This window comes from Trueperaceae bacterium (assembly GCA_002707365.1).
Lineage (GTDB): Bacteria > Deinococcota > Deinococci > Deinococcales > Trueperaceae > UBA6957.
Window position 1 is genome coordinate 1 of the sequence record PAMQ01000010.1, and the last position, 115343, is coordinate 115343.

The 115343-nt window shown below is 47.7% G+C and carries 100 protein-coding genes, 1 tRNA gene, 2 rRNA genes and 1 pseudogene (1 of these 104 running past the window's edge); 57 read left to right on the forward strand and 47 right to left on the reverse strand.

Translation table 11 applies throughout. The features are described from left to right. Nucleotides 1-26: 26 nt before the first annotated feature. Nucleotides 27-197 (reverse strand): annotated as a pseudogene (locus CMO31_04350) (hypothetical protein). A 181-nt stretch (nucleotides 198-378) separates the two neighbouring features. Here CMO31_04350 and CMO31_04355 point away from each other — a divergent pair. The 14 genes from CMO31_04355 to CMO31_04420 all read left to right on the forward strand — a co-directional run bounded on the left by CMO31_04355 (nucleotide 379) and on the right by CMO31_04420 (nucleotide 18034). Next, nucleotides 379-1467, forward strand: a complete 1089-nt coding sequence (locus CMO31_04355) for a hypothetical protein (GenBank protein MAZ53232.1) — start codon at nucleotides 379-381, stop codon at nucleotides 1465-1467. Between the two features lie 8 nt (nucleotides 1468-1475). After that, a complete protein-coding gene (locus CMO31_04360; GenBank protein ID MAZ53233.1) occupies nucleotides 1476-2597 on the forward strand; it encodes a hypothetical protein in 1122 nt (373 codons plus the stop codon). Nucleotides 2598-2601: 4 nt separating this feature from the next. After that, a complete protein-coding gene (locus CMO31_04365; protein ID MAZ53234.1) occupies nucleotides 2602-4005 on the forward strand; it encodes a hypothetical protein in 1404 nt (467 codons plus the stop codon). 19 nt (nucleotides 4006-4024) lie between these two features. Beyond that, a complete protein-coding gene (locus CMO31_04370) occupies nucleotides 4025-6106 on the forward strand; it encodes a hypothetical protein (GenBank protein MAZ53235.1) in 2082 nt (693 codons plus the stop codon). Nucleotides 6107-6286: 180 nt separating this feature from the next. Further along, a complete protein-coding gene (locus tag CMO31_04375) occupies nucleotides 6287-7954 on the forward strand; it encodes a methylhydantoinase (GenBank protein MAZ53236.1) in 1668 nt (555 codons plus the stop codon). A gap of 68 nt (nucleotides 7955-8022) precedes the next feature. Next, nucleotides 8023-9123 (forward strand): hypothetical protein, encoded by a 1101-nt coding sequence (locus CMO31_04380; GenBank protein ID MAZ53237.1) that lies wholly within the window; start codon nucleotides 8023-8025, stop codon nucleotides 9121-9123. Nucleotides 9124-9243: 120 nt separating this feature from the next. After that, the gene (locus tag CMO31_04385; protein ID MAZ53238.1) at nucleotides 9244-9870 is read left to right on the forward strand and encodes a hypothetical protein; all 627 of its coding nucleotides are present in this window, start codon (nucleotides 9244-9246) and stop codon (nucleotides 9868-9870) included. Nucleotides 9871-9894: 24 nt separating this feature from the next. Continuing rightward, nucleotides 9895-10800, forward strand: a complete 906-nt coding sequence (locus tag CMO31_04390; GenBank protein MAZ53239.1) for a hypothetical protein — start codon at nucleotides 9895-9897, stop codon at nucleotides 10798-10800. 175 nt (nucleotides 10801-10975) lie between these two features. After that, nucleotides 10976-11860: an ABC transporter permease gene (locus tag CMO31_04395; GenBank protein ID MAZ53240.1), complete on the forward strand. Its 885-nt coding sequence runs from the start codon at nucleotides 10976-10978 to the stop codon at nucleotides 11858-11860. Further along, nucleotides 11860-12765: a peptide ABC transporter permease gene (locus CMO31_04400; GenBank protein ID MAZ53241.1), complete on the forward strand. Its 906-nt coding sequence runs from the start codon at nucleotides 11860-11862 to the stop codon at nucleotides 12763-12765. Before CMO31_04395 ends, CMO31_04400 begins: the two co-directional genes overlap by 1 nt. A 62-nt stretch (nucleotides 12766-12827) precedes the next feature. After that, nucleotides 12828-13826, forward strand: coding sequence for a hypothetical protein (locus tag CMO31_04405; protein ID MAZ53242.1), 999 nt, complete (start codon nucleotides 12828-12830; stop codon nucleotides 13824-13826). 18 nt (nucleotides 13827-13844) lie between these two features. Continuing rightward, nucleotides 13845-14843 (forward strand): hypothetical protein, encoded by a 999-nt coding sequence (locus tag CMO31_04410; protein ID MAZ53243.1) that lies wholly within the window; start codon nucleotides 13845-13847, stop codon nucleotides 14841-14843. A 127-nt stretch (nucleotides 14844-14970) separates the two neighbouring features. Next, nucleotides 14971-16839: a six-hairpin glycosidase gene (locus CMO31_04415; GenBank protein ID MAZ53244.1), complete on the forward strand. Its 1869-nt coding sequence runs from the start codon at nucleotides 14971-14973 to the stop codon at nucleotides 16837-16839. An 88-nt stretch (nucleotides 16840-16927) separates the two neighbouring features. Then, complete coding sequence (locus tag CMO31_04420; GenBank protein MAZ53245.1) at nucleotides 16928-18034, forward strand: mandelate racemase/muconate lactonizing protein; 1107 nt, start codon at nucleotides 16928-16930, stop codon at nucleotides 18032-18034. Between the two features lie 241 nt (nucleotides 18035-18275). Here the strand turns inward: CMO31_04420 and CMO31_04425 are convergent, their stop codons facing one another. Further along, nucleotides 18276-19007, reverse strand: coding sequence for a phytanoyl-CoA dioxygenase (locus CMO31_04425; protein MAZ53246.1), 732 nt, complete (start codon nucleotides 19005-19007; stop codon nucleotides 18276-18278). 211 nt (nucleotides 19008-19218) lie between these two features. Between CMO31_04425 and CMO31_04430 the strand changes: the two genes are divergently transcribed. Further along, on the forward strand, nucleotides 19219-19704 hold the full coding sequence (locus CMO31_04430) for a glutathione peroxidase (protein ID MAZ53247.1): 486 nt from the start codon (nucleotides 19219-19221) through the stop codon (nucleotides 19702-19704). Nucleotides 19705-19762: 58 nt separating this feature from the next. On the opposite strand, the gene CMO31_04435 is transcribed toward CMO31_04430, so the two are convergent. From CMO31_04435 to CMO31_04475, 9 genes are all read right to left on the reverse strand, one after another. Further along, the gene (locus tag CMO31_04435) at nucleotides 19763-21259 is read right to left on the reverse strand and encodes a hypothetical protein (protein ID MAZ53248.1); all 1497 of its coding nucleotides are present in this window, start codon (nucleotides 21257-21259) and stop codon (nucleotides 19763-19765) included. 80 nt (nucleotides 21260-21339) lie between these two features. Then, nucleotides 21340-23415, reverse strand: coding sequence for an ABC transporter ATP-binding protein (locus CMO31_04440; GenBank protein ID MAZ53249.1), 2076 nt, complete (start codon nucleotides 23413-23415; stop codon nucleotides 21340-21342). Next, on the reverse strand, nucleotides 23412-24914 hold the full coding sequence (locus CMO31_04445; protein MAZ53250.1) for a peptide ABC transporter permease: 1503 nt from the start codon (nucleotides 24912-24914) through the stop codon (nucleotides 23412-23414). The genes CMO31_04440 and CMO31_04445 overlap by 4 nt, the downstream gene beginning before the upstream one ends. Beyond that, nucleotides 24826-25905: a peptide ABC transporter permease gene (locus CMO31_04450; protein ID MAZ53251.1), complete on the reverse strand. Its 1080-nt coding sequence runs from the start codon at nucleotides 25903-25905 to the stop codon at nucleotides 24826-24828. Before CMO31_04450 ends, CMO31_04445 begins: the two co-directional genes overlap by 89 nt. A 1-nt stretch (nucleotide 25906) precedes the next feature. Next, nucleotides 25907-28294, reverse strand: coding sequence for a hypothetical protein (locus CMO31_04455; GenBank protein MAZ53252.1), 2388 nt, complete (start codon nucleotides 28292-28294; stop codon nucleotides 25907-25909). A 64-nt stretch (nucleotides 28295-28358) separates the two neighbouring features. Continuing rightward, the gene (locus CMO31_04460; protein ID MAZ53253.1) at nucleotides 28359-30875 is read right to left on the reverse strand and encodes a hypothetical protein; all 2517 of its coding nucleotides are present in this window, start codon (nucleotides 30873-30875) and stop codon (nucleotides 28359-28361) included. Between the two features lie 62 nt (nucleotides 30876-30937). Continuing rightward, nucleotides 30938-32836: a hypothetical protein gene (locus CMO31_04465; GenBank protein MAZ53254.1), complete on the reverse strand. Its 1899-nt coding sequence runs from the start codon at nucleotides 32834-32836 to the stop codon at nucleotides 30938-30940. Between the two features lie 144 nt (nucleotides 32837-32980). Further along, nucleotides 32981-33811: a fumarylacetoacetate hydrolase gene (locus tag CMO31_04470; GenBank protein MAZ53255.1), complete on the reverse strand. Its 831-nt coding sequence runs from the start codon at nucleotides 33809-33811 to the stop codon at nucleotides 32981-32983. Nucleotides 33812-33863: 52 nt separating this feature from the next. Continuing rightward, nucleotides 33864-35354 (reverse strand): arylsulfatase, encoded by a 1491-nt coding sequence (locus tag CMO31_04475; protein ID MAZ53256.1) that lies wholly within the window; start codon nucleotides 35352-35354, stop codon nucleotides 33864-33866. Nucleotides 35355-35468: 114 nt separating this feature from the next. On the opposite strand from CMO31_04475, the gene CMO31_04480 reads away from it, so the two are divergent. Next, a complete protein-coding gene (locus tag CMO31_04480; protein ID MAZ53257.1) occupies nucleotides 35469-36452 on the forward strand; it encodes a dehydrogenase in 984 nt (327 codons plus the stop codon). Between the two features lie 317 nt (nucleotides 36453-36769). Here CMO31_04480 and CMO31_04485 read toward each other — a convergent pair whose 3' ends face one another. From CMO31_04485 to CMO31_04515, 7 genes are all read right to left on the reverse strand, one after another. Further along, complete coding sequence (locus CMO31_04485; GenBank protein MAZ53258.1) at nucleotides 36770-37429, reverse strand: GNAT family N-acetyltransferase; 660 nt, start codon at nucleotides 37427-37429, stop codon at nucleotides 36770-36772. A gap of 209 nt (nucleotides 37430-37638) precedes the next feature. Then, entirely contained in the window at nucleotides 37639-38079 is a 441-nt protein-coding gene (locus CMO31_04490) for a transcriptional repressor (GenBank protein MAZ53259.1), read from the reverse strand. Nucleotides 38080-38426: 347 nt separating this feature from the next. Continuing rightward, a complete protein-coding gene (locus CMO31_04495; protein MAZ53260.1) occupies nucleotides 38427-39407 on the reverse strand; it encodes a malate dehydrogenase in 981 nt (326 codons plus the stop codon). A 58-nt stretch (nucleotides 39408-39465) separates the two neighbouring features. Further along, complete coding sequence (locus tag CMO31_04500) at nucleotides 39466-40281, reverse strand: chromosome partitioning protein ParB (protein MAZ53261.1); 816 nt, start codon at nucleotides 40279-40281, stop codon at nucleotides 39466-39468. After that, nucleotides 40265-41023 (reverse strand): chromosome partitioning protein, encoded by a 759-nt coding sequence (locus CMO31_04505; protein ID MAZ53262.1) that lies wholly within the window; start codon nucleotides 41021-41023, stop codon nucleotides 40265-40267. Before CMO31_04505 ends, CMO31_04500 begins: the two co-directional genes overlap by 17 nt. Next, nucleotides 41014-41586 (reverse strand): hypothetical protein, encoded by a 573-nt coding sequence (locus tag CMO31_04510; protein ID MAZ53263.1) that lies wholly within the window; start codon nucleotides 41584-41586, stop codon nucleotides 41014-41016. Before CMO31_04510 ends, CMO31_04505 begins: the two co-directional genes overlap by 10 nt. 40 nt (nucleotides 41587-41626) lie before the next feature. After that, nucleotides 41627-43429, reverse strand: coding sequence for a tRNA uridine-5-carboxymethylaminomethyl(34) synthesis enzyme MnmG (locus CMO31_04515; protein ID MAZ53264.1), 1803 nt, complete (start codon nucleotides 43427-43429; stop codon nucleotides 41627-41629). A 192-nt stretch (nucleotides 43430-43621) separates the two neighbouring features. Between CMO31_04515 and CMO31_04520 the strand changes: the two genes are divergently transcribed. The 4 genes from CMO31_04520 to pyk all read left to right on the forward strand — a co-directional run bounded on the left by CMO31_04520 (nucleotide 43622) and on the right by pyk (nucleotide 49320). After that, nucleotides 43622-44953 (forward strand): chromosomal replication initiator protein DnaA, encoded by a 1332-nt coding sequence (locus CMO31_04520; GenBank protein MAZ53265.1) that lies wholly within the window; start codon nucleotides 43622-43624, stop codon nucleotides 44951-44953. Between the two features lie 543 nt (nucleotides 44954-45496). Then, entirely contained in the window at nucleotides 45497-46588 is a 1092-nt protein-coding gene (gene dnaN, locus CMO31_04525; protein MAZ53266.1) for a DNA polymerase III subunit beta, read from the forward strand. 30 nt (nucleotides 46589-46618) lie between these two features. Continuing rightward, the gene (locus CMO31_04530) at nucleotides 46619-47893 is read left to right on the forward strand and encodes a phosphopyruvate hydratase (GenBank protein MAZ53267.1); all 1275 of its coding nucleotides are present in this window, start codon (nucleotides 46619-46621) and stop codon (nucleotides 47891-47893) included. Further along, nucleotides 47890-49320: a pyruvate kinase gene (gene pyk, locus CMO31_04535; protein MAZ53268.1), complete on the forward strand. Its 1431-nt coding sequence runs from the start codon at nucleotides 47890-47892 to the stop codon at nucleotides 49318-49320. The genes CMO31_04530 and pyk overlap by 4 nt, the downstream gene beginning before the upstream one ends. 166 nt (nucleotides 49321-49486) lie before the next feature. Here pyk and CMO31_04540 read toward each other — a convergent pair whose 3' ends face one another. The 5 genes from CMO31_04540 to hemG all read right to left on the reverse strand — a co-directional run bounded on the left by CMO31_04540 (nucleotide 49487) and on the right by hemG (nucleotide 53069). Continuing rightward, nucleotides 49487-49936, reverse strand: coding sequence for a 50S ribosomal protein L9 (locus CMO31_04540; GenBank protein MAZ53269.1), 450 nt, complete (start codon nucleotides 49934-49936; stop codon nucleotides 49487-49489). After that, nucleotides 49933-50220: a 30S ribosomal protein S18 gene (gene rpsR, locus CMO31_04545; GenBank protein MAZ53270.1), complete on the reverse strand. Its 288-nt coding sequence runs from the start codon at nucleotides 50218-50220 to the stop codon at nucleotides 49933-49935. The genes CMO31_04540 and rpsR overlap by 4 nt, the downstream gene beginning before the upstream one ends. Then, complete coding sequence (locus CMO31_04550) at nucleotides 50221-51042, reverse strand: single-stranded DNA-binding protein (GenBank protein ID MAZ53271.1); 822 nt, start codon at nucleotides 51040-51042, stop codon at nucleotides 50221-50223. Nucleotides 51043-51087: 45 nt separating this feature from the next. After that, entirely contained in the window at nucleotides 51088-51435 is a 348-nt protein-coding gene (gene rpsF, locus CMO31_04555) for a 30S ribosomal protein S6 (GenBank protein MAZ53272.1), read from the reverse strand. Between the two features lie 263 nt (nucleotides 51436-51698). Next, nucleotides 51699-53069, reverse strand: a complete 1371-nt coding sequence (gene hemG, locus CMO31_04560; GenBank protein ID MAZ53273.1) for a protoporphyrinogen oxidase — start codon at nucleotides 53067-53069, stop codon at nucleotides 51699-51701. Between the two features lie 385 nt (nucleotides 53070-53454). Between hemG and CMO31_04565 the strand changes: the two genes are divergently transcribed. From CMO31_04565 to CMO31_04645, 17 genes are all read left to right on the forward strand, one after another. Further along, complete coding sequence (locus CMO31_04565; GenBank protein ID MAZ53274.1) at nucleotides 53455-54630, forward strand: glutamyl-tRNA reductase; 1176 nt, start codon at nucleotides 53455-53457, stop codon at nucleotides 54628-54630. Continuing rightward, nucleotides 54630-55544: a hydroxymethylbilane synthase gene (locus CMO31_04570; protein ID MAZ53275.1), complete on the forward strand. Its 915-nt coding sequence runs from the start codon at nucleotides 54630-54632 to the stop codon at nucleotides 55542-55544. Before CMO31_04565 ends, CMO31_04570 begins: the two co-directional genes overlap by 1 nt. A 1-nt stretch (nucleotide 55545) precedes the next feature. Next, nucleotides 55546-56241, forward strand: coding sequence for a uroporphyrinogen III synthase (locus tag CMO31_04575; protein ID MAZ53276.1), 696 nt, complete (start codon nucleotides 55546-55548; stop codon nucleotides 56239-56241). Continuing rightward, on the forward strand, nucleotides 56238-57287 hold the full coding sequence (locus CMO31_04580) for a porphobilinogen synthase (protein MAZ53277.1): 1050 nt from the start codon (nucleotides 56238-56240) through the stop codon (nucleotides 57285-57287). Before CMO31_04575 ends, CMO31_04580 begins: the two co-directional genes overlap by 4 nt. Continuing rightward, nucleotides 57284-58456 (forward strand): histidine kinase, encoded by a 1173-nt coding sequence (locus CMO31_04585; GenBank protein MAZ53278.1) that lies wholly within the window; start codon nucleotides 57284-57286, stop codon nucleotides 58454-58456. The genes CMO31_04580 and CMO31_04585 overlap by 4 nt, the downstream gene beginning before the upstream one ends. Further along, nucleotides 58453-59175, forward strand: coding sequence for a DNA-binding response regulator (locus CMO31_04590; protein MAZ53279.1), 723 nt, complete (start codon nucleotides 58453-58455; stop codon nucleotides 59173-59175). The genes CMO31_04585 and CMO31_04590 overlap by 4 nt, the downstream gene beginning before the upstream one ends. Nucleotides 59176-59215: 40 nt before the next feature. Beyond that, nucleotides 59216-60241: a uroporphyrinogen decarboxylase gene (locus CMO31_04595; GenBank protein MAZ53280.1), complete on the forward strand. Its 1026-nt coding sequence runs from the start codon at nucleotides 59216-59218 to the stop codon at nucleotides 60239-60241. Next, nucleotides 60241-61206 carry an oxygen-dependent coproporphyrinogen oxidase gene (locus CMO31_04600; GenBank protein ID MAZ53281.1) on the forward strand — a complete coding sequence of 322 codons (966 nt, stop codon included), beginning with the start codon at nucleotides 60241-60243 and terminating at the stop codon, nucleotides 61204-61206. The genes CMO31_04595 and CMO31_04600 overlap by 1 nt, the downstream gene beginning before the upstream one ends. Further along, the gene (gene hemH / locus CMO31_04605) at nucleotides 61203-62300 is read left to right on the forward strand and encodes a ferrochelatase (GenBank protein ID MAZ53282.1); all 1098 of its coding nucleotides are present in this window, start codon (nucleotides 61203-61205) and stop codon (nucleotides 62298-62300) included. The genes CMO31_04600 and hemH overlap by 4 nt, the downstream gene beginning before the upstream one ends. A 47-nt stretch (nucleotides 62301-62347) precedes the next feature. Further along, nucleotides 62348-63643 (forward strand): glutamate-1-semialdehyde-2,1-aminomutase, encoded by a 1296-nt coding sequence (gene hemL / locus CMO31_04610; GenBank protein MAZ53283.1) that lies wholly within the window; start codon nucleotides 62348-62350, stop codon nucleotides 63641-63643. Between the two features lie 59 nt (nucleotides 63644-63702). Continuing rightward, nucleotides 63703-64086 (forward strand): hypothetical protein, encoded by a 384-nt coding sequence (locus CMO31_04615; protein MAZ53284.1) that lies wholly within the window; start codon nucleotides 63703-63705, stop codon nucleotides 64084-64086. 67 nt (nucleotides 64087-64153) lie between these two features. Further along, the gene (locus tag CMO31_04620; GenBank protein MAZ53285.1) at nucleotides 64154-65602 is read left to right on the forward strand and encodes an FAD-binding oxidoreductase; all 1449 of its coding nucleotides are present in this window, start codon (nucleotides 64154-64156) and stop codon (nucleotides 65600-65602) included. A 16-nt stretch (nucleotides 65603-65618) separates the two neighbouring features. Beyond that, nucleotides 65619-66731: a 2-hydroxy-acid oxidase gene (locus CMO31_04625; protein MAZ53286.1), complete on the forward strand. Its 1113-nt coding sequence runs from the start codon at nucleotides 65619-65621 to the stop codon at nucleotides 66729-66731. Nucleotides 66732-66762: 31 nt separating this feature from the next. Beyond that, nucleotides 66763-67551: a 2,4-dihydroxyhept-2-ene-1,7-dioic acid aldolase gene (locus tag CMO31_04630; protein MAZ53287.1), complete on the forward strand. Its 789-nt coding sequence runs from the start codon at nucleotides 66763-66765 to the stop codon at nucleotides 67549-67551. 21 nt (nucleotides 67552-67572) lie between these two features. After that, the gene (locus tag CMO31_04635; protein ID MAZ53288.1) at nucleotides 67573-68814 is read left to right on the forward strand and encodes a 2-hydroxy-acid oxidase; all 1242 of its coding nucleotides are present in this window, start codon (nucleotides 67573-67575) and stop codon (nucleotides 68812-68814) included. 170 nt (nucleotides 68815-68984) lie between these two features. Next, on the forward strand, nucleotides 68985-70115 hold the full coding sequence (locus tag CMO31_04640; protein ID MAZ53289.1) for a hypothetical protein: 1131 nt from the start codon (nucleotides 68985-68987) through the stop codon (nucleotides 70113-70115). Nucleotides 70116-70319: 204 nt separating this feature from the next. Beyond that, nucleotides 70320-70931: an NIPSNAP family containing protein gene (locus CMO31_04645; GenBank protein ID MAZ53290.1), complete on the forward strand. Its 612-nt coding sequence runs from the start codon at nucleotides 70320-70322 to the stop codon at nucleotides 70929-70931. Between the two features lie 11 nt (nucleotides 70932-70942). On the opposite strand, the gene CMO31_04650 is transcribed toward CMO31_04645, so the two are convergent. The 3 genes from CMO31_04650 to CMO31_04660 all read right to left on the reverse strand — a co-directional run bounded on the left by CMO31_04650 (nucleotide 70943) and on the right by CMO31_04660 (nucleotide 73066). Next, nucleotides 70943-71668 (reverse strand): glycosyl transferase family 2, encoded by a 726-nt coding sequence (locus tag CMO31_04650; GenBank protein ID MAZ53291.1) that lies wholly within the window; start codon nucleotides 71666-71668, stop codon nucleotides 70943-70945. Between the two features lie 114 nt (nucleotides 71669-71782). After that, nucleotides 71783-72247 carry a hypothetical protein gene (locus CMO31_04655; protein ID MAZ53292.1) on the reverse strand — a complete coding sequence of 155 codons (465 nt, stop codon included), beginning with the start codon at nucleotides 72245-72247 and terminating at the stop codon, nucleotides 71783-71785. A 3-nt stretch (nucleotides 72248-72250) separates the two neighbouring features. Beyond that, nucleotides 72251-73066 (reverse strand): 2,5-didehydrogluconate reductase, encoded by an 816-nt coding sequence (locus CMO31_04660; protein MAZ53293.1) that lies wholly within the window; start codon nucleotides 73064-73066, stop codon nucleotides 72251-72253. A gap of 84 nt (nucleotides 73067-73150) precedes the next feature. Here CMO31_04660 and CMO31_04665 point away from each other — a divergent pair, with 84 nt between their 5' ends. From CMO31_04665 to CMO31_04680, 4 genes are all read left to right on the forward strand, one after another. After that, nucleotides 73151-73918: a polyphosphate glucokinase gene (locus CMO31_04665; protein ID MAZ53294.1), complete on the forward strand. Its 768-nt coding sequence runs from the start codon at nucleotides 73151-73153 to the stop codon at nucleotides 73916-73918. Nucleotides 73919-74141: 223 nt separating this feature from the next. After that, nucleotides 74142-75332: an aminotransferase gene (locus tag CMO31_04670; protein MAZ53295.1), complete on the forward strand. Its 1191-nt coding sequence runs from the start codon at nucleotides 74142-74144 to the stop codon at nucleotides 75330-75332. A gap of 6 nt (nucleotides 75333-75338) precedes the next feature. Beyond that, nucleotides 75339-76925 (forward strand): murein biosynthesis integral membrane protein MurJ, encoded by a 1587-nt coding sequence (gene mviN, locus CMO31_04675; protein MAZ53296.1) that lies wholly within the window; start codon nucleotides 75339-75341, stop codon nucleotides 76923-76925. Nucleotides 76926-77074: 149 nt separating this feature from the next. Then, the gene (locus tag CMO31_04680) at nucleotides 77075-78046 is read left to right on the forward strand and encodes a serine/threonine protein phosphatase (GenBank protein MAZ53297.1); all 972 of its coding nucleotides are present in this window, start codon (nucleotides 77075-77077) and stop codon (nucleotides 78044-78046) included. Between the two features lie 81 nt (nucleotides 78047-78127). On the opposite strand, the gene fabF is transcribed toward CMO31_04680, so the two are convergent. The 7 genes from fabF to CMO31_04715 all read right to left on the reverse strand — a co-directional run bounded on the left by fabF (nucleotide 78128) and on the right by CMO31_04715 (nucleotide 83337). Continuing rightward, a complete protein-coding gene (gene fabF / locus CMO31_04685) occupies nucleotides 78128-79354 on the reverse strand; it encodes a beta-ketoacyl-[acyl-carrier-protein] synthase II (GenBank protein MAZ53298.1) in 1227 nt (408 codons plus the stop codon). Between the two features lie 63 nt (nucleotides 79355-79417). Then, a complete protein-coding gene (acpP, locus tag CMO31_04690) occupies nucleotides 79418-79669 on the reverse strand; it encodes an acyl carrier protein (protein MAZ53299.1) in 252 nt (83 codons plus the stop codon). A gap of 74 nt (nucleotides 79670-79743) precedes the next feature. Then, the gene (fabG, locus tag CMO31_04695; GenBank protein ID MAZ53300.1) at nucleotides 79744-80496 is read right to left on the reverse strand and encodes a 3-oxoacyl-[acyl-carrier-protein] reductase; all 753 of its coding nucleotides are present in this window, start codon (nucleotides 80494-80496) and stop codon (nucleotides 79744-79746) included. Further along, nucleotides 80493-81419 carry a [acyl-carrier-protein] S-malonyltransferase gene (gene fabD / locus CMO31_04700; protein ID MAZ53301.1) on the reverse strand — a complete coding sequence of 309 codons (927 nt, stop codon included), beginning with the start codon at nucleotides 81417-81419 and terminating at the stop codon, nucleotides 80493-80495. Before fabD ends, fabG begins: the two co-directional genes overlap by 4 nt. Next, the gene (locus tag CMO31_04705) at nucleotides 81409-82389 is read right to left on the reverse strand and encodes a 3-oxoacyl-ACP synthase (protein ID MAZ53302.1); all 981 of its coding nucleotides are present in this window, start codon (nucleotides 82387-82389) and stop codon (nucleotides 81409-81411) included. Before CMO31_04705 ends, fabD begins: the two co-directional genes overlap by 11 nt. 165 nt (nucleotides 82390-82554) lie before the next feature. After that, nucleotides 82555-82743 (reverse strand): 50S ribosomal protein L32, encoded by a 189-nt coding sequence (locus CMO31_04710; protein ID MAZ53303.1) that lies wholly within the window; start codon nucleotides 82741-82743, stop codon nucleotides 82555-82557. A 24-nt stretch (nucleotides 82744-82767) separates the two neighbouring features. Beyond that, nucleotides 82768-83337 (reverse strand): hypothetical protein, encoded by a 570-nt coding sequence (locus CMO31_04715; GenBank protein ID MAZ53304.1) that lies wholly within the window; start codon nucleotides 83335-83337, stop codon nucleotides 82768-82770. A 227-nt stretch (nucleotides 83338-83564) separates the two neighbouring features. On the opposite strand from CMO31_04715, the gene hisA reads away from it, so the two are divergent. The 5 genes from hisA to CMO31_04740 all read left to right on the forward strand — a co-directional run bounded on the left by hisA (nucleotide 83565) and on the right by CMO31_04740 (nucleotide 86991). Next, nucleotides 83565-84266 (forward strand): 1-(5-phosphoribosyl)-5-[(5-phosphoribosylamino)methylideneamino]imidazole-4-carboxamide isomerase, encoded by a 702-nt coding sequence (gene hisA / locus CMO31_04720; protein MAZ53305.1) that lies wholly within the window; start codon nucleotides 83565-83567, stop codon nucleotides 84264-84266. Continuing rightward, on the forward strand, nucleotides 84250-85071 hold the full coding sequence (locus tag CMO31_04725; protein ID MAZ53306.1) for a DNA-formamidopyrimidine glycosylase: 822 nt from the start codon (nucleotides 84250-84252) through the stop codon (nucleotides 85069-85071). Before hisA ends, CMO31_04725 begins: the two co-directional genes overlap by 17 nt. A 57-nt stretch (nucleotides 85072-85128) precedes the next feature. Then, entirely contained in the window at nucleotides 85129-85626 is a 498-nt protein-coding gene (locus CMO31_04730; GenBank protein ID MAZ53307.1) for a thioesterase, read from the forward strand. Between the two features lie 121 nt (nucleotides 85627-85747). After that, nucleotides 85748-86320: a hypothetical protein gene (locus CMO31_04735; GenBank protein MAZ53308.1), complete on the forward strand. Its 573-nt coding sequence runs from the start codon at nucleotides 85748-85750 to the stop codon at nucleotides 86318-86320. Next, nucleotides 86257-86991: a hypothetical protein gene (locus CMO31_04740; protein MAZ53309.1), complete on the forward strand. Its 735-nt coding sequence runs from the start codon at nucleotides 86257-86259 to the stop codon at nucleotides 86989-86991. The genes CMO31_04735 and CMO31_04740 overlap by 64 nt, the downstream gene beginning before the upstream one ends. 45 nt (nucleotides 86992-87036) lie before the next feature. Here CMO31_04740 and CMO31_04745 read toward each other — a convergent pair whose 3' ends face one another. The 5 genes from CMO31_04745 to CMO31_04765 form a co-directional block, all read right to left on the reverse strand. Then, nucleotides 87037-87633 carry a hypothetical protein gene (locus CMO31_04745; GenBank protein MAZ53310.1) on the reverse strand — a complete coding sequence of 199 codons (597 nt, stop codon included), beginning with the start codon at nucleotides 87631-87633 and terminating at the stop codon, nucleotides 87037-87039. After that, complete coding sequence (locus CMO31_04750) at nucleotides 87630-89231, reverse strand: hypothetical protein (protein MAZ53311.1); 1602 nt, start codon at nucleotides 89229-89231, stop codon at nucleotides 87630-87632. Before CMO31_04750 ends, CMO31_04745 begins: the two co-directional genes overlap by 4 nt. 79 nt (nucleotides 89232-89310) lie before the next feature. Continuing rightward, nucleotides 89311-91515, reverse strand: a complete 2205-nt coding sequence (locus CMO31_04755; GenBank protein ID MAZ53312.1) for a hypothetical protein — start codon at nucleotides 91513-91515, stop codon at nucleotides 89311-89313. A 5-nt stretch (nucleotides 91516-91520) separates the two neighbouring features. Beyond that, a complete protein-coding gene (locus CMO31_04760; protein MAZ53313.1) occupies nucleotides 91521-91949 on the reverse strand; it encodes a hypothetical protein in 429 nt (142 codons plus the stop codon). A gap of 506 nt (nucleotides 91950-92455) precedes the next feature. Next, complete coding sequence (locus CMO31_04765; GenBank protein ID MAZ53314.1) at nucleotides 92456-93334, reverse strand: hypothetical protein; 879 nt, start codon at nucleotides 93332-93334, stop codon at nucleotides 92456-92458. Between the two features lie 152 nt (nucleotides 93335-93486). On the opposite strand from CMO31_04765, the gene CMO31_04770 reads away from it, so the two are divergent. Together CMO31_04770 and CMO31_04775 are read left to right on the forward strand one after the other, a co-directional pair. Continuing rightward, entirely contained in the window at nucleotides 93487-94686 is a 1200-nt protein-coding gene (locus CMO31_04770) for an MFS transporter (GenBank protein ID MAZ53315.1), read from the forward strand. Nucleotides 94687-94794: 108 nt separating this feature from the next. Next, nucleotides 94795-95724: a 2-amino-3-carboxymuconate-6-semialdehyde decarboxylase gene (locus CMO31_04775; protein MAZ53316.1), complete on the forward strand. Its 930-nt coding sequence runs from the start codon at nucleotides 94795-94797 to the stop codon at nucleotides 95722-95724. Between the two features lie 81 nt (nucleotides 95725-95805). Here the strand turns inward: CMO31_04775 and CMO31_04780 are convergent, their stop codons facing one another. Further along, on the reverse strand, nucleotides 95806-96696 hold the full coding sequence (locus CMO31_04780; protein ID MAZ53317.1) for a hypothetical protein: 891 nt from the start codon (nucleotides 96694-96696) through the stop codon (nucleotides 95806-95808). Nucleotides 96697-96944: 248 nt separating this feature from the next. Here CMO31_04780 and CMO31_04785 point away from each other — a divergent pair, with 248 nt between their 5' ends. From CMO31_04785 to CMO31_04795, 3 genes are all read left to right on the forward strand, one after another. Further along, a complete protein-coding gene (locus CMO31_04785; protein ID MAZ53318.1) occupies nucleotides 96945-98291 on the forward strand; it encodes an aspartate aminotransferase family protein in 1347 nt (448 codons plus the stop codon). A gap of 151 nt (nucleotides 98292-98442) precedes the next feature. Then, entirely contained in the window at nucleotides 98443-98763 is a 321-nt protein-coding gene (locus CMO31_04790; GenBank protein MAZ53319.1) for a hypothetical protein, read from the forward strand. 28 nt (nucleotides 98764-98791) lie between these two features. Then, on the forward strand, nucleotides 98792-99889 hold the full coding sequence (locus CMO31_04795) for a glycerol-3-phosphate ABC transporter ATP-binding protein (GenBank protein MAZ53320.1): 1098 nt from the start codon (nucleotides 98792-98794) through the stop codon (nucleotides 99887-99889). Nucleotides 99890-100032: 143 nt separating this feature from the next. On the opposite strand, the gene CMO31_04800 is transcribed toward CMO31_04795, so the two are convergent. From CMO31_04800 to CMO31_04820, 5 genes are all read right to left on the reverse strand, one after another. Beyond that, nucleotides 100033-101334: a hypothetical protein gene (locus CMO31_04800; GenBank protein ID MAZ53321.1), complete on the reverse strand. Its 1302-nt coding sequence runs from the start codon at nucleotides 101332-101334 to the stop codon at nucleotides 100033-100035. A gap of 306 nt (nucleotides 101335-101640) precedes the next feature. Beyond that, entirely contained in the window at nucleotides 101641-102489 is an 849-nt protein-coding gene (locus CMO31_04805) for a sugar ABC transporter permease (protein ID MAZ53322.1), read from the reverse strand. Continuing rightward, on the reverse strand, nucleotides 102489-103379 hold the full coding sequence (locus tag CMO31_04810) for an ABC transporter permease (GenBank protein ID MAZ53323.1): 891 nt from the start codon (nucleotides 103377-103379) through the stop codon (nucleotides 102489-102491). The genes CMO31_04805 and CMO31_04810 overlap by 1 nt, the downstream gene beginning before the upstream one ends. A 118-nt stretch (nucleotides 103380-103497) precedes the next feature. Beyond that, the gene (gene bshA / locus CMO31_04815) at nucleotides 103498-104634 is read right to left on the reverse strand and encodes an N-acetyl-alpha-D-glucosaminyl L-malate synthase BshA (GenBank protein ID MAZ53324.1); all 1137 of its coding nucleotides are present in this window, start codon (nucleotides 104632-104634) and stop codon (nucleotides 103498-103500) included. A gap of 3 nt (nucleotides 104635-104637) precedes the next feature. Next, nucleotides 104638-105213: a 5-formyltetrahydrofolate cyclo-ligase gene (locus CMO31_04820; protein ID MAZ53325.1), complete on the reverse strand. Its 576-nt coding sequence runs from the start codon at nucleotides 105211-105213 to the stop codon at nucleotides 104638-104640. Between the two features lie 197 nt (nucleotides 105214-105410). Here CMO31_04820 and CMO31_04825 point away from each other — a divergent pair, with 197 nt between their 5' ends. Then, nucleotides 105411-105836: an osmotically inducible protein OsmC gene (locus CMO31_04825; GenBank protein ID MAZ53326.1), complete on the forward strand. Its 426-nt coding sequence runs from the start codon at nucleotides 105411-105413 to the stop codon at nucleotides 105834-105836. Then, nucleotides 105814-106818: a hydroxyacid dehydrogenase gene (locus tag CMO31_04830; GenBank protein MAZ53327.1), complete on the forward strand. Its 1005-nt coding sequence runs from the start codon at nucleotides 105814-105816 to the stop codon at nucleotides 106816-106818. Before CMO31_04825 ends, CMO31_04830 begins: the two co-directional genes overlap by 23 nt. Before the next feature lie 40 nt (nucleotides 106819-106858). Here CMO31_04830 and CMO31_04835 read toward each other — a convergent pair whose 3' ends face one another. Both CMO31_04835 and mgsA read right to left on the reverse strand, forming a co-directional pair. Beyond that, a complete protein-coding gene (locus CMO31_04835; GenBank protein MAZ53328.1) occupies nucleotides 106859-107113 on the reverse strand; it encodes a hypothetical protein in 255 nt (84 codons plus the stop codon). Nucleotides 107114-107341: 228 nt separating this feature from the next. Continuing rightward, nucleotides 107342-107722, reverse strand: a complete 381-nt coding sequence (mgsA, locus tag CMO31_04840; protein ID MAZ53329.1) for a methylglyoxal synthase — start codon at nucleotides 107720-107722, stop codon at nucleotides 107342-107344. A 66-nt stretch (nucleotides 107723-107788) separates the two neighbouring features. Here mgsA and CMO31_04845 point away from each other — a divergent pair, with 66 nt between their 5' ends. From CMO31_04845 to CMO31_04860, 4 genes are all read left to right on the forward strand, one after another. Then, the gene (locus CMO31_04845; GenBank protein MAZ53330.1) at nucleotides 107789-111394 is read left to right on the forward strand and encodes a 5-oxoprolinase; all 3606 of its coding nucleotides are present in this window, start codon (nucleotides 107789-107791) and stop codon (nucleotides 111392-111394) included. Nucleotides 111395-111795: 401 nt separating this feature from the next. Further along, nucleotides 111796-114752 (forward strand): 23S ribosomal RNA (locus tag CMO31_04850). A 62-nt stretch (nucleotides 114753-114814) separates the two neighbouring features. Then, nucleotides 114815-114931: ribosomal RNA gene (gene rrf, locus CMO31_04855) — 5S ribosomal RNA — on the forward strand. A 90-nt stretch (nucleotides 114932-115021) separates the two neighbouring features. Then, nucleotides 115022-115097, forward strand: a tRNA-Gly gene (locus CMO31_04860). Between the two features lie 49 nt (nucleotides 115098-115146). On the opposite strand, the gene CMO31_04865 is transcribed toward CMO31_04860, so the two are convergent. After that, on the reverse strand, nucleotides 115147-115343 hold the 3' end of the coding sequence (locus CMO31_04865) for a hypothetical protein (GenBank protein ID MAZ53331.1). The gene runs 430 nt beyond the window's last position; only the last 197 of its 627 coding nucleotides appear in the window; its start codon lies beyond the right edge, outside the window; it ends in the stop codon at nucleotides 115147-115149.

Consider the following 115343-nt stretch of genomic DNA (forward strand, 5'->3'; position numbering starts at 1 on the left):
TGAAGGAGTTCCTCCCAGCCCTCCATCACTGCACGTGACGGGTCAGCTGGCGTCGTTAAAGTCTTATAACTCGAAATCTCACCAGTCGACGCGTCTATTAGGACAAAGTCTGTAAACGTGCCCCCAATATCGAACCCAAAACGATAATTTGGGCCATCAGCTTTTGAAGGGACAACATCCCGTTGGTTATTACTCATTTTGGACACTCCCTGGCCTGGCGGAAATCAGAAATATCCCTGAATTAGGGTGGCGATTCCAAGGCTAACGAACCACATGGTTGTCAAAACAACCTTTGGACGTGAGTACACTATAACTGTTAAATTTTGGTATTAGCATCTATTCCGGTATCAGGTTTTAAAATTTTTAGGGGGAATACTCGTGAAAATAACTGAAGTTTTAGCAAACGTGATCCGTATCCCGAGGACCGCTCAGCTAACAACCTCATACGGTAGCGAAAATTGGGCCACGACAGTTCTTGTACAAATCAAAACTGATGAGGGGGTAACAGGCCTTGGTCAGGCCTCGGTTGACGCTCCTTTTTATGGTGAGTCGGCTGAGGGCATGATCGCTAATGTGCGAGCACATCTGACACCTGCCATAGTTGGTGAGGATCCCTTCGATATTTCGCGCCTTAATCGTAAATTGCAAGCTGCCCTACCTGACCATACTTTTTCCCACTCAGGAGTCGATATGGCTCTATGGGATTTGAAAGGTAAAGCCCTTGGAGTACCCGTTCATCAACTCCTCGGCGGTAGGGTTAGACAGGGACTTACGCTCATGGGCTTCGTGCACCACGACACCCCTGAGCGCATGGCTGAACAGGCGGACCAAATTCTTCAGGAACATCCCTACTCTGTATTAAAAATGAAGGTTGGGATCAACCCGAAGGAAGACCTCAAACGATACGCAGCTGTGGCGGAAGCAATAGATGGGCGAGCAGTTATTCAGGCTGATGGCAACATCGGGTACACCATCGCTGAGGCAGTACCAACCCTGATGGCAATGGAAGCCATAGGCTCCCTTGGCACAGCTGAGCAACCCGTGAAACGGATCGAAGATATGGCTGACTTAGCTAATAGGCTTAATGCTCCAATCATGGCTGATGAGGCGATTTACGCTCCCGATGACGCTATAGAGGTAGTCCGGCGTAAAGCCGCTACCGTCGCGTTGATGAAGATCAGTAAGCATGGTGGCCTTGAGAATGTCCACCGGATCGGCATGATTTTTGAGGCAGCCGGCCTATCCTTATCCATTGCTATTTACTACGATTTAATTGCAGTAGCTGCCGCTCATCTTGCCGCAGCGCTCCCTTGTGTCACTTGGCCTTCGCCAGCCACAGACCTGAATGACACAATTGTCGATACCCCATTCCAACCTGAAGGACTTGACCTGCGAGCGCCAGATGCGCCTGGCTTGGGTGTTGAGCTCGACTGGGATAAAGTCACTCAATATACAGCTGATCTGTAAACGAGATTATGTCGCCTAATCGTCCTCTCCGTATCGGTCTCGTCGGTGCCGATCGCCACGCTCGTGGTTTCGGCGCCCGAGCACATATACCCGCAATTTTATCTGGACCTGAGTTTGAATTAACTGCAGTTTGCACCACACGCGAAGAAACTGCTCAACTTGCAGCTGAGCGATACGGGGCTAAGCGTTACCACGTAGGTATCGATTCCCTAACCAAGGACCCCGAAGTTGATTTAGTCATTGTTTCCATCACTGTCCGATCGCACTACCCAGTGTCCTGGGCAGCCCTCAAGGCAGGAAAGATGGTGTACTGCGAATGGCCACTCGGACTCAACTCAGATGAAGCTGAGACCCTCTCTAGGCTGGCTAGGGAAGTTGGAGTTCTTACTGCTGTCGGCACTCAAGGGCGCCATGCACCTGGCATTATTTACCTGAAACAACTGTTAGAGGAGGGATACGTTGGACGCCCGTTGTTCTTCCGAATGTCCCACCTCCTTCCTCGCTTTCCAGTAAGGTCGGACCACTGGTGGTCGGCCATGGAGGAAGAACACAGTGGGGCTTTGGGCGTAGCATGCTCGCATGCAACTGACACCCTCGAGTCTGTACTGGGGCCAGTAGTATCTTTAGCGGGTTGTGCCGAGACGCTTCATCCTGAGGATATTTATTCTGACACCGGAGAAGCGTTCCGGTGGACCGCCCGAGATACAGTGAGCTATCAAGCAAAAATGGAAAGCGGGGTTAGTGGGACAGCCAACGTCAGCAACGTCACGACTGAACAGATAGGCTTCCGGCTAGAGATATATGGCGAGGAGGGACAAATAACCGCAACAACGCCCTATTATGTTTCTTATAGCCCCGTTACTCTTTCAGGAATGCGTAAAAACGATAACGCCCCAACCCAACTAGACATTCCCAAAGAACTACACCGAGCAGGGGATCTAGAGGTAGGTAGCGCCGGGTACAACATTGCACACGGGCTTGCCCACTTCCGCGATTGTTGGCTTAACGGTAAGTCTTTTGCCCCTAACTTTGCTGATGCCCACCGATTACACCAATTGGTAGCTACAGTGAAACGATCTTGGGAAGAGAAAAAATGGCTTGACATTCCTCATCGCGAGAACTTCGAGTAACCTCATGTCTACTGGCTTTTCTAAACCGGCGACCTTGGAAGCTTTCGTGCTCGAGAAAATGGTTACTACTCGACTTCCCGGCTTGGCTTTCGCCTTGATCGAAAAAGGACAAGTTGTTCACCAACGCGGAATGGGGTTCACGAACTTAGACCGCCGAAATACGCCAACTGAAAAAACCATGTTCGGTATCGGTAGTGTGACGAAAGTGTTTACGGCGTTAGCCGTCATGCAGCTCCGGGAACAGGGCAAACTCGACCTCGAAGATCCAGTAGGTGACTACCTAGGAATCCCGCTCCTAGCACGTGATGAGCCTATCCGGATCCGTCATTTTCTTTCTCACTCAAGTGGCATCCCAGCCCTTGGTTTCTCCGAATCTAAGATGTCACGCCGCTGGCACACCGAAGGTTATCCCATCGGCAGCACGGCTGACCTGCTGACATTCATGGCCGGTTCCGAAAGCTGGATCCATTCAGAACCAGGAAAACGCTGGGCTTATCTCAACGAGGGCTATGTCTTACTTGGAGCAATCATCGAGGCTGCCTCAGGAGTGCCCTACACACAGTACATAAAGCAAGCTCTGCTTGAGCCGCTTGACATGAAAAGAAGCCACTTCGAAAGAAAAATTGTAGAGCAGGACGAGAATCGCGTTACCCCTTACATGAGGGACCGCGATAACAAACTCTTCGTTGGCAGCAACCTTTACAGCGATATTCCTGCTGCTGGCGGCCTCGTAAGCACCGTTGAAGACCTCTCAAAACTCACATTGGCGCTTTTGAACGACGGCATTACGGAAGATGGCGTTCAGATTATCGAAAGCGAATCGCTCTCTTTGATGCAAACACCTGCTGTGGAAATGACCGCTTCAGAGACTAATTTATTCCCTAACCAGAGAGGGTCTTGCTCGATAGAACGATTTGGACTGGGACTCTACCTGCAAGAAGATTTCCTAGGCATCAATGTTGCTGGACACGGGGGAGGAGTCATGGGCAGTACCGGTCACATCGCGTTTGCCCCGAAGGAAGGACTCGGGGTTGTACTCCAGACCAACGGTCATGGCTACCCAATGCGGCAGTTGACTTTAGCTGCTATTGCCCACGGCCTGGGCTTAGATTTTGAAGACCTGCCATTCATTAAACTTGATCGACTGCTACAACGCCTGACTGGTTCGTACCGCTCATTCCGTGACACAATGGAAGCCGAAGTGCACCGTCGGGGAGATAATTTAGAATTGTCAATCTGGATGTTCAATGAGGACCGTAAGGTATGGCTGACACCAGAATCAGTAACTGAAGATCACGCCCTTTTTACTACCTTCTCGAGCGGCCGCAGTTCACCTGTCGAATTTATTTTTTCTAACGAACGTGTTGATCTGCTTTACGAGCGGTACGCTTTTCGCAAAACCAATTGAGAGTAACGAGGGAGGAAGCATGACTCAAAAACGGCGCATCAACTCACGGGACCTGTTCAGTTTTACGATGGTTGACGACCCTCAGGTCTCCCCAGACGGCACCTGTGTCGCTTGGGTGAAAACGTGGATGGATCCTGAAACCAACAGGTACCGGTCGAACGTGCATGTTACTGATCTTGGTAGTAACGTAACCACGCAACTCACTTCCGGCGGTGGTCAGGACACCCGCCCGCGCTGGTCACCCGACGGCCAAACCGTTGCCTATTTAGCTTCAGTTACTGCCCCCGAAAGCGACTCAGAAGTAGCAGAGGCAACCTCGTTTCGTGGACGTTTACCACAACTTTTCGCAATCTCCTCCTCAGGCGGAGAATCCACCCAACTCACTTCGCTGGCTGGCGGAGCATCAGAACCACATTGGTCACCTGACGGTACACAAATCGCTTTCACTACTTTAATAGACCCAGAAAAGGGATTGGAACCTCTAAAGCCACCCCCTACCGATCTCGATCCTTTCGAAAGATTTAATCGGGATGTTTTGGTCGTCGATCGAATCCGTTGGAAATCAGACGCCTTGGGACTTCTCGGTAGTCACTATCGACATGTCGCCCGAGTACCATTCGACCCGAAGCTTGGTGTTGCACAAAGTCCCGTACTTCTAACATCCGGTCGCTCCGAGTACACCTCTCCCACCTGGAGTCCTGACGGGAGTACCCTAGCAATAGCTGGCAACCTAGATCCTGACTTCGAATTTGAACGCAAACTGTTTATCTACCTTGTAGACGCAACATCTAACGAACCTGTTGAGCCCAGGGAGCTATTTGGACTAGAAGACATGCGTAGTAACGACCTCGCGTTTTCTCCTGACGGTTCCACTCTCGCCGTTTGCGGACACGATGATCCGACACTGGGACACTATGGAATCCAGAAACTGTGGCTCGTGGATGTTTCTTCTGGAGTTGGTGAGTGTGTCTCCGAACACCTAGAAGTAAGTCTCGGGGATTACTCTCGGAATCAGGATTTGCGACGGTACGGTGGCGATGACGGTCCCGTCTGGCTGCCGGATGGCAAAAGCTTGTTGGTGTTAGCAAATGAGGGTGGGGAAGTCCACCTGGCTGAGTTCAACATAACTTCCCGAAACCTTACCCGCCTAACTCAAGGTGACTGTGCTGTATACGCCTTCTCTACCGATATGACTCGAAAGAGGCGGGTGGTTCTCATCACGACTAGCGTCCACCCTTGTGATCTTTACGAGGTTGTTGATTCAACGTCCTTACAACAAGTTACTGATGTCAACTCCACGTTACTGGATGAGTTGGAACTGTGCGAACCGATTCGCTTCCGTTCAGAGTCGAGTGGCGTAGAGGTGGACGGTTGGGTTATGCCGCCAGTAGGTTACGAGGCGGGTAAGCGTTACCCAGTGATCCTATATACCGGTGGAGGGCCAGGGGGAATGCGCGCTAGCGTTTTCGTACACGAATGGCAAACCTATGCCGCCCAAGGTTACGCCGTGCTCAACTGCAATGCACGAGGAAACTACGGTTACGGACAAGAGTTCTCTGCAGCGACCCGTGGTAAGTGGGGTGACCTTGACTATGAGGACAACATGGCTTTCCTTAAGGACGCCCTGGCGAAGTTCGACTTCCTCGATCCAAAACGTCTCGCCGTTTCAGGCGGTAGCTACGGGGGTTACATGGCCACGTGGATCATTGCCCGCCACCCGGAGTTCAAGGCAGCAGTGGTTGACCGAAGCCTTGTTAACCGAAACGCTTTCTACGGGACAGGGGACATTGGCTTTTTGTTAGATAAAACCGAATTTGACGGGAAAGTACCTTGGGAAATCCCGGACATCTACCTTGAGCGCTCACCAATTCATTATGTGGGTTCAATCAAAACCCCAACACTGGTTGTTCATTCCGAACTTGACCACCGTTGCCCTGTAGGAAACGGCGAGCAACTATATATCTCACTTAAACGATTAGGAGTACCCACAGAGTTGGTACGCTTTCCTAACGAGACGCATGAACTATCTAGGAATGGCAGGCCTTGGCACCGAGCCTTTCGCATAGAACGTTACTTGGACTGGTACAGGCGCTGGCTATAACTACTTTTAGGATTTGCTACTTTCCCAAATACTCTGTATTGGAGTTTTGTAAGGGTGAATAGTTAGCGTCACAGACGTTAATCCTGAGCTACCGGGCTTTGACTTGAAGCTACTCGTATGTTAGCGTTGGGCTCTAAAATTGAATCTGAATTTAGATACTAGCGCACCTAGAAGGAGAAGATGACTAAAACAGTTGGGACAGACATTGATGCTGTCACTCTCGAGATCCAATGGCAGCGCCTGATTGCCATCATGGACGAGGTTGACAATGCAGTAATCCGGACCTCTTTCTCGACAATAGTCGGAGAGAGTCACGACTTCGCTTGTATTCTTTTGGACGGCCAGGGCTCGTCACTATGCCAATCGAGTTTTAGTCCGGCTGACTTTTGCGTCATTTTGCCCAGAACAGCGAAAATTTTACTAGAAAAGTATCCACTTGAAACATTACAAGAGGGGGATGTTCTTGTAACCAATGATGCTTGGCTTGCAGCGGGTCATCTTCCGGATTACGCACTAATTACACCAATTTTTTGGCGAGGCAAAGTGGTGGCATTCATGGGAACTATTGCTCACCTCTCCGACGTGGGTGGTCATGACGGTGACATTGTTGCGCCTGACGTGTTCACGGAAGGCCTTAGGTTGCCACCAACGAAACTTTACGAGGCGGGTGAAGAGAACGAGCTTCTATTTGAGATAATTGGGAATAATTGCCGGGTTCCCGACCTTGTGCTTGGTGACCTCCGAGCTATTGTTGGTACCCACATGGTTGGTGCTCGTAGGGTCAAGGAATTCCTTGATGACTACGCCATGGAAAGCCTAGAAGGTCTTTCTCACGAAATACTTAAGCGTTCTGAAGCTCTCCTACGACGTAAAATAGGTGAGCTCCCCGATGGGAAGCATGAGTTTGGGCTTGACATTGACGGGTACATTGACACTGTACACTTGCACGCAACAGTCGAAATTCGCGGTACCGACATTTACGTGGATTACGCTGGCACGTCTCCACAAACCCCAACGGCTGCAATAAATTGCGTTTATAACGTGACATTCTCGAGTACAATGTACCCCTTCAAGTGTGCTTTAGCTGCGGAAGTTCCCAATAATGAAGCTCTTTTTAGACCAATCCATGTAAGTGCACCTGAAGGAAGCATTTTGAATACAACCTTCCCTCACCCGGTGCGCGCCCGCGCCAAAACTACTAACAACATTAACCAGGTAATCTTTGGAGCAGTGTGGCCTGTTCTGGGAGAACAGGCTCAAGCTGGTAGTGGTTCCATCTGGCCGTTTAGCGTAAGTGGTACTTCCGAAGGCTACGGCACTTTTAGTGCCCACATTCTTCCTCACGGAGGACGCGGGGCGATGCAGGGCCTGGACGGGTTAATTCCCGTCGCTTTTCCCCACAACAGTGTAGTTACTCCAGTCGAGATTATGGAATTGCGGTCGCCGGTCCTGTTCCTCAACAAGGAGCTTCTGCCTGACTCCGCAGGGCCAGGTAGGCGCCGCGGAGGGGTTGGGCAGGTCATGACAGTCCGGAACGTTGCAGACGTAACTTACAATGCCCGAGTCCGACCCGACAAAATTTTTTGTGCACCTCCCGGTCTTGACGGCGGCTCAGTGGGGACTACAGGTGAGGTGCGTTTCAATGGGAAAGTGTTAGAAGAGTTCCCCATCCTGGCTTTCGGTCCAGGAGACGAAATTGAAATGAGAATGCCAGGAGGCGCGGGATTCGGCGACGTTAAAGAAAGAGAGAGAGAATTGGTCGTAAGGGATGTGGCGCTTGGCTACGTAACTCCAGAGGGCGCCTACCGAGACTACGGAATTGAGATCGCGTCGCCTAAGGATCATTGAGGTATGTACCTTTCTACCGTAATCCCTGAAACGCCTTTAACGAAGCAACGCTGTCGGAAGGAATACACGTGAAGATAATCGAAGTAAAGACGAATGTCGTCCGACTGCCCCGGGTAGATACACTCACCACTTCCTACGGCAGTGGTGACTTTGCCACCACTGTGCTAGTCCAACTAGTTACGAGTGAGGGAAAAACTGGTATTGGACAAACGGCTGTGGCGCCACGTTCTTACGGAGAAACGGCGGAAGGAATTGCGGTCAACATTCACACGCACCTCGCACCTGTAATTGTTGGTGAGGAACCCTTCGACATCGAGCGGCTCTACGCCAAGATGCAGACGGCGTTACCGGACCACTGGTCATCACATGCGGGAGTGGAAATGGCCTTGTGGGATCTGAAAGGCAAAGCTTTAGGGGTCCCGGTTTATCAACTACTCGGTGGTAAGGTTCGGAGTGGTGTTGACTTAATGGGCTTTGTTCATCACGATACGCCCGAGCGGATGGCCAATGAAGCCGATAGCATCCTTTCTCAGCAAGCTTTCCCCGTTCTGAAGATGAAAATTGGTCTAGACCCGAAAGAAGACGTTGCTAGATTTCGCGCTGTCGCCGAGGCCGTGAACGGTCGCGCCGTCATCCAGGCTGACGGAAACACCGGCTATACCCTTCATCAAGCAATTCCGGCTTTGAGTGAGATGGAAGCTATTGGTGGACTTGGTACGGTTGAACAACCTGTCGCCCATCTTGACGACATGAGTACCTTAGCGCGGAGGCTCAACACGCCAATTATGGCTGATGAAGCAATCTACGCCCCACCGGATTCGATAGAGGTAGTCCGCCGTAAGGCCGCCAGCTTGGCGCTCATGAAGATCACTAAACATGGTGGGCTCCTTAACGTGGTGAAGATTGCATCGATTTTCGAAGCAGCTGGCTTGTCGTTATCAATTGCTATTTATTTTGACGTTATTGCTGCTATGGCTGCCCACGTTGCAGTAGCCTTCCCTTGTGTACGGTGGCCATCACCTTTTACGTACCTGAAAGACACGCTTCTAACTGAACCCTTCGAACCAGATGGTTTAGTTCTCAGGGTGCCCGAAAAACCTGGTTTTGGTGTTGATCTCGATCCTGCTAAAGTAAAAACCTACACCACTGCAAACGAAACCTATCGTTAATTACTTTGGGAGGTGTTTTAAGCCAATATTTAAGGGAATTTTCGCTAAAAACAAATTTCCGTGCTAAACTCTATAAGCCATAAACTATTTAGCAACAAGCCATTTAAGGAGGCTGCTTTGATGAAGCTCGTTATAAAAAGAGTGACCGGCTTGGGGTTAGTCGCCCTAGCTGTCCTGCTCCTGTTCGGTAACGCACAGGCGCAGAAGACTCTAACTATCGGTATGAATGAACTACCATCGTTGCTTGACCCGCCACGTGATTGGGCGATTGCAGCAACCTGGATCCATATGAACCTGTTCGATTGCCTCGTTTGGCGTAATCGCGCAACAGCTGATTTCGAGCCCTGGCTCGCCACGTCTTGGAAGAACATCGATCCAACCACTTGGCGTATGCAGCTCCGGGAGGGCGTAACCTTCCACAACGGCGAGGAATTCAACGCCGATGCGGTTAAATGGACCTATCAGCGAATTACGAATGCTTCAAGGGCCGAATTCATCACTTTCGGTCAATGGGCGTTCATTACTGACGTGGTGATTCATGGACCATATGAGGTCGATATCATTACTGACAAGCCCCAACCTGCCTTCCTCAGTAAAATGGCTGGCACCGGTTGCGGCATCCAAGCGCCTGGCGCAGGCCCAGCAATGACCCCTGTGGGTGATGGCGACTACCACCCAGTCGGCACTGGACCTTACAGTTTGGTCAGCTATGACCAAGATGATAATTTAGTCCTTGCAGCTAATTAGAGCTACTGGCATGGCAAGCCTGACATCGACACGATCATCTGGCGGTCCATTCCGGAGACTTCCACCCGGATTGCTAACCTCCTCACTGGCGACATCGATCTTTCGGTAGGTGTGCCTCCTCAGGATTGGGATCGCATCAATGCCAACGACGGAACTTCGACGGAAGAGTTCCTGACCACGCGGGTAATGCTACTGTCGCTCCGGCAGGGTGGTTCGGAAGATCTGCCTGACTGGGAAGGACCTACTTCGGATGTCCGCATCCGCCAAGCAATAAGCTATGCCATCGATCGCGAGACCCTGATCGATGTTGTCGGCGGACTTGGCATTCCAACCTTGTCTCGTCTCACACCGCCAACCTTAGGCTGGGATCCCCTACACTACAACCAAGTAGGTGTTTATGATCCTCAAAGAGCTAAGGATTTACTTGCTGAAGCTGGCTACGATGGTGAGGAACTAACCTTCCACAGCAGCACTTCCTGGCTCATGCAGAAGGAAGTCAGCGAAGTTCTCGAAGCCATGTTAGAAGCCGTCGGTCTTAATATTGACCTTCAGGTTCTCGACGTGACTACCTTCCGTGAGCAGATTTACCGCCCCAACAAGAACGAAGAAATCTACATGGATGCCTTAGGAAACTCGTTCTTTGATCCATGGATCGCTGTTCGTTCGTTCGAAGAAGGCCGTCGATTCCGAACTGGCTGGGAAGGCTCAAGAGCCGACCAAGCTGAAGCTTTAATCCAAGCTGGTGCGGTTAACATGGACCCAGTCGAACGTGGTGCCCAAATGAGTGCAGTCTTCGATATCGTGCTACAAGAAGCGATTATGATCCCCCTTTACCAGATGAAGGATGCAATGGGTCGTACATCAGATCTTGAGTGGAGCATGCCACTTGACGGCTTCCTCTGGATGGGTGACGCTGTACTGAACCGCTAAGCTATTAGGCTAAAATGTGGATCTCTTGAGAGTTCAACATTTCGCCTAGCTTTATGAAGTCGATGCGGGAGCGAGGGTTTTTCCCTCGCTCCCGCAATCACTACAAAATCTTTATATATAATAGATTCTTGAAAGATAAATCGTGACTCGCTATCTTCTCTCCCGACTTTTCCAAATGATCCCTCCTCTTCTGGGACTCACTGTGGTCCTGTTTATCCTTATTCGTGTCGGTGGTGATCCCGTAGCGCACATGGTGGAACCGGATGCGACTGAGGAGGAAGTTCAACTTGTCCGTGAGGCTTACGGCTTTGATAAGCCATTTCTTGAACAGTACTTCACACAATTCAGCCTAATCATCCGAGGGGATTTCGGAGATTCCTTAAGATTTAAAGAGCCAGCCATGCCACTTGTAATTGACCGTCTTCCTGCAACTTTAGAATTAGCACTTGCCTCCATTGTAGTTGCTCTTCTGATTGCAGCGCCGGCTGGCATATTGTCTGCGGTTTACCAAAACACATGGATTGACTTCTTAGTAACTACAAGCAGCACACTGGGCCGTGCAATGCCGAACTTCTGGATTGGAATAATGCTTATTTTAGTGGTGGGGGTGCAACTCCGGTGGTTACCGCCCTCAGGTCGGCTCGAGTTAGTATCAATTATCCTGCCGGCCATTACGCTTGGAACAAGTATCGCTACAACCTTAGCTCGAGTGCTGAGGTCAAGCCTGCTTGAAGTAATGCGGCGGGACTACATGACAACTGCCCACGCTAAGGGTTTAAAAAAGTGGACGGTTATCCTGCGCCATGGTTTACGCAACGCATTGATTGCAGTAGTAACAGTATTTGGTCTGCAAATGGCCTGGCTATTAGGCGGATCAGTAATTATTGAAGAAGTCTTTGCTTGGCCTGGCATGGGGCGCCTGCTACTTCGTTCGGTGCTTCTACGTGATCTTGCGGTAGTACAGGCTGGTGTGATGGTTTTCGCCCTGGTGATTATGTTCACTAATTTAGTGGTAGACATTCTTTATGCCTATCTTGATCCCCGCATCCGGTACAGCTGATGCCCGCTACTGACCTTTCTGCTGAGGCAGCGTCTCGCAAGCCCCCACGATTTAGGTGGGTAAGAAGTCTATTGCGCAGTCCTGTGGGACTGCTTGGGTTTGTTTTAGTAGCAGGCGCTGTGATTCTAGCGGTCGGAGCCCCCCTGCTTGCACCCCATGATCCGACAGCCTTCAATTTTAAAGGGCGTTTGTTGCCCCCAAGTTGGCTTGGGGGTGAACCCGGATATTTTCTCGGCACTGATCAGCTCGGCCGGGATCTTCTTAGCCGGTTGATTTTCGGTACGCGTATCTCGTTAGCGGTAGGTGTGATAGGCGTTGGTATTTCGCTATTAATGGGCGTGACTTTAGGCTTAATTAGTGGCTACATTGGTGGTTTAGTTGATAGTTTCATTTCCCGAGTTATTGATACTTTTATGGCCATCCCGTTCATCTTACTGGCCCTCGCTGTCGTCGGGGTGGTAGGAACAAGTGGCGGTAATAGCATATTAATTCTCGTGGTCGTACTTGGTCTTGCAAATTGGGTTGTCTTTGCCCGCGTAGTGCGAGGAGAAGTGCTTTCTGTCAAGAATCTCGAATATGTCGAGGCGGCAAATGCACTGGGACAGGTCTCTTTTCGCGTGATATATAAGCACGTCCTGCCGAACGTTACGGCTTCGATCATTGTCCTTGCAACTCTGCAAATCGCCACCGTGATTATTGCTGAATCGTCATTGAGCTTCCTCGGTCTTGGTGTCCAACCCCCGACCGTAACCTGGGGAATAATGCTCGCTGATGGTCGTGATCACCTTGCAACCTCCTGGTGGTTATCTACTTTTCCTGGTATCGCCATCACCCTGACTACTCTAGGTATGATTCTATTGGGCGACTGGCTACGCGATGTACTTGATCCACGCATGAAAACCTGATCGCTAAAATGCAGAGAATAACCACACCTGAAATACTCACAAGCACGTTAAACTAAGTTGTGATGAAAAAAAGCAGATCGAGCGTTCTGGTAACAGGGGCTTTGGGATTCGTTGGATTAAATGTTGTATACCGACTAGCCAGTGTAGGTTGGCGCGTGATTGCACTTACCCGCCGCGCCCCAGATGAAACCACATTGTCATTTTTGGGAAACTATAGATCTCAGGTTAATTGGGTCAAAGGTGACGTAACTGATAGGGAGGGAATGCAGGACCTCGTGCAAAGCCAAGGCGTTACCCACATTTTGCACGCTGCCGCGGTCACTGCTACGCCAGATGAAGAATACTCTGACCCAGCAAAAGTATTCGACGTAAATGCTACTGGTACGTTGAACTTGCTTGAGGCTGGTCGTTCTTCTGATGTCAAGCGCCTAGTATTTGTGAGCTCAAGTGGCATATACGGCGCAGCACCACCAATACCGCTTAAGAAAGAAGAAGTCTCATTAGATATCACCAACATTTATACGATTGCTAAACAGGCTTCGGAACACCTTTGTCGGCGCTATGGCGAGCTTACTGGAATGAGTGTAGCTGTAGGAAGACTCGGCTCCGCGTACGGACCGATGGAGCGAACTACTGGCTCTCGCCTCGGCCTATCTCGTATTCACCAAGCTGCTCACGCAGCTTTGAATGGAAAAGAGATTACCGTTTTTGGAGCATCCACCTCACGCGATTACTGCTATGTTACCGATGTTGCGGAAGCTTTCGCATCACTCTTAGAGGTTGAAGTGCTCAACCACAACGTCTATAACGTTGGCGGTAACCAAGCTGAGACTCTTAAAACTGCACTAGAAGCAATAAGTGAAGCCGTTCCCACATTCAAGTGGCAAGAATCAGATGAACCGGAGGGCGCAGACATAACACTAGAGGCAAGCAAAGCCCGTGCCGGTATGGACCTACAACGGCTTAAAGCCGACACAGGCTGGTATCCTCATTTTGACCTTTATAGAGGGGTTCTGGCCTACATAAACTGGTTACAGGAGGCACATCATGACAATTCTTAAAACGGATAGAAGTTCACAATGAGTCTTCGTGTCGGAATTGCCGGAGCCGGTCAGGCAGGTGACCACCACGCTGTTGGGTTCTCCACGACCGAAGGAGCCGAAATCGTTGCGATAGCCGACCTCAACAAAGAGCTTGCCTCCTCAGTAGCTGATCGATACGGCGCCCGTGCAGTAACCGATTGGCAGGACATGCTAAACATGGATCTTGACATATTGGTTGTAGCGTTGCCACACAATCTACACCTTGAGCCCGCTGAGGAAGCCGCTGCTAGAGGCATTCACGTACTGATGGAAAAACCGATAGCCATTACCCTTGAGGATGGGAAGCGCATTGTCGAAGCATGTAATAGGGCTAATGTAAGTTTAACTATTAGTTTTGTCCATAGGTACCGCGAAGAACTACAAATAGCCCGCCAATGGATCGATGAGGGGGCTATCGGTAAACCCATGGTGGCAAGAGAAACTATGGGGGGCCAGCGTGGCCCTCACTTAGGTGGCTGGGTAGAGAATCAAGCAGCAGCAGGTGGAGGCGTACTAATGTACAGCTCTATCCACGGCCTTGACCGACTCCGCTGGCTCATGGGATCCGAGGTTGCGTCTGTAACGGCCCAAGCTGCACGTTTTGACTCAAGTAGCGAAATCGAATCGAGCATCTCTGCCCTTTTGAACTTTACGAACGGCGCAGTCGCCACCCTCACTTCTAGCGCTCCTCTCTACCGAGCTCAGCCCAAGTTCTGGGAAACTGAGATTTACGGTAGTAATGGGCTTTTAAGGCTTCGGACGCGCGAATGGGCCGAACTGAGTAGCGATAGTCGTCTTGAACGCATCGAAACCCACACGTTAAGCGAAGAGTTAGGTCCGCATTACAATTTTGGGCGACAGGCTGAAGCTTTCGTACACGCTATTAACCAAGGTACCGACCCTTACGTTAATGCAAAAGACGGGATTCGTTCACTGGAGATCGCCCTAGCTATCTACAATTCTGCAGAACAAAATGAAACTGTTTATTTAGCCTAAAACACTACTCTTAGGAACCTCAACATGAAAATAGGCTGTAAGAGACATTATTAGGCGTTTGCGAAGCTAATGGCCCAACAGATTACGGTAGAATCACTCGAAAAATAAGTTTGAAAAGGAGGTTTCTATGGACTACCCCATTACCACAGTTTTATTCACAGGCGTACGATTCAACGACCAATTTTGGTTACCGCGCCTTAAAATTAACCGTGAAGTAAGCATCCCCTTCAATTTTGCCAAATCCGAAGAGACAGGCCGAATTGATAATTTCACAAAAGCTGCTGGCCTGATGGAAGGACCCCACGAAGGAATTTTTTATGACGATTCGGATGTCTTTAAAGTAATCGAAGGTGCTGCTTATTCGCTCCATCTTCACCCAGATAAGGAGTTAAGCACTTATCTAGACGAGCTGATCAAAAAAATATCAGGCGCTCAGGAGGAGGATGGTTACCTCTATACTGCCCGCACGATAGATACAGAAGCAGTAACTCCAGAGAAGGAAGGAAGTACGCGCTGGTCAAACCTGGCGATTAATCATGAGCTATACAATGTTGGGCACATGTACGAAGCTGCCGTTGCTCACTACCAAGCAACCGGTAAGCGTACTCTCCTGGATGTTGCGATCAAAAACGCTGAGTTGATCAACGATACCTTTGGTCCCGGAAAGATTAATGACGTCCACGGCCATCAAGAAATCGAAATTGGCCTAGTTAAGCTTTATCGCGAAACTCAAGAAAAACACTACCTTGATCTCGCTAAATTCTTCTTAGATCAGCGTGGTTATCTAGATCATCCCGATAGGCCCCCTTCCTATTCGGACGACCCGAGGGTTCATCAGGATCACCTACCAGTCATTGATCAGCGCGAAGTTGTCGGTCACTGTGTAAGGGCAGGCTACATGTACAGCGCCATGACTGACATCGCTGCACTTACTGGTGACCAAGATTACGTTGAAGCGCTCGATGCTCTTTGGACAAATGCCGTTGAGGGACGCACATACGTAACTGGCGGCATAGGCTCTAGGCATAAATGGGAAGCCTTTGGTGAGGATTTTGAATTACCTAACTCCGAAGCTTATGCCGAAACTTGTGCCGCAATAGCTAACATGATGTGGAACCACAGGATGTTCCTTTTGCATGGTGATGCAAAGTACATAGATTTACTTGAAAGAACGCTTTATAACGGATTCCTTTCCGGAGTATCTATGCAGGGAGACGCTTTTTTCTACGTGAATCCATTATCCTCCGATGGGAAATGGGCCTTTAACAATGGGATTTCTGCGGAACGAAGTCCTTGGTTCGAAACCTCTTGTTGTCCAACAAACGTGACCCGAGTAATGCCGTCATTACCTGGCTACGTTTACGCCTATAGTGGAACCGATATCTACGTTAATCTTTTTGTTGCTGGCACCGCTACCATCCCAACCTCTACTGGTAACGTAATGATTAATCAGGAAACCGATTACCCGTGGTCAGGCGACATAACCCTCACAATAGATATAGAGCGGGAATTAGATTTCACCCTCCATCTCCGAATTCCTGGCTGGACAAGAAATCAACCCTTCCCTAGCAATCTCTACCGCTACCTAAATAAGTCGGACCAGGAAACCTCCGTGTGGATAAACGGTAACCCCGTCAAGACTACGATAAACCAGGGATTTGCCGTTCTCGAACGAACTTGGTTGCCGGGAGACAAGATTCATCTACGGTTGCCAATGGAAGCAAAGCGAATAGTAAGTCACGTTAATGTTGAAGAAAACCGGGGTCTTACAGCTATTGAGCGTGGGCCAATCGTTTACTGTGCTGAGGGAGTCGATAACAACGGTAAAGCCCTGAACATTTCCCTCCCGGACAATGCTGACCTTGAGGCTGAATACAATCCAAACCTACTTGGTGGCGTTACCAAAATCTGTTGGAATGACGTGACCCTGATACCTTACTATGCGTGGTCACACCGAGGCTTAGGCGAGATGAACGTCTGGTTAAAACGCTCATGAGTTGTAAAATTGACCTAACAAACAAGATGTATGCCCGAAAAAGATCCCCTTACTGGGCTCCTCAACACTCGCGATGGGAGCAATTGACTTGCAAATAACCGACGTTACTGTAAATCGTTACGCTTGGCCCCGACCTCAACCAATTCGGAACGGACGATACACCTACGTTACTATCGGGCTTAATCTTGTCCACGTAACCACTGACGCCGGCATAACGGGTATTGGTTACAGTGGTGGCACCGCTGCAGGCCGACCGGGTGCTGTCACCGAAGCCCTAATAGAACACTTCAAACAGGCCTTAATCGGCCGAAATCCCTTTCAGTACAGACGCATTTGGGATGAAATGTGGCAACCCAAGATCATTGGTCGGCGGGGCATCTCAACGCAGGTCATCAGCGCAATAGACATTGCCCTTTGGGACCTAATGGGGAAAACTGTGGGTAAATCGGTACACAGTTTACTTGGGGCCTACACCGACCGTATTCCTGCCTACATTGCGGGAGGTTATTACGAGGAAGGGAAAGGCCTCACTGAATTAGCTACTGAGATGGAGGAAAACCTCGCCCTAGGAGCAAAAGCTGTAAAGATGAAAATTGGCGGAGTTACCATTCAGGAGGATGTGATACGTGTAGCCGCTGTTCGTGAAGCAATAGGCCCTACGGTCAAACTATTAGTTGATGCGAATAACGCTTATGTAGCTTATGAGGCTATCGATATCGCCCGTCGGTTAGAGCCTTACGACGTCTTTTGGTTTGAAGAACCGGTCGCCCCAGATGATTACCGTGGCCACGCCCGCGTTGCTAGGGCTACTTCTATCCCTATAGCGACAGGGGAGAATGAATATACGCGTTACGGTTTTCGAGATCTTATTGAACATGAGGCCGCTGCCATTTTCAACGCGGACGCACAAATCCTAGGTGGAATTACCGAATTCATGAATGTTGCTGCTTTAGCCGCATCGCAAGACCTTCACATCGCACCTCACGGTGCTCAGGAGGTACATATTCATCTAGTAGCCGCTATTCCGAACGGTCTCATGCTCGAGTACTATCGCGAAACAGTCGACCCATTAAGAGGCCAAATTTTCAAGGAAGAACTAGTTTTAGATGAAGACGGCTATGTACTAGTTCCTGACCGTCCAGGCCTTGGCATAACACCTGACTACGATCTGCTAGAACCATATCGGATCAAGTGAAACCATAACAATGGCACTCCTGAGTGGGAGGGATCTTGAACATCAACGACAATTCCCGAGCATCGCCAACGATGCTCGGGAAAAGATTTTTAGGATTAGAAAAGTGGAGTTAATACCCGGTTCCGTCAAAATTCCGAAACATATTTAAACAAAAAAATTGCCCAGAAGAAAGTAATTTTAGGGAAACTAATGCCGTGTATTCGCTACATTTACGCCGTCTTACCCGTGTTTTCCTCTTAGGCTAGGTAAGGGATTTTGCTTTTAAGCGCTCACTCCAATAGCGTTCAGTCTGTGTAACTTCCATTCTTTTTCCATCTTTTAAGAAAGGCACAGCCTGGCCCCATAAGTCAGACCCGTCCTTATTCATTATTTGTTCGGCAGAGTACTGAGTTAGGTAACTCCGTCGTGGTTGGTCAGTAATATTCGGACCACTACGGTGGAACGTGCGACTTGAAAACACCACGATACTCCCCGCCGGTACAATTGCGGGTACTCCTGGGTCTTCTCCAGAGTATCCGACCTTGTCATTACTCCCTACTTCGCGCTCGTGATCAAAAAGGTCATCTGGTTTCATTCCTGCACGGTCAAATGGCAGAACATATACCGTACCATTCTCCTCCGACATATCATCAAGTGCGCACCAGCAAGAAAGGTAAGGTTGATGGTAGTGCCCGATATATCCAGAATCTTGATGCCAAGCGAATTTGCCGCCGACTCTTGGTGCTTTAACTACAAATTGTTCATTAAACAGGTAAGCAGTCTCACCGAGAGTAGCTCGAGCGATATCAGCCATTAGATCACTGAACATTAATGCAAAACTGTGAGGATTTTCGTGCCCTCGACTAGAAATAAAGTAACGGCTTTTATAGTGAGTGATATTGGATTTTGACCGGCCCTCTTCGATATCACGCTCTACCTGTTCAACGTGTTGATCACATTCAGCACGGATTCCTTTAACCTGTTCATCAGACATGACTCCCTCTAGGAAGAAAAATCCTTTATCACGATAAGAATTTATGTCTTCTTGTGTTATCAGCACAACGAACCTCCGGGTTTAATTAACCTATCTTTTCATACCAGGTGCAAAACTATCAATACAATAGGGCAGAATATTCCAGAGGCAATTAATCTCGAAGCGTTGCAAATCTTTTTTTCCTTAAGTTACGTTTGGTACTCTCATGTTCATGTCAAGCTTTTACGAACACACCCTAGAGACAATCAATGGTGAATCTTGTTCCCTCAAAAAGTACGCGGGCAGGGTTTGCTTAGTAGTTAACGTAGCATCAGAGTGCGGGAAAACCCCGCAATATCAGGGACTACAGGTAATCTACGATGAATATCGTGACCGAGGCTTTGAGGTTCTGGGGGTCCCTTGCAACCAATTCGGAAGCCAGGAGCCCGGGAATGAAAAAGAGATCCGGGCTTTTTGCACTAACAATTACGGAATCACCTTCCCAATGTTCGCTAAGGTGGACGTAAATGGTGCTGGTCGTAACTCTCTATATGCCTGGTTAACCGAACAGGATACCCAACCAGACGGAGCCGGAGATATCTCCTGGAACTTCACAAAATTCTTGGTTAACAGGGAAGGTCAGGTGGGAGCCCGTTTTGGACCAGATGTTGAACCGGAATCGACCGATCTATTGAAAGCCATAAACGTAGCTCTTTAACCTCTCGTTCGGGAAGCACAATACATCCGGTTATATCTCGCGAAGGAATAGGAAAAACCTATTCTTCTACGGAACTTCCATCGTATAGGTGGTCATCAGCGTCAACAACACGACCGTCAGGTAACCGGTAGTGAGTCGCGGCGCGGCTTGTAGTTTTTGGTGACTTCTTATGCTTTTCATCATTTTCGCGGGCATGATCGAGACTGTCCCAGTCATCAAAAGACTCGAAAATTTCGTTTAAGGGTAGGTCAAGATTCTTATCTATATGACTCTTGGCAAGATCTTGTGTTTCCCCTGGGTCGTTCTGAAGATCGAACAATCTTGGTGGCGCTGCGGGGAATTCTATTCGCTTCCACCGTTGATCTCGCACCATCCGGAACCTAGTCTCCTTAGCACCACCCAATATTTGGCTGATGGCGTAAGTTTTCCGCCGGAGATCAGAGCAACCATCGATTAAAGGACCTAGGGTCTCGCCGTCCAGTCCATTAGGAGGTTCAATTCCAGCCCAGGAGCAGAAAGTTGGGAAGAGGTCGGTCAATTCAACAGGCTCTTCGACCCGCGTACCTGGGGGTATTCCGGGACCGGCAATGAGCAATGGTACGGCTGCGGAAGCTTGATAATAGCTGCGCTTCCACCACAGACCGTGTTCTCCAGCCATCTCACCGTGGTCGGCACTGTAAATCACAAAGGTATTATCAAGCAATCCATTACGCTGAAAACCAGCTAGGAGCTCTCTAACCTGGTCGTCAACATAATCAACTGAAGCGTAGTAAGCAGTTAGAGCGTTACGGTGCTCGTCTTCGCTGAAATGTTGGAGGCCAAAATCCTCGACAATAAATCGATCGTGTGGGTGGAAATGATCGAGATTATCGGGTGGTTTAAGTTTGGGCAATTCTCTATTCTGGTATTTCCGGACGTATCGACCAGGTGCAGTAAGCGGAAAATGAGGTCGAAAGTAGGAGGTACATAGAAACCAGGGGGTTTCCGGATTTTCATCAGAGAATTCTGAGGCCCAAGCTAAACTCTCTCTTGTGACTATCGTGTCAGAGTGGAGACTCTCGGGAATAACGGATGGGCCAGCGAAGGGAAACCGCCCTACGGCGTGATCAGTAGAACGACCATCAGCTGTCGAAGGGGGATCAGGTTGGTGCAAATCAATTTTCGAAGCAACAAGGTCACCGAAGGGTCGGTGTTGGAAACCGTGATTTTGCTCAATGCCTCTAAAGTGCATCTTGCCAACTGCTGCGGTAGCGTAGCCGTGATTTCCTAGCCATTTTGGGATGGTCTGATACTCTTCGGACAGCTGAGCTTCGTTGTCCCAGGCTCCGCAACGATGTGGGTAACGACCAGTTAGGAGCGATAAACGACTTGGGATGCATTGGGGTGCCTGACAGTAAGCAGCACCGAACTGAACACCCTTTTGAGCAAGTGCATCTAGTGCTTTAGTGTCAACTATTTGGTTGCCATTGAAACCTGCAATGTTTCCACTACGTTGATCACTAAGGATAAGAAGAATATTGGGCTTACCCTTAATCGATTTCATTACGACATCCATATTTTTCCGATAAACCTTTTTGTTTTACTGTATTCGCCTCGAAAAGGATCAACCAATTTCCACAGAAATATCTTTTGTCTTTAATTTTTTCCACCACCCTCACCTGGGTACAAATGACAAGCTACATCATGCCCTTCACCATGATTAGATTTTGTTGGAAAAGTAACGTCGCAAATCCCTGGTATTGCCTCTGGGCATCGTGCGTGGAATGGACAACCACTAGGCACTGTTAATGCGTTAGCAGGTTCGCCATCTATGACGGAACGCATTTTGTGGCGGTTTGCTGGATCCGGTTCCGGAACCGCGGCAAGTAGACCACGGGTGTATGGATGCATTGGCGAATCTATGACCCTCGAAGCCGGCCCAATCTCAACTACGCGACCAAGGTACAACACCACAATCCGGTCAGCGAAGTATCGGGCGCTAGCGAGGTCGTGAGTAATAGTCAGGAGGGTTAGGTCACTGTCTTCCTGTAGTTCACGGAGTAAATATAAAATCTCGGCACGACTACTAGCGTCGATCATCGAAACCGGTTCGTCAGCCACCAATAATTGTGGCTCTAATACCATGCCTCGGGCAATGCTCACTAGTTGTCTCTGACCACCAGAAAGCACGTGAGGGTATAGTTTTGCGAACTCTGAAGTAGGTTCGAGTTTTACTTTTTCAAGTGCAGTTTTGACGCGTCTTTGTCGCTCTTTTACGGATTTTACTCCTTGTACCACAAGTGGCTCTTCAACTAGATTGTACACCTGTTGGTAAGGACTCAAGCTGGCATAGGGGTCTTGAAAGACTGCCTGTACTCTTTGGCGAAAATACCGTAAATCAGCTTCGGTCTTAACCGTGACGTCCTGATTATCGAACTTGATTCGTCCTTGCACTGGGGTTCCCAATCGTAAGAGCGCCCGTGCGAGTGTAGATTTTCCACTTCCACTCTCCCCTACTACTGCAACACTTTCACCGCGGTAAAGATTAAGATCAACTAGTTCTAATGCTTTTACCGGAGCATTACCGAGGAAACCGCGTCTAACCCAATAGTAAAAACTGACACCCTTCATCTCTACTAGTGGGTCCTCATTATGATGTACGTCAGCTACTGGTAGGGTTTCAGAACGAGAAGAATTAGGATGAACAGATGAAGATTTACCGGATTCTGATTCATTGCCGCTGTCCGACAAGTTAGCTTCTTGTTTCACTCCATCAGGTAACGGCTGGTATTGCCAGCAGCGGGCTGACGGGCCGGCTTTGATTTCAACTAGAGCAGGTTCATGAGTTTGGCAAGGCTCGAACGCTACGGAGCAACGGGGTTGAAAGCGACACCCTAGGAAGGGATAACTTGGGTCGGGCGGTGTACCGGAAAGGAAAGTTGGGCGTGTGTTACTTCGTAGTCGCGGAATGCTGTTCAACAGCGCCTGAGTATAAGGATCATTAGGGGCTGTAAGGACTTTTTCAGCTGGACCAATTTCACGTACTTGTCCTGCATAGAGAACTGCCAGTCTATCGCACAGGTCACTAGCGAGGGCAAGATCGTGAGTAATGAAAAGCATCGACACGCCATATTCCGAACACAAATTCTTCAGAAGGTTCATGATTTGTGCCTGGATCGATACGTCAAGTGCACTAGTGGGCTCATCTAGAATTAGAAGATCGGGCTTTAACGCTAGGGCCATGGCAATCATGACACGCTGGCGCATACCCCCTGAGAGCTCGTGCGGGTACCGAAGTCTAATCTCTGGCCCAAGGCCGACCTGTTCTAGCAATTCAGATGCTCGGTTACGGCTCTCACGTCGACCCAAAGCATCAAGTCGCCAACACTCTGCCAATTGTTCCCCTACCCGCAACACCGGGTTAAGAGCATGCATTGCGTTCTGAAGCACCATTGATATGCAACGCCAGCGTATGTCGGTACGGAATTGCTCATCGCTCATGCTCTCTAGGCTGAGGTCCCCAAGGCGCATTCGACCGGAGATAGTAGTACCTTTTGGTAGTAGACGCATTAGCGCCCTAGCGAGGCTACTTTTACCACTGCCCGATTCCCCGATTATCCCTAAAGCCTCACCACCGAGGGCCAGGTTTAACGACACGTTATCGACCGCTTTTACCTCGTTTCCGCCACGCCGATAACTTACATTCAAATTATCAATTAGAAGATGTTTCATTGTTGTTCCCGAAGACGCGGGTTAACGACCGTTTCCATCCCTAGTGCCAGTAGCATGAAGGTAACGGCTGTAAGTACAATCAGGAGTCCAGGCGGTACTATCCACCACCAATAACCTAAAAACACTGCACCCGTTCGGAATCCCTGCTCTAGTATCTGACCCCAGGTCGGTAAACTAGGATCTCCAAGCCCAAGAAAAGAAAGACCTGCTTCGGCAAGTATCGCTCCAGGAGCGAAGAAGATCAATTGCGCAAGCACGAAGGGCGCAGTATGGGGGAATACATGATGACGCAATATGTGAGCTGTCGATGCTCCTAATGTACGTGCTGCCTCTACCTCAGGACTGTTGCGAAGGGGCAACACCATTGACCGCACTAAGATGGTTAAACCCGGCCAGCTAAATACCACTAAGATCGCTAGGATTAACCACAACTGTGATCCCAAAATAAACACTAGGAAGATCAGTAGTGGTAGAGCTGGTACGTTGTTCATAACGTCGGCAACTCGTTGGATTACTAGGTCGGTACGCCCGCCAACAAATCCACTCACTAATCCGAGGGTAGTACCTATCAGAGTGCTGAGGGTGGAAGCCAAAACACCGATTAGAAGAGCAATGGGCAAACCAAATAGGAGGCCCTCGGCAAGGTCACGACCCAATGTATCCGTCCCAAATAAACCAAATGCAGCACCACCAGCAACACCTCGCACGCTTGAGACCACATCACCCGAGTCAGCAAGTGTAAAACGTACTTCGAGAACATAGCGGCCGGTCAATGGATCGATCGTTCCGTCCGAATTTGGTGCACCGAACAGCCCTCTCAAGGGTCTTGATTTGATCTCATCACGGAATGAGGCTTCGCCTGCTGATTCATATACGGAATAGAGCGAGTCGACGATAATCGGTACTACATCCCTACCACTGGTAAGAAGTAATCGTTTAGGTGTCTCTGCGTAGCGAATGAAAGGTCCGCTCTCTCCTAACCTTGGCCCTGACACTACCTCGCGCGCTAACGGTATGCGCAAACCGTCGGGCCTTATCAGCGTTACCCAGTATTGGGGAGGCCTCGCAAAGTAGTTAATCTCTCCCAATGTAAGAGAAAGGAAGGTAGGTGCCAAATTTGAGTCGTGATTAAACGGTAGTTCGAAAACGCGAGATTCCCCTGGGCCTAGGGGCCCGACTACTGTTGGCTCACGAGTTTCTGTGACTTGGTGCACTGGTCCAGGTTCGCGTGAAAACCAGTTCGTCCACCTAGGGGGGGCAGCGGACGGATTATCGGACCACACAGCTGGGTTGCTCCAACGCGAGGGACCAAAGTCGAGTGGATAGGTGAACACCACATAAAGGGACGTAAGTGTCAGTCCCACCAGTAAACTCAAGCCCAAGCGCCCAGGAGCTGAGTCGAAAAGTTGTCTAAGAACCGAGCGTTTGCCCATGCTCATAACGCACACGAGGATCGAGAAGCACGTACAGCACCTCCAACACCATGCGGGCTGAAACATAAAGTAATGTAAACATGAAGGTCAGCCCAATAATGAGCCCTTCATCTGGCGTGCCTACAATAGCATCGTAGTAGAGTCTCCCCATACCTCGCCAATCAAATACTGTTTCCACGAGGATCGAGCCCCCTAACGAGCCAGCAAGCCCTAGAATCAGACCTGTAACTATTGGGGCCGCTGCCGGACGTAACACGTGCCGGCGCTCCACCAAGTGCCCAGGCAAACCTTTAGCTCGTGCCAGCATAACGAAGTCCTCCTGGGCCACATCTAACGTGATGGTCCGAACCACATATATATATGGCCCTAGACCAACAAGTACGAGAGTTAACACTGGTAGGATAGCGTGAAAGGCTAAGTCGATAAAGCGTGCGAATCCACCCTCTGGCGGAGGGGTACTGTACATTCCTCCTGCTGGCAAAAGTCCAAGCTGAAACGATAATAGTAATATCAGCAAGATCCCTGTCCACCAAGCTGGTAGAGCGTAACTAATTGATGCCATGTATGAAACGATACGATCGATAAGGCTGCCAACACGAGTGGAAAGCCAAACCCCTAGTGTCAAACCAATAACAGCTGTAATCATCATTGCTGTGGTGAGCAAAAGAATAGTCGGGGGAAGCCGCTCAAGGACAATATCAGCTATACGGTTGCTTCCGTCAGTAGCTCGCATGGTACGAGCTACACCCAAATCAAGGGTAAATACTTGTAAAGCCATACTGGGCAAACGCTGAAACCATGCTCGGTCAAGGCCATAGGAAGAGTTAAGTTCAGTACGCCGTGCTTCAAGCGCTACTTCTAGGGCCTCTGGGTCTTTGATTGTCTCTGCTAGAGCCGGGCGCAGGGCACGTAACTCCTCCCCAATAACAGCACCGAGCATTCGCTCGCTAAATCCAGTCGCACCAAGACTCACCACAAGAAGGATGAGAACTACGAAGAGAACCGCGACCAAGCTTACTGCTCGCACCACTAGTGGGCGCAACAGCGAAGGAGTCACGCTACGGAAGAACCTCTACATCTACGCGTCGTTCAGCAATAAGCGCAAGCTCGCTAGACGAAGCAGCCAAATGCAGATGATAGAGACCTGGGAATAAATCCTTAGATACTTCGGTCGTCACCTCGACTTTGAACAACCCATTTTCGTCCTGCTGGGCAATACCACTATCAACTGTTTGGTTAGTAGCAGCATCTAGTAAAAGATAACGCAATTCGAGCTCACCGGGAGCCGTAACATTGATTTCCCATTCTCCTTCTTTGCCGGAGCGCAACGCACTTTCAACAGGAGCATCAATAAGAATTTCTTTTGGCTGACCAAGGTATCGCTGTCCCGGCTGAAAGGGATAGGATTCATCTCGGAAAGCCCGTAGCTCAGCAAATTGTGCTGGTGGATCGTAACGAGCCAACCAAAAGGGACCATTACTAATCACTAGATGATCTGTCTCGTCAATCCAGGTTAGTGCAGCTCTATAACGCTCCTCAGCTTCATCGGCGGCCACAAGGGTACGGCCTCCGAAATCAAATACGCCCTCTGGCTGAAACTCTTCTCTTGAGAACCTCTTTAGGGTGCGCTCAACCAACTTAGCGTCGCGTTTCATTACAAGGCTGATCCAAGGCACATTGAAACGTGCTGCGGCTGTGTCGCTATAAGCAGCCCGGCGTTGCGAAAACACCAAATCATCCATTGCGGCAAGAACTTCCCATGGGGTTGAGAAGGACGCTGGACTCGCGTACTCAGCAATAGAACTCTGGTCAAAGTGCCAAAAGTCGACGTATACCTCGAGCCGGTTGTCTTCTAGTAGGCGGTAGCCTCGGAGGGTCTCAAGATACGGTCGAGAGGTAATGGCTAACGCAGCTTCGGTGCGGGCCTTATCCGGGTCATAGGCTAGTTCATAAGCTTGCGCGATGCTGTATAGAGCGTCGGCAATGGTTATTGGCTGGCCGTGATGCCAGTTACTACCAATATACTTTGAGTAATCGAATATTACTTTGCTGCGCGCTTGAGCTGTTGGTTCCACAGGCACCCAGCGCTTTGCCGTCACGTCCCAAAGCATCGCATCGTCTGGAATCTCCAGAGTAGAATCCGGCCCGGCAGTTTGAACTTCGAAAGATGCACGAAAAGGGCCTGGTACGCCTGTAAATGGATGGTTCCAGAGGGGAGGATCCGTAAGGTTTCGCCAAATGTCAACGCCGTAAACATCACCAAATCCAGCTATCGGATTCCAGGTGGTGCGTTCAGTCCATACCCATAGGTGTCCTACGGTCAAGTCCTGGCGCCCTGGGACGTACGCTTCTCGAAGGGTCCAAGGCGACCGCGGTCCAGCGACTACATCACTTGTCACACCTTTTAACTCTGCAGTAGAGACAAAGTTGTTAGTAACTGTGGCTAACCACACTCTCACTGACTCATCAAGTGCCAGAGAAGTCATCTCTGCGTATACGGCGTCGCGCTCTTCGCGACTTGAAAACTCGCCCCGGAAAAGCTGTTTGCCTAATTCATCTAAACGGGGCATTTCGTATTGCCAGAATCCCATTTCCTGCCAACCTGGCATGTTTCCCAACCAGGGGGCAGTCATGGAATTTATGGTGCCAACATCGTACCGCCGCGGTGCACCTCGACTCCAACCCTCTGTGTATAGATGCCACTCAAACGAAGCAGGGTCAGTGGAGTAAACGGTAAGTACAGCCGGAGCAAAGTTTTGATATGAGATAGCAACGTCGAACCCAGCCTGGTCAAGCTCGGCTCGAATTAAATCGCTAATCTCACGCCGTTCATCCTCTACGCGACCGATAAAACGTAGGCGAATCGGCTGACCACCGTAGTGCCAACGATCGTCAACAAATTCAGCTCCTGCACCGCGCATTGCTTCTGCAATGCGCTGTCGGGCAAATTCCGGGTCATATCGAATGCCCGAACCTCGATCTATCTCGTACACCGTGAGGTAATCGTAGTCGAGTGGACTTACGTGCGACAACATCGGTGTTGCAAGACCCCTGTAGAGATCTTGAGCTATGAATTCTCGGTCTACAAGAAACTGCATCGCGCGCCGGACCTCAGGCAGAGAGAAGGGATTAAGTCTGCCATCTGGAGCAGGTGCTGGATTGAGAATAAGCGAAAGTGTTGTGGAAGGAGCTTCGTAAAGTTGAGTTGTTGGGTCGTCCTGTAAATCTAATGCGGCGTCTGTACGTAAACCAAAATAGTACAGATCCATGTTGCCACTAGTAAGCTCGAGCGGTGCGCGATCAACATGAAAAGATCGAAAAAACACTTTATCAGCTGCAGGACCAGGCTGCGAGTGGGGAGGCTCGTATTCCTCGGCAAGAACAGTGGCTGTTATTAGAACAAAGCATGTTGTGATTGCCCACACGACTTTAGTAGGACGATTCATGAACGCCAAAACCCGTTGAGTCCACAATATTTTGGAGCCATTATTCCCATATTGGTTTCTCCTTTCAGTCTCGCTCCTGAGTCTGTTTCTTAGTTAACAATGTTCTCCGCAAACTCCATACAGATAGTGAACTCCAAGCAGCTAGGACTAACAGGATCACTAAAAATGCGAGTGCCCACGGTATTAGTCTCCCTATACTGGTGAAACCTGAGCCGGGGAAACCTGAGGCGGCAGCGGGTATATCTAAACCTGCAGACGGCGGACCACTAATACCAGTACCACTTTGAGAGAGTGGCCCATCCAAATCTTCGTCCGTGGAAGGCTGATCTTTTATTTCATCAACTTGTTGTTCGAGACGCAGCATCAAATCTTCTATTGATCCAAAACCGAATTCAGTAAAGAATGATGTGCTGGCAACATTACCGCTAGCGTCAACTGCTCGCAATGTTTGAGCACCTTCCCCTGTTACCGGCATGAACAATCGACTAGAGAAACGTCCTTCATCGTTGGTGCGGGCTAGGGCTATGGTTGAGTCTCCAAGTAATACAAAAATGTCCATTTTAGGTTGGAAGCCAAATCCTTGGAGAGTAACTTCCTGGCCCCCTGGTCCGGCTGCAGGCGAAAGAAATACTTCGGGCGATGGTATAGCACTTAGGCGCGAAAAGCCGATCTTTTGGTTGACACCACCAAATTCACCGAGGCGGGAATCAGCCCAAGCCATATAGACTTCGTCCTCAGTGGCACTGATCGAGAAGTAGTCACCAATAAATAGGCCATTAGGGAATGCTCGGTTTGGGTTGGACGCGAAGTCGGTAACTCGCGTATCTCCCACACTGTATCCAAGGCGTTCGTCTTCGAAGCCCCAATTTTCTCCGCCGTCCTCTGACCTTGTGTAGTAGATATGGTAACTAGTCTGAACTGGGTCATCCCGCATGTCACCCCACATCGCATGAACCACTCCATCAGGACCTACATCTACTGATGGGAAGAATTGAAGTGCTGATTCAGTATCGTCATTCAGCCGACGTGGACGCGTCCAACTTTTTCCTTGATCCTTTGAAGTGACAACAAAAACATCACCATCATCATCTAGTCGATCTGAAGGCCGAGCCACGTAAACAACGTACAACTCATTTTCAGGCCCAATAGCTAACTGTGGGAACGAGCTTGCCCAGTATCGGAAGTAAGCATTGCGAGGCCTGAATGGGATTTCGTTGAACGAGGTGGCTACCGACGGCGCTTCAAAATTAATGCCCTTATCTTTGGAGCAAGCTGTCCAGATTTCGGCGGCACCTTTCATGCTGCCGTCATCTGTACTGTCAACCCAAGCGACACAGAGAGTACCATCGCGACCAACGACTGGTTGTGGGCCCTGAACCACGCGATCGGAGCCAAATATCCCAGGAGCACCCCCACTATCTATCTCTCCATAACCTTTCCTAACGGTTGGACTAATAGCAATTGGTTCTGTCCAGGTGAGACCATCGTCTTCAGATGAAACCATTCTGATAGTTGAGCGTGTTTCCCGTGGGATAAGAGCAGGCACCTCGCCAACCCAAAACACCTCATGTCTGGTCTCAAAATCCGTGTATACAAGGTACAAAACATCGCGTGTCTCATCCTCAGGATTTGGTCCACTAGCCATCCAGGGTTTGTCGAGAAAACCGACATCAATATTGCCTCGAAGACGACCAAACTGGTCGGGGGCAAGATCGTCAGTACTTACTCGTGAACGCGCTGCTGAAATCGGCTGGGGCCAACTAAAACCATCGTCAGTTGAGCTAGATACAGCAATGCTGGACACCATTGAGTAGATTGCTACAGGTCCTACTGCGAACTCTTCAACTCCCATCGAAATCATAGCCATGTAAACATTGCCATCGTTATCGAAGGTCAGTACTGGATCGCCGCCCGAGACCCGATCATCTTGAAGATAGGGCACCTGATTAGGACCCTCCCAAGTTTCTCCACCGTCAAAGCTAACGTAAGAACTATTTGAAGGAAAATTGTAATCAATGATCCCGAGAACTAGGTGCTCGGGATCATTCGGGTTCGCTTCTAGGTGAGGTTCGGTTTGAATTGGCATCTGACTGAAATCTCTGGTGATCAGGAGATCTCTACTGAACGCTGGACCAGGTTGACGAAACGGTACAAGTGCTGCAGCACCGGGTGCCTGTGTAAGCGATCCTGGTTGCGACATTCCGTTCTGAAGTCCCGTCCAATTCATGCGGGTGAGAGTATTGGTACCAGGCCTCCGGGATAAACCAGGATCTATACCCTCAACTAGAAGCCATGCTCTCCCTGAGAGCATGTTCTTTATAGGTGCGAGAAGGTTAATAGCTTGGCCCGAATCTGGTCGTTTGACGGGTGCAGTTGGGATCTCAATGTTACTTTTAGCCGACGAAACTCCCAACACCAAACAAATTGTCAGTACTAGACATGCTAGAGCCATTGTTGTGTATCTGGTCGTCATTTTGGCCTGAACTATGTCATTATTTTTAACCCAGTCGTGCTTACCTCTCGTTTGAAACAACACAGGTTCCTTCACAATTGAACTACTATCTCCCGCCACCATTTTCACTCGTCATCACCACTTTCATAAAATTTTCTAACAATTAAATTTCCGTTACCACTTTTTATGGTTCATTCAACCAACACCAACAGGGCTTCTATTCTGTTACTCACACTAAGGAGTACAGCGTCACGGTATTTACCTAGAGCTGTGGGAAAACCGTGAGCACCAGTCTCTGCAAGCGCCCGAGAGCTTTCCTCTTGACTGGAATAATCGGCGTGCCTCCAATCAAGAAATACTTGGCTGGTTTCTTGTACTCGCCTAGCTAGTGTCCCTAATCGTACGGGATCAGCTTTTAGTCCTAGGGTTCGAATTCTCTCCAGATAAAATTCAGCTTCCGCGCGGGATTCTGGTATATCTTTACGCATTTCTATGAGAAGAAGGCGGCTAGCTTCCATCTGTTCGGCCTGGTTTTGTAATAACTCAACCAGTTCCTGGTATCTATCTTTATCACGCCGTGCATCGTAAAGTTCTCCCAGTAGTTTAGTGTTTTGTTGCTCAAGCTGCTCAATCCGCAGTTCCGTCTCAGAAAGTGTTTGTTCGCTAGCATCCTCGACTAAGACCTCTTCCGCCATCTGGGAGCGAATAGCTGGAATCGCAATCGTCCAGAGTAAATGTCCTATCCCGCCACTAGCAGATGGTAAAGATCTATTAAAAGCCTGTGTATCGCCTCCTGAGCTACGTTTGGCTAATAACTCGAAGGCCTTGATTAGGTATGGGTCATTTTGTTCACTGTACTGAGCCCAGTCCACTTCAACTAATACATCTGGCTCAACTCCAGCTCGTTCAAGTACGCTACCATCAGTAAGACGTAAACCAACCACTGTCAGCTGCAAAAGCGAGCCGCCAACAAAGTCTAGAGGCCGCACACCGTGTGTAACCCCCAAGGTCGGTTGGCCCACCACTTGCGCCCTTCCTTGAGATTGGAGTAGTACAGCAAGTTGCTCGGCCTCGGCAACTGTGGTGTCGTCTACAAGCACCACAATAGGTACCTCGTCAAAACCACGCTTGAGGGGAGCCGGCGGCAATTCGATCACACTATCACCAGCCCGGGTATACAAAGAACCTACCTCTCCCTCTAAGAAGTACGAAAGGAGCGGGAAAAGCACACCTGGAGCCCCTGTGCGAGTACCACGCACATCAAGAATCAAACCTTCGATACCGGGTGGCGTTGCAAAGAACGCCATAGCCTGCTCGATAGCACGAAGAGTCTCGGCACCTGACAAGCTCACCAGCCGAAGGTATCCATAAGTGCTGTCTGGTCCTACTTTGCGCACTTCAGGCAATATAAGTGCGGTTACAGTACCCCGCTCGATTGGTATCTCACGTGGATCCTCATCAGGAGATGCCACCAGTAATCTTACGGTAGTTTCCGCTGGCCCACGAATGATCTCCACACGAGCGCAGGTGTCATCGTCAACAGCCAATATCCTGTCACGAGGACGAAGTCCCGCTTCCTCCGCTGGACTATCTGGAAATACAGCCACCACCCGCAACGCATCATCAGGACGTTTAACCCAGGATCGGTCAAGTAATGCACCAATACCACCATAGGAAGCTTCTCGAGCAGCAGCAGCCTCTAACACAAGAGGATTCATAAAAGTGGTTAGAGGATCATCAAGAGTCCCAACCATCCGGTCAAGAATGTCGTAATAAGCCCAAGCGTTCTCAGTCTCCAATACGAAAGGAGCAAAATCTTTTGTTACAGCATCCCAGTCAACACCATTAAAATCCTCAAAAAGGTAAAAATCCCGTACCGCACTTGAAACCGCGTTAAACAGACCAATGCGAACGTCTTCAGGCATCGCTATAGGTGTTTCAGGCCGCGGCATTTCGGGTGGATCGGGCTCAGCACACAAGTCTTGCGCCAAAACCACTCCAACGCATAGCAAAAACATGATTGCCATGAAACGAAAAGCTGAACGGCTCATCCCTAAGAAATGATGAAAGGGAAGAGTGTTTATCAACACAATCGCGACCCCCTGCCGCGTCTCGTACCCTCAAACTCCTAAAAGTCTACCAACCATCCACGAATTAGAAAGTAAGCCTGAATGAGTTGTATTCACCCCGTAACACAACAACGATTTAAACAAAATCTGATAAAAACATTCATCCTACAGTGAAGAAACTTTGTTAGTTAAAGTTAACTGGCCAACTTTGATTTCGACTGAATCACCCGATTCTAGAGAAAAATCATCCGGGGGTATGATACCTGTTCCTGTCATCAGAAAAACCCCGTCTGGGAAGTCCAACTCCCGACCAAGGTGTGAAGCTAGTTCTGTAAAGGAACGTTTCATTTGAGAGGTATCGGTCTCCCCATTAAAAACAAGAGTTTCGCCTCGGCTGATATTTAATGATATCGGTAGCCCAGCAAAATCTTTCTGGCTTCCATCCGAAATAACGATTCCAGGGCCTATTGCACAAGAACCGTTGTACACTTTTGCCTGTGGCAGGTACAGCGGGTTTGCCCCCTCAATTTGGCGAGAACTAACGTCGTTTCCAGCAGTAAACCCAACGATCTCCAGTTGCGAGTTAATTACCAGTACAAGTTCCGGCTCAGGGACGTCCCAGTCACTATCGCTGCGCACACGGATTGGTCCCTCGTGACCACTAACACGCCAACCTAATGCCTTCAAGAACAGCTCTGGCCGATCTGCGTCATAAACTAGGTCGTAAACATCTGCAATGTCCGATTCAGCCATTCGTGCATCGCGACTCCGAAGGTAGGTTACTCCACTAGCCCACACTTCCTGAGCAACATCGATCGGCGCGACTGACGATAGACCGGAGGGAATCTTCTCTGAAGTAAGCCTAGATTCGATGGTGCTCACCAAGTCCCTTAAAGGTTCGCGGAGCAAGTCTGCCAGGGTTGTGCCAACCGTGAGGAGCTGTTCATCATAAGACCATCTCTCCTTTCCTTGGTAACAGTACTTACTGAGCAACATCATTAACCTCCTGATTTAAATCGTACCCTCCGGGGCCTTATTTTTTGCTAACTCAACCCCGAAGGTCTGTTTCGTAAGGTACAACGTCAGCAGTTTCAAGCAAAAACCGAGTTGTTCGACCCCGTAGATCTTTTAGCACAGAACTAAGAACGGGATCTTCGATACGGTTCTTTTCCTCCCCTGGATCGGAACTTAGGTCGTAGAGTTCATCAGTCTCATACAAACGCATAACGTACTTATAGTGCTTCGATCTACACATCAGGGCTTTAGTATGCTCAGGTCCTTCCTGAACCTGCCAATTGAGCCGAGGAGAGTACAGTCCATCTGTACCAGCTGAGTTAGATTCGTGTTCCATAGCCTGAGTTTCATAGTGACGACGACCACCCTCACAAAAAACAGTTTCCCTGTGTTCAAGGGTCTCCCCAGCTACTAAAGGCAAGAGAGAACATCCGAAATGGTCGTGCCGAGGCTGTATTCCTGCGAGGGCCTCAATAGTTGCAGGAAGGTCAACCAACTCAATAAGGGCATCACTGACTCCAGGTGTTACTGGCAGCCATGAGGGTGGCTTAATTAGGAATGGCACCCTTGTAAGGACATCTTCGAAAGTGTTCTGGGTTTTTTCCACCAGGCCATAATCGCCAGTAAAATCACCATGATCCGAAAAGAAAAAGATTGCCGTGTCGTCATACATACCGGAGAGCCTTAAAGCTTCTAGAACCTTGCCAAACTGAAAATCAACCCGAGCACACATCCCATAATAGGTCGCTCGGAGTTCATTCCAACGATCCTCAGTCCAACCCTCCAGCCTTTGGCCTTGAGCAAGCCGACTCAGAATACTCGGCTTGTCGACCCAACTCTCAGGAGTAGGAATCCTAGGTGGTAATGCCGCTCGATCAATCATCCCGTGCCATGGCTCCTCCACACCATATGGAGGGTGCGGGTATGTGAGGGGCAAGTAGATGCAAAAGGGTTGGCTAGAGGGAGGATTGTTGATGAAATCAATTGCACCTTCAACATTTGCCCAGTCACGGTCAAAGTAGACGTTGTCACCTTGAGGAATCGGTACACGACCCGCATAAAACGAGAAATAATTATCTCCATCAGGGTCTCCCCGCCAAGCATCAGCTTGATGCAATGAGGGTTGGAGTGGCCGTAAAACAGTATCAGGCGGGGTGTACTTCAAATCACAATAAGCATCGAAGCTATTCTGGGCAGGCACTACATCATTTTTGCCTCCCCACCACACGAAATACCCTTCTTCCTTTAGGGTCTTCAAAATCATCGGTTCGTCGGGTCGGAGCATGTGATGCATCGTTCGGTGACCACGTACGTGGGGATACCAACCTGTCATGAAAGAGCAGCGACTTGGAGTACAGACTGTGTTCTGACAGAAAGCGTTAGAGAATGAAGTAGCATCAGTTTCGGCAAAACCATCCAGCGTAGGTGTAACGGCTGCCGGATTACCGAAATGGCCCATGACATCTGCACGCCATTGGTCAGGATTAAAGAGCAGAATGTTGGGCCGCTTGTGGACATCAGCCATAATTAAAGCCCTCCTCCAAAACCAACATAAATCCCGGCAGGGTTACTTACAAGAGGGAGCGTAACCCTTATTAGCTCTCAACACGCCCTTAACGTGCTTCGGTTAAAGTTGGGTATGACCAAAACAATTCGATGGGGCATCCTAGGCACCGGCAATATCGCAAAAAGCTTTGCGCAGGGACTGAAAGACCTTCCAGGCATTGAGTTGGAGGCTGTAGGATCACGAACAGAAAAAACAGCTCGGGGCTTCGGTGAACAATTTGGCATCCCAAAACACTATGCTAGTTACGAAGCGCTTGTCGACGACCCCAATATTGACATTATCTATATCAGCACCCCCCACCCAATGCATGTCGATAACGTTATTCTCTGCCTGAGTGCCGGTAAACATGTCCTATGCGAAAAACCGTTCGCCATTAACGCACAAGAGGCCCGGCGAGCTATGGAACTAGCTAAACGCCAGCAATTGTTTCTGATGGAGGGAATGTGGACCCGCTTCCTACCCCACATTGTTAGGATTCGAGAATTATTAGAAGAAGGCGTAATTGGCAATCCAAGGGCATTACAAGCCAGCTTTGGTTTCCGTACCAACTACGACTCTAAACATCGCCTTTTTGACCCATCACTCGGTGGTGGAGCTCTCCTCGATGTCGGCGTTTACTCAATAGCACTAGCCCATATGTTTTTTGGCCCTCCGAGTGATGTCTCAGGGTTTGCAAATCTAGCACCTACTGGTGTTGATGAAGAGGCTGCACTCGTACTGCGGCACGCTGGTGGCGAGCTTTCTACTCTTTTAACAGCCATCCGTTTAAATACGCCCCACCGAGCTACCCTGATTGGCGTGGATGGTTGGATCGATCTGCATCCTAACTGGTGGTCACCATCTAACTTCACCGTAAATCGGAATGGTGAGAAGCCTGAATTCTTCGACATAGAGACTCCGCTACATGGCTTCAGTTACGAAGCTTTGGCTGTCAGCGAGCATTTACGGGTTGGAGAATTGGAATCACCCATTATGCCATTAAGGGACACACTTGCTATAGCTGAAACGATGGACCAGGCAAGGCAGCTATGGGGAATCACTTACCCTATGGAGTAAGGAATGCTGCTGTCTGTCTTACCCAAATTTGTTCCTGCTTTGAAATGCACCTATAGAGGCTGTTGAGCTATAGAAAAGGTTCTAGTAACAGGAAGTACTGGGTTTATAAGCCGCGCTATAGCGGCGGACCTTACGGAGGCAGATTATCAAGTAACTGGGGCAGAGAAGACCTCCTACAGCGCTAGAAAGAACAATGAGATGCGTGGTTTGATGGTACGGGGAGTGAGGAAATCCATTGTTGATTAAAGTATTTTTTGTATGGCGTTAGCTTATTAATTAGTTCTATAAACAGTGTTTAGAACAATATTATCCATTTTCTACTTTGTTTTTTTTAGCCAGTAACCTCCCTCCAGAAACCGATTGGGGATATAACCACGAGCCATGTATTTCTCCATGACGCATTGAAGTTCTTTTTGATGAAAAAGTGCTTTGTCTGCATCATGTAATTTAAGGTGGCTAATATCTTCAGGAATAGATATCCTCACCCACTCAGTATCAAGGTCTAGTTGCCGACTTGATCCTTCTCCTACCGATAATAAATCCCTAGGCGGTTGACGCCGCACCTCGCCCAAAGCAAGTTTTGCAACTTCATCAGACGTTAGATCCCAACGGACCAGCAATCTATCCGTGGGTAAACCAGCATTAAGTTTTCCACCAAGTTCTCCGTAGAAATTTGGGAGGTACTCGTAACCATATGAGCCAAGATGCTCAAGGTTTAATTTGGCGTTTCGCGCTTGCATTGGATCAAAAGTCCAACTAACCCAGTTTATTCCGCAATTCAAACACCATTCTCGCTGAAACCACTTTAAGTCTTGACCAATCCGCATTCCACGAAATGCAGGCAGCACCCCCAGCATGTGGGAGTGGAGACCCGGTTCACCTCTATCAAGAACAATAATTCCAAACACAAAACCAACTAGTTCCTCTTTAACGAAAGCACCCGCAGCTAAACCACCACCATGGACAACCGCCTGCATTAGTGCTCGAGAAACAACTTCAGTATCAGAAAATCCCCAGACCGAGCGTTGGATTGCCTCGCAATTTTTCAGTTGGGCTATATCTTCAAGCTGTTTTAAAACAACATTTTCGTAAAGATCGTGGTTACCCTCATAATGGACGACTTATCTCACCGTATTTCGTTAGGCACTCTTTGTGAAGCGGAAAAAGCACACTTTCTCTTTTTGACTTAAGATCTTTTTTCAGGAGCAAGGCCCCTGAATTCCAACCTAGGCTCACGTACTTGCCAACCAGTCTCCTTCTCGATTCGTTCTTTCAAATAACGACCGAGCGGGACACCATTAATTTCTATCTCCGGCAAATCTACAACCTCACCTGACCGTTCACACAAAAGATGGTCGTGCGGCTGTAAATTACTATCGTATATTGTCTCGCCTGAGACGCCCTTAAACTTTCGCAACAAGCCGGCATCAGAAAGCACACTTAGATTCAGATAAACGGTCGATAGGCTCAAATGCCCACCACGGCGCTTCAGTTCCAGATAGAGGCTTTCTGCGCTAACATGTCGTGGTGCCTCCCGGAACAACTGCAAAATACTTGCCCTCGGAGCGCTGTACCTTAGCCCGTACCGTTTAAGCAAATTACGAAGCGAGTCTTTTCGTACTTCCATAAGACTTATCAATCGTACCACACGCCCCAAATAACCGCTAAATTTTTCCTTAATCCAGCGCACATTAGAACACTTTTTAATACTCTAAAAACACCGAGACTTAACTTTGAACAAATATCCCCCGCTCTATTTCACCCGATCCCAGCACTTTCCTGCACAACCCTCACCACAACCCGTAAAAACAGGGGATCGTGGTCTTTCATCGGTGCGCAACCCCCACCACAACCCCGGTTGCGCATTAACTTCTGCTATTTATGTCCGATGTTTTCCTGAACCTATTTTTTGCTTACCTACCTCAACTTGCACCTAGATTGTATTGTAGAGCACAATCTAGGTGATATCCCCCTCTACCCGAGAAGGCCTTTAACAGTTGTTCGTTCTTCCAGTAGTTCTAATTCCGAAACTTCCATTCGACGTCGGACGTCATCAGAAACCGCCAAGCCTTTAACTACAGCAACTACTCCATTTTCAACTGTTACAGGAAAGGAGTATATTAAGCCTTTAGAAATACCGTACTCTCCTTTACTTGGCACTCCCATGCTCACCCAATCACCCTTTGGCGTACCAAATATCCAATTCCGCATATGATCAACGACGGCGGAAGCAGCGGAAGCAGCGCTAGAAAGACCGCGGGCGTCAATAATCGCCGCCCCCCGCTTCTGTACATTAGGAATAAATTCCTCTGACACCCAAGATTGTTTTACTAATGCAGTCGCCGACTCTTCGGCAACCACTGCATGTGAAATATCAGGAACCTGCGTATCGGAATGATTTCCCCAAATAATCATTCTCCTAATTTCGGCCGTATTAAAACCAGTCTTAACCGCAAGTTGGGAAACAGCTCGATTATGATCAAGTCTGGTCATTGCCGAAAATTGTTCAGGAGGAATACCAGGAGCATGGTTCATTGCGATCAAGGCGTTCGTGTTTGCGGGATTTCCCACCACAAGAACCCGCACCTTCCTATCCGCGTTTTCGTTTAGCGCTTGACCCTGCACAGAAAATATAGCGCCATTAGCCTCAAGAAGATCCTTTCTCTCCATACCTGGGCCACGAGGCCTTGAACCTACTAATATCGCGTGTTGGGCGCCACTAAACACTTCCCCGGGTTGATCAGAGGCACTCACATTGCTAAGCAATGGGAACGCACAGTCATCCAACTCCATTACCGTGCCCATGAGGGCATCCATGGCTTGTGGGATTTCAAGCAGCTGAAGCCTTACTGGTTGGTCGAGACCAAAAATATCACCTGATGCTATCCTGAACAAAAGAGAGTACCCAATCTGGCCAGCGCCGCCTGTTACAGCCACACGAACAGCTTCCCTCATTATGTCGCCTCCAAATTTACCCTAAAAGATGACCAAAGTTTTTGTTTCACGTGAAACACTATGGGACATAACCTAGAAGTTCGATTAGTCTTTCTAGCTCGTCCCTTGAGTGAAAGTGAAGTTCAATTTTTCCCCTTTTTTCTCCGCGAATTGTTACTTGAGTACTAATGTGTCTAGTCAAACCTCTTTCTAGATCAGCATAAGGTTGGTTAATATTTTCCATTGGGCGCGCTACTTTAGGTTGCCGAAGCTTCTCGGTCTCGCGAACACTTAATTGTCGAGCGACAACCTGATCTAAAGCCCAGTCTCTTTCATCCTCATCAAGGGACAACAAGGCTCTAGCATGGCCGGCAGATATTCTACCTTCAACAACTGCGTCAAGGCAGCTTTGCGGCAAACTTAGCAATCGAAGTGTATTTGCTACAGCACTTCTACTTTTCCCAACCGCCTTAGCAACTTTTTCCTGCGTTAGCCCGAATGCCAATAGCCTCTCGAACGCACGGGCTTCGTCCACAGGATTTAAATCTTCCCTTTGTAAATTCTCGACAATGGCTATTTCTAGCGCTTGTTGGTCAGAAAGTTTTTTAACTATCACTGGGACTTCCGATAATCCAGCTCTCTTTGCAGCCCTATATCTTCGTTCACCAGCTATAATCTCAAAACCTGTGCCAACTTCACGAACTAGTATTGGTTGCAATACACCCTGACGCTGGATTGAAGCGGCTAACTCAGAAATAGCAGCGTTGTCTAACGTCCTTCGCGGCTGTAGTGGTGAAACATTTAGCTGTTGAAGCGAGATTTTCCTTATACCCTTCTCTACTTTAGGCAGCAAATCGTCTAGTCCTCGTCCTAAACCTCTAGGTTTGGCTGACACGCTCGATAACCTCCCTGGATAATGCTTGATACGCTTTAGCCCCACTAGAGATCGGAGCAAATTCTAAAGCCGGCTGTCCAAAAGACGGGGCCTCCGCCAAACGAACACTCCTAGGTATAACAGCTTTGAACACTAGGGGCCCAAAGTGCTGCCGGACATTTTCTTCAACCTGTACAGACAACCTTGTCCTAGAGTCAAACATTGTAAGCAAAATCCCCAAGACTGTTAGGCTTGGATTCAAAGAACCCTGAACTCTGGTTATTGTATCCATCATGTGTGCAATTCCCTCCAAACCATAGTATTCCGCTTGCAACGGTATAATTAAGTGATCGGCGGCCGCCAAAACATTAAGAGTCAGGGCTCCTATCGATGGAGGTGCATCCAAAACTATGAAGTCATATTTGGACCTAGTGACTATAAGGGCTTTAGATAACAGAAGCATGTTCTCTGTATTAGTATCTAAGTCCATAGCTGCTCCAGCAAGCTCGGGGGAGGAAGCAAGAATGTCTAGGCCAGGTAAAGAAGTCTCAGATACTATTGTTTCTGCTGTTGCATTACCAATCAATACATCATAAACGGTCTTTTGTGGATTTAAGATCCCTAACCCACTACTAGCATTGGCCTGAGGGTCCATGTCAATCAACAAAACTGAGTGTATTCGCGCAATAGCGGCAGCAAGATTTACCGCTGTAGTGGTCTTGCCCACCCCACCCTTTTGGTTAATGATGCCTACTATTGGTATTCGATACCCCCAGGTATTTGGACAGTAATAAGCCTACCATGGGTCCCCAATGACCTTTCTTTAGTCATTTTTGCTTTTACTCCCAAATGATCCTCTAGTTGCTCTAGCTCAAGAATCCAATCAGCGGATTTACGACTAATGATCGTTATGTCCTCAGTGTGTAGATGTAGGGTGGAGTTATATATTTTGGTAAGAGCCCCAAACGCCAACGCCGTAATTACTTCATAGTTCTCGCCTCCCAAATGCCTCACGTCACCCAAAAACACCTCTGTGTTTCTCAAATCAAGCTGAGACCTAGCAATCTCAAGAAAAGCGCCTCTCCGGCGCCTTCTCTCGGCCAAGATGACTGTTGTGTCCGGCAAAAGAATTGAGATTACAACACCCGGCAACCCAACACCAGAGCCCAAATCAAGAATGCGGCGGGGGAGGTGAACCGAGTTTTGAATAGCCCTAGCAACTGCCTTTGCATCTGAAAGGTGCTGGTCGATATTTTCGTAAGCACTTTCGGACATAAGGTCCAGGCTGTCTTTAAATCTGCCAATTAAGCTCTTATATTGGGAAATTCTTTTCTGAGAAAAGTGTTTCACGTGAAACACTTTTTAATTAACGTGCCCTCAAGTGAACTAACAAGGCAGTGATGTCGCTATCCCTGACACCCCTCAGGCGCTGAGCTGCCCCTAAGGTTCTCGGCTTATGCTTTTGTAGAACCTCTGATCCTTCACTGGACATGCTTGGCACGTGCCAATAATCGATGCCCTCTAATACCAAACCCTCGAACTTTGATCGCCCTTTAAGGTGATTCATAGCCCTTGTAATGTATGGGCTGTAGCGAGCCAAAACCTCAAGGCGTCCGATTTCGTCTTCGTTTAATTGATTCTCTGGAAGGCCGACTATTTCGGTAACCATTTTGTAAGTATGCTTGGGTCTGCATAGTATTGATAAGCCTGTCTTGCCTTTATAGTGTACAGCCTTGAGGCGTTCTAATTCTTTATGGATTCTGGCTGTTTTTTCTATTTCTTGGTCTAGCACCCTTTTTTCCACGAGCCCCCAGGAATACCCTGTCTCTGTAAGTCGTTCGGCTGCGTTATCTTGCCTATGGTGAAGGCGATATTCATTTCTGGACGTCAACATGCGATAAGGCTCATCTATACCCCAACGCACTAGGTCGTCCAAAAGTACGCCGATATAACCCTCTGTTCTTGGTATCCACACAGGTTCTTGATTTTGGGAGAACCTAGCCGAATTCACTCCTGCAACCAACCCTTGCGCTGCGGCTTCTTCATACCCACTAGTACCGTTTATCTGGCCTGCGGAAAAAAGTCCTTCCACGACCTTCGACATAAGAGTTACATCGAGTCCCGTGGGGTCGAGAGCATCGTACTCAACCGCATACGCATATCGGTGTATCTCTGCGGACTCAAAACCAGGGAGTGTTCGAATCATGTCGTCTTGTAAGTTGGGTGGCATCGAGCTAGAAAAACCCTGAAGATATACTTCACTAGTTTCTAAGCCGTCCGGCTCTACAAAAAGAAGATGTCGATCTTTATCCGCAAATCGAACGACTTTGTCTTCGATTGAAGGGCAGTATCTTGGTCCTTGGCCCTCAACCATACCTCCATACATTGCCGATTTATGAAGATTGTCTTCTATCAAAGCATGGGTCTCGGTGGTTGTATGGGTAATCCAGGTAGCACTAGAACCCGCGTTAGGACCCGGCTGACCCGAAAATGATTTAGGGGGAGACTCAGCATTTACTACACTTAAGACAGAAAAATCTACCGACTGTGCTCGAATTCTCGGAGGGGTCCCTGTTTTAAATCTGACGAGTTTATGTCCTGTATCTCGTAAGCTTTTTGACAAGTGCCTAGCTGGGGGCTCTCCCTGTCTCCCGGCTTCTCGTTTATTAGTGCCGTACCACACAACTCCAGCAAGAAACGTGCCCGTACACAAGACTGCAGCGCTAGTTTCAATAGTGCGTCCATCTGTGAGCGTAATCCCCTTCAACTTAAGACCCTTAGTCTGTTCTGTTTCCAGGGTAGCTACTTCACCCCTAATAATTTCTATACCCGGAATGCCTTCAACAAGATGCCGAGCTATTTTGGCGTATTCATCGCGGCCATTTTGAACCCTTAACGATCTCACTGCAGGCCCTTTACTCTCATTGAGCGTCCTCGTGTGAATGGCAGCCTGATCAGCAAGGCGGCCCATTACTCCACCCAAAGCTTGAAGTTCAAATACTAGTTGAGATTTTCCTGGCCCGCCAATCGCAGGATTGCATGGCATAAGACCAATTTTCTCAGGGTTAGGTATTGTCATAACAACCTTAGCACCAAGGCTAGCAGCAGCATGTGCCGCCTCAATGCCAGCATGACCACCCCCTATGACCACTACATCAGCCTTCAACAACAACTACTCCTCTCCAGATAAACAAAGAATACCCCTAGGGGTATTGGAGTTTACTAAGCAACGCGAACGCATAGAGTATAGCGCAACCAGTGGTTAACCGAAACGGTATTTCTTTCCATCTGGTAGACTGCTTTTCCCGACCGGGACGAGTTAGGGAAACTACATCTTATTAGGAAGAGGCAAGAAAGGCCAATGCTGAGCAGTGAAACAGCTATCTGGGACGATATTCTCGATTATGTCAAGAACGCCATCCCTGAAGTAGAGTACAGAACTTGGTTCGAGCAGGTTAGACCTCTTGGAATAGAGAATGGTGCCTTTATGATCGGCGTTCCTCATTCCTTTGCGAGAGACTGGCTTCGCAACCACTATGGGAATCTTCTCGAGAAAGCACTCGAGGGTCTTGGTGCAGACTCACCAAGGATAGAATTCCAGGTTGTCGCTTTCCAAAGCACCGAACAAAAAGACATGTTTGCTACTCAGGAAAAGGAAAACCCGACCGATATTAGGCCATTATTTAACCCAAAATACATCTTCTCTAATTTTATCGTGGGACCTAATAACAACCTATCTCATGCAGCAGCTTTAGCTGTTGCTGAGGCTCCCGGCCGAGCCTACAACCCACTGTTCCTTTACGGAGAAACGGGTTTAGGGAAAACCCACCTCATGCAAGCAATTGGGCACTCAGTGGCTGATCTTTTTCCTGGCTTACGCATTGAGTATGTGACGACAGAAGCGTTCACTAATGAAATGATTAGCTCTATAAGAGAAGACCGTAGGACATCCTTCAGAGATCGTTATCGTTCTATTGACCTCTTACTTGTAGATGACATACAGTTTATTGCTGGGAAAGAACGTACTCAAGAGGAGTTTTTTCATACCTTTAATGCTCTGTACGAGTCCGGCAAACAGATTGTTGTGTCATCAGATCGCCCACCTAAGAACATTCCTACGCTAGAGAATAGGCTACGTAGTCGATTCGAATGGGGCTTAATTACTGATATCCAAGCCCCAGATTTAGAGACTCGCATCGCTATCTTAGGGTTGAATGCCGAGTATCGGGGTATAAAAATTCCAAGCGAGGTCATAGACTTCATTGCTCACCAAGTAACCTCTAACATTAGGGAATTAGAAGGTGCCCTCCTTCGGGTATTGGTTTATACCAGCATGAATCAAGAGGATTTGACTCCCCAAACAGCTGCAAAAGCACTGTCTGACGTATTTACACCAAGCGATATCAACCTCACGATGAATGACATTCTTAGAATCACTGCAAACCACTTTGATTTGGAACCCGGTAAGCTTAAATCAAAAGGCCGTAGGCGGGAGTTAGTTGTAGCACGCCAAGTCGCCATGTATTTGATTAGAGAGCTTACTCCTCATTCTTACCCAGAGATTGGGCAGTTTTTTTCTGGTCGTGATCACTCAACCGTCATGTATGCGGTGCAAAAAATTGAAGAACAAACCAAAGATACAACGAATGATCTACATAAAAAGATTTTGGAAATTAAAGAAGAACTATTTTGATGGTTGACTAAATATTTATAAACAACACCTCATTACTTTGTTAATTCACCCGAGTAATTTAGTTGCTTTACTAAACCAGCTGATTTTTAGAGAGGCCCTCAACCTGTTTCCTTAAGTAAAAAAGTACGTGTGGATAATGCTGTAGAAATCCTGTGAATATTTTTGGGGAGCATTTTATTTTTACTCGCCCTGTTAAATTCTGTAGAAAACTTAGGTAGTTATCCACAGATCGCACATTCTTTTCCACAGTTTTAATACCTTTATTTTAGTTGGTGGACACAAAAAACACTTTTTTCCCCAACATAAACAACCACTACTATTACTATTACTATTACTAAAAATTAATTTTTTCTAAGTCAGTTGTTAGTAATATTTAACCAAATCTGTGAATATTTCCTAAAAATCTGATAAACCTTTCAATTAAAACTAAACTATTAATGTTTTCCTTATTTTATCTCCTACGTTCATAAAGAGCTTATTTCCGGTATGCTCGTAGTGGCCCGTTAGCTATCAGCATAAAGGCCTCTCGTCGGGAGTGACATCATGGTGGAAGTTCAGGTACAAAAAAGGGAATTGGTTACTAGTCTTGGTAATGTTGTCCGAATTATTCCCAGTAGAGCTAGTAATCCTGGGTTGGGTCTTTTGAAAACAGAGATTACTGATAAATCGATTGTTTTAAGCGGTTCAAACATGGAAATAGATATAGAAGCTACTGTTCCTGCTGACGTAACTGGAACAGGGAGTTTTTGTTTATCGGGTCACGTATTTTCGCAAGTAATTGGCTCTTTACCAGGGGATATGGTGACCCTCAAGTTAGGGGATAAGGAAGTAGTAGTGTCGTCAGGTAATTTCGACACAACCCTGAGACTAGAAGACTCAGAAAGTGCGCCGGTCATATCTTTTAGTGAAAAATTGGTTGGAAAGGTGGAAGCACCAGAGCTAGCAAAAGCTTTGTCAAGCGTCCGTTATGCCGCAGCTACAGCCGACTATCAAGCTATCTTTAGGGGCGTAAAAATAGAGTTTAAAGAACAAGAGATGCGTACAGTCTCCACCGATGGATTTCGTCTCGCATATTACAATAGCGATTACAGCACTGGGCTCAAGGGAGACGTTGTTGCTCCTGCAAGAAGTATAGATGAAGTGGTTAGGCTTCTTGCAGAAGGTACAGTGCGGTTTGATCTTTCTGATTCCCGCTTAAGTATTCAGGCTAAACCTTATCGGATTAACGTAAATTTAATGGATGGTTCTTTTCCTGACTATGAGAAAGTAATACCAAAATCTTTCCCTGTGAGCATCTCTGTTGATGCAGGACTTCTTACCGAGGCTGTTTCCAGGGTTGCTCTAATGGCGGATAAAAATGCCAACAATAGAGTTGATCTATTTATTAAGGGAGGTATTTTACAAATTACAGCTGAAGGTAGTTACGGCCGTTCCCAAGAGGCAATTGATGTTTTACAGACAGGTAATGACCAGGAAATTGCCCTTGCATATAATGCAAAGTACCTTACCGACGCCTTGAGTCCCATAAGTGGGGATTTACAAATTTCCTTTTCTGGGACCTCTACACCTAGTGTTATGGCTAGCAGTGAAGATCCAAGCTACTTAGCAATGGTTGTCCCATTGAGAACTGGATAAAGCAAGTTGAGAAAAGCTTCAAGGAGACATATGACAAGTATTGAAAGCATTTGGGCGCTTGAGCTCCTCGACTCTAGGGGAAACCCAACAGTTGGCGTTACGGTGAAAACATCGGGAGGTCAGACAGGAACTGCTACCGTGCCTTCTGGGGCCTCTACAGGCGCTCATGAGGCCATGGAATTGCGTGATGGTGGCACAAGATATATGGGTAAAGGCGTTTTAAGAGCTGTTGATAACGTTAACAGTATCGTTGCACCGGCACTACGAGGCTACGACGTCCTAGATCAGAACGGTCTTGATAAAGCAATGATCAGACTCGACGGTACTGAAAACAAAACAAGTTTAGGCGCAAATGCCATGCTTGCTGTTTCGTTAGCAGCAGCAAGGGCTGCTGCTAACGCTCTAAAAATTCCTCTCTATCGGCACCTGGGAGGCACAGAAAGCTGCACACTACCAGTACCAATGATGAATGTAATAAATGGCGGAAAGCACGCAGACAATAGTGTTGATATGCAAGAATTTATGTTGGTACCAATAAAGTTTAAGAGCTTCGGGGAAGCTCTTCGGGCAGGGGTTGAAACGTTTCATTTCTTGAAAAAAGTGCTTACTAACCGGGGTTATAACACCAATGTAGGTGATGAGGGCGGTTTTGCTCCTGACCTTAAAAACAACCAAGAGGCGATAGAAGTAATTTTAGAATCCATAGAATTAGCGGGGTATACCCCGGGAGATCAAATAGCTATAGCGTTAGACCCAGCAACAACTGAATTTTATCGTGATGGGAAATACCACCTTGAATCTGAAGGCAGAGTTCTTGACCACTTAGATATGACAGGTTACTGGCTAGATTGGGTAGAACGCTACCCGATAATTTCTATCGAAGATGGGCTTGCAGAGGACGACTGGGAAGGATGGAAAGAATTCACTAAAATGATGGGGGCGCGATGTCAACTCGTTGGTGACGATCTTTTCGTCACCAACGTAACACGGTTGCAACGGGGTCTTGACGAAAAAATAGCAAATGCGATTCTGATAAAGGTCAATCAAATTGGAACTCTTACAGAGGCCATGAACGCCATAGACCAAGCTAGGCTTGGCAAGTACAAATCCGTAATTAGCCATAGAAGTGGTGAAACAGAGGATGCTTTTATTGCTGACCTTGCTGTGGCTACAAATGCTGGGCAAATAAAAACAGGGTCAGGGAGTCGTAGCGATAGAATAGCAAAATATAATCGACTTTTAACAATTGAACACGAGTTGGGTGATTTGAGTATTTATCCAGGAAGTAGAGCTTTCGCAAAGTGAAAGAGGTAAGGCAAACTAAGATTGTTGCAACCCTTGGGCCAGCAAGTAGTACCCCAGAGACCATTGTTGACCTTATTGAAGCTGGAGTTAATGTATTTCGGCTTAACTTTTCCCACGGTAACCGAGAAATTCATAAAAGTAACATCGAACATATTAGGAATGAAGGAAATAAATTAGGAATACCGATTGGTGTTTTGCAAGATCTGCAAGGACCAAAGATCCGTATTGGTGTGTTTGAAAAAGAAAAAATATTTTTAGAAGCAGGCAAAACCTTCAGCATTACTTGTGATGACGATAGTCCAGGTAATGAGGATAGAGTTGGTGTGACTTACAAAACCCTATTCTCTGACGTAAATATTGGTGATTCTCTACTTCTAGACGATGGTCGCATGTGCCTAGAAGTTACTGATATTATGGGGAAAGTTATTCTTACTAAAGTTTCTATTGGCGGGACTCTTTCAGATAATAAAGGAATAAACATACCTGGAGTAGACCTTTCCATTCCAGCCCTTACAGAGAAGGATATAGAAGATCTTTTTTTTGGTGCTGAACTCGAGGTGGATTGGGTTGCTATCAGTTTTGTAAGGAGCCGTGAAGACCTCTTATTAGCCAGAAAACACCTAAACAAAGCACAATCCCAAGCAAAGTTAATGGCAAAGATCGAAAAACCCGGGGCTTTAAGTCGGTTCACAGAAATATTACAGGAAGCAGATGGTGTAATGGTGGCCCGTGGGGACCTAGGGGTGGAAATGCCCCCTGAGCAGGTACCTATGATTCAAAAGCAACTAATTCAGGAATGCTCAGTAGCAGGTAAACCAGTCATAACTGCTACTCAAATGCTTGAATCAATGATAGAGAACCCAACACCTACACGAGCAGAGGCTTCCGATGTGGCAAATGCAATCTATGACGGTACTGATGCGATTATGCTCTCTGCTGAAACAGCGGTGGGAGCATATCCAATAGAGGCCGTAAAGATGATGGATCGGATAGCTAGGTCTGTCGAAACTGATTCCCGTTATCGCCAATCGGTAAGGGACCATCACCCCGAACCGAAAGAAACCATAGCAGATGCTGTTTCGCTCGGTGCTGTAGAAATGGCCTATAACCTTAAGGCAGACCTAATAGTGACTTTCACCGCCTCAGGAACAACAGCTCTTCAGGTCTCCCGCTACAGACCTACAGCACCAGTTTTGGCTGTCACCCCAAGTGTTATAGCCTTTAGACAAATGAGTGTTTCTTGGGGGCTATTACCTTTCTTGAGCAACGAGTTTCACACCACCGATGAAATGATAGAGAAAGCACTTAGGGCTATAGACGATACTGGTTTTGCTGAACCTGGTGGGCGTTTCGTAATCACAGCTGGGGTACCTTTCGGGATGACAGGAAAGACAAACTTGATTAGAGTAGAGTCAATCCCAGATTAAAAGTTGACCTGATATTCATAAATAACCAAAGCAGAACTACGGCGGATAGCTGGCAATGACGATAAAAAGGTTATTCCATGGGTTGGGCGGCAACCCCTACCCTAGAAGGGAAGAGTTTGCTGCCCGTACTTTTTACTAGCGTCATTTTTAGTTGAACGGTTTCTTCTTATTCTTCCTCAGCACTAACTAGAACATTAAGGTTGATTGTTACTTCGGGATGTGGCCGGTAAGCTACCAAATACTCCCCTAAAACCTTGATTGGCTCCTGGAGAACTATTTTCCGCCTATCCACTTCTACATCAAAAAATGCTTGCACGGCATCGGCAATATCGCGGTTACCAACTGAGCCGTAAATACGTTCCTCACCTGCTCGTACTTTTATCTCTAATTTCGCCTCTCCAAGCAGTTCTTTGAGGCGTTCAGCATCAGATTTACGCTCTGACAGTTGCTTAGCTCGTTGGGCTAAGCGGGTATTAAGCTCAGCCTCGTTAGCAGCTGTTGCTGGTAAGGCGAGACCTTGTGGTATCAGCCAGTTCCGAGCATGGCCGTCCCGGACTGTTACCATCTCCCCCGCTTCGCCAAGTGAATCGACTGGTTCAAGGAGTATTATGTTCATTTGCGAACCAATTTTTGAGTGATTGGAATGATGGCTAGCATACGAGCTCGCTTAATTGTTGTTGCTAGACGTCTTTGGTGTTTTGCGCACACACCTGTTCGCCGCCTCGGTAGAATCTTAGCAGTGTCTGAGATAAACCTTCGCAACATTCTTTGGTCGTGGTAGTTAGTTATCTCAAGATCTCCCGAACAGAATTGACATACCTTTGGGCGTCGGCCTCGTCGGCCTCCTGCACCTCTACGCGTCCTACGATCTCGATCGTTATTATCCCGTTCTTTTGGCATCTAAAATGGTAAATCCTCTTCCGGTGGGAACTCTTCATCAATATCTAGCTGACTCGCCTGAACGCCCTGGTTTTCAGGTTCAGGGCGGGTACCGGCTCCACCAGCGCCGGGACCGCGGGCCAGGTACTCAACGCGCGACCCTTCGATGCGCGTTGAGTATCGGCGGTTACCTTCCTTATCAGTCCACGAGTCGTTTACAAGACGACCTTTTACAAATACGGGATCTCCTTTCGCCAGTTCACCGCATGCCTCGGCCAGGTCACGCCACACATTCACATCAATGAAGTGAGTCCGTTCCTGATCATTGCCACTGCGATCCCTATAGCGCTCATTGACAGCCACGCTGAACCGAGTTACTCCATTACCCGATGGTGTGTACCTAAGTTCGGCATCACGAGTGAGATTACCTACGATTACAACCTCGTTTAGAGCATCGCGTAAGCGGTGCTGTCCACGTGTGTCTGTAACTGTCGTGTCACCACGTCGCGCACCAAAATTGAGCACATCAACTCGTAATGCTTTTACGTCCAAAGCAGTACGTCGTTGGCCTTCAGAGTTTTCCCAACTGCGATAGTCTAACCTACCTTCAGCAAAAACAGGTGTTCCTGCTTCAACCTGATTAACCAATGCTTCAGCGGCATTCCCAAAGACTGTTACCCTGTGGTACCAGGCAAGTTCTCGCAACTGACCATCATCACCAATAACATTATCATTCCCACCTAAGTTCAACTCCAGAATTGCTAGTCCTGCAGGGGTATACCGTAGTTCTGGGGCTTGTGTAAGCGTGCCAGCTAGGTAGACATTATTGAGTCCTCGTGCCATAAAATCATCTCCTCATAGGAAGAGTGGTGAGCGGTTGTGAAATTCTTAGTTAGGGTCACCTACTGGCTCGGTAGTGGTGACTTTTAGGGTCTTCCACTCCGGTCGATCCTTGACTACCAAAACTCGCATAACGTTGTCACGTTGGCGCAAGGCGGTTTCGATGATTTTTGGTGTTTCACTAGGTAACCTAAGGCAATAAATCAAATAGTAGCCGTCATCAATTTTTCGAATAGGGTAGGCTAACCGTCGCTTTCCCCATTCATCAACTTTAATCAGTTCACCCTCGGAACGTTCAATCTGGGTCGTGATAGCGTCTTTTTCCGTTTGTAACTGGCTTTCACTAAGATTTGGGTCAAGAATTACGTTCAAATCGTACTGAGCATTTTCTTGCATCGTTCACCTCCTCCACATCCTACTGAGCCTAAATAGTTCCGAAATTTGGCTTAGGCCGAGTAACTTACCCGGCATCTACTCTCGCTCGGCTTAGAATCTCAGGCCACTCGCGTTTTTTACGCTAACTGCGGCAGCTCGGCATTGTAGCATTTTAAGCGGCATTGTGGTGAAGATTGCTTACGCTGGTTAGCATCAAGGGTAAAAGTGCCCTGGAAATCAAAGTTCTTGGCACCTTAATCCGGATAGTCGGCCACCATTAATATTTAAAAATCATGTGTTAATTCGGAGGCTAAAGTAGTAGCTACCCTGTGTGCGTCCTGTATACAAGAGTTAAGTCCTATTCCATGATAGGCGTCACCGGCCAGGGTGATGCCAGGAAAGTCTGTTAAGGCTATCTCGATCTGTTTAACTAGTTGCTGATGTCCACATAAGTATTGGGGAATTCCTTGTGGCCAATTAATATCTCCAGTGTATTGGGGGGAAGCAGTGATGCCCATTGTGATTTCCAGATCACGCTGTACTAGTTTAAGGGCTTCTTCTGTCGAGAGAGAAAGAATATTGGGGTCATGTGTCCCGCCTGTAAATACGTTCAACAACACCTTTCCTTTGCTTACTCGATTAGGGAAGATAGAAGAACTCCAGAGAACACCTAGGGCGCTAACCCCCTGGTTCCGGGGTACCAGAAAACCAAATCCATCCATAGGTCGAGGTACTTCTATACGGTCATACCCAAGCGCAAAGACCCGGACGCCAGCGTAAGGAATTGATCCTAGTAATTGTGCGGCATCTGGTAAGTGTGTCTTGAGTAATTTCCCGGAGACGAAGGCTGGTGTGGCAAGAACAACTTTATCAGTGATGAACTCAGTGCCCTCCTTAAACCTTAGCCGGATCCGATTAGATGAACTCTTTTCCAAAGCTATAAGCTCTGCGTCTGTGGTTATTTCTTTCCTCAAATCTGCATTGAGGCCATCTATGAGCTTCTGGATTCCCCCCTCTAGAAAACTAGTAAGGGTGGCTCTTCTATCTGGGTGTCGTTTTTGTGAGTTAAAACCACGGATTAGACTAAGGTGGTTGGATTCTAACTGGCGAATATGAGGAAATAACGCGTCGAGGCTTAGTTTTAGGGCGCTACCTGCGGTATGACCTATTACCAGTGGGTCCGCGAAGGTATTGGCGAACCCAGTACCAAAATGCCGCTGGAGGAATTCGTATACTGTTTCTTCCCCTTTGAAACGTGAGGCAAAGACCGGCTCGAGCAAAGCACGGAATTTCCCTGAAGTAGTGAGTAATTCGGAACCAAGAAAAGTTGATAGTGAAGTTGGGATGGGTCTTAGTCCCCCATCGTAAAAAAGGTATCGGCGTTGGGATCCAGGAGTAGCTTGTACAAGATCTTCGGAAAGGCCAACTGCTTTCACCAAATCTAGGATGGGAGATGGTTTAGTTGTATCTGTAGATAAAAAACCATTAGGACCCCAGTCGAACGTGAAACCTTTTTCTGTGGTTGATCTAGTTCTTCCACCAACTTGTCGAGACCTTTCGAAGAGGTTAATAGAGATGTTCGGTGCAAGACGTTTCAAAAAAGCGCCTATAGCTAGGCCAGTTATACCGCCACCGATAATAGATACTGAGGGCATCGAACACCAATATATGAGGAATGTGCTGTCTTGTGCAGCCTGAAGCGACTCGTAAGTTAGTGGAATGAATATTTCTACAATCCTGAAATGGTGAAGGTTTTTTAGAAGAGTTTATTGCCGAAAAGGATTTTTTGGAGTAACTCCATCTTTCCCAAGCCTAGCTATATCACTTGATAATGGCCTCATCAACTCTACTTGGTGCACGAGGCTATAGGGTTATAAATATATGAGGTAACCACGTGTTTTTTACTCCCGATTACGAGTATGTTTATAGGTACTAATTTGATCTTTAAATCAGAGTTTCAGCGCTGATCATATTTACTGACTAGCTTGATGACACTTTCGTGACACATTTTTCGCTTAGGGAGCCCTACGATAGTTGATCGTGAATAGGCTTGCGCTAATAGGGGTTTCGCACCGCAGGGGTGGTGCTGTGGCCTTGGAGGCGTGGCAAGAGAATTTTGATACTCAAATTCTCGGCCAACTTGGTTTTGATTCTTTCGTCATTATTGCAACCTGTAACCGATGGGAAGTCATCATGATTCTTCCTGAAGGAATGGATTTGGACTCCGCACGTAGACTTCTAACTGTCTCTGGTCATAAACGACCCTATGCATTTCTAGGAGAAGCCGCCATTGAGCACCTAGCTCTAGTAGCCACTTCGATAGATTCCCTCAACCCTGGTGAGGATCAAATCATGGGGCAGGTTCGTGAGTCTTACAGAGAAGCTAAGGGTAGAGGAGTTATGAACGGTACTTTAGCATTCGCCGTTGAAACAGCGCTTCGTGTGGCTAAACAGGTTCGTAAAGATGTAGTCCTAGCACCGGTGGATACTTCCCTCTTTAGTTTGGCGCGTCCTGAGATAGAGAGGTACTTAACTCCCGGGTCGGCCGCTGCCATTTTAGGAGCAGGGGAGATGGGTTCAATTGCTACTAAAATCCTGGCTCGTATGGATGGGATCCACCTAACTTTATTTAACCGTACCGTTGAACGCGCTGCTCAAGTTGCAAATTCACTTAACGTGAAAGTCCGAAGCTTGACAGATTTTCCGGCAGAGTGTTCGGACATTAATGTTCTGGTGTGTGCTACCAAGGTCAGCGACCTAGTAACACAAGGTTCACTAGTCTGTCTTCCTAACCTCAAGTTGATAGTTGATCTGGGTTTGCCACGAAATGTGCAGGAAGGGGCTACCAGCACTCAGGGAATTAAGGTGCTCGATGTTGATACTCTTCGAGATGCTGGGATTCTGCGGCGTGAGGAATTAAAAGAACAGCTTGCTCTGGCAGAAGGCCTTGTGATGGAACATGTAGCTGAGGCCATGGCGATGTGGAGTGAGAGAGAAGCAGCTCCTTCCATACTGCGCTTACAAGATTGGATTGGGGAAACTATCGAAGCTACTATCTTAGAGCTAGATCCAGAGGTGACATTATCCCAGGAGGAGTACCACCGACTTGCCCGTAGAGTCTCTTATGCTCCTATTAGGGGTCTTCGGGCGCTGGCCCGAGAGTATGGTCCAGAGGCGGCACAAATTTTTCTTGCTGAGAGTGGCCTAACAGAATAATGACCAGCGAACGCGGCCATATCCGAATCGCGAGTCGGACAAGTGCCCTAGCGATTCGGCAGGTAGAAGAGATCCAAGATGCGATTGAGCGCCAAGATTGCTCCATTGAAATAATTCCGGTTAATACTCAAGGAGATATAGACGACCGTCCATTTCCGGAAATGGACGGTCAGGGGTTTTTCGTAAAGGCTGTTCAGGAGGCTCTTTTACATGGTGAAGCAGATCTCGCAGTACACTCATATAAAGATTTGCCATCAGCCCAAGTATTGGACTTGGAGGTGGCTGCGGTCCCTCTTCGAGCAGATCCTCGCGATGCCCTTCTCGTTCGCCCTGAACAATTCAAAGCTGAAGGCAATAGCCTCCCCCTAAAACTCTCGGCTCGCGTAGGAACCAGTTCTGCGCGACGAAAAGCACAGTTACTTAGCTTAAGAGAGGACCTTGAGTTATCAGAAATCCGAGGTAATGTTCCCACACGTATCGACAAGCTCCGGAACGGAGATTTGGATGCCATTGTGGTAGCTGCAGCTGCTCTAGAGAGACTAAGATATGAACCAGTTGATCTGAAGTTGGAATTACTTGATCCACGGATATTTGTTCCAGCACCTGCTCAAGGAGCCCTGGCTTTAGAGATACGTCGTAATGATTACTACATGGCAAGCCTTTTGACTGAATTGCATGACCCAAGTGGTTATCGAGCAGTAGCTGCTGAACGGGGCCTACTGGCGATGTTGCAAGGGGGTTGTCAAGTTGCACTTGGAGCACATGCCACCTTTAATCAGGGCCTTATTACGCTTTGTGCTTGGTATGAGGGAAATAGTGTGGTGGTAGAACATCCCAATTCGGAGGGTGCTGCAATGCTAGCCTATGACGCACTTGGTCGACCAACGCCACATTCAACAGGGGAGGTAAAATAAAGTGCGGGTGGCGCTTACCCAGGCACAAGGAAGGCTAGAGGGTTTAGGAGAAGAATTAACTTCTCTAGGATTAACGGTGGTCCGGGTACCACTTTTAGAGATCCAACCTAGATTATGTGATGACGTTCGTCGACAAGGTCATGCCTTCTCAATATTTCCATGGCTGTTATTCTCTAGCCGCTCCGCAGTGGAGGCTTGGAGTGCTCTGGAACTGTCGTTTTCAGGACCTAGCCTAGGGGCTGTCGGTCCCGCTACTGCAAGAGAGATTGAGCGAGCGGGAGGGAGGGCAGAAATTGTTGGTGCTCCTCCTAATGCTGAAGGTTTAGCCACCCTCTTTCTTCAGCACACTTCAATATCGAACTTTAAAGGCCCAGTTGGATTACCCCTTGGAACTCTCTCCCCCCCTTGGCTTCGTCGCAGACTTGAGATTGCTGGACATCAAGTGGTTACTTTGGAGGTATACGAGACTCTTACCCTAGGATGGCCTAAAGACATCGAGGTTGATGCTGTTATTCTCGCCAGCGCCTCTGCTGTGAAAGCTTTGCCAACTAGAGTAGCTGGGGACTCGACTCTAATAACAATTGGGAGAAGTACAAGCCGAGCAGTCCGGGATCGAGGGTTTGTACCTATTGAGGCTAGGGCTCCGTCTCGGACTGCGATTGTACAAGCGGTTCACCAATCACGGAGAACAGAATGACTACTGAAGTTGTTTACCAGGATGAATTGCGGCGAAGGCCGCGTCGTTTTCGACGCACAGCTGCGTTAAGGGAACTAGCTGCGGAGACATCTCTAAATCCACATCAGCTAGTACTACCCGTTTTCGTAGTGTCCGGCCGAGATCAGATTCAACCAGTTTCTAGTTTGCCTAACGTAAATCGACTAAGCGTTGATCAATTACTACCGCGCCTGGAGAATGCACTTGAACTCGGTATTCGGGCGGTGCTTCTTTTTGGTGTTGTTAGTTCAGACCTTAAGTCGGCTGATGGTCTTGCGGCCTATGACCCACATGGCCCGGTCCCTACGGCTCTTAGAGAAATCCGAAAGCATTTTGGGACCAATATTGTTCTCATTACGGATGTGTGTCTTTGTGCATATACGAATCACGGGCATTGTGGTCTTTTAACCGAGACTCCCAGGGGGATTCGTATTGATAACGATGCTAGCCTCAAACCACTTGCCAGTACGGCACTTATTCATGCCGAGGCGGGTGCTGATTTCGTAGCCACATCAGACATGATGGATGGTCGGGTTGCGACGATTCGCCATACTCTAGATAAGAGTGGTTTTGATGATGTAGGAATATTTTCTTACGCCGTAAAGTACGCTTCGGCGTTTTATGGTCCATTCCGGGAGGCAGCCGGTTCATCTCCAGTTACAGAAATCAAACGTTTCAGCCAAAAAATACCAGAGGACCGAAAGAGCTACCAAATGGATCCACGAAATGTACGTGAGGGACTGATTGAAGCTGCTCTGGATGAGGCTGAGGGAGCAGAAGTACTAATGGTGAAGCCCGCCCTACCTTACCTAGATGTTTTAACTAGAATAAGAGGTGTTACAGACTTACCTTTAGCGGCATATCAGGTCTCTGGTGAATACACTATGTTGAAGGGCGCAGCTGCTTCTGGTGTTCTCGATGAGGCTGCTGCAGTTCGTGAATCACTCTTGTCTATACGTCGTGCAGGTGCTGATCTGATTGTCAGCTATTACGCGCTAGAGGTCCTTGAAAAAGGTTGGTTGTTTTGAAGCGGAAGTCGACACTACTGTTTCGTACACGGTCAGGTGCTTCTAGGACTTACATCACGATTGCTTTTATAGTGATTGCAATTTTTCTATTGGTGCAGGTTGCTTGGTGGGGAATATTTCAGAGTCGGTACATAGATAAAGTAAGTCGTGATCAATTCACATCCTGGCAACGAGATGCAGAAATCACATCCCTGCTGTTAGCCTCGAGCGACGATCTAAACCTAAAACTACATTTGTTGGAACAGTATCCCCATCTCCGTTTTAATGAGTCTGATTACCGCTTTAAGATCAATGAAGTGTCCCTTAAGTCATTTCAGAACGCACAGAGGGGATACATCCGAATGTTTTCGTTTGAAGGACCAGTATTTGCTCTCGTAGTTTTATCTTTACTTTTTTTTATTGCCAGGAGCATGTGGGCTGAACGTGAGCTTAAACAGCGCCAACATAATTTCCTTTCCGCTATAACCCATGAGTTTAAAACTCCCCTCTCCTCCTTGCGGTTATTGGTGCAAACTGCGCGTCTACGGGATCTATCTGTCAAGAAGCTAGATGAGTATTTAGGGAATATGGAAGAAGAATTAGACCGGCTTGATCGTACTAGCGAACAAGTCCTTGCCAGTGCCCGACTGGAGCAGGCAAAAGAACCACCTATTCTTGAAGCAGCAGATCTTAATCAGGTTCTCGAAGCTCTAATTAATGAAGCTCGCAGAGGAATTGAGGCGAGAGGCGCTAACCTAACGTTCCTAGCTAGTGCTGAAGCCCTCCCAGTTTCTATAGACCAAGCTGCCTTTGGTGTAGTGATAAATAACCTACTTGATAACGCAGTCAAATATAGTCCCGGCCAAGAGAAGCAAGTTTTGGTTTCTTTAGAGAGCACGAAGAACGTAATCTATCTGCACGTTGATGACCAAGGTATTGGGTTTGAAGAAAGTGGGGCGTCACGTTTGTTTGAACGTTTCTATCGAGCTGGTGAGGAGATGACCCGTTCAACTCCGGGTGTTGGTCTGGGCCTTTATCTGGTCCGCTCAATTACAGAGGCAATGAACGGTTGGGTGCGGGCCGTACCCAACCCAGTAGGGCGTGGGGCTCGATTCACAGTTGTTCTACCCCGGCGCTTGTCGATTGGTCGTTCTGACGAGAATGTTTCCACAGTCGAGGAGGCTATATGACAACCTATACTGTGCTTGTTGTTGAGGATGAGAATACCCTAGCTGCGGTGTTGAGTGATAACCTCCGGCACGAGGGTTACAGTGTTACGACGGCAACGGATGGTGAAATCGCATACCGTTCCTGGAGTGATTCTCCCCCTGATTTAGTTGTTCTAGACGTAATGTTACCGGGCATCAACGGGGTGGATCTTTGTCGTCGACTTCGTGCTCAAGGAGATCAGACACCTGTCCTATTCCTAAGCGCTCGTAGTCAGGCTAAAGACCGAGTAGAAGGATTAGTTGCTGGTGGGGATGATTACTTAGCTAAACCGTTTCATTTGGAAGAACTGCTCTTACGCATAAAATCCCTCCTCCGGAGGCAGCAGAGTAACAACGTAGCCTTGCCAGAAATGGGTTTTAACTTCGGCGGCCATCGAGTTGATTACCGAAGTTGGACAGCACATCTAGCTGGAGGGGGTGAGGCCTTACTCGGTGAGCGTGAACTTGGAATCTTTCGACTTCTTGCTTCACGAGTTGGCGAGGTCGTAAGTCGCGATGACATTCTTGATGGGGTCTGGGGAAATGATGCGTTCCCTGCAAGCCGCACGGTTGATAACTTCGTAATGAGACTCCGACGACTATTTGAGCCTGATCCTTCTAAACCAATATACTTCCATACCGTCTGGGGTGTAGGTTATCGATTTACACCCCAAAGAACAAAAGAGGAGAATGCTTCTTGACAAACGAAACGAATCTTATTATTTGGACTATCTTTTTGTAATGAGCCTATTTTTAGATGCTGCTCGAGGTCGAGATACTGAACGTGCTCCGGTCTGGATAATGCGCCAGGCAGGACGCTATCTACCGGAATACCGAGCTCTCAAGGAACGATATTCCTTTTGGGAACTAGTGCGCACACCCGACCTAGCAGTAAAAGTTACTATGCACCCGGTAGAGCGATTTCAGTTGGATGCTGCTATTCTTTTCAGCGACATCATGACCCCTTTACCAGCAATGGGCATTGAAATAGATTTTGTGCCTGGTCCTGTCATTGAAAGTCCAATACGTTCAGCAGCAACTGTGGAGTCTCTACGCATCCCGCACTCTGACGAGATTGCGCCATTCGTAGCCGATACCATTTCTTGTATCCGAGATGTATCCCAAGTCCCATTAATCGGGTTTGCCGGAGCGCCTCTGACACTTGCTGCGTATTTGATTCAGGGTAGTGGTAGTAAAGATTTTGCGGAATTTCGAGGTTTATTGCGCAGTGCTCCTGAAATAGTGCACACACTTCTGAAAAAACTTTCTCTAGTTACTTCACGATACCTACAGATGCAGGTGCGAGCTGGTGCCCAAGCCGTTCAGTTATTTGATTCTTGGGCTGGGTTGCTCGATGCGAAAACCTATGCACAATTTGCCGCACCGTACAATCAGCAGGTCTTAGAATCACTCGCAAGTCTTAACATTCCTCGTACCTATTTCACCGTTAACGGCGGCCATCTTTACAATGAGATTAATTCTCTATCCTGTGAAGTTGTAGGGGTTGATTGGCGTCATCCACTAGACCATGTTCGTCCGCAACTCCGCAATAAGGTTTTGCAAGGTAATCTTGATCCAGCTGAACTGCTAGGACCTCGTAATCGCCTAATCCGAGTTGCTCAAAAGGTACTCCAAGCTGGGCTCGGTGGTCCCCACATATTTAATCTTGGACACGGCATTCTTCGGCAGACTAACCCCGACAAGTTGCACATCTTAATAGATACAGTTCGTGCTTTTAAAAGGCACGGGGCGGAACAAGCAATCTAATGCTGAGTTTTCCTAACAACGGTGTTGGAGGACGGGTTGTTGAACTTATGCAGACAGCTCAAGCGGGACTAGTTCAAATTCTTGAGGAAATTGACCAAGATCAACAATTTAACGAGCACACTTGGGATCGTCCTGGAGGAGGAGGTGGTAGAAGTTACCTCCTTGAGAACGGTTCTATTTTCGAGCGTGCCGGTGTTAATGTTTCAGTCGTGCATGGGGGAAAGGCCCCTCCTAGCTTGGCAAAGCGACACCCTATCGTAAGCGACCTTCCGTTTTGTGCTACTGGCCTAAGTGTGGTGATTCACCCAAGAAACCCCTTTGTTCCAGCCTTTCACGCCAACTTTAGATATTTTGAGGTTGTTCACCAACTAGGGAACAAACCAGTAGCCTGGTGGTTTGGCGGAGGAGCAGATTTGACGCCCAGCTATCCGTTCGAAGAGGATGTACACTACTTTCACAGCAAGCTTTTTGAGTTGTGTGACCGTCACCAAGTAGCTGATTACTCTAAGTTCAAAACTACCTGTGATGCTTACTTCATTATTCCTCACCGTAACGAAATGCGGGGCGTAGGAGGCATATTCTACGACACCCTTAGCGCCCCAGACGAGGGTAATTTTGAAGAGGAATACGCATTTACCGCAGATGGCATAGAAACGCTCTATGAAGCTTACCTTCCGTTAGTCGAGAAGCATAAGAAGGCTCTATATAGTGAACGGGAGCGGGAATGGCAACTTTACCGACGTGGACGTTACGCGGAGTTTAATCTTGTTTATGACCGAGGAACCCTTTTTGGTCTTCAGACCCGGGGTAATATCGAAGCGATTCTCATGTCGATGCCACCATTAGCTGCATGGCGTTTTGACCTTATTCCTAATCCAGGTAGTCCAGAGGTCGAAACCCTCAGGTTTTTTCAGCCGCGTGATTGGATAAGCGATACGAATGCAAACTATAGGAGAGGCGAATGAGTGATGGGCCCACTGGCATTGTTCTTCTCAATATGGGTGGACCCCGAGATCTACCTGAAGTAGAACCGTTCCTCCATCGCTTGTTTAAAGACAAAGAACTTATCAATTTACCTGTACAGAACTTTTTGGGCCCGTTTCTTGCCCGCAAGAGATTACAAAAGGTACGGAGAAACTATAGTGAAATTGGGGGAGGTTCTCCGATCCTTAAATGGACCGAGGAACAGGGTCGCGGTATGTGTCAGCGGCTGGATAGCTTATCCCCAAGTACCGCGCCTCATTATTTCTACACAGCATTCCGCTACGCCGAGCCGCTATCAGAGACAGCTCTCAAAGCTATGGCGCACAAAGGCGTAGAGCGCGCTATAGCTTTTTCACAGTATCCGCAGTTTTCCTGTTCGACTACTGGCTCATCCCTGAACGAGCTCTGGCGGGAGGTATCGCGTCTCGACTTACAGAATAAGTTTACATGGAGCGTGATTGATCGTTGGCCTGCCCACCGCCGTTTCGTGGAGGCCATGAAAGAGACAGTAGTCGAGGGACTTAATCTATTTCCAGTTGAGGCTAGGGATGATGTAGTAATTGTTTTCAGTGCCCACTCTTTACCTATGAGTGTGATTAATCGAGGTGACGCCTACCCACAGGAAGTAGGAGCGACCGTCCATGAAGTAATGAAGGTACTTGAATTCTCCCACGAGTATCTTCTGGCTTATCAATCCGATGTTGGACCCGTACCATGGCTTGGGCCCTCAACCGAGCACGTTATAAGAGCATTGGGTACCAAGAATAAAAAGCACGTATTAGTGGTTGGGATCGCTTTCACCTCAGATCACATCGAAACCCTCCACGAGCTTGATATAGAATATGGCGGATTAGCTCATGAATCAGGGATTATCAACTTCTACCGAGCGCCTGCACTCAATGGCCTTCCAATTTTCCAAGACGCACTAGCTGAGATAGTTCTAGAACACCTAGAATCGCACGACGCCTGCACTAAGCAGTACAAGCTTCGTTGCCCCGGCTGTAAAAACGCACAATGTAGAAAAATCCTAAATCCAATCACCCCAAATAGTTGCAAAACAAAAAGCATTTACTGAAAACCACTAATTGATCGAAAAAATATTGGCAGAGAGGATTTTCCAAATTGACAACCAAGACAAATTCCCAATCCATCACCCTATTTGAGCGCGCGTTAAGACTCATACCTGGCGGCGTGAATTCTCCTGTCAGAGCTTTCGGGAGTGTCGGGGGAACTCCCCGTTTTATTGATCGGGCAAAAGGATCCTACCTTTGGGACGCGGATGGTAATAAATTTATTGACGTTGTCGGGTCATTGGGTCCAATGATTCTGGGACACGCTCACCCTGCAGTTCTCGAAGCAATCAAAAGGGTTCTCGCTAACGGTACAAGCTTTGGGGCCCCAACAGAACTTGAACTTGAACTCGCAGAACGAGTCCTACGAAATTACCCTAATTGCGAGCGGATTCGCTTTGTCAACTCAGGCACTGAGGCAACAATGAGTGCTCTACGGTTAGCCAGAGGGCACACTGGGCGTGACCTAACAATAAAATTTGAGGGAAACTACCACGGACATGCCGATTCCTTATTGGTCGCTGCAGGTTCAGGTGCTCTCACCACGGGAGTCCCGTCAAGTGATGGCGTACCAGCTGCGGTTGCTGGTACCACCCTTGTTGCAACATACAATGATCTTGATTCAGTCCGAAACTTATTTGAACGTTGGCCGGATAGAATTGCTGCGGTCATTGTTGAGCCTGTCGCTGGGAACATGGGTGTTGTGCCACCAAACTCGGGATTCCTAGACGGGTTGCGTGCAATTACACTTGCCCACGGCAGCTTACTGGTCGTAGATGAAGTCATGACAGGTTTCAGAATAGCTCCTGGTGGAGCGATCGAACGCTATTGCATAGATGCTGACTTGGTTTGTTGGGGAAAGATCCTAGGTGGCGGTCTTCCAGTAGGAGCCTATGGGGGTTCAGCTAATTTAATGGACAACATCTCGCCAGTTGGCAGGGTTTACCAGGCGGGCACCCTTTCTGGAAATCCGTTGGCTATGGCTGCGGGAATTGCCACTTTAGATGCTGTTGCGTCCTTACCTGAACTTTACGAGACGCTAGACGGTCGAGGTGCTGACCTCGAGGCTGGCCTACTCGATGGAGCTAAAAGTGCAGGTAAGAAAGTCACAATTAACCGTGTCGGTTCCATGTTGACCGTTTTCTTCACCGAAGGACCCGTCAATAACATGGCTGGTGCTCAGAGTGGGGATCAAAACGCCTTCGGTCGCTGGTTCCATGCCCTTTTGGCACTTGGTGTTTACTGGCCACCCAGTCCCTATGAAGCAGCTTTTTTATCTCATGCCCATGAAGACTCAGATATTGAAAAGATTGTTGAGTTAGCAGCATTGGCGTTCCATGAGGTTTGATACTCAATTCTAGTAAGGATATTCTCTAAAGGAATGAATCACTTACCCAGGAGGAATAAATGAAACTCGAGCATATCGCCCTAAATGTTTCTAACCCAAAAGAGGCCTGTGTATGGTACCAAGAGCACTTGGGAATGAAAATAGTTTTGGCTAATGACACTGAACCTTACATCCACTTCTTAAGTGATGGGCAAGGGTCGATGATTGAACTTTACAGCAACCCTATTGCTGAGGTACCTGATTACGGAGCCATAAATCCGTTTACTTTTCATTTAGCGTTTACAGTTGACGATCTCGAAGGAGAAATCACTCGACTCGTGGAAGCGGGAGCTCGTCAAGAAGGAGACATACAGGTGATTGCTGGGAATCGACTAGTTTTCCTACGGGATCCTTGGGATATTACTGTGCAGCTTGTAGTTCGCACCGTTCCTTTTTCCACCTGAATACCTAACGCTACCCGAAAAAAAGATAATCTCTAAAGCAGATTATTGGGGGGAATCTTCGATAAAAATGGAAATCGAAAAACTGATCGAATCTCTGCAGTTGACTTTTCCACCCGAACGATTACTTTGTCATTCGGCCCAACTAGCTACTTATGAGTCTGATGGCCTTACGGTCTTCAAGTCTAGACCTGGTGCAGTGGTTATCCCCGAATCGCAGCATGAAGTGGTTGAGGCGGTCAAGGCTTGCCACTTACATGGAGTACCTTTTGTGGCTCGTGGCTCCGGCACAAGCCTCTCTGGTGGGTCCTTGCCCATAGAGGGGGGTTTGGTAATTGCCCTTAATAAGCTTAATAAAATACTTAATCTTGATCCGGAATCTAGACTTGCGGTAGTGGAACCAGGAGTGATTAACCGACAGGTTTCGGTTGCGGCTGCGCCACATGGCCTTTACTACGCTCCTGATCCCTCATCTGGACCAGTTTGCACGATAGGCGGAAACGTTGCTTTCAACTCTGGTGGCGCCCATTGTCTGAAGTACGGAATGACCGCTAACCACGTGCTTGCTATTAAAGCTGTCCTACCAGACGGGGAAATTGTGGAGTTAGGTGGTGAAAGCCTTGAGAATGCCGGTCCAGATTACGCAGGTCTTTTCGTTGGTTCGGAGGGTCTTTTTGGAATTGCTCTTGAGGTCACTCTTCGACTTTTGCCCCAGGTGGATAATTACCGTACTATTCTCGCAGCGTACCAAGATCTCACTGTAGCTGGCGAAGCTGTTGCAAGCGTGGTTGCTTCCGGATTGTTGCCGGGTGCTATGGAAATCATGGACCGGCTTGCCATGGACGCAGCTGAAGCTGCAGTCCAAGCTGGTTACCCATCTGATGCTCAGGGTCTTCTTATTGTTGAGTTAGAGGGGCCTAAAGCTGAGGTGGAAGTGGAATTTCCGAAGTTGATGGCCGTGATTGATGCATCAGGTCCATCTGAGGTGCGCGTAGCGCAGAACGAGGCAGAGCGACAGCGTATATGGAAGGGACGAAAGGGTGCATTTTCTGCGGTTGGTCGCCTCAGCCCTGACTACATTGTCGGAGACGGTGTGGTGAGACGCGGTAGCCTCGGTGAGGCACTAGGAGAGATTAGGCGGCTTTCTAAGAAATACGAGTTACGCGTAGCTAATGTCTTTCATGCTGGTGACGGTAACCTTCACCCACTAATTCTCTTTGACAGTAGTCGGGAGGGTGAGCTTGAAAGGGCTGAGGAGTTGGCTGGTGAGATACTTACTCTTTGTGTCGATCTTGGGGGCTCAATTACAGGTGAGCACGGCGTGGGAATGGAAAAACTTGCTTACTTGTCTAAACAATTCGGTCCTATCGAGATGAACCTAATGACTAATCTGCGTAGATCAATAGATCCGACAGAAATCGCCAACCGTGGGAAAATGCTTGCAATAGCGTCAGGAAAACAGAGGCCTCCCACTAACCATCACCCCTTAGAACAGCAGGGCGTCATCTCTCGCGGTTGACTATAGTGATGACCAGATGACTTTTGAAACTACCGATCGTAATAAAAAACTCGAAGCGCTTCAGAACTATGTTCGTCAGAGTGAAAGAGTACGTCCGGTGGGGGGTGGTAGTAAACCAGCACTATCAACCTCAGGTAATCTAACAATGACAGATCTATCCGGTGTTATTGAATACGATCCTGATGAGTATACGTTAACAGCTCTTTCCGGCACCCCGGTCGCAACGGTTGAGGCTTTACTTGCAGAAAAGAGCCAGGTCCTCCCGTTTGACCCGCCACTGGTCGCTGCAGGTGCAACACTTGGTGGCACAGTTGCCTCCGGCCTTTCTGGGCCGGGTCGGCTCCGGTTCGGCGGGGTGCGTGATTTCCTGCTTGGCGTTAGCTTCGTTGACGGTCATGGTGAATTGATTCAGGGTGGTGGAAAGGTTGTTAAAAACGCTGCTGGTTTTGATTTTCCTAAATTAATGGTCGGAGCTATGGGATGCCTTGGGATTCTTGTCGACCTAACCTTTAAAGTGTTTCCTGCTCCTGAAGCAGCTGCTACTGTCAAGCTTGAGTTGGGATCTTTTAAGGAAGCGGTGGGTACTATGAATACCCTAGCTTCAGGTCCATACGAACTAAGCAGCCTGGAACTAGAACCCCCGTCAACTCTTTGGCTTCGTTTAAGCGGATTTGCTGAGGCTTTACCAGCACGTCTTATGGTTTTGCAGGAGGATATAGGGAAATCAGGAAAATCATTTCAGGATGAATCTGACTCGCATATTTGGCAACAAGCTCGTGAGTTTTCTTGGGTACCAGCTGACTACGGTCTAGTGAAAATTCCCACTAACCCTTTTAAACTCAGTGCTATCGAAAAACGTGTCTCAGAACTTACTGTGAATGTGCCTCGTCGATATAGCGTAGCTGGTAATGTTGCGTACTTTGCCTGGCCAAAAGTTCTTGGTGAGGAGGCCCTTGAGAGACTCCTCGCTCCAGATGCTCTCTCAGCAGTGACTCTGCGTGGGAGCTGGTCACGGCCCCTGCTGGGTCGGGTGCCAGGTGGCGCTTTTGCGAGTCGTGTGACATCCGTACTAGATCCGAAAGAAAAGTTCGTCATCACAGAAAATGATTTTGAAGCTGGGAAAAGCTAATGCCCTACTATCGCGGGAGAAGGAGTAGCTAATGAGACCTAACACCTTTCGCCAATTACTTACAGAGGACCGACCGACCCTCGGTACCCATATCCACAGTACGTGGCCTTCAGTAATAGAAGCTCTTGGTCACACCGGTCTCTATGACTACGTAGAATTCGTTGCTGAGTACGGTCCGTTTGATCTGCACGATCTAGACAACCTTGCCCGTGCGGCAGAACTCTTCAACCTATCTACGATGATCAAAGTTGACCAGGAACCTCGAGGATTCATTGCTCAGCGGGCCATAGGTTCCGGTTTTCAGAGCCTCCTGTTTGCTGACTGTCGTGATGCTGCTGAGGTACGCGAATGTGTCTCTATCGCCAGGGCTGATACTCCAGAGGACGGCGGCACGTATGGGGTTGGTACTAGGCGTTTTGCTTACATGGGGTACGGCGGATCACAAGAATACGTTGAGGCTCTTCGCCAAATCGTCGTTGTCCTAATGATAGAAAAAAAGGGTGCTGTTGACGATCTCGAAGAGATCCTCGAAATCGATGGAGTTGACATGATCCAATGGGGCGGATCGGATTATTCCATGAGCATTGGGTATCCCGGTCAGGGGCAACACCCAGATGTTATAAAGGCCAAGCAGTATGTTTTTGATACGGCCATCAAGATGGGAGTTCCTCCTCGCGCAGAAATCGGTAGTCCTGACCAAGCTCGTGCCTACCTTGATATGGGCGTCCGACACTTCTCGATAGGAACCGATATTTCAATACTCCACAATTGGTGGAAAACAAACGGTGAAGATATGCGTAATGCCTTAGAAGGCTTTTAGGCGATCAAGATAGGAGATACGATGGAATATGCAGGCCCACAAAGCGAGGCGATGTCGGGTGCAATCGACAGATGCGTTCACTGTGGGTTTTGCCTTCCTGGGTGCCCAACCTATGTTTTAACAGGCGAAGAGATGAATAGTCCCCGTGGCCGCATACTCTTAATGAAAGAGGTGTTAGACGGCACCCTCGAACTTGATGAAATCACGCCCTACATTGACCCTTGCTTAGGATGCTTATCCTGCGTCACCTCGTGTCCCTCTGGTGTGCAATATGGTGACCTGCTTACTCCCTTCCGAATGCAGGCCGAAACTCTTCGCGAACGTCCCTGGATTGAACGCCTACTTAGAAAAGTAGTACTCTCTACCCTCCCATACCCTGGACGGTTTCGACCGTTGGCAAGATTAGGTCAATTTGCCCGCCCATTCCGCAACCTAGCCCCACGTGCTCTACGAGGAGCACTAGACCTACTTCCTAACCGTGTACCTTCTTCCCTCCCATTACCTGAGTTGGTTCCAGCCCAAGGAAGCCGTAGAGCCCGTGTGATGCTCTTGCGTACATGTGCCCAAAAAGTTCTCGATCCAGAAATCGATATGGCAACTGTTCGGGTCCTAGCTCGTAATGGTGTCGAGGTTGTACTTCCTCATGATCAGGGATGTTGTGGTGCGCTTTCTGCACACACGGGTGCTGGTGAGCAGGCCAAGGCTTTCGCGAAGAGTGTCATGAAGGTACTACCGAACGATGTGGACGCTATCATCACCAATGCTGCTGGTTGCGGCTCTGGTATCCATGAGTACCCACTTTGGCTTGCTGGTGAGCCTGAGGAGGAAGCCGCTAAAACGCTATCCCAAAAGGCTATGGATATTAGTGCCTTCCTTACTGATCTTGGTCCAATCCGGCCCCCGGATCTTCCTCAACCACTTAAGGTTGCTTATCATGATGCCTGTCACCTCGCCCATGCCCAAGGGGTTACGATCCCCCCTCGGGAACTTCTGGGTCTGATTGGAAACCTTGATTTAGTCGAACTAGCTAATCCTGAAATCTGTTGTGGCTCTGCAGGAACTTATAATCTAGAACAACCAGATAATGCTGCCGAGTTGGGTCGCCGAAAAGCTGAGTCGGTAATTTCCACAGGGGCAGAAGCCGTTGCGTCCGGGAACATTGGTTGCCTAACACAATTAGGCATTCATCTTAAACGTCAAGGTTACGCAATTCCGACCTACCACACCGTTCAACTCCTTGACATGGCGTACCAGGGAGCCTGAGAAATAATTAACTGAGATTAGAGATGGCGACCCATGTTGGTAAGAAACTAGTTTCGCTTAATCCTTAAAAGTGTGGTCAAGAAGAATATTCTTTAGAAAATTTGCGAAAACAGTGGGTTTCATCGCAAAGCGACATGCAGTTAATACCTGCCAGATGTCATTATAGGAACGTGGTTCTCGAACTCATAACATCAATTCATGCAAGACCACAACGAATGGTTATGAATTTTGCCGGTGCTGGCTCACAAGCCCTGGCTTGGCTGCACAGCGTTGGGGGCTCTTCTAATACTATCCTTGAGGCGACCGATCGCTACACACCTGCCTCCCTGATTGAGGCGTTAGAGTTCAAACCTGAGCACTTTACTTCGGTAGACGTCGCTAGAGAGTTGGCCTTGAAAGGTCTTCTAAGGGCTCGAACTCTCGAACCGAAAGAGCCTCATATCTTCGGTGTCGGCTGTACTGCGACTATTGCAACTAATCGTAGTAAGCGCGGTGAACACCGGTGTGTAGTTGCCGTTGCCAGTGTTCTAGGTACAGCTACGTACGAGCTCACGCTCAGTAAGGGAATCCGTAAACGGGAAGCTGAAGAAAACCTCGTTAGCCTTGTAATCCTTAAGGCTGTCGCGGATGCTAAAGGCGTCCTATGCCACCCCGAACTTGATCTACAAGAGAATGAGGAATTACAACAGGATTTTGTTCCAAGCCAAATTTTTGCTCGTTTCATATCTGGGGAATTATCTTGGATTGGTATTCAACCAACAGATGGCTCTCTCATCACAGGAGAGACGCCGAAATGTGTTGGGATATTATCCGGTTCGTTCCATCCCCTTCACCAGGGTCACCTTGGTCTTGCTGAGGCCGCCACAGAATTTCTCAATCTGCCAGTTTGTTTTGAGCTGCCACTCGAGAATGCCGAGAAAGAGCCACTTAGTCCCTTTGAGGTTTGGCGGCGGGTGGGGCAATTTGCTTCCCAAGGCCTTCTCATTTTGACTCGGGAATCTCTTTTTGTTCGCAAGGCAGAGCTTTTTACTAATAGTGTTTTTGTTATCGGTGCGGACACAGCAACTCGCGTGTTAGACCCAAGGTTTTATAACAAGGACCAGGCAGCCCTGCTTTCTGCTCTATCCAACCTAACTAAGCAGGGAATACGTTTTCTGGTTGCTAGTCGTCGTTGTGATGGCGAGGTATTATCCCTGGCTGATATTAATGTGCCTGCAGGTTTCGAACAGTTATTTGAGGCTCTTCCGGAGAACATTTTCTGCATGGATGTTAGCTCTAGCGAGATACGCGAAAATTGGTAGGTAACGAATTACCTTGTATGGCTAGTTATTGATATATAAGTGCCTGTGATTTTGATGCGTACCTGATTACAATTCGGGTAAGACTGGTTTAAAACGATGTAAATTCAACTGGACACCACAACCCTATGACCGATACAATTAGTCGAATTGTATTTCGATCTGCGTACTTATGATTTTGAGTCAAAATCTCAACAAGAACGTTTCATGGTTGTGCTTAGAAAGAAGACGATACCTGCTCTGAACACTTTAGGGGTAGATAAAGTCGGAGTATTCACAACTCAAGAACCCGAGTTGTCACTAATTTTGCTTGTTCCTCACTCAAGCATTGAGAAATTAATTGCGATTCGAGATGATTTGCTTACAGCTAAGGCCGACCTTTCGTTACCTGATCCAATGCCAAGACCGATTTTTCGTCAAGCTTCCAGTTCTGTGCTGCGAGGCTTCGATGTAATGCCAAACTACAATCTACCTACTAAAGCTGCTGATCGGGTATTTCAGCTGCGAGTTTACGAGAGCCCTAGTGCTTATGCAGGAAAGAAAAAGATTGAAATGTTTCAGCAGGGAGAACTGGATATTTTTCATCGCGTTGGTCTGAATCCGGTGTTTTTTGCAGAAACCTTGATCGGAGCGCAGTTACCTAGTTTGACTTACATGCTTGCTTTTCGCGATATGAATTCTTTAGATTGCGCCTGGGAGCTTTTTAGGAACGACTCGGTTTGGGACGAGCTCAGCAATCGACCAGAGTACTCGAACGAGCTCCTTATTAGAAATATAAATAACAAATTAGTTTTTCCAACTGAGTTCTCCCAAATGTAGCAAACTGAAATTTAGGAGTCCTTTTGACGAAGCTCTGAAAAAACCACAGCGTGGTTCTTGATGTTAGTTTCGAGGCCATGTTTTCTGCATAGTAACTCGAAAGAATGCTTGCGCCGTTTAGCTTTAACCTTGGAAGAACCACTACCAGCGTGGATTCGGTAAACGACACTGGGAGATTCGATCGTTTTAAGAGGGTAACCTGCAGCGGTTACCCTAAGGTGCCAATCCCAATCAAAATAACCACCGACCGTAGCATCAAAGTCTCCTAGTTCCTTATGAAATACCCGGGGGTAAGTTAAACCTGCAACCAGTAGCGTGTTGTCCTTTCTTAGGCTACAAGGATCGGCTTTTAGGTCCCACAGATGGCGGTTACCTCCCTCCTCTTCAATCATCCACCCGAAGCTGTGTACCAAGGCTGGTTCAGTCGTAAGGAGGGTTTTCACTTGAGATAGGTAATCAGGAACAGCTAGTAAGTCATCGTCATCCAGAAGGACTATATGATCCCCATTGGCTAATCGTACTCCTGCATTGCGGGCTTCTACTTGGCCTGTACCCGGGTTTTGTATGGCTTTAATTCGTGAATCGTTTAAATCACGAACTACTTGGATACCTGAACCATCCCCATCGTCCACAACCACTACTTCCCAGATCTCCCCTAGCTGTCTTTGTATGCTACGTAGTTCCTCGAGAAGGTACTCCGGCCGGTTGTACGTGGGTGTAATTACTGAAAAGTGCACTTAAACCAGCATAACTTTTTGCTTAAAGATGATTGTTAATTTTTGTTGCTTAGTTTGCAGAGTCCTTCACACGTAAGCTAGCGGATTGAATTTAGGAAACACTTTCGTCGTCCGTTATTGATTGACGATTTTGAAGTGGAATATTCGCATGGCAATGCGTTCGTTTACATTAACTCGATGAGGATTAGTGTTGCTTCCAGAGAAAAGTTGTAGGACCAAGGCGTATTTTCCTGGCTTTATCCTATTTCGAAGTTGAAAATCTACTTGCGCTTTGATACCAGTTTGGAGATCCTCGCTTGTCAATACTGTCCGGAAAATGTTGGGCTTTGTTTCGGCGTTTGCGAAAATTTGGTGAGTTGCTTGAACGTAACCTCCAGAATTCTGGAGTTTAATTACACTGAGAAATAACACCGCTTCTCTGTGTAGCGTTTCTGGATTTCCCATATGGAGGTTTATTGTTAGTGCACCATCGTCTCCCGCTCGGTACTGTTGGGCTATGTTTGTGTCGATTGATACTTCTTGTGCAACAGCAATGTTAATCAGTAACCATGCCGTCAGACCAGTACGCCGAAGATCCACGGGTCAACCGTCCCATTCAGGTCCATCCGTAGGATCGACTAGACGTTCTTTCCTGCTAAGGTTGTGGATGGCATCCATTTCGGTTGGGGATAACTCAAAATCAAAAATACTAATGTTAGATAGCCTATGTTCTGGACTCCCTGCTTTGGGTACCGCCGCTACTCGTTCTTGTTGAACAAGCCAGCGAAGTGTAATTTGGACAGGGTTCTTATCGTACCTGGATCCAATTTCAACCAATAATGGATCTGTCAAAACACGCCCCTTCGCTATAGGGCTATAAGCCGTTAAAAGATGACCATATTTACGAGCTTGTTTTAGCAGTTGGGATTGGGAAAGGTACGGGTGATACTCCACCTGGTTGCAGAAAATGTCGACAACCTCTCTTGCATCTTCAACAAGATTGGTAGGAAAATTACTGACTCCTAAATGACGAACAGAACCTTCATCCACCAAAAGCGAGAGGCTTTCGAAGGTTTCTTGAAGAGGAACTTCATTATTTGGCCAGTGAAGTAGAACTAGATCAATGGTGTCCGTATTAAGCTTTCTTAGGCTTTCCTCCACGGAAGCTCGGGCACATGCCCGAGCAAAGTTAGTAGGACGTACCTTAGTGGTCAAAAAGATTTCGTTACGTGGAAGGCCCGAATTACGTATAGCCAATCCTACCTCTGCCTCATTCTCGTAAGCTTGTGCTGTGTCGATGTGACGATAGCCAATTTCGAGGGCATGTTCTACTGCCTCTTTACACTGCTCGCCCCTCATCGGCCAAGTTCCGAAACCGAGAGTCGGGATTAAGACCCCCCGAACATCGATGTGCATCATTGGACTGTCTCCATATGGCCAGTCTACCTGGCTAATTACTGTTAAGCCAACAAACCTAAGGTTTCTGCTACACTCTTCATCACCATGGCTACGGTGGAGAAAAAAGGTCTACTTGGGATCGACATAGGTGGTTCCGGCATAAAGGGTGCGTTAGTTGACGTTGACCAGGGGGTGTTAGTCGCAAATCGATTTCAAGTACCAACACCGTTTCCTTCTACCCCCAATGCCATAGCTAAAGTAGTGGGAAACATTGTTGAACATTTCGATTACAAAGGCTCTATAGGTTGCACTTTCCCAGCAATAATCCAACAAGATATTGCATTATCGGCGGCCAACGTAGATGCTGCTTGGATTGGTACCAACGTTGTTAGCCTGTTTTGTGATGTTACACGTCAGCCGGTTTATGTCCTCAATGATGCTGACGGAGCTGGGGTTGCTGAAATGGTATTTGGGGCTGGGCGTGCCGAGAGTGGAGTGGTTTGTATGCTCACGTTCGGTACTGGGATTGGTAGTGCTCTGTTTATTGATAGTCAACTGGTACCTAACACGGAACTTGGGCACTTGGAATTGAATGGGCGTGAGGTCGAACCGTGGGTTGCTCCTCGCGTTCGTAAGAATGAGAATCTGAGTTGGAAGTGTTGGGCAAAGAGAGTCTACGAGTACCTTCAGTATTTAGAGTCTATTTTTTCTCCTGACCTTTTTATTATTGGGGGTGGTGTTAGCGGTCAAAGTGAGAAGTTTTTTCCCCATCTTAAAATCAAAACAGCAATTACCCCTGCTTTGCTAGGGAATGAAGCTGGTATTGTTGGTGCTGCCTATTTAGCTAGTCGAACATCAACAACCATCCGGTAAATCCTAATCGCTTTAGTTTTGTGGAAGGTGAGATCAAAAAAGATCGAGATCTGATTAGTTACTTTAAGGCAGGATAGATGCCAAGTTTTCTCTTTCGCATAAGCTGGCACCCCTTTAAAGAGATTGGTCCTGGAGCGACCTGGTTCGTAATTCCGAACTCTCAACAGTTAAGTTCCTAGCAATCCTGTATGCTCATGCGTACCGTTATGCGAGGGGAGGGGTTATGGAAATACGTACTGCAAGCCGAGTCAATGACCTTTTTGAATCAGTTATTCGTAGTACAAGCGTGCATGCCATGTCGTGCGGTGCTATCAGCCTGGGTCAGGGATCACCTGACTTCGACCCTCCGGAGGAGCTTATTGAGGCTGCGAGGCTAGCACTAAGTGAAGGCCACCACCAGTACGTACCCACCTGGGGCCTGCCTGAATTGCGAAACGCCATTTCTAAAAAAACCGCTCGATTCTACGGTTTCCAGCCAGATCCTGAAACAGAGGTAACGGTCACCTGTGGGGTAACAGAAGGCGTAATTGCTGCCTTGATCGGAGTTGTTGACAAGGGCGATAGGGTAGTAATCCTAGAACCTGCTCATGAAAATTACCATGCTGGTGTTGTGTTCGCAGGAGCAGAGCCTTTATGGGTGCCAATCAGGCCACCCGATTATGGTCTTGATTTAGATGAGCTCGAACGAGCCTTTCAACAACCTAAGGTTCGAGCTTTCATCTTCAATACACCGCACAACCCAACAGGTCGAGTGTTCAATCGGGAGGAACTTAGTTTCATTGCTGATTTATGTCAAAAATATGGCGTTATTGCCATCAGTGACGAGATATACGAGCATATGGTTTATGACGATTGTGAGCACATTCCCATTGTGACCTTGCCCGGCATGGCTGATAGAACAATCACCATTAGTGGGCTTTCTAAAAGTTACTCCGTGACGGGGTGGCGAGTGGGTTACGTTACAGCTCCTTCTTTGCTCACTGAGGCTCTACGCAAGGTCCACGATTTCACCACGATTTGCGCTCCATCACCTCTGCAACGCGCTGCCGTGGTTGCTCTAGAGTTGAATGATGATTACTACGCTTGGCTTACTGCCTATTACGCTGACCGCCGAGACCAAATGCTAGGAATCCTCACCAGGTCTGGATTTGAACCTTCGGTACCTGAGGGGTCTTATTACACAATGGCCACCTTTTCTGCCGTCTCGTCAGCTTTTGGACTCAATGATGACGATAACGAGTTTGTTTACTGGCTAATTGACGAGATTGGGATTGGGACAGTACCTGGCTCGAGTTTTTACCGAAGTGATCCAGAGCTTGGGAGGGGTCGAGTCCGTTTTGCTTTTCCTAAGCGGGATGAAACTCTAATCGAGGTTGACCAACGTTTTGAGAAAATCCGGGACCAGCTGCACTGAAACGGGGTGGTTGGAGTAGAAACTAGTTCAAAGAAGAACTCTGAAAGGGACTTGCCACCTTACGGTCCAAACCAGCCATCAGGAGCCAGTGGCGCCTTCACACTTATGGGGGGTACTTTGGTGAGTCGTCTGACTGGGCTTCTACGAAATTCCCTTCTTAACCAGCTTTTCCCCCAAACTGTTACTGACGCGTTTACTGTGGCATTTAAGGTGCCTAACCTATTTCGCGAGCTTTTGGCTGAGGGGGCGCTTACAAACTCCTTTGTTCCGATCTACCGAGGTCAATCTCAACCCGATGCTCGTCGCTTAGCCGGAGCTCTGGCTGGAATGTTGTTTTTGGTTAATGGAATACTTCTTTTGATTACAACGTTAGCAGCCCCTTGGGTTGTTAGATTACTCTTAGGTAGCGAGGGGAGTGTCGATTTCGAGCTGGCCGTACAGCTCACGCGGGTGGTTTTCCCATTTCTTGCTGCAATTTCATTTTCTGCTCTAGCTATGGGTGTTTTACAGGCGAATGAACGGTTTATCGGTCCAGCTTGGGCTCCGGTGGCGCTTAACGTAGTTACAGTAGTACTGATGTTGATTTTCCCGTCCCAGGCGGTACCTCTGGCACTAGCTTTTGTTTTTGGTGCGATTGCACAATTTCTTATTCAGATACCGTTTTTGGTTCGGTACAAACTTCTTCCTAAGCTGGGACACTTCTGGCACCCCGAGCTGGCCATTGTGTTGGTTCTTATGGTTCCGTTCGCTTTTACAACTGGCGCTAGACAGGTTCTTAACGTAATTTCTACTCGCATCCTTAATAGTCTCGAAGCCGGTAGCCAAACAGCTTTCTTTAATGCGGATCTTTTCCTCAGTTTAGCCTTAGGTCTATTTAGTATATCTCCAGCTCTGGCCTACTACTCCCGTCTTAGCGCAAATGCTTCAGAGGAGCCGGCGGCTTTTTCGAAGACGTTACTTGAAGGGCTCCGTTTAATCGCTTTTTTCACTGCACCGGCTGGATTGTTACTATTAATTGTTCCTGATGCAGCAGTTAATTCGGTTCTCAATTGGATAACAGCCTTCCAACCTGGGACCGGTACCAATCCGCGGACCCTAGAATTGTCGGCTGATGCATTGGCCCCGTTAGGCCTAGCGGTTTTTCCGCTTGGAGTTTCCAACTTGTTGATGCGCACTTTCTATATACGCCGTGAGGTGCGATGGCCAATCGCCGTTACTGCTATCTTTATTATTTCTAGTGGAGTGCTTTACACGTTACTAGTTCCACCCTTAGGAATTGTAGGTATGTCTTGGGGTCTCGTTATTGCAGCTTGGTTGCAACTCATTTTACTACTAGGGCTTGTTACTCGAAGAGAGCGGTTTCGTTGGGCTGCGTTTTGTCGTTACGCCATCGCTGTTTTAGGGATCGCGGGCTTTGCCTGTGGTGTAACCTACTTGATTCTGCAAATGGTACCAATTGCGACGAATTGGGTGGGATTTTTTACACGTGCCATTTTGGCGACTGGGGTGTTGGCCGCAGTTTACCTGTTTATTAGTTCTTTTCTTGGTTTTTCTGAAATTCAACGCCTTAGGATAGGCCGGTACAGCCGTTAAACCTAGAGCGAAATCGTAGCTAAATCGATCTCTTCATTATTTTTGGCTCGAGTTGACGAGTTATTACAGTTGGTCTCTTATTAGGAGCTTAGATAAACGTCCAGCTGAGCATGACGTCAGACGATGCCTCGTGCTAGCTTGGATAGGTCATGAAGAAACTTGAGCTTAGATCCTGCTGTACGCCGGAGCGTGTGACAAATGCGCAGAGTCGACACGCTGGAGTTTCATTTGAGACAAATAACCTGAGACCTTTATCGTATCAGGGAATGACAAAGCTTTCCGGTGGAGCTTTTCTAATGGGAAGTAACGACAAGTCTTTTCCCGCTGACGGAGAGGCTCCAGTTAGAGAGGTGACTATCGATCCTTTTTGGATTGATACCTGTGCCGTAACTAATGCAGAATTTTCAGCTTTCGTCGAAGCCACCGGATATCAGACGGAAGCTGAAAATTTCGGTTGGTCGTTTGTTTTCTACCAATTTCTACCTAATGGTTTAGCAGGTACCCGGGGTGTAACTGAGGCACCTTGGTGGCGCCAAGTTTCGGGTGCTTCCTGGCAACACCCTGAGGGACCAGATTCAGGAGTAGATCACAGAAGTGATCATCCTGTGGTTCATGTGTCTTGGAATGATGCCACGGCCTACGCGAATTGGGCTAATAAGCGACTTCCTACTGAAGCTGAATGGGAGTTTGCTGCTCGGGGTGGCCTTGAGCAAAACACATATCCTTGGGGCAATCGCCTGAGTCCGAAGGGAAAATACCGCTGTAACATATGGCAAGGTACGTTCCCAAAGAATAACACTGGGAAAGACGGTTATTTGGGTACGGCACCTGTCGATACCTTTGAGCCAAATGGATACGGTCTTTATAACATCGTGGGTAATGCGTGGGAGTGGTGCTCAGACTGGTTTAGTGAACAGTATCACCGAGATATGTTGAGCGAAGAGAGTATTAACCCTAAGGGCCCTTCAGTGGGAGATTATAGGGTTACTAAGGGTGGCTCATACCTATGTCACGATTCGTATTGTAATCGCTACCGTGTGGCGGCTCGGACAAGGAATACCCCTGACAGTAGCACTGGTCATATGGGTTTTAGACTTGTACGCTCCATAAAAACAGGTTAGACGGCTAAAGATTTAAATGTTGTCCATTGTGAGATGTGGCTGACGTTCACTTGCTTAGATTACATTGCTATAGATTAAGCCTTATGATTTCTTGAATACCAAGGCTGCGTTTTGTCCGCCAAATGCAAAGTTTTGACTAATGCCGTATTCAACTTGCTGTTGGCGCGCTTCATGAGGAATGTAGTCGAGGTCAAGTGCGGGGTCTGGGTCGTGGAGGTTCCGTGTAGGGGGAAGGATGCCGCTGTAGAGTGCCTGAATGGCAGCTATTGCTTCAATACCACCACCAGCGCCTAGCAGATGGCCGGTCATTGATTTTGTGGAAGAGACTGGGGGTACCGAATCAGTGCCGAAAACAGTTTTTAGGGCCAGGGTTTCATTTAGGTCATTCGCTGAAGTACTCGTACCGTGAGCATTTATATAACCGATTTGATCTGTACGTAAACCGGCTGACTTCAGGGCTCCTTGGAGACAGCGGACAGCGCCACTACCCCCCGGTGCTGGGGCTGTCACATGGTGAGCGTCAGATGTCGTAGCGTAACCAACGATCTCCGCTAATATCCGGGCACCCCTACGACAGGCATGGTCGTAATCTTCGAGAACAAGGATACCGGCACCCTCACCAGCGACGAAACCATCTCGGCTAGCTGAGAATGGCCGGCTTGCTGTTTCAGGACTGTCATTACGGGTTGAGAGGGCTCGCATTACAGCAAAGCCACCAATTCCCATTGGGGTGATCGGTGCTTCGCTACCGCCAGCGATCATATAAGTAGCTTCACCTCTTTCGATTATGCGAAAGGCATCACCTATTGCACCCGAACTTGTTGAGCAGGCGGTTACTACCGTACTGGTAGGTCCTAGCAGTTTATAGCGCATAGCAACATGGCCGCTGGCCATGTTGGCGATTAACATGGGGATAAAATGCGGACTCATCCTCATTGGACTTCTTTCGAAACTGATTCGTGCTTGCCGTTCCCAGGTCTCAATGCCGCCAACGCCACTGCCAATAAGGGTCCCAGTTTGTTCCCCTGCGATGTCGTCCTCAGTGAGGCCGGCGTCCTGAAGGGCTAAGGCAGCTCCAACTAAGGTGAAGTGGACGAAGCGGTCAAGCCGTCTTGCTTCACGCCGTTCGATGTATTTATCTATGTCAAGGTCGACCTCACCAGCAATCTGTACGCTTAGATCGCTGGCGTCGAATCTTGTTATGCGTCTAATGCCGTTCTTAGCTTCTTGTTGGGCCTTCAGATAAGCATCCGCACCTACTCCAATGGGAGTGACGGGGCCAACCCCCGTTACAACAACTCGATTCATTTCTGAAACCTTTCGCTAATGGAGGGGGGGACCACACGTTGGTGCCGAATAGGCACCAACTGATCATGCCCTTTCGGCAATGAACTTGACAGCGTCTCCAACAGTTCGGATATTTTCGGCTTCTTCGTCTGTGATCTCAATAGCAAACTCATCTTCTAAACCCATAATCAGTTCTACAACGTCGAGTGAATCGGCGCCAAGGTCGTCCACGAAGGAAGCCTCGGCATTTATGTCACCCGCGTCGCTGTCTAATTTGTCGGCAACAACTTGTCGAATTTTTGTTAAGATCTCTTGTTCGTCCACACTGACCTCCATAATTTTCCTTGTAGCACGATATTTTCGGGATTTTAAACTTCCCGATCCAGGCGATTCTAACACGCCGTTTTTGCTTAAGGCATTACCATGCCACCATCGACAGGTAAGGTTTGGCCGTTGATATAAGAGGCATCTTTGCTTGCAAGGAACACTACAGCTTTTGCTACCTCATTAGGTTGGCCGAAACGTCCAACCGGGATCTGACTAAGATATTGCTCTTTAAGTTCGTCAGGTAGGGTATCTGTCATATCTGATTGGATAAATCCGGGTGCGACTGCGTTAACGGTGATTCCCTTAGCTGCGTACTCACGAGCAAGTGACTTAGTCAACCCAATGATACCCGCTTTAGCTGCTACATAGTTGGCTTGACCCGCGTTCCCGAGCAATCCACTTACGGAAGATATATTAATGATGCGGCCAAATTTTTGACGTATCATGCCTCGAAGGACAGCTTTAGCCAAATAGAAAACTGAAGAGAGGTTGGTATCAATAACGGACTGCCAATCTTGGTCCTTCATTCTTAGGACAAGCGTGTCGCGAGTTATACCAGCGTTGTTTATTAACACCTCTAGCCCACCGAACTCTGTGACAACATTATTGATGAGCTCTGAGCAATCCGTAGAGTTTGCAACGTTGCCAGAAAAAACGGTGGATTTCCCACCGGCACCAAGGATTTCAGCAGCTACTTCTTCCGCTGATTCTTTTGAATTGACATAGTGTACAGCAACCCGGTACCCACAACGGCCGAATTCTAACGCCATTGATCGTCCGAGGCCTCTACTAGAGCCAGTTATCAGTACTCGTTGTTCTTGGTTAACAGAGTTCATGTCACCTCCTGAATTGCTTGTTGTACTGTCGTTGAATCAACCACAGCTTTGGCCTCGACACCTTCAATGTTACGGTTCACCAGCTTGGTCAGAATATCTCCAGACCCAAATTCTAGGAACCGGACGACGCCAAGTTTTACTAAACGCTCCAAACTTTCTTGCCACCGGACCGTTGCCGCTACCTGTTGGGTAAGTAGGTCAGCGGCTTCGTGAGTATCATTTAGAAGGTCGGCGGTGACATTAACTACAATTCCGAAGGAGGGTTCGCTGAATGTGATTTCTGCTAGATCAGCTGCTAGGCGCTTAGCAGCTGAAGTCATAAGGCTACAGTGGAATGGGGCCGAAACTTTGAGCGGAACTACCCTAGCACCTTTTTCTTTTAGGATCTCTGCAGCTTTGTTTACTGATTTGACCTCACCAGAGATTACGGTCTGGTTAAGGGAGTTGAAGTTTGCAGGTTCAACCACGCCGCCTGTCTCTTGGCAAACTTGTTCAACTATAAGAGGAGAGATCTTTAGGACAGCAGCCATTGTCCCCTTTCCCTTAGGGACAGCTTCTTGCATGTAAATTCCACGCTTCCTTACTAATCGGAGGACTTCCGAAAGCGGCAGTGATCCAGCTGTGACGTGTGCAGTGTACTCACCTAGGCTATGACCAGCAGCATAATCGGGTTCTTGGCCTCCGGCTTCTCGATAAGCAGCAAAGGCAGCAGCACCTGCTGCAACCAGGGCAGGCTGTTGGTTGGCGGTGTTCTGTAATTCCTCAGTTGGTCCCGAAAACATTAGTTGCAACAAACCAGGTAGTGTAGCGTCGGCCTCGTCAAGAACCTGGCTAGCGCTGGGATGATTGTTGTAAAGGTCCTTAGCCATTCCAACAAACTGCGATCCCTGGCCTGGGAAGAGGGCAGCAAGTTTACCGTTCATTATTACCCCAGGTGAGGACGCTAGCACCCCAGGTTAGTCCGGCACCAAATGAGACCAGTAAGAGGTTGTCACCATCCTTGATGCGACCATCGTCAAAAGCGTGCTTAAGGGCTAGCGGAATGCTTGCCGTAGAATTGTTACCGTATTCATCTACCGTTACTACGACCTTTTCAGGAGGTAACTCGAGAAGCTCGCGTGCGGCGTCAATAATACGAAGATTAGCCTGATGGGGGACAAAAAGGCTGATATCTTGTCTGCTTATACCTGCCTTGTTTATTGCTTCAATAGTAGCAGTTCGCATTACACGAACAGCGAACTTAAACACCTCGCGACCATTCATTACAACTCGGTCAGCTAGGGGTTCACCATTCGGTAATCTCGAACCTATGGCACGTTGGTGCAGGTGTTGGGCGCCACTACCGTCTGCTCCTAGAACCATGGATTTGAAACCGAATGGTTCTGGTACTGCTTCTACTACGCAAGCTCCGGCACCATCACCAAAAAGCACAGCGGTTGCTCGGTCTTCCCAATCAACTACTTTGGTAAGAGCTTCTGAACCAATAGCTAATACCTTGCTAAATTGTCCTGACTCTACATATGCTCGGGCTGCTGAAAGTGCATAGATCCACCCCGGGCATGCCGCGAGTAAATCAAAACCCCCCGCTTGTAGTTCGAAGTGATTCTGGACTAGGGCAGCGGTGGCTGGAAAAAAAGCGTCGGGAGTGTTGGTTGCAACTATTACTAACTCGACACCTTCGATCGCCGATTTCCCGTTTCTAGCGATTAAGTCTTCAACACTTCGAATAGCCATATCCGATGTGAATTCATCGTCTGCCGCTACATGCCTCTTGCGGATGCCTGTACGAGTCCGGATCCACTCGTCAGAAGTGTCTAAGGTCCTCTCAAGATCTTCATTTGTAATGATCTTGTTTGGGGCGTAGGCACCCAGGTAGGTTAGACCCGCTCTTATGGCTCTGACGGTCACTTGATCACGTCCACTCTGGTACACGCCTGGGTCCTATCACCCCAGGTCACAAAAAGACAACTAGACTATGTTGGGATGAAGATGGTCCCATTGTAAGCTACTTAGATCTCGAATAACCAAAAAGTGTCAGCAAGAACAATGTGGCCGTTGTCAGGCGTCCATCTCGATCACTTGGCGACCAGCGTAGCTCCCGCATTCGGGACAGACGACGTGTGAGGGTTTCATTTTCCTACATTCAGGACACTCTACCAGCGCTGGGGCACTAAGGGCGTGGTGACTTCGGCGTTTATCACGACGGGATTTAGAAGTACGTTTCTTGGGTACTGGGTGTTTGGCCATGAGATATCTCCTTAGTGCAATGAATTACTGCAGATCTAGATCCTTAAGAACAGCAAATACGGAAGGGTTACCACTTTTAGGGTTCTCTACCATCTCAGGATGATCGTTAAGATTTACTCCGTCAAGCGAGAGGCCTCTACAACTCTCCTTACAAAGCGCTGTAAGTGGAAGGTCTATGGCAAAAAGTTGGATCAGCATTGGTCCAAAATCTACCTCGGTTTGCCCAAAAATCAAAAGGTCCTCGTCTTCCTTACCATCACCCAATTCTGCGAGGGTAAGTTGCGTGGTGCCAGGTACATAGTTCATCGGGTAGAAAAAGTCAGACGCGATTTTTGAGGGGACTTTTTGTAGGCAACGTCTGCAATCTATTAACGCAGTTCCTTTGATGTTTCCCTCCACAAAAAAGTCGTCATCCCCACCAATGTTACGCACGACAAGGTGCCAAATGAGGGGATTTTCTAGTTGTATCCCAAGCTCCTTAAAATGCTCAGCTTCGGTCGTTAGCTGTCCATTACCCTTTACTTCGTCTGGCGAATCTGGGTTATGACGAAGAAGCTGAGCAAGGTTAAGTGTAGCGTCAGAGTAAGACAGCATCTCTCCAAGGTAAAGGCTTTTCGAAGGGGGTGTCAAGCGTTTGGGTGCTTCTGGGTTAGTTCTTTATCGTATTAGCTGGCAGGAAAGACGTCAGTTTATGGGAAATTCGGGCAACTGATTTTGAACTTTCTTATTCCTGGGAATGTTCGATAAACTTAGTTACCGTTCTTGCATTAACAATCATCAGGTCAGGGCAACTGGATTGACAACTTAGGTATACTTTGCCGATGTTCTTAGTCATTCCGGCTGTCGATATCCAAAAAGGTCAAGCTGTCCGTTTGTATGAAGGTGATCCCAAGCGCGAGACTGTATATTTCCACCGCCCTCTTGACGCTGCCAAACATTGGGCAGATCTAGGGGCGGAGTGGATACATTTGGTGGATCTAGATGCGGCTCTTGGTAATGGTGAAAATCGGTCGCCGATTCTCGAGATTGCCGATACAAAGATTGCTCGGTTTGAGGTGGGGGGAGGTATTCGGAGTTTCGAAGCAGCCTGCACCTGGCTTGAGAGAGTAGAGCGGGTTGTCCTCGGTACGATCGCGACGCAAAAGCCAGAAGTGGTACATGCTTTGGTAGAAAAATTTGGGTCCCAACGAGTGGCTGTATCAATTGACGCCCGAGATGGGAAAGTAGCTGTTCGAGGGTGGGCTGAAATCACCGAAGTAGCTGCAACTGATTTAGCAAGTTTGATGGCAGATCAAGGTGTGCGTCAACTTATCTACACCGATGTTAGCCGTGATGGGACTATGCTTGGAGTGGATCCAGAACCTGTGCATGATATACGTTCGGCATTTCCACATACCTTGATTGCAGGGGGTGGGGTCGCGACTGATGCAGACATCGATCTTTACGAGGAGCTTGGGCTCGATGGTTGTATAGTCGGGCGGGCCCTTTATGAGGGAAAGGTCAGTTATCCCCGAACTGCCTGAAGTCGAAACAATTCGGCTCGAATTAGAACCTTGGCTTTATGGCAAGACAATATTGGGAGTACAGTTGGTTGACGCCCTGCCTGGGCCAAAGTACGCCAATCTCGAAAGAGCTGCGTCGCAGCGAATAACAGATGTGACTCGCCGCGGGAAATTTTTACTGCTGCCGCTATCCGGTGGGGATGAGTTGATCATCCACCTTGGCATGACAGGGGTGGTAACTCCCCGTCGTCCAGATCAACACCTACGTGTCCAATTGGTACTCGATGATGAAGGTCCGAATTCAATCCTATACTTCTGCGATCCTCGCCGCTTTGGCCGCTTCTTAGTTGTCCCGAGGGGTGATTACAGTGATCTTCCCACACTCCAGAATATGGGGCCCGAGCCTCTCGAAGGAACCTTTACTAAAGCGAAATTTACTCAGGCTCTTGCTCGGTCGGGCACCGCTGTAAAGGCATATCTTCTTACTCAAAAGCCTGTAGCAGGGTTGGGGAACATATATGCTGATGAGGCTCTGTGGCGTGCTCAAATTCACCCCCAGACACCGGCTCGTCACGTTCCAGTATCGAAAATAGCAGCATTACAAAGTGCTATTAAGGAAGTCTTAATCGCAAGCCTGGAAGCCCAAGGAACCACGCTTAATGACTACCGCACTGTCAACGGGAATGTAGGGACTTATCTTGAAGAGTTGAACGTGTACGGTCATTCTAATGAACCTTGTCCTCGCTGTGGTGTTCAAATCAATAAGATTACTCTAGGGGGTCGGGGTACGCATTTTTGTCCCAAGTGTCAGAAAGCGGAAACCTAAAAAGACTCATAACCACTAACTTTTGACTCGATTGAAAGTAGCTTAATCAGGTAAAATTTGCAGAATTATAATCGTGAGACTATTTTCTTGTGTGGTGAGCATAAATGGTCAATTACAGGTGCTTCTTTCCAAGATCCTAATGCCAATCGTATGCTGGGTCACATGAGTCATAACACTAATATCCAGGTCCGATTCGTTGATACTGACGCTTTGGGTCACGTCAACAACAGTGCCTTTGCTCATTATGCTGAGGATGCACGTATCAGATTCTTCCAAGATCTTGGCGGTAAACTTGGCCACTTAATATTAGCTCGTTTAGCTATAGACTTTCGGAACCAGGTTCACTTTGGTAACGAACTCACGGTTACTACGCAAGTTGCAAACGTGGGTACAAGCAGCATACGTCTTCAGCAGAAGATTAGGTCCAGACTTAATGATTTGGCAGTTGCAGCTGAGGTCGAGTCAGTAGTGGTTTATTTTGACTACCAGGCTAACCATCCAATACCTGTTCCCGAAGGCCTTAGGAAGAAACTAGATCCTTTTCGCGTGATTTAACCCCGCAATTAGTTTTGATAGAGATCGGTTTTCCGGGATGGGTCACCACTTATGACTACGTGGATAATATGCTTGGTAAGTGGGTTTTTCACTGCTACGGCTGATAGGGTGGGTAATAAAGATGAGAAAATTTGCTCTTCAAGTTGGTGTATTACTGCTGCCGGTGTTTAAACGTTCACGAGTCTCCCATCTTGTACTATTGATGGGCGCGTTCGTAGTAATCTCATCGTATTCCTGTGCTGAGGGCATGCGCCCGGCCTGGCACAGCTCCGAGCTTATCGATGTTCGCACCGGTGAGGCTTTCACGTTGGCTACTTTTACTGGTAAAACTGTCTTTGTTCAGCCTATGGCAACATGGTGCATCCGTTGTAAAAGGCAGCTTATTAGTGTCGCGGAAGCAAGTTTGGAACTTCCACCGGAAGAGGTCGTATTCTTGGCGCTTTCCGTAGAAGGAAATCTACCAGCTCGGCGCCTCGTTTCTTATGCTGAGAGTAACGGCTGGACTTGGACCTTTGCAGTAGCCACGACGGATCTTCTCATTGCTCTTGTTGATTCTTTCGGACATACTGTTACTAATCCTTCTGCTACCCCACATTTCCTGATTAGTCCTGAGGGAGTTACCGGCTCCCTATCCACCGGTCTCGTGGGGCCAGACGATATTGTGACCTACGTTCGCCAAGACTTGGTTCCCTGATTGCTGTAGTGGTTAATCAACTACTAGAAGCCTTCTTCTTAGGCAATGTCGCTATTTTGACAAACGCTTGTCTACTCCCCCTTTACCCAGGATTTGTTGCTTTTATCTTGGGAATAGATCCTCAGGGTTTGCAGCGTAGTACTAGATGGTTGGGATTTTTCGTGCTTGGCGGAGTCTTGACGTTGATGATTCTTGTAGGTTTTATTCTGTCACTATTAAACACCTCGTTTGGCGTTCTCCTTCCGTGGTTCGTCCCGACCACCTACATTATCGTGTCGGTATTTGGTGTGTTATTGCTCGTTGGTGTCAATCCGTTTACGAGACTTTCAGTAACTAAAGTACCGGTGCTCCGTAACCGTCGTCTTAGCGCATACCTTTACGGGCTTCTTCTGGCTCCAATGACACTTCCTTGTACTGGTCCTATAATATTAAGTGCTTTTTTGGTGGGTGCGGCTAATGCCTCTGTCCTCACTGACGGCCTACTTTACTTCCTAGTTTTTGGAGTTGGCTTTGGTTGGCCGTTGGTGTTACTTCCGTTTTTGACCTTCTCGATCAGCAAGCGTGCCACAAGTTGGCTATTGTACCGTTACGCTTTTTTTACACGATGTGCAGGGGTTTTGTTGTTGGCTATCGGCTTTTATGGGGTATGGTTCGAAGCGTTTTCTAAGTAAAGTTGATTTATAGATCCTATTTCGATAATTGAGGTGCCAAACTTTTTATAACCATTGATTAGCCATTAATAAACCACGCGCGTACTTCGAAAATCGTGAAGTAGGGTGTTTTATGATTGTTTGAACGTAATCATCTGTAGTTTCAATGGTTGATTTTATTTCCATTACACTTTCATGATCTATGTAAGTACGGTCATTTTTGGTTCTTAAGTCTCTGTAGTGTATTTCTGAATCAAATGTGATTCTGAGGCCCTTTAGTAAATAATATTCTCGCTGATAACTTACTAGCATTACAGGTTTGAGGATGCCATATGTTTGGTCAAAAAATTTTGCTTGGAAGTTACAGAGGAAATTTTGTTGTTCAAAATCACTGACGATTTTGAAACGTCCTTCAATGGACGAAATCTTTTCTTCTTTGGTAGTTTTGGTATCCTGGTTGTACCAGCGTATTCGAACCTTTTTTCTGGGTAAAATACCTTCTTCAGAAGCCGTAAATAGTGCAAGATCTAAAGTATCAAAGTAACAACTGTTTATTTTTCTTCTGGGGTACTGGGGCCTCATACCGGTAGTTAGTAAAGAGGCTTTGAGAAGTTTTTGCTCACTTAATGACAAGCGATACTTATTTTCTTTCCTGAAACTCATTTTTTGCGCCTAAAAATCGGAGATTTCTCTTTCGTTATTGTACCTTTAGCCTTAATTGTTCCCAAAAGATAGAAAATGACTAAATAACCTGATGGTAAGAGAATAAGTAGCAGAAAACCAAGTTGCCATCTGAGAGTATGTTCTTCACCAATGACATCTGGGACTTTCCATATAAATCGTTCAGGAGAAACATCTTTACCCATAAAGTAGGATCTTTTAACCAAAGGCTTAGATTTTGGGATGGTGCTTATGAAATTTAGGAGTTGTTCCTTTTCCTTCGGAAAACTTTTTACTATGTTGGTTATTTCAGAAGGGTCTTTTTCAATATTGAATAATTCGGATTTACCGTTTTGGTAAACTAACTTAAGATTTCCAAGAATAGCTGCCGCGGAATCTTCTCCCATATCAATCAACAAAGGCTCTGCGATTTCCTCAGACTCGAAATTCCCAACACCAATCAAAGATGGATTGGGTCGGCCATGGACTCCTCGTGGGTTTTTGAAATTAGTACCGGCAAGTCTTGCCAGAATCGTTGGAACATCTACAGCTCTCACGACAACATTACTGACTGCGGGTTCAATTTTCGTGTCCCATACTGCGAAACTTAGTACGCGTGACCCCCCATCATAGAATGAACCCTTTTCACCGCGAAGAATAGTTGGTTCTGAATATTTCTCTAGACCCCCATTGTCACTTAAGAATAAAACTAATGTGTTATGACTCTCTCCGGAGTCTTGAATTGCTGACATAATCGTTCCAATTCCATCATCAAGAGCCATAACCATCGCGTTGTAAATTCGTTTGTCTTTAGGAAGATTGGGGTCTGTTTTATCTATATATTCTTTGGGTGCTTGAAAAGGACTGTGGGGAGCATTGAATGCAATATAGGCAAAAAAGGGTTCAGCATTTTTTGCATATTCCTTGATCCATTCTTGAGATTTCTCAGCTATTAATTTTGTGGAATAACCAATTGGCCAAACGGGTTGTTCGTCAATTCGCCAATCATGTTTGCCTTCGATGGTGTGTTCAAAATAATCGATTCGACCATTCAAATGCCCATAAAACCTATTGAATCCCCTACGAGTTGGCCAATATTCTTTTTTTCCATTACCTAGATGCCATTTTCCTACTGCGAATGTCTGATAGCCTGCTTCGCTTAAGACTTCAGGCAGTATCTCGGTTGCTACTGGTAGTCCGTGGCGGTGGTACCAACTGATTACCGTATTGTGCATTCCGAGGGCAGCTGCATGTTGGCCAGTCATAAGTGCAACTCGGGTAAAGGTACATGCTCTAGTAGCATAAAATCTTTCAAGTCTAAGGCCTCCCAAGGAATAATTATCGATATTTGGGGTTGGTATTTTTCCTTGGTGGTAGGAGGCATCTGCCCAACCAAGGTCATCTGCGACTATCAAAACAATATTCGGTCTCGTCTCTATAGCGAAACATGGCGCAGCTGAAAAAAACAAAAGGGAGGTGATTACCAAACTACGACTCGCCAGATATATTCTCAGTTTTGGGGTTAAGACTTCCAAAATTAGGTCTGTATAACTACCACACGGTAGTGTCACGTTTTTTGTAAAGCGTCTTAGCTTAAACATAATCTTATATCTTGGTTAAAAGTAGAAAATAGCGAAAGACTTGCAGTATCAAAATAGCGAGTTACTATTTTTTTGATGCTCAATTTTTACTCCGAAAAAGTGATGAGTTCTTGTCCTCTGCGTATTGCCCCGCGCATTCTATATGTTTGAGATTTGCTACTCCGCCACCGAATTCTTGTTTCTTCTGAACAGCTTCTACACAGATAGTGACGTTTCTTACTTTTGCATTTGTGACCACCAAACTCGAAAAGTCCTTAACGGACATTCCAATAAATGCAGAATGAATCGATATGTCGTTAACTTCGAATTGGGATTTCTCGCCAACTGATAGTGCCTTGTCTTGACAATTCACGAGAGAAGCATAGTTAATTTTGTAGATGCCACTGCTCACATCTAAGCAGTCATTACCCGCAGTTTGGACCTCAATATCAACCAGGGTTAACTGCGAAAAATCTAAGTCAATTGCGTCGGCATAAGCATCTTTTACCTCAAGCAAAGAAATGTTTCCCCATGAATTTACAATGTTTAAGCTATCCTCACATTGTCCGCCCGTAATGTGTAGTGAAGTGTGATTGAATTTGGAATTGTAAAAATTTAAGCAGCCCGTCATCCCGTGAATGTTGAATCTCTGTAAGGAAGGGTCTTCTTTATTGACAGGTAGTCCTTGAAAAGTAATGTTCCACTCAGATATATCGGCATCGCGAAAGAGTACCCAATCTTTCGGATTTGATTGGGTAATTACGATGACCCTTTCTTTTTCTTTGATAATTACAGATGTGCTCAAAGAACTCAAAATATTTCCCTCAAGCAGCTTGATTTCCTTAAGGTTGGCTCTCTCTTCTTGAAAATCTAGTTGCATCGAATTTTCTGGTAATAATACATGCCGCATTCCGTCTAAGACATTCTTACTTAAGATGCTTGCTAATGCTTCAGGGCTAACTATAGCCGTGGTTTTATCCTGGTAAGTGAGAAGAAAATTTTGGTTGTTTACTTTTATTGAGGATACGTGTTTCTGATCAAGGTTGCGTTTTAATACCCGAGAGTTATACAACTCATGTTCACTGAGGTTACCTGGATGAGGTGGTATCGGTACTTCTAGTTCACTTATTTTTGTTTGAAGAGAGACTACGTTAGCGTGTACTTGGGACAGGCTTTCCTCGAAAAAATTCTGTTTAACACTGTTAAATCGAATAACTCTATTCTGAAACTTAGGCAGTAGTTTTGATTTAAACTCTGGTGTTCCCAAGATGCTTGTGAAAGGAAAAACGTAATCGCTCTTGAATGCGAAGCTCAATTCTTCAATAGTGAGCCTGTTAGCTTTCATACTAAGATCAATGGGGATCGTAAGTGTGAGCATTCCATCGTAGTAAATTGGTTCGAAGCTATCCTTAAAAGAATTATAATAAAAGCGTCTATTGTGTGGTCGCAGGGCATGCCAACCTTTCATCGCTAACATTAGGAAGTGAAAATCTTCAAATGCGCTATTATCAGGAAATAGCATTAAGGCTTTATTTTTGTAGTTAGTATAGGCAAGATAAGCGTTTTGTAATTTAGGGAATGCAGATAACGTAATGTACTGAGAGCTTTGCCCAGCCAGAAACCATTTCTTATTGATTAGTCTCGCTAAAGTAACATCGTCTCTATAGACAGTCTGTCTCTCATCTGTCCAAATAAGGCTCTCGTCAGCTTCGAAAATCGGTCCTTCTCTTCTAAGGTTCCGTTCAAGCAATTCTTTCTGTGCGTCTTCTTGGAATAACATTACGGATTTGGAGCCATTTACATCGACTCGTACTTGGAATGTCTCAGGGGCTATGAAACCTAGCTCTCTTGCGACCAAACTTCCGAGTACTTCATTTAAATCATTACGTGTGGCAGGTATAAGCAATTTGAACCTAATTGCGTTCATAATATTGCCTTCCCGTAATTTGACGTTTAGAGATCTAAGAGGATTACCTTCAACCAACGATATGTGATCTTTCCAATCACCAGTTTGTCTCACACTTGCGGAAAATATACATCTTCCGAATTCGTAATCAACTATTATTCGCGCTTCGAAGTCCTTTTTCAGCGTAGGAGGGATGTTTCTTGTTCCAGAGGTTAAGATCCGTAGAAAATTCTTTACGAAACTGGCACTCTTTGGGACCTCTACATGAATTTCATTGATCGAACTAGGTTCTTGTAATTGAAATAAGTATTGTGAGGTATTGAATGTACAATTTGCCCATGACAAGGTACTAACAGTCAACAAAACAAAAGCCAGAAATAATTTTTTAGTCGCCGCCATTCTCCTCACGCATTCAGCTGGTAGCGTATTAAGTGCTTGCTATTTTCACATTTTGAGAGAATCTGTCGCAATTGTCCAAGGTTATCTGAAACTAAAAGGTAACTTGTGGTGTTGCCGTCAACCGACTTTGATTTTAATAGCTTACTGTTATCTAAAATATCGATACCGTCAGATGTTGTTAAGTCAAGAGTGGATAACGAATTGCCCTCAGTAAAAGAGGCATTAAAGAATTGTTTTTTAAACAAAACCTTACTTACCCACGAGACTACCCCAAGACAGCCGAATGCAACTAGGATTGAGACGACGAAGAAAATGAACCATAGCGGATCCACGGAAGCCGCAATACCCATTGTTATTGCGGCAAAATATACAGATAACTCAAGCGGGGATCGTACAGGGTTTCTGAACCGTACTATCGATAGGGCTCCAACCATTCCCAGAGACAAAGCAATATTTCCTGATATTACCTTCGTAATTACATATGTGATCACGGGTAAAAGGGTAAAGGTTGCAGTATGGGCATAAGTAGTGATCCAACGTTGACCTAGTTTCGCCAACAATACTCTGAAACCTATGCTGGTACTAATAAGTAATAAAACGGCTATGACGTACTCAGTTTGTGAAGATATATATTCGATGATTAACTATTACCTCCTTGAACTATAAAATCGTAAATACGCCAGTTAAGCTATTTCCTTGAGCTAAAGTACAATCCAGCCTTTGTACTGTGAATACGAGATCGATGGCCAACTTCACAGTGTATTTAGCTGACAGCTTTTCATAACCCAAGCTTCTTAGCTGTTAGTTTAGTCTCAATATAGAGCAACTGGTTTAATAACGGAGGCCACTACTGAGGAAATAGCTTAACTGTATTTGTTGCCTAAAGAATAAATCTTTGCCTCTATTTTTAACAGGTTTTTTGTTGTGTAATAAAAGATTGTCAATCTAGAGGATAGGAATATATTGTTTCGCCCTCAATGACCAAAATTCGATCCCCGATAACTCCACCAATTCCATTTGAGATGAACGTGAAATTCTGGTAGCGATGACAGGTTTGTCGAGGTAAATGAGCCAATTTTCCACTATCGCCAGAAATTATGACTAACTTTTCAAGCTCGCCAAATTGTTTTGTAAAATTTTCTGCGGAAGGAAGGTTAGGACTTTTAAACTGCACTGAATTTGCAAACATAATCAGTTCAATAATAGGAATATTGTGTCTTAAAAGAAACATAGAAGAGTTAGCGTTATCTTGCAACAGAGCCTTAGCTGAAGGATTAATCAACCAATTACTTGATACGCTATTTTCAATAATTAATACTGCACTGTCGGAATTAATTCTCTTCGCACCTCTAAAATTGAACGGTGATAGTGCGAAAATATCTGCTGCCGCCAAAGGTTCAATATCATGGTTGCCAGGTGCAACAAAGACATCAAAACTTGCACTAAATTGTTCGTAAAGTTTTTCCCATTGCGAAATTGATGGTTCCTCAAAGACATCACCTGTGAATATTACTTGTCTAATTTTGTTTCGATGTAATTCGAGAAATTGTTCAACAGTTCTTGCAATGTAATATGAATCTGGCGAGGGTTTTCCGTAGGCATGACCGATAACTACGGTGGCGTCATAAGGAATTTCAGAAATCTCTGGTATCGAACAAACCTCTAGGTTTATTATCTCTTCTGAATCCGAAACGGGACTTTTTATGTAGGTGTAGATCTTATGCATAAAATCGTACGGAAAGATTTGGAAAGTACCAACACTCACACCGTAGGTGAAGGCTAAAATAATACAGACTAGGGCCCAAAGAATTTTTTTCATGTTCTTATGCTCTATTATAACGTGTCATACCAAAAAACTACTTCGTGGTAGTTCAATAACAACGGGTCCTCTCAATAGTAAATGTTGAGAGGTTAGTTCGGTAACCATTATGGAATTGTCCCATTCGAGTTACTCCATTTTAGTTACACAACATGCAATTATGTAGGACAGTGCGGGTATCATCTTCGCAAGTACGGCAAGAAACTAGTACTGAGTTCCACACTGAGCAAATCGTAACTATTGCTAGTGGTCATGTTGTTCATGACACGTATACGGCTTTTATCGCACCATTGTTACCGCTTCTCCGAGAACGCCTGGGCATTGGTTATGCGCTTGCGGGTGGACTTACAATTTTCACCCAGATTCCAAGTTTGCTTAACCCTTTGATTGGTTACCTGGCTGATCGTATGAGCCTTCGGTATTTTGTCATCTTCGCACCGGCACTAACTGCCACTTTGGTCAGTTGCCTGGGGTTGGCTAACAACTACCTTTCGCTAGTTTTGTTACTACTCTTAGCGGGCGTGAGTGTTGCTGGTTTCCATGCACCAGCACCCGTGATGATTGCTCAAGTGGCAGGACGCAGGGTTGGTACGGGCATGGGCATCTTTATGGCTGCTGGGGAGCTTGGCCGCACGCTGGTTCCGGTGGCTGTCATTGCAGCAGTAGGATGGTTTGGCTTAGAAGGGCTTTGGAGAGCTTCTTTTGTGGGTTGGGCTGTTTCCGGGGTCCTCTATTGGCGACTCAGGAACGTGCAAGCTAAACCATCGATTACCGGTGGTAGCTTTCTTCCCTGGAAGAGTTTCCGCAAAGTCTTTCCGGCACTCACCTGGCTCATGCTTGCGAGAACGCTAATGCATGCAGGTCTCACCGTGTTTTTGCCTTTGTTCATGACCGAAGTGCGCCAGAGCAGCCTTTGGTTGGCTGCAGCAGCGTTAACTATTCTTGAAGCGGGTGGCGTTATCGGAGCCCTAGGTTCGGGGATAGTTAGTGATCGATCTGGTCGAGCCCGCGTGCTTTTGGTCTTATTTTTCCTTGCGCCATTACTTATGCTGGCGTTCTTAATTGCTCCTTCGTGGATGTCAGTACCCCTGTTGTTCGTCCTTGGTTTAACGGCCATCTCGCCAACACCAATCTTTCTAGCGATTGTGCAGGAGGAGTTTACGGAGAGCCGTGCTTTAGCAAACGGAACATTCATGGCTCTTAACTTTCTCACTCGTTCTTTAGGTGTCTGGGTTGCGGGCCTCATGGCAGACTCTTTTGGTTTGGAACGAGTTTTGTTACTGGGTGCGTTAGTAGCTTTCGCCGCATTGCCCGCAGTGTGGTTCTTACGTCGAAATACAGTCTACAAATAAGTATCTTTACTGCTACGTTCCTAGACTCGCCAAGGATTTTGATATTCTTGATAATGATCTTTACTCGCCGCGTTGTACGCTGAATGTCAAATTAAGAGGTGCTTATCTATGAATCATCACGAATTAAACGTTATTGACTTCCATACCCATTTCCCAGTTGCTAATGTTGCCGGCCCAAAGCGGAAGGCGACACACCCGCTGCTAGCCGAGTACGCACGGAGTCGAGGCGAGCGCATGCGTAAAGAGCACGCTACTTTGCCTGCCGAACCATCTGCGAAAACTGATGAAGAAATAGATGCTTATGCTGATCGTTGGGCTGAGCAAATTGTGCATCATCGACTAAGACGCGTAGTTTTTGTGACTGGGCGCGACAATGACCTACTTTCCAGGGTGGTTGCGAGGCATCCCGACAAGTTCGCTGGACTTGCTCACCATAAGCTCGAACCAGGTGGTGAGGTGGAGCTGAAGCGAGCAGTTGATGATCTGGGGCTTCGGGGTTACAAGATGTTGGCACCTCTTACTGACTATGCGTTTGAGGATCCACGATTGAGACCCATTTGGGAGTTTTGTGCTGAACGGTCGCTGCCGGTCCTGATTCACTTTGGGTTTCTTGGGCGTGGTGGTGGGGTTGTGCAGCATCCAAGAATGAGTCCCCTCACGCTTTATGAGGTGGCACGTGATTTCCCAGAGATTCCATTTGTAATCCCGCATTTTGGTGCGGGCTATTGGCGTGAGTTATTGGCACTCTGCTGGAGCCTACCTAATATTTACGTTGACAGTTCGGGGTCCAACCAATGGGTGCAGTGGATGCCTTTCAAGCTTACTCTTGAAGACCTGTTCGCCAAAGCGTATGAGACGATTGGACCTGAACGAATGTTGTTTGGTTCCGACTCAAGTTACTTTCCGCGCGGCTTTGTGCTTCGGTACCTCCATGATCAGATTAGGATCTGCTACCAGCTCAATTTTCCTGAAGAAGATATTCGAGCTATCTTTGGGGGAAATGCTGCGCGACTTCTAGGATTTGATGAGGACGAATAAAGAGTTAACAACGATCAATATGGAGCATTTGGAGGTTCTTCCAAAAATTCAAGTAGGCTACGAATAGGCTGGGTACTCAGTCTAAACTTTGTATTCTTCCCGGTCGTACCGGTAAGTGACAAGTTGTTCATTAGGGCCAAGAGGCCCCTTGTCCCAGGCTGCAGGTGGCCGATAAGAGAATTGTTGTTCTGTTGCCCCGTATAGTGATCGAGCTCGCTCCCTAATACACCCACGTAGAACCCTCTGCTTAGCTTTAATATATTCGTGATTGTAGGGACCGTGCTCCCATTCAATGTGAGCAGTGTGCATTGTGATGTAAATAACCCGGCGTAATGCATCTGACTCATTGGGTGGGGATCCATGGAGGAGGCGCACGTTGTGAAGTAAAACATCACCTGCGCACATAAGAACCGCCTTGGCGCCTACTGTCGAGAATGCCCCATCGTTCATGGTTTTCACAACATCTTTGGTCTTTTCGTCTGACCAGAGGTGACTGCCGGGTACTACCCAAAGGCAGGTATACTTATCAGCATCATCAAGGTAATAGTCAGCAATAAATACCGGCACTTCACTCGGGTAGTCATCAGTGCTCGCTAGATCTCGGTGCCAGGGAACAGCGATACCTTGCCCCGGCATCTTTAGGACCATTGCGTCTGACGTCGGAAAGAAATCTCTTCCAGCTAACTGCTCGGTAGCGGAAAGCACCAGCGGATGGGCCAGCATAGCCCTAACGGATGCCGATTTGTCGACAACGTATTCCACCCGAGATAGTACGTTCTTGCCATCTCGATGGCCTCGTGCGAAACGGAAATCCTCGCCGGGTGTTGCCGTACGAATAATCTCGTCCATAGCGGAACGAACGGTAGCTAATTCTATCTCACCCAAAATGCCTGGAAGATGCAAGAAGCCTTCTAGAAAAAACTTCTGGACCTGGTCTGAGGTTAGTACACCATCATTATGATTCCTAGGCATATTGTCCTCTCTAACGCCTCAAAACCTTGTTAAGTAAATCAGTAGGTTCTTTGCCTTCCAGTAATAGCATTATGCTTTCTGGGTAGATGTATACCGAAGTCGGAGAACGACCACTGTCAGGGTATTTCATCCTTTGGTTTCTGTGCATGTTTTCCTTAAACTCAACCCAAAAACATGGGATAAAGTTATTTCCGGATTAGTTAAAATTGATTCCTACAGACTATGGTGATCTTAAAGGGAGGGCTTCCATGAGCAATTCTAATGAATCGTTACTGTTGGTTCGTGACAGTTCACATCTTATTCATCCGTTGCACGCAGCAGCTACTCATGCGGCGGGTAAGGTTTGGGTTTATGGTCAGGGTGCCCATCTTATCGATGCTGATGGGAATCGATTTATTGATGGCTTGTCGGGACTGTGGAACAACACAGCGGGTAACGGTAGAACAGAACTAGCGGATGCTGCTTCTAACCAAATGCGTACGATGGGGTACGCTTCCGGCTACACAGGTAGTTCTAACCTGCTGGCAATCGAACTTGCTGAGCGCTTAGCGGCATTAACTTATTCAAAAATTAATCATTTTTTCTTCACTTCTGGTGGTGGTGAGTCTACGGATAGCAACATTAAGCTTGCCCGGTATTACTGGAAAATCAAAGGCAAACCAGAAAAAACGAAAGTGATTTCACGAAAATTCGGGTATCACGGTGTGACGCTTGCCGCTATGTGTGCAACTGGAATAGAAGCGTATTGGCCTATGTTTGAGCCTCGGATCCCTGGATTCAGCCACATCCCATCACCATACCCATACCGTTACGAAGAACCACTTGGGTCAGAAAGTCAAGGAATTGCAGCTGCTGACGAGCTTGAGAAGCAAATACTTAAAGAAGGACCTGACACCGTAGCAATGTTTCTAGCAGAACCAGTCCAAGGTGCTGGTGGTGTGATTGTCCCACAGGATGATTACTTCCCGAGGATTAGGCAAATCTGTGACCAGTACAATGTTCTCCTGGTTGCTGATGAGGTAATTACTGGTTTCGGTAGAACAGGAAAAATGTTCGGATTGGAACACTGGAATGTACAACCCGATCTAATGCAATTCGCAAAGGCAATCACATCGGGTTATTTTCCCCTCGGTGGGATTGGCGTTAGTGACGAAATAGCCGCAGTCATGGATCACAGTGAATCACCCTGGATGCATGCTTACACTTATAGTTCTCACCCAGTCGGTTGCGCTGTCGCTCTTGCGATGCTAGATATCATTGAGCAGGAAGATTTTGTTGCACAAGCAGAGTTAAAAGGAAAAAAACTAACCGTTAATCTCAAAGAGGCTTTAGCTGATCACCCGAACGTGGGAGAAATCCGAGGCCTTGGTTTGATGTGCGGAGTGGAATACGTGAAGGATCGTGAAACACGCGAACCCTTTAGTGACGAAGAACGGGTCGTTGCTAAGATTCACAAAGAGGCCATAAAGCGCGGATTGTTCAGCCGGGTTAGTGGTGACACCTATTGCATCGCTCCCCCTGTAGTAACCGAAGACAATACTCTAGACGAGATCGTTGAAATCCTAACAGCCTCGACACAATCAATATTGGGATAGACCAAGAATCTATATTTTAGCCAAAATTCCTACTGACCGAGACTCGTTCTCAATAATGTTGATTGCATGTCTTTAAATTTTAGGTGGGAATTTGTTAGTTTCCTCCGACGTTTAAGGAGTTTGCATTAGGAGTTCTTAATTAACGAGTCGAATGCGGAAATTATGCGTACCGAGGTATAGTGCCATAGTGTTTGGAATTTTTAGGAGACAGAACCCTAATTTCCACGATGATGGCCTTTTTCTTCTTGCCCGAGTTCTTACGAATAAGAATAAAGAGATAATACCCGTCCGCCTTTCTAAGACAAGTGAGATGAGTGAAATTCCGGGCGGTCGCTTTGTCCGTAAGGTCTTAGTAGGACCTGAGACGTTAGATCAGGCTATACTGGAGGTCACCACTAACCGGGGACACAAAGTTACACAAGCTGTAATTGAAGGGGGCAAATTCGTCCCAGTTAAGGAATGGCGAAAGTGATTAAGCCAATGAAATTGGGGGTTAACTGATGGCACAAGTCCTACTTGATCAGGTAAACAAGAACTTTGGTGACGTAGTTGCCGTTAAGGACTTTAATTTGGAGATTAACGATGAAGAGTTCGTCGTTTTTGTTGGGCCTTCAGGTTGTGGAAAAACTACGACCTTGCGGATGGTGGCTGGCCTTGAAGAAGTCAGTGGTGGCTTAGTTAACATCGATGGTCGGACTGTTAATGACGTGCCCCCTAAAGATCGTGATATTGCGATGGTTTTCCAGAATTATGCGCTCTACCCCCACATGAATGTTTTTCAGAACATGTCGTTTAGCCTGAGGTTGCGTAGAACACCCAAAGCAAAGATTCAGGAACGGGTTAATGAAGCTGCTGAAATGCTACAGATGGAGGACTTGCTAGAACGGCGTCCAAGGGAACTTTCAGGTGGACAGCGGCANCGAGTAGCTCTCGGTAGAGCTATTGTACGCGAACCTAAGGTGTTCCTGATGGATGAGCCTCTTTCTAATCTGGATGCGAAGCTTCGTGTTGAAATGCGAGTCTCGATAAAGAAACTTCATCAGCGTCTTGGAGTGACCACCATATACGTGACGCATGATCAGGTTGAGGCAATGACAATGGGCGATAGGATCGTCGTAATGAAAGACGGTTTGGTTCAGCAGGTTGACAGCCCCACTGATCTTTACGATAAACCCGCAAACAAGTTTTCAGCTAGTTTTATTGGTTCCCCACCAATGAACTTTTTGATTGGTAACGTCCAAAATGGACTTATTAGTGGGCAGCAATTCAATATTAATCCAGACCAGGAGTTAAACCAGAAGCTCCAGAAGTACAACAATCAGCAGGTAACAGTCGGTATCCGCCCTGAAAATTTTGGTCTCAAAGGCCATACTTCCATCCCGGACACCGGCAACATTGTTAAAGCCACTGTTGATGTTGTCGAACCCCTTGGCGCCGAAACTCATGTGTTCGCTACGGTTGAAGGGGATCAGTCAATAGTCGCACGGGTTGATCCTCACATTTCCCTTCGGCCGGGTGATCAGATGGAACTTCTTGTTAAAGCCGACTCTATACATGCCTTTGATATTGAATCCGAGGAGAACATTCGCTATAACTGAGTAGGGATTCATGGGGAGTCTCATCGTTTTGGTTTTAATGCCTTGTGCGGTTGTTAATAGACTCTGCTAATTTTTTTATTACTTAACAAATTTAAGGGGGAGCTGGAAAGCTCCCCCTTAAATTTTGATTAGCTAGAAGTTAGTTACTGAGCTTCTGCTCTAGAAGAATTAGTCACTTTAACTAATTCCGCAATGAATTGTTCTGGGGTCCAGCTCCCTGCCAACACACGCGCTTGACCATTTTGGAAGACTTCTGAACCGGCGGGNGACACAAAGTGGTCTAGCCACTGGCCACTAGTTCCACCCTGAAGACCGAGGGCTTCATGACCTTCAACCACAGTCTGGAACGGTACGTTGCCCTGGAAATCTGCCGGGTCAATAACTTCGCTCGTCATTGGGAGGATACCCATTTCGAATAACCAAGCTTGTTGTGATTCGGCCCTAACGTTGATGTGCTCAATCCAGGCGAGAGCTAACGGTAGTGCTTTCTTACTAACGTTGGCGCTTACCCAAAGGGAGTTACCAGGAGCACCCTGGTTAGTGAGAGGGAAGCTTGTGTCCTGAGCTGGGAAGGGAAGGAAAGTGGGTTCAATTTCTCCATCTACCCAACCTTGATACATGTTGTTAGCCTGCCAGGGTCCCATCGGGCCCATAGCAGCCTTACCGGCGAGGAAGTGGTTCACGTACTCCATGTGGTCAAAGGCAATGACGTTTTCTGGGAGCCAACCGCCNTCGTTCCAAGCCACTAACGTTTCGATTGCTTCGAGGAATCGTGGGTCGTCACCCCAGGTTAAGTTGCCTTCCAGGTTAGACGCTTGCCACACGATGTCTGCTGGAATAAGGCCATAGACGATACTAGCGAGAAGCTGAGGGGCAGTAGCTAGGGAACGTGTGCCGTGCGAGATTGCGTCAAGCCCTATCGCATTGGCGCCTTCAGCAGCAGCAATAAAGTTTTCCCATGTGTCTGGTGGAGCCCAACCGTTGTCCCTGAAAATTGCGGCGTTGTACCAAAGTCCATTGGCTTCCTGTTGGACTGGCACAGCCCAAATTTCGTCGTTATAAGTAACAACATCGATGCCGGCTGGCAAGATTCGTTGGTCCCAACCCAATTCGCTATACGCGCTAGTAAGGCTGGTTACCAGGCCTGCTCGGGCCATGGCGCCTAAGTAAGCATCCCCAACGTCCATCATTGATACGTCTGGACCACCGCCAGAAGCGATTGCCACTCGTAACAATGTGTTTTGGTTAGCCCTATCCCCGAAGGTTAGTTCTACATCAACACCATTGATTTCCTCAAATTCAGCATTAAGACGCTCGTAGAGTTCGATCATCTGAGGGTCAGTTGCCGCAGCCCAAACTTCAAGATCTGCCGCTAAACCAAACGAAAGGAAGGCTACGATTGAACTAATACTAATAGCCTTAAAAATGTTATTTAACAATTTCACAAAAAAATCTCCTCTTCATTAAAGTAATTAATTAATGACACTTAATTCTGTTGAGTGAAATGTTTGCCTTAAACGATCTGTGTCGTAACTCCACTTAAACAGAAACCGGTGATAGAAAAGTCTATGCACCTCCTTTAACGACAAGTTCTTAAAACTAATTCTAAACTGTGTTCTATAGTCTACAAAAATTGTCCGCCTAATCTCAAATATTAGTTTTGCCCATCGTAATGATCTAATAAATATTCCCTGGATTTATTACTTCTTCTGGGCTGTGTGACTAAAATAGGTTTTGTCAAAACTAAATCATTAACTTTTCACGCCACCCGAAAGAATGCCTTTCACAAAGTGCCTTTGGAAAGCAAGGTAGACGACGATGAGTGGCGCTAAAATAATTACGGTACCGGCTGCCGTTAATGCGAAATCAGTACTAAAGCGAGTCTGNAAGAACGTTAATCCGATCTGCACTGTCCTCAAGGAGTCCTTATGGAGGATTAGAAGTGGAATCAAAAACTCATTCCATGCCCATATTGATTGGATTACTATAAGCGCCACTAATGTCGGCCTAATTAATGGTGTCACCACCATCAGCAGTATTTGTATGGGATTGGCACCGTCGAGCCGTGCGGATTCGATGAGCTCATCAGGTACCTGTATGATCGCTGATCTCATCAGGTACACCGCAAAGGGAAGAGCTAAAGCCGTCAAGGCTAAAATGACACCCCAACGAGTGTTCAAAAGATCGAGGTCTCTGAGTTGGTAGTACATAGGAATCATGAAACCGTGAAAGGGAACCATGAGCCCTAATAGGAAGAACAATAGGATAGCTGGGACGCCAAACAGCTTGAGTTTGGACAGTGCGTACGACGTCATTGTTGCTAAGGTCGTGATCAAGAGCACNGTAGGAACAGTAATGAATATGGAATTCCATGAGTAAGTACCAAACCGGCCAATCACCCACGCTTGAGCATAGTTAGCCCACTGAATCGTTTCTGGGAGTGAGTAGGGATTCTTAATCGTCTCGATCGATGTTTTAAGTGAAGTTAAGACAGTCCACAGGATAGGGTAAAGACTGAAAATAAGAACAGTGACGAGGAACAAATATATAACCAATAAACTTAAGATCCGTTTTATCCTGAGCTCTCCACCACCGGGCATCAGTATCCTTCCTCTCTCCGGACAGAAAACATCGACGCGAGTAACACGATGATCGTCAGGATGATGCCAATAGCGCTAGCTAAACCTATTTTCCATTGGGTGAAAGCAAACTGGTAAATGACAAAACCCAGTACCTCACTAGTTTGGAAAGGACCACCTTGCGTCATTACGAATATTAGGTCGAACACTTTGAACGAAAATATGATGGTCACGATAGTGAGCATACGAACGTAAGTGCCCAAAAGTGGCACGGTAATGCGAGTGAATAGTTGGAAGCTTGATGCACCATCGATTTTAGCTGCATCATAAATTTCATCAGGAATAGATTGAAGGCCAGCTAAGAAAATTACCATGCAAAAACCGAACCAGGTCCAACCACCAACCAGATTCGCTGCAATCAAAGAGATTCCCGGTTCAGCGAGCCAAGGCCGGGCTAATGCATCCAGACCCAATCCACGGAGGATCGTGTTTATTGTTCCCCATTCGGGGTTATATATCCATCCCCAGATGATTCCGGTTAGGACCCCCGAGAGCGTGAAGGGAAGTAAGAACGAAACTCGAAAAAAAGCGCTACCCCATATTTTGTTCATGTAGAGGACGACGGCAATGACAAGGCCAATGCCTACAGGGATTACTGACAAGGCCCCCCAAATTAGGTTGTTCAGGAATGCTCTCCAAAAGCGAACGTTTTGGAGAGCATCAGTGTAGTTTTGGAAACCAACCCAATTCCGGTCGGGTGCAAACCCATTCCAATCCTGGAAGGATAGAACTATTGAATGAATTATTGGCCAGACAACAAGCAGGGTGTAAAGTGCAACTGCGGGCAACAGCAAAAGGTAACCGTAGATTCTTCCTTCTGTATGAAGTCCGCTACGCAAAAAAACCACCATTTCCCTAGAGTAAGATCCATTGATCAGGCCTGGTTCTTATTCTGTATAGAAATTGAGCCTCTCAGTGGATTATATCTGTCCAAGGGCTTTCATGAAAGAGGGGGTTAAGTCCCCCTCATCATTGGCTGTTAATAGTGAGTGCCATCTGGTAGGCCTCTTCGTACATCGGTACTACCTTCTCTTCGTTAAAAACTTCAACTGCCTTGTTCCGCGTCGCTTGTCGCATGCTCGATAACAGAACTGGGTCGCTCAGGATTCTTAACCCAGCTTGAGTCATTGCTTCAACATCCCCGATAGGCAGTAAATACCCCGTCTTGCCAGGAGTTACCACCTCGGGTAAACCACCTGCACTCGAGCCTATTACCGGCACGCTACTCGACATCGCCTCTAACGCAGCAAGACCAAACGCCTCCTGTTCACTGGGTANAAGGAACAAGTCTGCAACAGATAATGGGACTTCAATGCGGGGGGCCGTACCTAGAAAATCGACCTTATCTATTATGCCTAGCTCCGTTGCAAGACGGAAGGCTTCTGGACGGTCAGGACCATCGCCAATCATTAAGAGTCGCGAGGGTATAGAGGAAGCTACCNGGGCAAACACCTTGACCACATCACTAGTACGTTTAACGGGCCTGAAGTTAGAAACATGCACGATTAGCTTCTCATTGGGTTCAGCGAACCTAAGCCTCAGCTCTGGATCTTCTGCTCGGCAGAAGCGCTCAGGATCCACGGTGTTAGGTATTACCCNGATATCTCGGTCAGTACTCATCTCCAACCGTGTTGCCTTAGCAAGGTAGTGACTCACGGCCGTCACCACGTCTGAACGGTCGATACTGTATTGGGTGGTACGTAAATATGCTCGGTTGAGCCCTACGAGCGTAACGTCTGTCCCATGCAATGTAGTTACCACAGCGGGCTTTGGGACACTACGGACCATATCTCTAGCCAGCAAAGCTGCGGTGGCGTGCGGTACAGCATAATGTGCATGTATTAGATCTATCCCGTACTCCTCTATAACCTCGACTAGCTTCGAGGATTCTGCCAGAGTGGTCAAAGGGGCGCCGAACAACGGATAGATCATGCTCTGTATCTGGTGAAAAGCAATACCAGGACCATCAATTTCAGTGAGCCTAAAAGGCACTTGATCTGCCACGAAATGCACCTTGTGTCCGTTCTTTGCCAATCGTTGACCAAGTTCGGTGGCGAAAACGCCGCTTCCTCCTGCAGCGCTATGAAGGAGAACCGCAATGTTCATGCGTTAGTGTACAGCGACACGAGAGATTCGTTGTTCTGTCACTAAGTGCGTCATGGTGACGTCATGTTTGGTGGTTGGGAGTTGAGGCACCACCAGCGAAAGTGGTGTTACACCAATTCGTAAGGCCGCAGGATCAAGATTTGCAAGCAGCTGGTCGTAATAGCCAAGTCCATAACCAAGTCGACCACCACTTTCGTCGAAAGCTAGACCAGGCACCAGAACGATCTCTATAATTCCAGGGTCAACTTCTGGTGTTTCTTCTGGGGGTTGTAGGAAACCGTATGGGTGGCGTTCGAGATTTTTTCGGTCTAGCCGGTGGATGCTCTGGCGGTGTGGATCACCCGGCCAGGTACGAGTAACGTAGAAATCCTTTCCAGTCTCGCCTTCGAGAGCCTTAGCATCTGGTTCTGACCCAAAAGCCAGGAACGTGAGGATGTACCTGGCAGCTTGATAAGGACCCCANCAACTTAACGTCGACATGATGTCCATATTTGTATTCGTAGAAGCCGAAGCGTCCCTGGCATGCCTGGCCCAAATGCGCCAAGCGTTTTTTGGAGCGTTGGTGGAGGGGATATCCATTTCCAAGAGCTTACACGGGTCGTTTGACCCAAAGTGTCAAACAAGTACTAAGTCGAGCTTTACATTAGGCCCGACAGCTTAAGATCCTTTCCGTAGCACACCTGAAAAAATAATTTTCAAGTTTTGGCAAAAAGTCCATAGAGGAACTATGGGGGTGAAAGGTGGTTTCAATTGAAACTAGTTGATACCCTAGGGTTATGTCTGAAACGCATACTACGTCAGTTCACCACCTTGTAGATAAGCGCTTCGTGGGTATTACCCCAGATGAACAACGGGTACTCATAGATGGTGAGGCAAACGCCAGGACCGGAATGAGGCCCATGCAGCTCGTACTCAACGCTCTTGGAGCCTGCGTTGGTTACGATGTTGTTGAGATCCTGAAAAAACGTCGGCTCGATATTCACAGTTACCGAATAGAACTTGAGGGTCACAGGTCGGACGAACCTCCTAAGCGTTTCACACGGATTCACGCTAGGCACGTGTTTGACGTACCCGGACTTGACCAAAAAAATGCCGAACGTTTTGTGGAACTCACCATGACTAAATACTGCTCAGTCAGCGCTAGCCTCAATGCTGACATTACTTTCGAGGTAGTTCTCGATGACGAGCCTGAGAGTCCTTAGTGTGTCTCAACTTTTATTGATAGCTCTCCCAGAGAGCACTCTTTCTAAAGAGCAACTCGAATTGGTTCGCGCAGCTGCCCCAGGAAAGAAATTAGTTGTGACTAACGAAAGAACCAAAATCGAAGAATTACTCCCTGACATCGAGATTGTCGCGGGAAGCTTCCCGAAAGATCTAATTAGTAGAGCTGTGGGACTACGATGGTTTCAGCAATGGGGAGCTGGCGCTGATTGGATACTCAGTGATTCTGAAGCTTCGAGCCACGATTTTGTACTAACCAACGCCTCGGGCGTGCATTCAGTACCGATCACCGAGCANATTTTCGCGCTGCTGCTGGCCTTTGGTCGGGGTCTTCCTGACGCTTTCGAGAACCAGAAGCAGGCTCTTTGGCCGCCCTCTTCTTTCCCGAGCATTCCTGGTTCTNGTTTATTTGAACTTGTTGACCAGACCATGATGGTAGTGGGCGTAGGAGCTATTGGAGCGAGAACAGCAAAGATAGCTAAAGCATTCGGCATGCGGACAGTTGGTATCCGACGTCATTGGGAACGACCGGTTCCTAATGTCGATCTGCTTCGTGGTCCAGGTGATCTTCTTGAGCTTCTACCTGAATCCGACGCAGTTGTCCTTACTGTTCCTTCAACTCCTGAGACTCGCGGAATGATTGGAGAGCCAGAGCTCAGGGCCATGAAGGAAACTACTGTGATTATTAACATTGGACGTGGCAGTACTATTCAGGAGAACGTCCTGGCTCGGGCTTTGGAGGAAGGCTGGATTCGTGGTGCTGGGCTTGATGTGTTCGAAAATGAGCCTTTACCTGAAACCTCGCCATTATGGCGGAATAAACGGGTGATCATCACGCCACACTATGCTGGCAGTACTCCCCGATATCACCAACGGGCATTAGCGATCTTTGTCGACAACCTAGGTCGTTATCGACGTGGCGAAACTCTACGTAATGTAGTGAATAAAAAACTGGGTTATTGACCGGGTTGCGCCTGAGGGATTTAAGAACGTAAAGATAGCATTAGGCTTGAATCGGACCGCGAGCNGAAGAAGCCGGCGGTACTTCCTTTTCACCAGCCTGTGCAGCAGCAAATCCAGTTTGAAGACCCATCAAGTAACCAAGCTTCAGCATGAACATTATGGTGTCCACATCATCCTCGCCAATACACTCCTCGACGTACTCGCGAGTGCCCTCCGGGAGGTTAACTGCCGCAACATCTCGCCCGTGGCGGTTTCGCATCTCATTTAGAAAAGCTTCAATAACGTTTTTAGTCACGGTACTAAGTGCCACCCTAGCACGTCTACTAAAAAAATTTTATTTCACACACAATTATTAGCTACTAAACAATGTACTATTTCGAGTCGGGCAGCCAAAACCTAGGCTCTCTAGATACTTCACTAAAGTTGGTCCGACCCGACAATGCAGATTGAAGGATTTACACACCCTTATGATAAATTTACTCTCTGCTGCGCCCCTCAAAAAATAACTACAAAGCCTCTAGATTTATCCTCCAAGTTGTTCCACCAACCACTCGATGATGGCTTCTGCCGTTCCTAAGTTGGTGGCTAGCGGTACCACGTGAACATCACAAATTCGCATGAGTGCAGAAACGTCGGGTTCATGTGGTTGGGCGGTTAAAGGGTCTCGGAAGAAAATCACAGCCAGTACAAGACCCTCAGCAATACGGGACCCAACCTGCAAGTCTCCGCCTTCCGGGCCACTCAGGAGCCGCTCAGCTTGGAGTCCGGCTTTATCTTTCAATACGGAACCTGTGGTGCTCGTAGCGATAAGAGGAAAACGTGCCAAAACATCAGCATGATCTTTAGCGAATACAGCCAGATCTAGTTTTTTCTTGTCATGGGCAATAAGAGCCACCGACTTCAAANTCTCACTCATAACTCTAAGTGTAGCCGGCACTCCGAGTGCCCAACGTTGGGTAAGGTGGACGTTATGCTCACGACATCGCCGGTTCGTCCTTGGCAGTTCTGGATTGATCGTGGGGGCACCTTCACCGACTGCCTTGCTCTCTCACCTGACGGTTGCCTCTCTGTCACCAAAGTTCTATCGTCCGATGACGCCCCACTGCAGGGCATCCGAAAGCTCCTGGGTCTGCCAAAAAGCGCTCCTATTCCGCGTGGTGAAGTGAGAATGGGAACAACTCTAGCCACCAACGCTCTCCTTGAACGTACCGGATGCCCCCACGGGCTGATCATCACTCGGGGATTCCGTGATCTTCTCGAGATTGGTAACCAACAGAGACAAAAACTCTTCGATGTGCGAGTGGCGAAACCATCGGTTCTCTACGATACGGTTGAGGAAGTAACCGGTCGGCATGACGCTAATGGTGAAGTGATTGAACCGCTTGACATAGAAGAAATTAACTCCTCCCTGAAGCGTCTACGTGAACGAGGATTAACAAGCCTAGCCGTCATACTCATGCACGGGTACGCCTTCCCAGAGTTTGAGATTGAAATAGCAGAACGAGCTCAGGAGTTAGGATTCCTACACGTGGCTTGCTCACACGAGGTCTCCCCAGAAATGGGATTCGCAGCTCGTGGTGACACAACCAGTGCTGATGCTTACCTCACCCCACTTCTTCTTACCTACTTGGCGAAACTGAGTGATGAATTGCCTGGAGTTGACATCCGAATGATGCAATCTAATGGCGGACTTGTTGAAGCAAGACGATTCCGGGGCCATAATGCGGTACTTTCCGGCCCTGCTGCTGGTGTTGTGGCCTGCGCGCGGATTGGACGCTGGTTTGGATACCCACAAGTCATTGGTTTCGATATGGGTGGCACCTCAACCGATGTTTCGCGTGTCGAAGACAACCTANAGTACTCCTATGAAACAGTTACGGCAGGAGTACGACTAAAAGCCCCAATGATAGACATTGAGACTGTAGCGGCAGGCGGTGGTTCAATATGCCGGTACAAATTTGGTCGTTTCACAGTCGGTCCCGAGAGTGCCGGTTCGAACCCAGGCCCTATCTGTTACGGACTTAAAGATAAAAATAAACACAGAGCGACAGAACTAACAATCACTGACATCAACCTATTTCTCGGTCGCATCCAACCTACTAATTTTCCGTTTCCTCTCTACCGCGAACCGATTAAGCATCGGCTCGCTGCTCTACAGTCTGAGCTTGCGGCAGAAGGTCAACACCTCTCCCTTGAGGACATTGCAAGAGGTTTTGTCGAAATCCTTAATCTAGATATGGCTGAAGCAGTAAAGCGCATGTCCGTAGCACGAGGACATGATGCTCAAGAACATATCCTCTGCTGCTTTGGTGGCGCGGGCGGGCAGCACGCTTGCGCAGTGGCACGTAACCTCGGAATTGATACCGTCCTAGTGCATCCCTATGCAGGCGTCCTCTCAGCCTACGGCATCGGATGCGCTGATTCCCTTTGGCAGGGATCTAGGCCTGTTGCCCGGCTGCCGCTTAGTGATGAGACGTTAGCAGCCCTCGAAAGTGACTTCCAAGCTCTTGAAACCGAGGGCCAAGATATTTTAAAAGAGCAAGGCTTCCAATCCTCTGGCCTTCGCCTAACGCGCAAACTCGACCTACGGTACTTAGGTACCGAAACAGCTATCACCATAAACGAGCCAACCGGCAAGACCTACCTTATGGCTTTTGAGAATCACCACCATCGTTTATATGGTTACGTTCGAACTGATCGCCCAGTCGAGATCCTGCAGGTTCGAGTCGAGGTCGCAGGTCTATCCGACGTTCAGCCCCCCAAACCCATTAACAACACACATAAGGAATTGAGTCCCCGAGATCGTACACAGGTAGCGTTTACGGAGGGTTGGTTTGACACTCCGATATACTCTCGCGAAGATCTCCAGGCNGGTCATAATCTTGTTGGCCCCGCTATAATCCTCGAATCAATTGGAACTGTACTGGTCGAACCTGATTTTCGCGCTCGTGTTGACGAACACAACAATCTGATTCTTGAGCGGCACTGTNACGCCCCAGCCAGGCGGGAGTTAACCACTAGTAAGGACTTAAATCCAGTGGCGCTTGAGTCCTTCAATTACCTTTTCATGTCGATTGCTGAACAGATGGGAACAGTCCTACGACAGACGTCTGTGTCAACTAACATCAAAGAACGACTCGACTTTTCTTGTGCTCTTTTTGATGAAGGAGGTAACCTCGTCGCGAATGCTCCCCACATGCCTGTTCATTTAGGTGCAATGGGTGAGAGTGTTCGTGCAGTCATCGACCGTTGGGCCACAATGACACCAGGAGACGTGTACGTTACAAATGATCCTTATGCTGGTGGGTCGCATCTACCTGATCTCACCGTAGTAACACCAGTTTTTGAGGAGTCCAATCTCCGATTTTTCGTAGCGAGTCGTGCTCATCACGCTGATGTTGGAGGGGTTTCGCCTGGTTCTATGCCCGCTTTTTCTACCACCCTTGCCGAAGAAGGCATCCTCCTTAACTGCATCCGTCTTGTAGTTGCGGGTGAATTCGACGAGATGCGCTTCCTCAACCTGTTCTCAACTGGTCGTTATCCTGTGCGCAACCTATCAGACAATCGCGCTGATCTCGAAGCTCAGCTGGCAGCGAACAACACGGGAGTGAGGCTCCTAATAGAACTAGTCGACCACTATGGTTTGGATACAGTCCTTACCTACATGAAATTCATACGTGATAACGCAGCCAATAGTGTCCGAAAGGCACTTGCACAACTTAGTGACGGCAAATTTGAGTTTACTGATCAAATGGATGATGGTACCGCAGTAGGGGTTACGTTGCTTATTGATGGCGAAAGAGCAGTAATTGATTTCGGTGGTACTGGTACTGAAAGCAAAGGAAACCTTAATGCCCCACCAGCCGTGGTCCGAGCAGCTGTTCTCTACGCTCTGCGTTGCCTAGTTGACGAAGTGATTCCCCTAAACGATGGTTGCCTAGAGCCAATAGAAATGATAATTCCAGATCCAAGCCTGATTAGCCCTAGGCCGGGTCGTGCTGTTGCAGGCGGAAACGTTGAGACCTCACAACGTCTTGTAGATGTTTTACTAGCTGCTTTTGACCTGGCTGCTGCCAGCCAAGGCACCATGAACAACGTTACCTTTGGTAACGACACTTTCGGTCATTATGAAACCATCTGCGGTGGTGTAGGTGCCGCGCCCGGCTATCCTGGTGCATCTGCCGTCCACACGCACATGACTAACACCCGCATTACTGACCCAGAGATTCTAGAGACCCGCCATCCCGTTCGTCTGCTCGAATTTGGTATCCGTCGAGGTTCTGGTGGTGCGGGCCGATGGGTTGGTGGCGATGGCGCGATCCGCCAGTATCAATTCTTGCAAGACCTTGAGGTCTCGTTACTAACGCAACGTCGTTCCACACAACCATTCGGCCTCAAGGGCGGTGAGCCAGGGCAGGCAGGTAACAACATTCGCGTGAAAATTGACGGTAAACATGAGGAGCTCGCAGGTGTTGATGGATACTACGCTAAGGCGATGGAGAAGTTGATCGTGATGACACCAGGAGGAGGTGGTTACGGCCCTCCTCTGCCTGAAGATGAAACCCAACAAAGTTAACTAAAAAGCCAGATTCCTCAACACAAAAAGACCTTATCAAATGCTTTGGGTAAATTTTGGTTTGGAGGGCCGCCAGAGTCCGTGGACTAGCGATTTGCTCATTATTTCGACCACTTTTTCCGGTGTGTGTTTTTTTGCTGAATCTTCTATTTTCANCGCCCTTGACAGCCTTAATCACCCAGGTGTACACTCGCTTTTGCTGCTCTTTTGGAGCAGTGTGTACATTGACAGAAGAATAGGAGAGCAAGAGCATCCTGTTATATATGCGCGATTCGTCGTCTATGACGTCGAAAAGTGCTAGTAACACAATCGGGTATTAACCCGATAATGTAGTAACACGAGTCGGGTATTAACCCGATATGCGTGTCTGAACAACACTCTTACATTTTTAGAAAAAAAGAAGGTTAAGTTATTAAGGGCACACGGTGGATGCCTTGGCAGTCGAACCGATGAAGGACGTGGCTACCTGCGATAAGCCTCGGTAAGCTGGAAGCAAGCTTTGACCCGAGGATGTCCGAATGGGGAAACCCACCAGAGCGAACCTCTGGTACCTTGCACTGAATACATAGGTGCATGGAGGGAACCCAGGGAACTGAAACATCTAAGTACCTGGAGGAAAACAAAGAAAACTCGATTCTCTTAGTAGTGGCGAACGAAAAGGGAATAGCCCAAACCGCCCCCTTCGGGGAGCGGGGTTGTAGGACCGACAATAACGGGACCCGAACGTCTAGCNGAAGCGCACTGGAAAGGCGCGCCAGAGTAGGTGATAGCCCCGTAGGCGAAAGACGTGGAGGCCCAGTCGGCACCTGAGTAGCTCGAGTCACGTGGAACCTCGAGTGAATCCACGGGGACCACCCCGTAAGGCTAAATATTACGACTGACCGATAGTGAACCAGTACCGTGAGGGAAAGGTGAAAAGTACCCCGTGAGGGGAGTGAAATAGTACCTGAAACCGTGTGCTTACAAGCAGTCACAGCCCTATGCATGGTCCTTCGGGATCTGAATGGGTGGTGGCGTGCCTATTGTAGCATGATCCTGCGACTTACTGGCAGTGCCAAGTTTAAGCCGTTTAGGCGAAGGCGTAGCGAAAGCGAGTCTTAATAGGGCGACAAAGGCGCTGTTAGTAGACCCGAAACCGGATGAGCTAGCCATGGCCAGGTTGAAGCTTCCGTAACAGGAAGTGGAGGACCGAACCCGTTGAGGTTTAAAACTCTTGGGATGAGCTGTGGTTAGGAGTGAAAAGCTAACCGAATCCGGAGATAGCTGGTTCTCCCCGAAATAGCTTTAGGGCTAGCCTCGGGGGTTTACCAATGGCTGTAAAGCACTGATTGGGCTAGGGGGCCTACCAGCTTACCAAACCCTGTCAAACTCTGAATGCTATTGGTCCATACCCCGGGAGTCAGTCTATGGGAGCTAACTTTCATAGACGAGAGGGAAACAACCCAGACCGCCAGTTAAGGTCCCAAAATCGTGACTAAGTGGAGAAGGATGTGGAGATGCAAAGACAGCTAGGAGGTTGGCTTAGAAGCAGCCATTCCTTGAAAGAGTGCGTAATAGCTCACTAGTCGAGCGTCTCTGCGCCGAAGATGATCGGGGCTAAGTCATGTACCGAATCTGCGGCAGGGCGGAACTTTAGGGTTCCGCACTGGGTAGGGGAGCGTTCCGTAGGCCGTTGAAGCGCTACCGTAAGGAGGCGTGGAGGTATCGGAAGTGCGAATGCAGGAATGAGTAACGATAAGAAGGGTGAGAATCCCTTCCGCCGAAAGCCTAAGGGTTCCTNAGCAAGGGTCGTCCTCTCAGGGTTAGGCGGGACCTAAGGCGAGGCCGAAAGGCGTAGTCGATGGACAGCAGGTTAATATTCCTGCCCCACTTTCGTGGAGTGATGGGGTGACGCATTAGGATAGGCCAACCGGAGCCATGGCTGAGCCCGGCGGCGTGCGAAGCTCGGAGGGATAGGAAAATCCGCCCTCCACATAGAGTGACGTACGTCGGGAAGGCCCTACGGGGCTGATAACTGGTTGAATCCACGGTGCCAAGAAAAACCTCTAAATGTTGAAGCGAGAGTGCCCGTACCAAAACCGACACAGGTGGGCGAGTGTAAGAGCACTAAGGCGCGCGAGAGAACTCTGGTTAAGGAACTCTGCAAAATGGCCCCGTAACTTCGGGAGAAGGGGTCCCGCGTGTAGGGTTAGCAATTATGCAAAGCCCGAAGCGGGCACAGTGAATTGGCTCTAGCGACTGTTTACCACAATCACAGCACTCTGCAAACCCGAGTAGGGGAAGTATAGGGTGTGACACCTGCCCGGTGCCNGAAGGTTAAGGGGAGCGGTGCAAGCTGCGAACTGAAGCCCCGGTGAACGGCGGCGGTAACTATAACCGTCCTAAGGTAGCGAAATTCCTTGTCAGGTAAGTTCTGACCTGCACGAATGGTGTAACGACTGGAGCGCTGTCTCAACCAGAGACTCGGTGAAATTGAATTGGCTGTATAGATGCGGCCTACCCGCAGCAGGACGAAAAGACCCCGTGGAGCTTTACTACAGCTTGGTATTGGCGTTTGGATTGATCTGTGTAGGATAGGTGGGAGACTGTGAAGCGTGGCCGTTAGGCTACGTGGAGTCAATGGTGAAATACCACCCTGATTAGTTCGCACGTCTAACCTTCGTCCGTTATCCGGATGGGGGACAGTGCTAGGTGGGTAGTTTGACTGGGGCGGTCGCCTCCTAAAGTGTAACGGAGGCGCACAATGGTTCCCTCAGCACGGTCGGAAATCGTGCATAGAGCGTAAGGGTATAAGGGAGCTTGACTGCGAGACGTACATGTCGAGCAGGTACGAAAGTAGGTCCTAGTGAACCGGTGGTTCCTTGTGGAAGGGCCATCGATCAACGGATAAAAGTTACCCCGGGGATAACAGGCTGATACCGCCCGAGAGTTCACATCGGCGGCGGTGTTTGGCACCTCGATGTCGGCTCGTCTTATCCTGGGGCTGGAGAAGGTCCCAAGGGTCCGGCTGTTCGCCGGTTAAAAAGGCACGCGAGCTGGGTTCAGAACGTCGTGAGACAGTTCGGTCTCTATCCGCTGTGGGCGTAGGAAAGCTGAGGAGAGCTGTTCCTAGTACGAGAGGACCGGAATGGACACACCTCTAGTGTCTTAGCTGTCGCACCAGCGGCATATGTTAAGTAGCTATGTGTGGAACGGATAAGCGCTGAAAGCATCTAAGCGCGAAGCCGACTCCAAGATGAGCTTTCCCACCTCCTTGTGAGGGTAAGACCCCCGGAAGACTACCGGGTTGATAGGCTGGAAGTGTAAGCGCAGCAATGTGTTTAGCTGACCAGTACTAATAGGTCGAGGACTTAACCTTTTTTGGACTAATTCCTCAGATACGCGTTGCTCTAGATCTCCTATTCCTGTCACTATTTTTTTCTCCGTGCTCATAGCGGCGTGGATCCACCCGATCCCATCCCGAACTCGGAAGTTAAGCACGCCAGCGCCGATGATAGTTGGGGGGCAGCTCCCTGCGAAAGTAGGACGGTGCGGGGGATTATTTTCTAAAGGTGTTGAAGGTATCGTCTGTAATGGTGATACCTTCACTTGCCTATTATGATGTTTATGTGGCTGACTGATTTGTTTGCGGGAGTAGCTCAGCTGGTAGAGCACCACCTTGCCAAGGTGGATGTCGAGGGTTCGAATCCCTTCTCCCGCTCCATTGATCTAGTGAAGTGAGAGTCCGAGGGCTTTCAACTCGACCGACCGGCCTACAGAACTTGCCGATCCTTATGGCTAATAAGCTTTTCGAGGTGATTACGACGAGTGGGATTCGTCATGCCTAGTGCTAGCTCGGACCAGATCTCCCGCTCCTGATTAGTAGCGTAGTGAGGTCGGAATCCAGCGTCGAGATACAGCGAGATTGCTGGGAGGCGTTTTGATTGCGTTTCGAGGTAGGCACGGTCAT

Bases quoted from the DNA above. Each gene is read 5' to 3' on its own strand.
- CMO31_04590 (MAZ53279.1), top strand. From the start codon at position 58,453: ATGACAACCTATACTGTGCTTGTTGTTGAGGATGAGAATACCCTAGCT.
- CMO31_04600 (MAZ53281.1), top strand. From the start codon at position 60,241: ATGCTGAGTTTTCCTAACAACGGTGTTGGAGGACGGGTTGTTGAACTT.
- CMO31_04825 (MAZ53326.1), top strand. From the start codon at position 105,411: ATGTCTGAAACGCATACTACGTCAGTTCACCACCTTGTAGATAAGCGC.
- CMO31_04520 (MAZ53265.1), top strand. From the start codon at position 43,622: ATGCTGAGCAGTGAAACAGCTATCTGGGACGATATTCTCGATTATGTC.
- CMO31_04745 (MAZ53310.1), bottom strand. From the start codon at position 87,633: ATGAGTTTCAGGAAAGAAAATAAGTATCGCTTGTCATTAAGTGAGCAA.
- fabF (MAZ53298.1), bottom strand. From the start codon at position 79,354: ATGAATCGAGTTGTTGTAACGGGGGTTGGCCCCGTCACTCCCATTGGA.
- CMO31_04785 (MAZ53318.1), top strand. From the start codon at position 96,945: ATGAGCAATTCTAATGAATCGTTACTGTTGGTTCGTGACAGTTCACAT.
- CMO31_04595 (MAZ53280.1), top strand. From the start codon at position 59,216: ATGAGCCTATTTTTAGATGCTGCTCGAGGTCGAGATACTGAACGTGCT.
- rpsF (MAZ53272.1), bottom strand. From the start codon at position 51,435: ATGCAAGAAAATGCTCAGTACGATTTGAACGTAATTCTTGACCCAAAT.
- hemG (MAZ53273.1), bottom strand. From the start codon at position 53,069: ATGCCCTCAGTATCTATTATCGGTGGCGGTATAACTGGCCTAGCTATA.
- hemH (MAZ53282.1), top strand. From the start codon at position 61,203: ATGAGTGATGGGCCCACTGGCATTGTTCTTCTCAATATGGGTGGACCC.
- CMO31_04665 (MAZ53294.1), top strand. From the start codon at position 73,151: ATGGCTACGGTGGAGAAAAAAGGTCTACTTGGGATCGACATAGGTGGT.
- CMO31_04710 (MAZ53303.1), bottom strand. From the start codon at position 82,743: ATGGCCAAACACCCAGTACCCAAGAAACGTACTTCTAAATCCCGTCGT.
- CMO31_04735 (MAZ53308.1), top strand. From the start codon at position 85,748: ATGAGAAAATTTGCTCTTCAAGTTGGTGTATTACTGCTGCCGGTGTTT.
- CMO31_04635 (MAZ53288.1), top strand. From the start codon at position 67,573: ATGGAATATGCAGGCCCACAAAGCGAGGCGATGTCGGGTGCAATCGAC.
- CMO31_04425 (MAZ53246.1), bottom strand. From the start codon at position 19,007: ATGTCTGATGAACAGGTTAAAGGAATCCGTGCTGAATGTGATCAACAC.
- CMO31_04615 (MAZ53284.1), top strand. From the start codon at position 63,703: ATGAAACTCGAGCATATCGCCCTAAATGTTTCTAACCCAAAAGAGGCC.
- CMO31_04625 (MAZ53286.1), top strand. From the start codon at position 65,619: ATGACTTTTGAAACTACCGATCGTAATAAAAAACTCGAAGCGCTTCAG.
- hisA (MAZ53305.1), top strand. From the start codon at position 83,565: ATGTTCTTAGTCATTCCGGCTGTCGATATCCAAAAAGGTCAAGCTGTC.
- CMO31_04360 (MAZ53233.1), top strand. From the start codon at position 1,476: ATGTCGCCTAATCGTCCTCTCCGTATCGGTCTCGTCGGTGCCGATCGC.
- fabD (MAZ53301.1), bottom strand. From the start codon at position 81,419: ATGAACGGTAAACTTGCTGCCCTCTTCCCAGGCCAGGGATCGCAGTTT.
- CMO31_04810 (MAZ53323.1), bottom strand. From the start codon at position 103,379: ATGGTGGTTTTTTTGCGTAGCGGACTTCATACAGAAGGAAGAATCTAC.
- CMO31_04550 (MAZ53271.1), bottom strand. From the start codon at position 51,042: ATGGCACGAGGACTCAATAATGTCTACCTAGCTGGCACGCTTACACAA.
- fabG (MAZ53300.1), bottom strand. From the start codon at position 80,496: ATGAACTCTGTTAACCAAGAACAACGAGTACTGATAACTGGCTCTAGT.
- CMO31_04775 (MAZ53316.1), top strand. From the start codon at position 94,795: ATGAATCATCACGAATTAAACGTTATTGACTTCCATACCCATTTCCCA.
- CMO31_04790 (MAZ53319.1), top strand. From the start codon at position 98,443: ATGCGGAAATTATGCGTACCGAGGTATAGTGCCATAGTGTTTGGAATT.
- CMO31_04490 (MAZ53259.1), bottom strand. From the start codon at position 38,079: ATGGAAGTACGAAAAGACTCGCTTCGTAATTTGCTTAAACGGTACGGG.
- CMO31_04620 (MAZ53285.1), top strand. From the start codon at position 64,154: ATGGAAATCGAAAAACTGATCGAATCTCTGCAGTTGACTTTTCCACCC.
- CMO31_04375 (MAZ53236.1), top strand. From the start codon at position 6,287: ATGACTAAAACAGTTGGGACAGACATTGATGCTGTCACTCTCGAGATC.
- CMO31_04540 (MAZ53269.1), bottom strand. From the start codon at position 49,936: ATGAACATAATACTCCTTGAACCAGTCGATTCACTTGGCGAAGCGGGG.
- CMO31_04780 (MAZ53317.1), bottom strand. From the start codon at position 96,696: ATGCCTAGGAATCATAATGATGGTGTACTAACCTCAGACCAGGTCCAG.
- CMO31_04530 (MAZ53267.1), top strand. From the start codon at position 46,619: ATGACAAGTATTGAAAGCATTTGGGCGCTTGAGCTCCTCGACTCTAGG.
- CMO31_04370 (MAZ53235.1), top strand. From the start codon at position 4,025: ATGACTCAAAAACGGCGCATCAACTCACGGGACCTGTTCAGTTTTACG.
- CMO31_04475 (MAZ53256.1), bottom strand. From the start codon at position 35,354: ATGGCTGATGTCCACAAGCGGCCCAACATTCTGCTCTTTAATCCTGAC.
- CMO31_04400 (MAZ53241.1), top strand. From the start codon at position 11,860: ATGCCCGCTACTGACCTTTCTGCTGAGGCAGCGTCTCGCAAGCCCCCA.
- CMO31_04715 (MAZ53304.1), bottom strand. From the start codon at position 83,337: ATGCTGTCTTACTCTGACGCTACACTTAACCTTGCTCAGCTTCTTCGT.
- rpsR (MAZ53270.1), bottom strand. From the start codon at position 50,220: ATGCCAAAAGAACGGGATAATAACGATCGAGATCGTAGGACGCGTAGA.
- CMO31_04410 (MAZ53243.1), top strand. From the start codon at position 13,845: ATGAGTCTTCGTGTCGGAATTGCCGGAGCCGGTCAGGCAGGTGACCAC.
- CMO31_04455 (MAZ53252.1), bottom strand. From the start codon at position 28,294: ATGAATCGTCCTACTAAAGTCGTGTGGGCAATCACAACATGCTTTGTT.
- CMO31_04480 (MAZ53257.1), top strand. From the start codon at position 35,469: ATGACCAAAACAATTCGATGGGGCATCCTAGGCACCGGCAATATCGCA.
- CMO31_04415 (MAZ53244.1), top strand. From the start codon at position 14,971: ATGGACTACCCCATTACCACAGTTTTATTCACAGGCGTACGATTCAAC.
- CMO31_04750 (MAZ53311.1), bottom strand. From the start codon at position 89,231: ATGTTTAAGCTAAGACGCTTTACAAAAAACGTGACACTACCGTGTGGT.
- CMO31_04435 (MAZ53248.1), bottom strand. From the start codon at position 21,259: ATGGATGTCGTAATGAAATCGATTAAGGGTAAGCCCAATATTCTTCTT.
- CMO31_04580 (MAZ53277.1), top strand. From the start codon at position 56,238: ATGACTACTGAAGTTGTTTACCAGGATGAATTGCGGCGAAGGCCGCGT.
- CMO31_04765 (MAZ53314.1), bottom strand. From the start codon at position 93,334: ATGAAAAAAATTCTTTGGGCCCTAGTCTGTATTATTTTAGCCTTCACC.
- CMO31_04670 (MAZ53295.1), top strand. From the start codon at position 74,142: ATGGAAATACGTACTGCAAGCCGAGTCAATGACCTTTTTGAATCAGTT.
- CMO31_04645 (MAZ53290.1), top strand. From the start codon at position 70,320: ATGGTTGTGCTTAGAAAGAAGACGATACCTGCTCTGAACACTTTAGGG.
- acpP (MAZ53299.1), bottom strand. From the start codon at position 79,669: ATGGAGGTCAGTGTGGACGAACAAGAGATCTTAACAAAAATTCGACAA.
- CMO31_04395 (MAZ53240.1), top strand. From the start codon at position 10,976: ATGATCCCTCCTCTTCTGGGACTCACTGTGGTCCTGTTTATCCTTATT.
- CMO31_04385 (MAZ53238.1), top strand. From the start codon at position 9,244: ATGAAGCTCGTTATAAAAAGAGTGACCGGCTTGGGGTTAGTCGCCCTA.
- CMO31_04630 (MAZ53287.1), top strand. From the start codon at position 66,763: ATGAGACCTAACACCTTTCGCCAATTACTTACAGAGGACCGACCGACC.
- CMO31_04365 (MAZ53234.1), top strand. From the start codon at position 2,602: ATGTCTACTGGCTTTTCTAAACCGGCGACCTTGGAAGCTTTCGTGCTC.
- CMO31_04405 (MAZ53242.1), top strand. From the start codon at position 12,828: ATGAAAAAAAGCAGATCGAGCGTTCTGGTAACAGGGGCTTTGGGATTC.
- CMO31_04430 (MAZ53247.1), top strand. From the start codon at position 19,219: ATGTCAAGCTTTTACGAACACACCCTAGAGACAATCAATGGTGAATCT.
- CMO31_04660 (MAZ53293.1), bottom strand. From the start codon at position 73,066: ATGATGCACATCGATGTTCGGGGGGTCTTAATCCCGACTCTCGGTTTC.
- CMO31_04570 (MAZ53275.1), top strand. From the start codon at position 54,630: ATGACCAGCGAACGCGGCCATATCCGAATCGCGAGTCGGACAAGTGCC.
- CMO31_04495 (MAZ53260.1), bottom strand. From the start codon at position 39,407: ATGAGGGAAGCTGTTCGTGTGGCTGTAACAGGCGGCGCTGGCCAGATT.
- CMO31_04485 (MAZ53258.1), bottom strand. From the start codon at position 37,429: ATGCAGGCGGTTGTCCATGGTGGTGGTTTAGCTGCGGGTGCTTTCGTT.
- CMO31_04770 (MAZ53315.1), top strand. From the start codon at position 93,487: ATGCAATTATGTAGGACAGTGCGGGTATCATCTTCGCAAGTACGGCAA.
- CMO31_04755 (MAZ53312.1), bottom strand. From the start codon at position 91,515: ATGGCGGCGACTAAAAAATTATTTCTGGCTTTTGTTTTGTTGACTGTT.
- CMO31_04470 (MAZ53255.1), bottom strand. From the start codon at position 33,811: ATGTTGCTCAGTAAGTACTGTTACCAAGGAAAGGAGAGATGGTCTTAT.
- dnaN (MAZ53266.1), top strand. From the start codon at position 45,497: ATGGTGGAAGTTCAGGTACAAAAAAGGGAATTGGTTACTAGTCTTGGT.
- CMO31_04760 (MAZ53313.1), bottom strand. From the start codon at position 91,949: ATGGTTGGAGCCCTATCGATAGTACGGTTCAGAAACCCTGTACGATCC.
- CMO31_04445 (MAZ53250.1), bottom strand. From the start codon at position 24,914: ATGTTTCAGCCCGCATGGTGTTGGAGGTGCTGTACGTGCTTCTCGATC.
- CMO31_04440 (MAZ53249.1), bottom strand. From the start codon at position 23,415: ATGAAACATCTTCTAATTGATAATTTGAATGTAAGTTATCGGCGTGGC.
- CMO31_04680 (MAZ53297.1), top strand. From the start codon at position 77,075: ATGAAGAAACTTGAGCTTAGATCCTGCTGTACGCCGGAGCGTGTGACA.